General features: G+C 65.7%; 103 protein-coding genes, 1 tRNA gene and 16 pseudogenes (2 of these 120 cut by a window edge). 66 read left to right on the top strand and 54 right to left on the bottom strand.

Annotated elements, in window-relative coordinates:
* The 6 genes in view from hisH to K9U37_RS14345 are tightly spaced (at most 5 nt apart) and all read left to right on the top strand, a layout consistent with a single transcriptional unit that may run on beyond the window.
* A protein-coding gene (gene hisH, locus K9U37_RS14370; RefSeq protein ID WP_243072251.1) for an imidazole glycerol phosphate synthase subunit HisH crosses the window boundary here: on the top strand, positions 1–541 show its 3' portion. The gene continues 80 nt to the left of window position 1, outside the view; the window shows 541 of its 621 coding nt (coding positions 81–621); the start codon falls outside the window, past its left edge; the stop codon is at positions 539–541.
* Positions 542–543: 2 nt separating this feature from the next.
* Positions 544–1,278 (top strand): bifunctional 1-(5-phosphoribosyl)-5-((5-phosphoribosylamino)methylideneamino)imidazole-4-carboxamide isomerase/phosphoribosylanthranilate isomerase PriA, encoded by a 735-nt coding sequence (gene priA / locus K9U37_RS14365; protein ID WP_243072250.1) that lies wholly within the window; start codon positions 544–546, stop codon positions 1,276–1,278.
* Positions 1,279–1,283: 5 nt separating this feature from the next.
* Positions 1,284–2,102, top strand: coding sequence for an inositol monophosphatase family protein (locus K9U37_RS14360; RefSeq protein ID WP_243072249.1), 819 nt, complete (start codon positions 1,284–1,286; stop codon positions 2,100–2,102).
* Entirely contained in the window at positions 2,102–2,875 is a 774-nt protein-coding gene (gene hisF / locus K9U37_RS14355) for an imidazole glycerol phosphate synthase subunit HisF (RefSeq protein ID WP_243072248.1), read from the top strand. Before K9U37_RS14360 ends, hisF begins: the two co-directional genes overlap by 1 nt.
* The gene (gene hisI, locus K9U37_RS14350) at positions 2,872–3,216 is read left to right on the top strand and encodes a phosphoribosyl-AMP cyclohydrolase (RefSeq protein ID WP_243072247.1); all 345 of its coding nucleotides are present in this window, start codon (positions 2,872–2,874) and stop codon (positions 3,214–3,216) included. The genes hisF and hisI overlap by 4 nt, the downstream gene beginning before the upstream one ends.
* A gap of 4 nt (positions 3,217–3,220) precedes the next feature.
* Complete coding sequence (locus K9U37_RS14345; protein WP_243073381.1) at positions 3,221–3,922, top strand: LysR family substrate-binding domain-containing protein; 702 nt, start codon at positions 3,221–3,223, stop codon at positions 3,920–3,922.
* 1 nt (position 3,923) lies between these two features.
* On the opposite strand, the gene K9U37_RS14340 is transcribed toward K9U37_RS14345, so the two are convergent.
* A complete protein-coding gene (locus K9U37_RS14340; protein ID WP_243072246.1) occupies positions 3,924–4,388 on the bottom strand; it encodes a peroxiredoxin in 465 nt (154 codons plus the stop codon).
* On the opposite strand from K9U37_RS14340, the gene K9U37_RS14335 reads away from it, so the two are divergent.
* From K9U37_RS14335 to K9U37_RS14265, 15 genes are all read left to right on the top strand, one after another.
* Positions 4,387–6,000: an anthranilate synthase component I gene (locus tag K9U37_RS14335; RefSeq protein WP_252394003.1), complete on the top strand. Its 1,614-nt coding sequence runs from the start codon at positions 4,387–4,389 to the stop codon at positions 5,998–6,000. The two genes, K9U37_RS14340 and K9U37_RS14335, sit on opposite strands and share 2 nt — an antisense overlap.
* Entirely contained in the window at positions 5,997–6,581 is a 585-nt protein-coding gene (locus K9U37_RS14330; protein WP_243072244.1) for a TIGR02234 family membrane protein, read from the top strand. Before K9U37_RS14335 ends, K9U37_RS14330 begins: the two co-directional genes overlap by 4 nt.
* Positions 6,582–6,659: 78 nt before the next feature.
* Positions 6,660–7,478: an indole-3-glycerol phosphate synthase TrpC gene (gene trpC, locus K9U37_RS14325; protein ID WP_243072243.1), complete on the top strand. Its 819-nt coding sequence runs from the start codon at positions 6,660–6,662 to the stop codon at positions 7,476–7,478.
* A 3-nt stretch (positions 7,479–7,481) separates the two neighbouring features.
* A complete protein-coding gene (trpB, locus tag K9U37_RS14320) occupies positions 7,482–8,753 on the top strand; it encodes a tryptophan synthase subunit beta (RefSeq protein ID WP_243072242.1) in 1,272 nt (423 codons plus the stop codon).
* Entirely contained in the window at positions 8,750–9,562 is an 813-nt protein-coding gene (gene trpA / locus K9U37_RS14315; protein WP_243072241.1) for a tryptophan synthase subunit alpha, read from the top strand. The genes trpB and trpA overlap by 4 nt, the downstream gene beginning before the upstream one ends.
* On the top strand, positions 9,559–10,716 hold the full coding sequence (gene lgt / locus K9U37_RS14310; RefSeq protein WP_243072240.1) for a prolipoprotein diacylglyceryl transferase: 1,158 nt from the start codon (positions 9,559–9,561) through the stop codon (positions 10,714–10,716). Before trpA ends, lgt begins: the two co-directional genes overlap by 4 nt.
* Positions 10,717–10,790: 74 nt before the next feature.
* The gene (locus K9U37_RS14305) at positions 10,791–11,009 is read left to right on the top strand and encodes a three-helix bundle dimerization domain-containing protein (RefSeq protein ID WP_243072239.1); all 219 of its coding nucleotides are present in this window, start codon (positions 10,791–10,793) and stop codon (positions 11,007–11,009) included.
* A gap of 164 nt (positions 11,010–11,173) precedes the next feature.
* Positions 11,174–11,362: a hypothetical protein gene (locus K9U37_RS14300; protein WP_243072238.1), complete on the top strand. Its 189-nt coding sequence runs from the start codon at positions 11,174–11,176 to the stop codon at positions 11,360–11,362.
* A gap of 137 nt (positions 11,363–11,499) precedes the next feature.
* Complete coding sequence (locus K9U37_RS14295; RefSeq protein ID WP_243072237.1) at positions 11,500–11,925, top strand: TM2 domain-containing protein; 426 nt, start codon at positions 11,500–11,502, stop codon at positions 11,923–11,925.
* Entirely contained in the window at positions 11,912–12,328 is a 417-nt protein-coding gene (locus tag K9U37_RS14290) for a DUF2752 domain-containing protein (RefSeq protein ID WP_243072236.1), read from the top strand. The genes K9U37_RS14295 and K9U37_RS14290 overlap by 14 nt, the downstream gene beginning before the upstream one ends.
* A gap of 173 nt (positions 12,329–12,501) precedes the next feature.
* Positions 12,502–17,058, top strand: a complete 4,557-nt coding sequence (gltB, locus tag K9U37_RS14285; RefSeq protein ID WP_243072235.1) for a glutamate synthase large subunit — start codon at positions 12,502–12,504, stop codon at positions 17,056–17,058.
* Positions 17,051–18,550 (top strand): glutamate synthase subunit beta, encoded by a 1,500-nt coding sequence (locus tag K9U37_RS14280; protein WP_243072234.1) that lies wholly within the window; start codon positions 17,051–17,053, stop codon positions 18,548–18,550. Before gltB ends, K9U37_RS14280 begins: the two co-directional genes overlap by 8 nt.
* A 68-nt stretch (positions 18,551–18,618) precedes the next feature.
* Positions 18,619–20,037: a pyruvate kinase gene (gene pyk / locus K9U37_RS14275; protein WP_243072233.1), complete on the top strand. Its 1,419-nt coding sequence runs from the start codon at positions 18,619–18,621 to the stop codon at positions 20,035–20,037.
* Between the two features lie 19 nt (positions 20,038–20,056).
* Positions 20,057–20,938, top strand: a complete 882-nt coding sequence (locus K9U37_RS14270; protein WP_243072232.1) for an acyl-CoA thioesterase II — start codon at positions 20,057–20,059, stop codon at positions 20,936–20,938.
* Between the two features lie 91 nt (positions 20,939–21,029).
* A complete protein-coding gene (locus K9U37_RS14265) occupies positions 21,030–22,448 on the top strand; it encodes an MprF family protein (RefSeq protein WP_243072231.1) in 1,419 nt (472 codons plus the stop codon).
* Here the strand turns inward: K9U37_RS14265 and K9U37_RS14260 are convergent.
* From K9U37_RS14260 to K9U37_RS14235, 6 genes are all read right to left on the bottom strand, one after another.
* Positions 22,432–22,983 (bottom strand): DUF4190 domain-containing protein, encoded by a 552-nt coding sequence (locus K9U37_RS14260; RefSeq protein WP_243072230.1) that lies wholly within the window; start codon positions 22,981–22,983, stop codon positions 22,432–22,434. The genes K9U37_RS14265 and K9U37_RS14260 overlap by 17 nt on opposite strands.
* 10 nt (positions 22,984–22,993) lie before the next feature.
* Positions 22,994–24,649, bottom strand: a complete 1,656-nt coding sequence (cydC, locus tag K9U37_RS14255; RefSeq protein ID WP_243072229.1) for a thiol reductant ABC exporter subunit CydC — start codon at positions 24,647–24,649, stop codon at positions 22,994–22,996.
* Positions 24,636–26,240, bottom strand: a complete 1,605-nt coding sequence (gene cydD, locus K9U37_RS14250) for a thiol reductant ABC exporter subunit CydD (protein WP_308197383.1) — start codon at positions 26,238–26,240, stop codon at positions 24,636–24,638. Before cydD ends, cydC begins: the two co-directional genes overlap by 14 nt.
* A 62-nt stretch (positions 26,241–26,302) precedes the next feature.
* Entirely contained in the window at positions 26,303–27,346 is a 1,044-nt protein-coding gene (gene cydB / locus K9U37_RS14245; RefSeq protein WP_243072228.1) for a cytochrome d ubiquinol oxidase subunit II, read from the bottom strand.
* Positions 27,347–27,359: 13 nt separating this feature from the next.
* Positions 27,360–28,808, bottom strand: coding sequence for a cytochrome ubiquinol oxidase subunit I (locus K9U37_RS14240; protein WP_243072227.1), 1,449 nt, complete (start codon positions 28,806–28,808; stop codon positions 27,360–27,362).
* Between the two features lie 121 nt (positions 28,809–28,929).
* Entirely contained in the window at positions 28,930–29,511 is a 582-nt protein-coding gene (locus tag K9U37_RS14235; protein WP_243072226.1) for an HdeD family acid-resistance protein, read from the bottom strand.
* A gap of 194 nt (positions 29,512–29,705) precedes the next feature.
* Here K9U37_RS14235 and K9U37_RS14230 point away from each other — a divergent pair, with 194 nt between their 5' ends.
* From K9U37_RS14230 to K9U37_RS14220, 3 genes are read left to right on the top strand one after another with little or no spacing between them, the layout of a single operon-like run.
* Positions 29,706–30,653, top strand: coding sequence for an ABC transporter substrate-binding protein (locus tag K9U37_RS14230; protein ID WP_243072225.1), 948 nt, complete (start codon positions 29,706–29,708; stop codon positions 30,651–30,653).
* 5 nt (positions 30,654–30,658) lie between these two features.
* Positions 30,659–31,582 (top strand): amino acid ABC transporter permease, encoded by a 924-nt coding sequence (locus tag K9U37_RS14225; protein ID WP_243072224.1) that lies wholly within the window; start codon positions 30,659–30,661, stop codon positions 31,580–31,582.
* A gap of 11 nt (positions 31,583–31,593) precedes the next feature.
* Positions 31,594–32,346 (top strand): amino acid ABC transporter ATP-binding protein, encoded by a 753-nt coding sequence (locus tag K9U37_RS14220; RefSeq protein WP_243073379.1) that lies wholly within the window; start codon positions 31,594–31,596, stop codon positions 32,344–32,346.
* 133 nt (positions 32,347–32,479) lie between these two features.
* On the opposite strand, the gene K9U37_RS14215 is transcribed toward K9U37_RS14220, so the two are convergent.
* Positions 32,480–32,553 (bottom strand) — tRNA-Leu (locus tag K9U37_RS14215).
* 114 nt (positions 32,554–32,667) lie between these two features.
* Between K9U37_RS14215 and K9U37_RS14210 the strand changes: the two genes are divergently transcribed.
* From K9U37_RS14210 to K9U37_RS14185, 6 genes are all read left to right on the top strand, one after another.
* Positions 32,668–33,282, top strand: a complete 615-nt coding sequence (locus tag K9U37_RS14210; RefSeq protein WP_243072223.1) for a two-component system response regulator PdtaR — start codon at positions 32,668–32,670, stop codon at positions 33,280–33,282.
* A gap of 211 nt (positions 33,283–33,493) precedes the next feature.
* Positions 33,494–34,708: a branched-chain amino acid ABC transporter substrate-binding protein gene (locus K9U37_RS14205; RefSeq protein ID WP_243072222.1), complete on the top strand. Its 1,215-nt coding sequence runs from the start codon at positions 33,494–33,496 to the stop codon at positions 34,706–34,708.
* 80 nt (positions 34,709–34,788) lie between these two features.
* Positions 34,789–35,826 (top strand): branched-chain amino acid ABC transporter permease, encoded by a 1,038-nt coding sequence (locus K9U37_RS14200; protein WP_243072221.1) that lies wholly within the window; start codon positions 34,789–34,791, stop codon positions 35,824–35,826.
* A gap of 31 nt (positions 35,827–35,857) precedes the next feature.
* Entirely contained in the window at positions 35,858–37,063 is a 1,206-nt protein-coding gene (locus K9U37_RS14195) for a branched-chain amino acid ABC transporter permease (RefSeq protein WP_243072220.1), read from the top strand.
* Positions 37,060–37,896 (top strand): ABC transporter ATP-binding protein, encoded by an 837-nt coding sequence (locus tag K9U37_RS14190; RefSeq protein WP_243072219.1) that lies wholly within the window; start codon positions 37,060–37,062, stop codon positions 37,894–37,896. The genes K9U37_RS14195 and K9U37_RS14190 overlap by 4 nt, the downstream gene beginning before the upstream one ends.
* Positions 37,883–38,623: an ABC transporter ATP-binding protein gene (locus K9U37_RS14185; protein ID WP_243072218.1), complete on the top strand. Its 741-nt coding sequence runs from the start codon at positions 37,883–37,885 to the stop codon at positions 38,621–38,623. The genes K9U37_RS14190 and K9U37_RS14185 overlap by 14 nt, the downstream gene beginning before the upstream one ends.
* Here K9U37_RS14185 and K9U37_RS14180 read toward each other — a convergent pair.
* Positions 38,605–40,086 carry an MFS transporter gene (locus K9U37_RS14180; protein ID WP_243072217.1) on the bottom strand — a complete coding sequence of 494 codons (1,482 nt, stop codon included), beginning with the start codon at positions 40,084–40,086 and terminating at the stop codon, positions 38,605–38,607. The two genes, K9U37_RS14185 and K9U37_RS14180, sit on opposite strands and share 19 nt — an antisense overlap.
* A 191-nt stretch (positions 40,087–40,277) precedes the next feature.
* A pseudogene (locus K9U37_RS14175) lies at positions 40,278–40,481 on the bottom strand (lipid-transfer protein); the annotation flags it as partial.
* On the opposite strand from K9U37_RS14175, the pseudogene K9U37_RS14170 reads away from it, so the two are divergent.
* A pseudogene (locus K9U37_RS14170) lies at positions 40,480–40,608 on the top strand (ABC transporter ATP-binding protein); the annotation flags it as partial. The pseudogenes K9U37_RS14175 and K9U37_RS14170 overlap by 2 nt on opposite strands.
* Here the strand turns inward: K9U37_RS14170 and K9U37_RS14165 are convergent.
* The gene (locus K9U37_RS14165) at positions 40,605–40,832 is read right to left on the bottom strand and encodes a DUF167 domain-containing protein (protein WP_243072216.1); all 228 of its coding nucleotides are present in this window, start codon (positions 40,830–40,832) and stop codon (positions 40,605–40,607) included. The pseudogene K9U37_RS14170 and the gene K9U37_RS14165 sit on opposite strands and share 4 nt — an antisense overlap.
* Positions 40,833–41,054: a hypothetical protein gene (locus K9U37_RS14160; protein ID WP_243072215.1), complete on the bottom strand. Its 222-nt coding sequence runs from the start codon at positions 41,052–41,054 to the stop codon at positions 40,833–40,835. It lies immediately after the preceding gene.
* Between the two features lie 56 nt (positions 41,055–41,110).
* Here K9U37_RS14160 and K9U37_RS14155 point away from each other — a divergent pair.
* From K9U37_RS14155 to K9U37_RS14135, 5 genes and pseudogenes are all read left to right on the top strand, one after another.
* Positions 41,111–41,314 (top strand): annotated as a pseudogene (locus tag K9U37_RS14155) (3-ketosteroid-9-alpha-hydroxylase); the annotation flags it as partial.
* Between the two features lie 310 nt (positions 41,315–41,624).
* Positions 41,625–42,824: an L-2-hydroxyglutarate dehydrogenase gene (lhgD, locus tag K9U37_RS14150; protein ID WP_243072214.1), complete on the top strand. Its 1,200-nt coding sequence runs from the start codon at positions 41,625–41,627 to the stop codon at positions 42,822–42,824.
* A gap of 25 nt (positions 42,825–42,849) precedes the next feature.
* Positions 42,850–42,977, top strand: a pseudogene (locus K9U37_RS14145) (EamA family transporter); the annotation flags it as partial.
* A gap of 383 nt (positions 42,978–43,360) precedes the next feature.
* Positions 43,361–44,023, top strand: a pseudogene (locus K9U37_RS14140) (dienelactone hydrolase family protein); the annotation flags it as partial.
* 90 nt (positions 44,024–44,113) lie between these two features.
* Complete coding sequence (locus tag K9U37_RS14135) at positions 44,114–44,959, top strand: sulfurtransferase (protein WP_308197382.1); 846 nt, start codon at positions 44,114–44,116, stop codon at positions 44,957–44,959.
* Positions 44,960–44,999: 40 nt separating this feature from the next.
* Here K9U37_RS14135 and K9U37_RS14130 read toward each other — a convergent pair whose 3' ends face one another.
* The 3 genes from K9U37_RS14130 to K9U37_RS14120 form a co-directional block, all read right to left on the bottom strand.
* A complete protein-coding gene (locus K9U37_RS14130) occupies positions 45,000–45,263 on the bottom strand; it encodes a long chain fatty acid-CoA synthetase Faa4p (protein ID WP_243072213.1) in 264 nt (87 codons plus the stop codon).
* A gap of 120 nt (positions 45,264–45,383) precedes the next feature.
* The gene (locus K9U37_RS14125) at positions 45,384–46,238 is read right to left on the bottom strand and encodes a CPBP family intramembrane glutamic endopeptidase (RefSeq protein ID WP_243072212.1); all 855 of its coding nucleotides are present in this window, start codon (positions 46,236–46,238) and stop codon (positions 45,384–45,386) included.
* Positions 46,238–46,807 (bottom strand): TetR/AcrR family transcriptional regulator, encoded by a 570-nt coding sequence (locus K9U37_RS14120; protein ID WP_243071553.1) that lies wholly within the window; start codon positions 46,805–46,807, stop codon positions 46,238–46,240. The genes K9U37_RS14125 and K9U37_RS14120 overlap by 1 nt, the downstream gene beginning before the upstream one ends.
* A 231-nt stretch (positions 46,808–47,038) precedes the next feature.
* On the opposite strand from K9U37_RS14120, the gene K9U37_RS20075 reads away from it, so the two are divergent.
* The 4 genes from K9U37_RS20075 to K9U37_RS14105 are packed head-to-tail and all read left to right on the top strand — an operon-like array spanning position 47,039 to position 48,256.
* Positions 47,039–47,170, top strand: coding sequence for a hypothetical protein (locus K9U37_RS20075; RefSeq protein ID WP_272888043.1), 132 nt, complete (start codon positions 47,039–47,041; stop codon positions 47,168–47,170).
* Between the two features lie 2 nt (positions 47,171–47,172).
* Complete coding sequence (locus K9U37_RS14115; protein ID WP_243072211.1) at positions 47,173–47,580, top strand: alpha/beta hydrolase family protein; 408 nt, start codon at positions 47,173–47,175, stop codon at positions 47,578–47,580.
* Positions 47,581–47,597: 17 nt separating this feature from the next.
* A complete protein-coding gene (locus K9U37_RS14110) occupies positions 47,598–47,861 on the top strand; it encodes a type II toxin-antitoxin system VapB family antitoxin (RefSeq protein ID WP_243072210.1) in 264 nt (87 codons plus the stop codon).
* Positions 47,858–48,256, top strand: coding sequence for a type II toxin-antitoxin system VapC family toxin (locus K9U37_RS14105; protein ID WP_243072209.1), 399 nt, complete (start codon positions 47,858–47,860; stop codon positions 48,254–48,256). The genes K9U37_RS14110 and K9U37_RS14105 overlap by 4 nt, the downstream gene beginning before the upstream one ends.
* Before the next feature lie 151 nt (positions 48,257–48,407).
* On the opposite strand, the gene K9U37_RS14100 is transcribed toward K9U37_RS14105, so the two are convergent.
* The 4 genes and pseudogenes from K9U37_RS14100 to K9U37_RS14085 form a co-directional block, all read right to left on the bottom strand.
* Positions 48,408–50,966 carry an SEC-C domain-containing protein gene (locus K9U37_RS14100; protein ID WP_243071555.1) on the bottom strand — a complete coding sequence of 853 codons (2,559 nt, stop codon included), beginning with the start codon at positions 50,964–50,966 and terminating at the stop codon, positions 48,408–48,410.
* 10 nt (positions 50,967–50,976) lie between these two features.
* A complete protein-coding gene (locus tag K9U37_RS14095) occupies positions 50,977–51,447 on the bottom strand; it encodes a Uma2 family endonuclease (RefSeq protein ID WP_243072208.1) in 471 nt (156 codons plus the stop codon).
* Between the two features lie 57 nt (positions 51,448–51,504).
* The gene (locus K9U37_RS14090; protein ID WP_243072207.1) at positions 51,505–51,816 is read right to left on the bottom strand and encodes a hypothetical protein; all 312 of its coding nucleotides are present in this window, start codon (positions 51,814–51,816) and stop codon (positions 51,505–51,507) included.
* Positions 51,817–52,437: 621 nt separating this feature from the next.
* Positions 52,438–53,654: pseudogene (locus K9U37_RS14085) on the bottom strand (ISAs1 family transposase).
* Positions 53,655–53,798: 144 nt separating this feature from the next.
* Here K9U37_RS14085 and K9U37_RS14075 point away from each other — a divergent pair.
* The 4 genes from K9U37_RS14075 to K9U37_RS14060 all read left to right on the top strand — a co-directional run bounded on the left by K9U37_RS14075 (position 53,799) and on the right by K9U37_RS14060 (position 56,383).
* A complete protein-coding gene (locus K9U37_RS14075; protein WP_243072206.1) occupies positions 53,799–54,071 on the top strand; it encodes a hypothetical protein in 273 nt (90 codons plus the stop codon).
* Positions 54,072–54,349: 278 nt separating this feature from the next.
* Complete coding sequence (locus tag K9U37_RS14070; RefSeq protein WP_243072205.1) at positions 54,350–55,336, top strand: hypothetical protein; 987 nt, start codon at positions 54,350–54,352, stop codon at positions 55,334–55,336.
* Between the two features lie 127 nt (positions 55,337–55,463).
* Complete coding sequence (locus K9U37_RS14065; protein ID WP_243072204.1) at positions 55,464–55,619, top strand: hypothetical protein; 156 nt, start codon at positions 55,464–55,466, stop codon at positions 55,617–55,619.
* A 197-nt stretch (positions 55,620–55,816) separates the two neighbouring features.
* A complete protein-coding gene (locus K9U37_RS14060) occupies positions 55,817–56,383 on the top strand; it encodes a hypothetical protein (protein WP_243072203.1) in 567 nt (188 codons plus the stop codon).
* 440 nt (positions 56,384–56,823) lie between these two features.
* On the opposite strand, the gene K9U37_RS14055 is transcribed toward K9U37_RS14060, so the two are convergent.
* A complete protein-coding gene (locus tag K9U37_RS14055) occupies positions 56,824–57,480 on the bottom strand; it encodes an ABC transporter substrate-binding protein (RefSeq protein ID WP_243072202.1) in 657 nt (218 codons plus the stop codon).
* 196 nt (positions 57,481–57,676) lie between these two features.
* Positions 57,677–58,477: an alpha/beta fold hydrolase gene (locus tag K9U37_RS14050; protein ID WP_243072201.1), complete on the bottom strand. Its 801-nt coding sequence runs from the start codon at positions 58,475–58,477 to the stop codon at positions 57,677–57,679.
* 68 nt (positions 58,478–58,545) lie between these two features.
* Here K9U37_RS14050 and K9U37_RS14045 point away from each other — a divergent pair, with 68 nt between their 5' ends.
* Complete coding sequence (locus K9U37_RS14045) at positions 58,546–59,136, top strand: TetR/AcrR family transcriptional regulator (protein ID WP_243072200.1); 591 nt, start codon at positions 58,546–58,548, stop codon at positions 59,134–59,136.
* Between the two features lie 30 nt (positions 59,137–59,166).
* Here K9U37_RS14045 and K9U37_RS14040 read toward each other — a convergent pair whose 3' ends face one another.
* The 10 genes and pseudogenes from K9U37_RS14040 to K9U37_RS13990 form a co-directional block, all read right to left on the bottom strand.
* Positions 59,167–59,844: a Fic family protein gene (locus tag K9U37_RS14040; RefSeq protein WP_243072199.1), complete on the bottom strand. Its 678-nt coding sequence runs from the start codon at positions 59,842–59,844 to the stop codon at positions 59,167–59,169.
* A gap of 31 nt (positions 59,845–59,875) precedes the next feature.
* On the bottom strand, positions 59,876–61,099 hold the full coding sequence (locus K9U37_RS14035; RefSeq protein ID WP_243072198.1) for a coiled-coil domain-containing protein: 1,224 nt from the start codon (positions 61,097–61,099) through the stop codon (positions 59,876–59,878).
* Between the two features lie 616 nt (positions 61,100–61,715).
* Positions 61,716–62,932: pseudogene (locus tag K9U37_RS14030) on the bottom strand (ISAs1 family transposase).
* A 171-nt stretch (positions 62,933–63,103) separates the two neighbouring features.
* Entirely contained in the window at positions 63,104–64,300 is a 1,197-nt protein-coding gene (locus K9U37_RS14020; protein ID WP_243072196.1) for an acyl-CoA dehydrogenase family protein, read from the bottom strand.
* A complete protein-coding gene (locus tag K9U37_RS14015) occupies positions 64,297–65,634 on the bottom strand; it encodes an NtaA/DmoA family FMN-dependent monooxygenase (RefSeq protein ID WP_243073377.1) in 1,338 nt (445 codons plus the stop codon). Before K9U37_RS14015 ends, K9U37_RS14020 begins: the two co-directional genes overlap by 4 nt.
* A gap of 389 nt (positions 65,635–66,023) precedes the next feature.
* Positions 66,024–67,355 (bottom strand): LLM class flavin-dependent oxidoreductase, encoded by a 1,332-nt coding sequence (locus tag K9U37_RS14010; RefSeq protein WP_243072195.1) that lies wholly within the window; start codon positions 67,353–67,355, stop codon positions 66,024–66,026.
* Positions 67,356–67,390: 35 nt separating this feature from the next.
* Complete coding sequence (locus K9U37_RS14005) at positions 67,391–68,272, bottom strand: ABC transporter permease (protein WP_243072194.1); 882 nt, start codon at positions 68,270–68,272, stop codon at positions 67,391–67,393.
* A complete protein-coding gene (locus K9U37_RS14000; protein WP_243072193.1) occupies positions 68,265–69,068 on the bottom strand; it encodes an ABC transporter ATP-binding protein in 804 nt (267 codons plus the stop codon). Before K9U37_RS14000 ends, K9U37_RS14005 begins: the two co-directional genes overlap by 8 nt.
* Positions 69,065–70,147, bottom strand: coding sequence for an ABC transporter substrate-binding protein (locus K9U37_RS13995; protein ID WP_372489521.1), 1,083 nt, complete (start codon positions 70,145–70,147; stop codon positions 69,065–69,067). The genes K9U37_RS14000 and K9U37_RS13995 overlap by 4 nt, the downstream gene beginning before the upstream one ends.
* 167 nt (positions 70,148–70,314) lie before the next feature.
* Positions 70,315–71,076, bottom strand: a complete 762-nt coding sequence (locus K9U37_RS13990; protein WP_243072192.1) for an IclR family transcriptional regulator — start codon at positions 71,074–71,076, stop codon at positions 70,315–70,317.
* 199 nt (positions 71,077–71,275) lie between these two features.
* Between K9U37_RS13990 and K9U37_RS13985 the strand changes: the two genes are divergently transcribed.
* From K9U37_RS13985 to K9U37_RS13975, 3 genes are all read left to right on the top strand, one after another.
* The gene (locus tag K9U37_RS13985; protein ID WP_372489573.1) at positions 71,276–72,235 is read left to right on the top strand and encodes a TauD/TfdA dioxygenase family protein; all 960 of its coding nucleotides are present in this window, start codon (positions 71,276–71,278) and stop codon (positions 72,233–72,235) included.
* A gap of 42 nt (positions 72,236–72,277) precedes the next feature.
* Complete coding sequence (locus K9U37_RS13980; protein ID WP_243072191.1) at positions 72,278–73,210, top strand: TauD/TfdA dioxygenase family protein; 933 nt, start codon at positions 72,278–72,280, stop codon at positions 73,208–73,210.
* 450 nt (positions 73,211–73,660) lie between these two features.
* Complete coding sequence (locus K9U37_RS13975) at positions 73,661–73,867, top strand: hypothetical protein (protein WP_243072190.1); 207 nt, start codon at positions 73,661–73,663, stop codon at positions 73,865–73,867.
* 514 nt (positions 73,868–74,381) lie between these two features.
* On the opposite strand, the pseudogene K9U37_RS20220 reads toward K9U37_RS13975, so the two are convergent.
* The 3 genes and pseudogenes from K9U37_RS20220 to K9U37_RS13960 form a co-directional block, all read right to left on the bottom strand.
* Positions 74,382–74,486 (bottom strand): annotated as a pseudogene (locus tag K9U37_RS20220) (IS3 family transposase); the annotation flags it as partial.
* Positions 74,487–74,583: 97 nt separating this feature from the next.
* On the bottom strand, positions 74,584–75,915 hold the full coding sequence (locus tag K9U37_RS13965) for a lipase family protein (RefSeq protein ID WP_372489572.1): 1,332 nt from the start codon (positions 75,913–75,915) through the stop codon (positions 74,584–74,586).
* 240 nt (positions 75,916–76,155) lie between these two features.
* A pseudogene (locus tag K9U37_RS13960) lies at positions 76,156–76,242 on the bottom strand (2,3-dihydroxy-2,3-dihydro-p-cumate dehydrogenase); the annotation flags it as partial.
* A 435-nt stretch (positions 76,243–76,677) separates the two neighbouring features.
* On the opposite strand from K9U37_RS13960, the gene K9U37_RS13955 reads away from it, so the two are divergent.
* From K9U37_RS13955 to K9U37_RS13945, 3 genes are read left to right on the top strand one after another with little or no spacing between them, the layout of a single operon-like run.
* Complete coding sequence (locus tag K9U37_RS13955) at positions 76,678–78,021, top strand: LLM class flavin-dependent oxidoreductase (RefSeq protein ID WP_243072187.1); 1,344 nt, start codon at positions 76,678–76,680, stop codon at positions 78,019–78,021.
* Positions 78,022–78,059: 38 nt separating this feature from the next.
* Positions 78,060–79,145: an ABC transporter substrate-binding protein gene (locus tag K9U37_RS13950; protein WP_243072186.1), complete on the top strand. Its 1,086-nt coding sequence runs from the start codon at positions 78,060–78,062 to the stop codon at positions 79,143–79,145.
* Between the two features lie 38 nt (positions 79,146–79,183).
* On the top strand, positions 79,184–80,383 hold the full coding sequence (locus K9U37_RS13945) for an acyl-CoA dehydrogenase family protein (protein ID WP_243072185.1): 1,200 nt from the start codon (positions 79,184–79,186) through the stop codon (positions 80,381–80,383).
* Between the two features lie 370 nt (positions 80,384–80,753).
* Here the strand turns inward: K9U37_RS13945 and K9U37_RS13940 are convergent, their stop codons facing one another.
* Entirely contained in the window at positions 80,754–80,900 is a 147-nt protein-coding gene (locus K9U37_RS13940) for a hypothetical protein (protein ID WP_243072184.1), read from the bottom strand.
* A gap of 112 nt (positions 80,901–81,012) precedes the next feature.
* Positions 81,013–81,267, bottom strand: a pseudogene (locus K9U37_RS13935) (cobaltochelatase subunit CobN); the annotation flags it as partial.
* 104 nt (positions 81,268–81,371) lie between these two features.
* Between K9U37_RS13935 and K9U37_RS13930 the strand changes: the two are divergent.
* Complete coding sequence (locus K9U37_RS13930; protein ID WP_243072183.1) at positions 81,372–82,304, top strand: TauD/TfdA dioxygenase family protein; 933 nt, start codon at positions 81,372–81,374, stop codon at positions 82,302–82,304.
* On the opposite strand, the pseudogene K9U37_RS20565 reads toward K9U37_RS13930, so the two are convergent.
* The 7 genes and pseudogenes from K9U37_RS20565 to K9U37_RS13905 form a co-directional block, all read right to left on the bottom strand.
* Positions 82,301–82,849 (bottom strand): annotated as a pseudogene (locus tag K9U37_RS20565) (transposase); the annotation flags it as partial. The gene K9U37_RS13930 and the pseudogene K9U37_RS20565 overlap by 4 nt on opposite strands.
* Positions 82,850–83,871: 1,022 nt before the next feature.
* Positions 83,872–84,034, bottom strand: a pseudogene (locus tag K9U37_RS13925) (IS256 family transposase); the annotation flags it as partial.
* Between the two features lie 82 nt (positions 84,035–84,116).
* On the bottom strand, positions 84,117–84,599 hold the full coding sequence (locus K9U37_RS13920) for a GbsR/MarR family transcriptional regulator (RefSeq protein ID WP_243072182.1): 483 nt from the start codon (positions 84,597–84,599) through the stop codon (positions 84,117–84,119).
* 14 nt (positions 84,600–84,613) lie between these two features.
* Positions 84,614–85,783, bottom strand: a complete 1,170-nt coding sequence (locus K9U37_RS13915; protein WP_243072181.1) for an amidohydrolase family protein — start codon at positions 85,781–85,783, stop codon at positions 84,614–84,616.
* On the bottom strand, positions 85,780–86,193 hold the full coding sequence (locus K9U37_RS20560; RefSeq protein WP_372489520.1) for a tyrosine-type recombinase/integrase: 414 nt from the start codon (positions 86,191–86,193) through the stop codon (positions 85,780–85,782). The genes K9U37_RS13915 and K9U37_RS20560 overlap by 4 nt, the downstream gene beginning before the upstream one ends.
* Before the next feature lie 9 nt (positions 86,194–86,202).
* Positions 86,203–86,505, bottom strand: coding sequence for a type II toxin-antitoxin system PemK/MazF family toxin (locus tag K9U37_RS13910; protein WP_252394000.1), 303 nt, complete (start codon positions 86,503–86,505; stop codon positions 86,203–86,205).
* Entirely contained in the window at positions 86,502–86,732 is a 231-nt protein-coding gene (locus K9U37_RS13905; RefSeq protein ID WP_243072179.1) for a hypothetical protein, read from the bottom strand. The genes K9U37_RS13910 and K9U37_RS13905 overlap by 4 nt, the downstream gene beginning before the upstream one ends.
* Positions 86,733–86,913: 181 nt before the next feature.
* Between K9U37_RS13905 and K9U37_RS13900 the strand changes: the two genes are divergently transcribed.
* On the top strand, positions 86,914–89,301 hold the full coding sequence (locus tag K9U37_RS13900; protein ID WP_243072178.1) for a heavy metal translocating P-type ATPase: 2,388 nt from the start codon (positions 86,914–86,916) through the stop codon (positions 89,299–89,301).
* Here K9U37_RS13900 and K9U37_RS13895 read toward each other — a convergent pair.
* On the bottom strand, positions 89,298–89,702 hold the full coding sequence (locus K9U37_RS13895; protein ID WP_243072177.1) for a DUF302 domain-containing protein: 405 nt from the start codon (positions 89,700–89,702) through the stop codon (positions 89,298–89,300). The two genes, K9U37_RS13900 and K9U37_RS13895, sit on opposite strands and share 4 nt — an antisense overlap.
* Positions 89,703–89,860: 158 nt before the next feature.
* On the opposite strand from K9U37_RS13895, the gene K9U37_RS13890 reads away from it, so the two are divergent.
* Both K9U37_RS13890 and K9U37_RS13885 read left to right on the top strand, forming a co-directional pair.
* Complete coding sequence (locus K9U37_RS13890; protein ID WP_243072176.1) at positions 89,861–90,568, top strand: DUF305 domain-containing protein; 708 nt, start codon at positions 89,861–89,863, stop codon at positions 90,566–90,568.
* Positions 90,569–90,739: a copper chaperone gene (locus K9U37_RS13885; RefSeq protein ID WP_243072175.1), complete on the top strand. Its 171-nt coding sequence runs from the start codon at positions 90,569–90,571 to the stop codon at positions 90,737–90,739.
* Here K9U37_RS13885 and K9U37_RS13880 read toward each other — a convergent pair.
* A complete protein-coding gene (locus K9U37_RS13880; RefSeq protein WP_252394594.1) occupies positions 90,709–91,839 on the bottom strand; it encodes a sensor histidine kinase in 1,131 nt (376 codons plus the stop codon). The genes K9U37_RS13885 and K9U37_RS13880 overlap by 31 nt on opposite strands.
* A 20-nt stretch (positions 91,840–91,859) precedes the next feature.
* Positions 91,860–92,618, bottom strand: coding sequence for a response regulator (locus K9U37_RS13875; RefSeq protein WP_243072173.1), 759 nt, complete (start codon positions 92,616–92,618; stop codon positions 91,860–91,862).
* 127 nt (positions 92,619–92,745) lie between these two features.
* On the opposite strand from K9U37_RS13875, the gene K9U37_RS13870 reads away from it, so the two are divergent.
* Positions 92,746–94,302, top strand: a complete 1,557-nt coding sequence (locus tag K9U37_RS13870; protein ID WP_243072172.1) for a multicopper oxidase family protein — start codon at positions 92,746–92,748, stop codon at positions 94,300–94,302.
* Positions 94,303–94,352: 50 nt separating this feature from the next.
* Entirely contained in the window at positions 94,353–94,622 is a 270-nt protein-coding gene (locus K9U37_RS13865; RefSeq protein ID WP_243072171.1) for an SHOCT domain-containing protein, read from the top strand.
* Positions 94,623–95,187: 565 nt separating this feature from the next.
* On the opposite strand, the pseudogene K9U37_RS13860 reads toward K9U37_RS13865, so the two are convergent.
* From K9U37_RS13860 to rfbA, 4 genes and pseudogenes are all read right to left on the bottom strand, one after another.
* Positions 95,188–96,415 (bottom strand): annotated as a pseudogene (locus tag K9U37_RS13860) (IS256 family transposase).
* Positions 96,416–96,560: 145 nt separating this feature from the next.
* Positions 96,561–97,316, bottom strand: a complete 756-nt coding sequence (locus K9U37_RS13855) for a transposase family protein (protein ID WP_243072170.1) — start codon at positions 97,314–97,316, stop codon at positions 96,561–96,563.
* 167 nt (positions 97,317–97,483) lie between these two features.
* Positions 97,484–98,574: pseudogene (locus K9U37_RS13850) on the bottom strand (IS630 family transposase).
* A gap of 93 nt (positions 98,575–98,667) precedes the next feature.
* Positions 98,668–99,546: a glucose-1-phosphate thymidylyltransferase RfbA gene (rfbA, locus tag K9U37_RS13845; protein ID WP_243073374.1), complete on the bottom strand. Its 879-nt coding sequence runs from the start codon at positions 99,544–99,546 to the stop codon at positions 98,668–98,670.
* Positions 99,547–100,273: 727 nt separating this feature from the next.
* Here rfbA and K9U37_RS13840 point away from each other — a divergent pair.
* The 6 genes from K9U37_RS13840 to K9U37_RS13815 are packed head-to-tail and all read left to right on the top strand — an operon-like array spanning position 100,274 to position 107,442.
* The gene (locus tag K9U37_RS13840) at positions 100,274–101,812 is read left to right on the top strand and encodes an MATE family efflux transporter (RefSeq protein WP_243072169.1); all 1,539 of its coding nucleotides are present in this window, start codon (positions 100,274–100,276) and stop codon (positions 101,810–101,812) included.
* 5 nt (positions 101,813–101,817) lie between these two features.
* The gene (locus K9U37_RS13835; protein ID WP_243072168.1) at positions 101,818–103,080 is read left to right on the top strand and encodes a glycosyltransferase family 4 protein; all 1,263 of its coding nucleotides are present in this window, start codon (positions 101,818–101,820) and stop codon (positions 103,078–103,080) included.
* Between the two features lie 8 nt (positions 103,081–103,088).
* Positions 103,089–104,012, top strand: a complete 924-nt coding sequence (locus tag K9U37_RS13830; protein ID WP_243072167.1) for an SDR family oxidoreductase — start codon at positions 103,089–103,091, stop codon at positions 104,010–104,012.
* A complete protein-coding gene (locus K9U37_RS13825; protein ID WP_243072166.1) occupies positions 104,012–105,124 on the top strand; it encodes a glycosyltransferase family 4 protein in 1,113 nt (370 codons plus the stop codon). The genes K9U37_RS13830 and K9U37_RS13825 overlap by 1 nt, the downstream gene beginning before the upstream one ends.
* 6 nt (positions 105,125–105,130) lie before the next feature.
* Positions 105,131–106,393 (top strand): glycosyltransferase, encoded by a 1,263-nt coding sequence (locus K9U37_RS13820; protein ID WP_243072165.1) that lies wholly within the window; start codon positions 105,131–105,133, stop codon positions 106,391–106,393.
* A 5-nt stretch (positions 106,394–106,398) separates the two neighbouring features.
* Complete coding sequence (locus tag K9U37_RS13815; RefSeq protein WP_372489571.1) at positions 106,399–107,442, top strand: glycosyltransferase family 4 protein; 1,044 nt, start codon at positions 106,399–106,401, stop codon at positions 107,440–107,442.
* 14 nt (positions 107,443–107,456) lie between these two features.
* On the opposite strand, the pseudogene K9U37_RS20555 reads toward K9U37_RS13815, so the two are convergent.
* Positions 107,457–107,771: pseudogene (locus K9U37_RS20555) on the bottom strand (ISAzo13-like element transposase-related protein); the annotation flags it as partial.
* Positions 107,772–108,309: 538 nt separating this feature from the next.
* On the opposite strand from K9U37_RS20555, the gene K9U37_RS13805 reads away from it, so the two are divergent.
* From K9U37_RS13805 to K9U37_RS13795, 3 genes are all read left to right on the top strand, one after another.
* Positions 108,310–109,728: a right-handed parallel beta-helix repeat-containing protein gene (locus tag K9U37_RS13805; RefSeq protein WP_243072163.1), complete on the top strand. Its 1,419-nt coding sequence runs from the start codon at positions 108,310–108,312 to the stop codon at positions 109,726–109,728.
* Between the two features lie 288 nt (positions 109,729–110,016).
* Positions 110,017–110,763, top strand: coding sequence for a hypothetical protein (locus tag K9U37_RS13800; RefSeq protein ID WP_243072162.1), 747 nt, complete (start codon positions 110,017–110,019; stop codon positions 110,761–110,763).
* A gap of 264 nt (positions 110,764–111,027) precedes the next feature.
* Positions 111,028–112,317: an O-antigen ligase family protein gene (locus K9U37_RS13795; RefSeq protein WP_243072161.1), complete on the top strand. Its 1,290-nt coding sequence runs from the start codon at positions 111,028–111,030 to the stop codon at positions 112,315–112,317.
* A 194-nt stretch (positions 112,318–112,511) separates the two neighbouring features.
* Here K9U37_RS13795 and K9U37_RS13790 read toward each other — a convergent pair whose 3' ends face one another.
* From K9U37_RS13790 to K9U37_RS20215, 3 genes and pseudogenes are all read right to left on the bottom strand, one after another.
* Positions 112,512–114,608: a glycosyltransferase gene (locus K9U37_RS13790; protein ID WP_252393999.1), complete on the bottom strand. Its 2,097-nt coding sequence runs from the start codon at positions 114,606–114,608 to the stop codon at positions 112,512–112,514.
* 214 nt (positions 114,609–114,822) lie between these two features.
* Positions 114,823–115,245, bottom strand: a complete 423-nt coding sequence (locus K9U37_RS13785) for an acyltransferase (RefSeq protein ID WP_243073373.1) — start codon at positions 115,243–115,245, stop codon at positions 114,823–114,825.
* A gap of 18 nt (positions 115,246–115,263) precedes the next feature.
* Positions 115,264–115,343 (bottom strand): annotated as a pseudogene (locus K9U37_RS20215) (N-acetyltransferase); its annotated part runs 67 nt beyond the window's last position; the annotation flags it as partial.

Below are 115,343 nucleotides of genomic sequence, written 5' to 3'. Positions count from 1 at the left end.
CGCCGAGGTCGAGGTCACCGCGGACCCGCAGCGTGCGGCGAACGCCGACGGACTCGTGGTACCCGGCGTCGGGGCGTTCGAGGCGTGTATGACGGGCTTGCGGGGGATCGGCGGCGACCGCATCATCGCCGACCGGGTCGCCACCGGACGGCCGGTGCTCGGCGTGTGCGTGGGCATGCAGATCCTGTTCGCCCGTGGCGTGGAGTTCGGGGTGGAGTCGGTGGGCTGCGGGCAGTGGCCCGGGTCCGTCACACGACTCGACGCACCAGTCATCCCGCACATGGGCTGGAACGTCGTCGAGGCCGCGCCGGGAAGCCTGCTGTTCAAGGGTCTCGATGCCGGCACCCGGTTCTATTTCGTGCACTCCTACGCGGCACTGAAGTGGGAGGGCGCACCCGATGCGCTGCTGACCTGGGCCACCCATCACGTGCGGTTCCTGGCCGCCGTCGAGGACGGTCCGCTGTCGGCGACACAATTTCATCCGGAGAAGAGTGGCGACGCCGGGGCGGCGCTGCTCGCGAATTGGGTTGAGGGGCTGTAAGAGTGGCGCTGATTCTTCTTCCCGCCGTCGACGTGGTCGAGGGCCGGGCGGTGCGTCTGGTCCAGGGCAAGGCCGGCAGCGAGACCGAATACGGCTCGGCGCTGGACGCCGCCATGACCTGGCAGCGTGACGGTGCCGAGTGGATCCACCTGGTCGATCTGGATGCCGCGTTCGGCCGCGGTTCCAACCGCGAGCTGCTGGCCGAGGTCGTCGGCGCGCTGGATGTCAAAGTCGAACTGTCCGGCGGGATCCGCGACGACGACTCGCTCAAGGCTGCCCTGGCCACCGGCTGCGCCCGGGTCAACATCGGCACGGCCGCGCTGGAGAATCCGCAGTGGTGCGCGGCGGCGATCGCCGAATACGGCGACAAGGTTGCCGTCGGCCTCGACGTGCAGATCCTCGACGGCGAGCACCGGCTGCGCGGCCGCGGCTGGGAAACCGACGGCGGTGACCTCTGGCAGGTGCTCGAACGCCTCGACAGCGAGGGCTGTTCGCGATTCGTCGTCACCGACGTCACCAAGGACGGCACCCTGACCGGGCCCAATCTGGATCTGCTCGAGGGTGTCGCCGAATGCACGGACGCACCCGTCATCGCTTCCGGCGGGGTGTCCAGCCTGGAGGACCTGCGCGCCATCGCGACGCTCTCCGATTGCGGTGTGGAGGGCGCGATCGTCGGGAAGGCCCTCTACGCGGGCCGATTCACGCTGCCGGAGGCTTTGGCAGCGGTGAGCCGGTAACCGAGATGGCATTGCAGTCGGCGGACCTGGAGGCCCTAGTGGCCGAGGCTGCGGTGATACTCGACGAGGCGGCCGGACCCTTCATCGCCGGGCACCGTGCTGACTCGGCCGTGCAGAAGAAGGGCAACGACTTCGCCACCGAGGTGGACCTGGCCATCGAACGTCAGGTGGTCGTGGCGCTGGAGTCGGCCACCGGCATTGGCGTGCACGGCGAGGAGTTCGGCGGCGCTGACCTCGATTCGCCGCTGGTCTGGGTGCTCGACCCGATCGACGGCACGTTCAACTACGCGGCCGGCTCACCGATGGCGGCCATCCTGCTGGGCCTGCTGCGCGACGGCGAACCGGTGGCAGGGCTGACGTGGCTGCCGTTCACCGATCAGCGGTACAGCGCGGTCCTGGGTGGGCCGCTGTACTTCAACGGGGTGGCGCAGCCGCGGATCGGTCGCGGTGACATCGCGCAGTGCGTCATCGGCGTCGGCACCTTCAACGTCGACTGGCGCGGCCGGTTCCCGGGCCGCTACCGGCTGGCGGTCTTGGAGAACCTCAGCCGGGTCTGCTCGAAACTTCGGATGCACGGGGCCACGGGCATCGACATGGCCTATGTCGGCGCTGGAATCCTCGGCGGGGCAATCAGTTTCGGCGACCACATCTGGGACCATGCGGCCGGGGTGGCGCTGGTCCGGGCGGCCGGTGGCGTCGTCACCGATCTGTCCGGTGCGCAGTGGACGGCGACGTCGCGCTCGGCTCTGGCCGCGGCCCCGGGTGTGCACGAGCACATCATGGAGATCCTGGATCGAGTCGGCTCCCCGGAGGACTACCGGTAATGGACGTCGCGGTGCGCGTGATTCCCTGCCTCGACGTCGACGCCGGCCGGGTGGTCAAGGGAGTGAACTTCGAAAACCTGCGCGACGCGGGCGACCCCGTCGAACTCGCCGCGGCCTACGACTCCGAGGGCGCCGACGAGCTGTGCTTCCTGGACGTCACGGCGTCCTCGTCGGGCCGCGCCACCATGCTCGACGTCGTGCGCCGCACCGCCGAGCAGGTCTTCATCCCGCTGACGGTCGGCGGCGGCGTGCGCTCGGTCGCCGACGTCGATTCACTGTTGCGCGCCGGCGCGGACAAGGTGTCGGTGAACACCGCTGCCGTCGCCCGTCCCGAGCTGCTCGCCGAGCTGTCCCGCCAGTTCGGATCGCAGTGCATCGTGTTGTCGGTCGACGCGCGCACGGTGCCCGCCGACGGCACCCCGACGCCGTCGGGCTGGGAGGTCACCACGCATGGCGGCCGGCAGGGGACCGGGATCGACGCGGTCGAATGGGCAACGCGCGGAGCCGAACTGGGGGTGGGGGAGATCCTGCTCAACTCCATGGACGCCGACGGGACCAAGGCGGGTTTCGACCTCACGATGCTGCGGGCGGTGCGCAAGGCGGTGACGGTACCGGTGATCGCCAGCGGCGGTGCCGGGGCGGTCGGCGATTTCGCGCCCGCCGTGGCGGCCGGAGCCGATGCAGTCTTGGCGGCCAGCGTCTTTCACTTCCGCGAGCTGACGATCGGTGAGGTGAAGGCGGCGATGGCGGCCGAGGGGATAGTGGTGAGATGACTCTCGATCCGGAGATCGCCACGCGGCTCAAGCGCGACGTCAACGGCTTGTTCGCGGCCATCGCCCAGGAGCGCGGCACCGGCACCGTGCTGATGGTCGCCTGGATGGACGACGAGGCACTGGCCCGCACGCTGGCCACCCGGGAAGCCACCTACTACTCCCGCTCCCGCGGCGAGTACTGGGTCAAAGGCGCGACGTCGGGCCACGCCCAGCACGTGCACAGCGTGCGGCTGGACTGCGACGGCGACGCAGTACTGCTCGAAGTCGACCAGGTCGGCGGGGCCTGCCACACCGGTGACCACAGCTGCTTCGACGCCGACCAGCTTCTCGGCGCGGAGTGACTAGATTTTCGTAGACCTCTCCGCCCGCAGAGCCTTGAGTCGTCGTTCCTCGCGGAACTGGGCGCAGCGCCATCACGAGGTGCCGCTGAGATTGAATGCCGTCGCCGCGGCGGATGCGGCCGACGCGGTGCGGGCCGGTGCCGTCGACGTGGCGCTGCTACGGCTACCGGCGGACACGTCCGGGCTGGCGGTCATCCCGCTCTACGAGGAGGCAACGGTGGTCGTGGTGCCGGCCGACCACCTTCTCAGCGCGGCCGATGAGGTCACCGCAGCCGACCTCGACGGCGAGCCGATGCTGGTCCCGCTCGACCATGTCGTCGACTGGGCAGACGCCCCCGGCTGCCGCGTCGATCACCGGCCCGAGACCACCGAAGCCGCAATGGAACTCGTCGCGGCGGGGCTGGGCGCGCTCGTCGTTCCGCAGTCACTGGCGCGCCTTCACCACCGCAAGGACCTCACGTACCGCCCGATCACCGACGCGCCCAACTGCGCGGTGGCCCTCGCTGTCCCGGATGGGCCGCAGCATGAGCTCGTCGAGGAGTTCATCGGGATCGTGCGGGGTCGCAAGCCCGGTTCGTCGCGGGGGCAGGTCCAGCAGGCACCCAAACTCAGCGCCCGGGAGAAGACCCTCGCCAGGCAAGCCGCCCGCGCCGCCGCAGGGAAGGTCGCCCGCAAGCCGGGTCCGGCCAAGCGGGGCCGACGCTGACTCAGGCCTTCTTCCGCGCCCGCAGCACCTCCAGCGCCTTGTCGGCGTGGGTGTCCATATTGACCTCGCTGGAGATCACCTCGAGCACGGTGCGGTCGGTGTCGATGACGAACGTGGTGCGCTTGACGGGCAGGAACTTGCCCAGCAGTCCGCGCTTGACTCCGAATGCGGTGGCGACCGCGCCGTCGGCGTCCGAGAGCAGCGGGTAGTCGAAGCGCTGCGAGTCGGCGAACGTGGCCTGCTTGTCCACGGCGTCGGTGCTGATTCCCACCGGAGAGGCGCCCACCGCGTCGAACTCGCCGGCCAGGTCGCGGAAGTGGCAGGCCTCCTTGGTGCATCCCGGGGTCATGGCGGCGGGATAGAAGAACAGCACGATCGGCCCGTCGGCGAGCAGGCTCGTCAGTGAGCGTGCGGTGCCGGTCTGGTCGGGCAGTTCGAAGTCGGCTACGCGGTCACCACGTTTCATGCGTGACCAGGCTACGCCGGTCAAAGCACGCGAGCGGGTCTGGGATGATGTAGCCGTGCACTCCACGCTCGCCGTCACCACCACGCGCGACGAGTTCCGGGCGCTGGCCGCCGAACACCGCGTGGTACCGGTGACCCGCAAGGTGCTTGCCGACAGCGAGACGCCGCTGTCGGCGTACCGCAAGCTGGCCGACAACCGGCCCGGGACATTCCTGCTCGAGTCCGCCGAGAACGGGCGCTCGTGGTCGCGCTGGTCGTTCATCGGGGCCGGGGCGCCGTCGGCGTTGACGGTGCGCGACGGCCAGGCGGTCTGGCTGGGCAACACACCCAGGGACGCACCGACGGGCGGCGATCCGCTGCAGGCGCTGCACCGGACCATCGAGCTGCTCTCCACCGCTCTCCCGGCGGGCAGGAGCGAAGCGACTCGGGGATCAACGCTGGCGGGTGTGCCGCCGCTGTCCGGCGGTCTGGTGGGGTTCTTCGCCTACGACTTCGTCCGCCGGCTCGAGCGCCTGCCCGAACTTGCCGTCGACGATCTCGGTCTGCCCGAGATGCTGCTCCTGCTGGCCACCGATCTGGCCGCCGTCGACCACCACGAGGGCACGATCACGTTGATCGCCAACGCGGTGAACTGGAACGGCACCGACGAGCGGGTCGACTGGGCCTACGACGACGCCGTCGCACGACTGGACGTGATGACCGAGGCGCTGGGGCAGCCGCTGCCCTCGACCGTGGCGACGTTCTCCCGGCCCCAGCCCGAGCACCGCTCCCAGCGCACGCTCGAGGAGTACAGCGCGGTGGTGGAGCGGCTGGTCAAGGAGATCGAGGCCGGCGAGGCTTTCCAGGTGGTGCCCTCGCAACGATTCGAGATGACGACCCGAGCTGATCCCATTGATGTCTACCGGATGCTTCGGGTGTCCAATCCGAGTCCGTACATGTATCTGCTGAACATCCCCGATGAGGCTGGGGGAACGGCTTTTTCGATTGTCGGGTCCAGTCCCGAGGCGTTGGTGACCGTCCAGGGTGGTTGGGCCACAACGCATCCGATCGCCGGGACGCGCTGGCGCGGTCAGACCGAGGAGGAAGACCAGCTGCTGGAGAAGGAGCTGCTCTCCGACGAGAAGGAGCGCGCCGAGCATCTGATGCTGGTCGATCTCGGCCGCAACGATCTGGGCCGGGTGTGTGTACCGGGCACGGTGCGCGTCGAGGACTACAGCCACATCGAGCGCTACAGCCACGTCATGCATCTCGTCTCCACCGTCACCGGGCTGCTGGCCGAGCACCGCACCGCGCTGGATGCCGTCACGGCCTGCTTCCCGGCGGGCACGCTGTCGGGGGCGCCGAAGGTGCGGGCGATGGAACTCATCGAGGAGGTCGAGAAGACCCGGCGCGGGCTCTACGGCGGCGTGGTCGGCTATCTGGACTTCGCCGGCAACGCCGACTTCGCCATCGCCATCCGCACCGCGCTCATGCGTGATGGCACCGCCTACGTGCAGGCCGGTGGCGGGGTGGTCGCCGACTCCAACGGCCCCTACGAGTACAACGAGGCCGCCAATAAGGCCAAAGCCGTTCTCACCGCCATCGCTGCCGCCGAGACGCTGAGCGCGCCGTGATCCGCGTCGGGCAGCTGTTGTTGGTCGTCGCGGCGATCGGGCTGTGGGTGGCTTCGCGACTGCCGTGGGTGGCGGTCACCTCGTCGGACGGCCTTGGCCAGCCGAAGACGTCGACGCTGACCGGCGGGACGTGGTCCAACGCCCTGATCCCGATGGCGGTGCTGCTGCTGGCGGCGGCGATCGCCGGTCTGGCGGTGCACGGGTGGGGGCTGCGGGTGGTCGCGGTGCTGGTGGCTCTGGTGAGCCTCGTGCTTGGTTATCTCGGGGTCAGCCTGTTCGTCATGCCCGACATCGCGCCGCGTGCGGCCGAACTGGCCCAGGTCCCGGTCATGTCACTCGTCGCGAGTCAGCGTCATCACCTGGGTGCCGGCCTGACGCTGGCCGCTGCGGTCGTCGCGCTGTTGGCGGCGGTGCTGCTGATGCGTTCGGCTGGGTCGGCACGGCACACTGCGGCCAGATACGCCGCTCCGGCCGCGCGGCGCACCGCCGCCGGAAGTGGGGACGCGGGGTCCGAGCGGGGCATGTGGGATGCCATCGACGAGGGCCATGACCCGACCGAGCACGACACCGAGGGTCGGTGACGGATGCTGTGCGCGCTGCGGCTACCCTTCCAAGGACATGAACGTGATTGCCAGACGGCAAGAAGGGACCCGGTTGGCATGAGTTCGGCAACCGTGCTCGACTCCATCATCGAAGGAGTCCGCGCTGACGTTGCCGCACGCGAGGCAATCGTGAGCCTGTCCGAGGTCAAAGCCGCCGCGGAGGCCGCTCCGCCACCGCTGGATGCGTTGGCCGCGCTGCGGGCACCTGACATCGCGGTGGTCGCCGAAGTCAAGCGCGCCAGCCCATCACGCGGACAGCTCGCCAACATCGCCGACCCGGCAGAGCTGGCCCGCGCCTATCAGAGCGGTGGGGCGCGGGTGATCAGCGTGCTGACCGAGCAGCGTCGCTTCCACGGCTCGCTGGCCGACCTCGATGCGGTGCGGGCGGCCGTCAAGATTCCCTTGCTCCGCAAAGACTTCGTCGTCTGCCCGTACCAGATTCATGAGGCCCGAGCCCACGGCGCCGACATGCTGCTGCTGATCGTCGCGGCGCTCGAGCAGCCGGCGCTGGAGTCGATGTTCGAGCGCACCGAGTCGCTGGGGATGACCGCTCTGGTCGAGGTTCACACCGAGGAGGAGGCCGACCGCGCGCTGCTGGCCGGGGCCAAGGTCATCGGCGTGAACGCGCGTGACCTCAAGACCCTCGAAGTCGACCGGGACTGCTTCGCGCGGATCGCTCCCGGTCTGCCGTCGAACGTCATCCGGGTCGCCGAGTCGGGTGTGCGCGGCCGGGCCGACCTGCTGGCCTACGCCGGTGCGGGAGCGGACGCGGTGCTGGTCGGTGAGGGCCTGGTCACCAGCGGTGATCCCCGCGCCGCGGTGGCAGACCTGGTGACTGCGGGAGCCCATCCGTCCTGCCCGAAACCCTCCCGCTGAGTCGTGGCTGACACGTCGACGCCGAACGTGCCGCGCACCAGTGCGGCCGTTGCCGAGCCCACCGAACACGACCCCGACGCGCGGGGCCACTTCGGTGTTTTCGGTGGCCGCTACGTGGCCGAGGCGCTGATGGCGGTCATCGAGGAGGTGACGGCCGCCTACGAGAAGGCCCGCGCCGACCAGGAGTTCCTGGACCGTCTCGACAACCTGCAGACCCACTACGCCGGCCGGCCGTCTCCGCTGTACGAGGCCACCAGGCTGAGCGAGCATGCGGGCGGCGCGCGGATCTTCCTCAAGCGCGAGGACCTCAACCACACTGGTTCGCACAAGATCAACAACGTCCTCGGCCAGGCCCTGCTGGCCAAGCAGATGGGCAAGACCCGGGTGATCGCCGAAACCGGTGCGGGCCAGCACGGCGTGGCCACCGCCACCGCGTGCGCACTGCTCGGTCTGGAGTGCGTGATCTACATGGGTGCCGTCGACACCGCACGCCAGGCGCTCAACGTGGCACGGATGCGACTGCTCGGCGCCGAGGTGGTGTCGGTGAAGTCCGGTTCCAAGACGCTCAAGGACGCGATCAACGACGCGTTCCGCGACTGGGTCACCAATGCGGACAACACCTACTACTGCTTCGGTACCGCGGCGGGGCCGCATCCCTTCCCGGTGATGGTTCGCGACTTCCAGCGCGTCATCGGGATGGAGGCGCGGACCCAGATCCTGGCGCAGGCCGGCCGATTGCCGGATGCCGTGACCGCCTGTGTCGGTGGCGGTTCCAATGCCATCGGCATCTTCCACGCCTTCATCGACGACCCCGCCGTTCGCCTGATCGGCTACGAGGCTGCCGGCGAGGGCGTCGAAACCGGCAGGCACGCAGCAACTTTCACCGGAGGTTCGCCGGGCGCCTTCCAAGGCTCGTACTCCTACCTGCTGCAGAACGAAGACGGCCAAACCATCGAGTCGCATTCGATCTCGGCCGGCCTGGACTATCCCGGCGTCGGCCCGGAACATGCCTTCCTCAAGGACATCGGTCGCACCGAATACCAGCCGATCACCGACGTCGAAGCAATGGACGCTTTCCGTCTGCTGTGCCGATTGGAGGGCATCATTCCGGCCATCGAGTCGGCGCACGCGGTGGCCGGTGCGGTCAAGCTGGCGGCCGAGTTGGGCCCCGGTTCGATCATCATGATCAATCTCTCCGGCCGCGGCGACAAGGATGTGGAGACGGCCGCGAAGTGGTTCGGGTTGCTCGACAGCCCGGCCAAGGGGGACCAGTGACGGTCCAGCACAGCCGGCCCGGCCGGCTGGGTCCCATCTTCGCGTCGTGCCACGCCGAAGGGCGGGCTGCCCTCATCGGCTACCTGCCCACCGGCTATCCCGACGTTGCGACGTCGATCGACGCCATGGTGACGATGGCCCAATCCGGTTGCGACATAATCGAAGTCGGCGTGCCATACTCGGATCCGGGAATGGACGGACCGGTGATCGCGATGGCAACCGAAACGGCTTTGCAGGGTGGCGTCCGGATCAGTGACACCCTACGCGCAGTGGAGGCCATCAGCGGCGCGGGCGGCAGTGCTGTTGTGATGACCTACTGGAACCCGGTGCTGCACTACGGCGTTGACGCATGGGCGCGTGACCTCGCGGCGGCCGGCGGACTGGGCATGATCACCCCCGACCTGATTCCCGACGAGGCCGACCAGTGGTTCGCCGCCTCCGACGCCCACGGTCTGGACCGGATCTTCCTGGTGGCCCCGTCCTCGACGCCGGAGCGGTTGGCCAAGACTGTGGAGGCCTCACGCGGCTTCGTCTACGCCGCCTCGATCATGGGAGTCACCGGCGCACGCGACGTGGTGTCGAATGCGGCGCCGGAGCTCGTGCGCCGGGTCAGGGAGGTCTCCGACATCCCGGTCGGTGTGGGCCTCGGGGTTCGCTCGCGTGAGCAGGCGGCCGAGATTGCGGGTTACGCCGACGGTGTCATCGTCGGATCTGCGCTCGTGTCGGCACTCGCCGACGGGCTGAGTGCGGTGCGCGCGCTGACCGAAGAACTGGCTGTGGGTGTGCGACATAAGGTAGCTGCCTCGTGACGACAACTGTCCTGGCCTATTTCCCGAGCCCGCCGCAGGGTGTCTGGCACCTGGGTCCCGTACCCATTCGGGCTTATGCGCTGTGCATCATCGCCGGGATCATCGCCGCGCTGGTGATCGGTGATCGCCGTTGGGAGGCTCGTGGTGGCGAACGGGGTGTCATCTACGACGTCGCGCTGTGGGCGGTTCCGTTCGGGTTGGTCGGTGGCCGGCTCTATCACCTGATGACCGACTGGCGAACCTATTTCGGCGAGGGTGGTGCCGGGATCGGCGCCGCCCTGCGCATCTGGGACGGTGGCCTCGGTATCTGGGGCGCGGTGGCGCTGGGTGGCGTTGGCGCATGGATTGCCTGTCGGCGCAGGGGGATACCGCTGCCCGCCTTCGGCGACGCGATCGCGCCCGGCATTGTTCTCGCGCAGGCCATCGGGCGGCTCGGAAACTACTTCAACCAGGAGCTCTACGGCCGCGAGACGACGTTGCCGTGGGGGATGGAGATCTTCTACCGGCGCGATGCGTCGGGCATGATCGACGTTCACTCGCTCGACGGTGTGTCCACCGGCCAGGTTGCCGCCGTGGTGCAGCCGACGTTCCTCTACGAGTTGCTCTGGAACGTCCTGGTTTTCGTCTTCCTGCTCTGGGTGGACCGGCGCTTCAAGATCGGCCACGGCCGGTTGTTCGCGCTGTATGTCGCGGCGTATTGCATCGGCCGGTTCTGGGTCGAGTTGCTTCGCGACGACACCGCGACCCATATCGCGGGGATCCGGATCAACTCGTTCACGTCGACGTTCGTGTTCATCGGTGCGGTGGTGTACATCATGCTGGCGCCGAAGGGTCGCGAAGATCCGAAGACGTTGGGCGGCAAGCCTGCCGGTACCGGGCCCGAGGAAGAGTCACCGGTCGAAGAGCTTGCTGAGGAACTGGTCGCGGCCGCAAAAGGCAGCGGCATCGTCGCCGCCGCGATGGTGGCCGGCTCGCATGAGAGTGAGGACGCCGCGGCCGTCGGTGACGTCGAACCGGGAGAAAAGCCGGCCGAGTCGGAAGCTGAGCCCGAGCCCGCAGTGGCATCGCGACCGCAACCGCAACCGGTGCAGCGCCGCGGATTTTCAGCCACCGTTCGTCGGGTGCTCTGGGGTGTCGAGATCCGACGGGACTAAGCCGGCATTGTGGGTGCTGGAATTGTGACGGACGTCAGATTGACGGAAGTGTCAGCGCGGGGGACGCTTAGTTTGTGGCCCAGATCAGCGAAGCGATGATGATCGATCAGGTGCTAGAGCGGCTGTCGTCGACGTTTTCCGACATTCCTCCCCAGGATGTGACTGAGGTCGTGCGCACTGCCCACGCGCGGTTCGACAGCAGCACGGTGCGTGAATTCGTCCCTCTTCTGGTGGAGCGCAGGGCACGCGCGGAGTTGTCCGCCAAGTCTTCCCTGCTTACCTGGTCGTCGTAATCCCTCGGACAGCGTGGCCCAGTGTCGTCCACGCCGACGCACCACCCGTTTGATGCGCGCGATGAGCGTCCCCTAGCCGAAGCTCTGCTTGTCCTTGGTCTGGACGCGTCCCGAGGTGAAGCCCGAACCCGACTTGCGGGCGACCTGCGGGCTTGGACGGCCAGATGGCCCTGCCCGTCAAGCACGGCGTTGTCCGTGGCGTAGTTCTCGACACCGGGGTCCCAGCCAGTGCCTCGATGACGGTCCACTTTCGCCGGATCGGGCGACGCGCCGGGCGGGCCGTCGAAGTCGTCGAACACCGTCGCGGCATGGGCCGGAGAAGCCGTGGGCAGCGTCATCGCCGCGACGAGTAGACCGGCCGCAACCAGGCCTAATCTAGACGCGCCACCGTGCTCCTCCTGAATCTTCGGCGTCGCCTCAGCGATAGTAATCACCCGACGGGGACAGCGAGAATAACCAGGAACGGTCCGACCTCTGGCATGCTGATCGCATGACCGAGCCGCAGTTCGGAGGCACCGAAGGCAGCACGCCCCCGCCCAACTACCCGCCCCCGCCCAACTACCCGCCGCCGCCCGACTACCCGCCGCCCGGCCAGTACCCGCCGCCGACGCAATACCCCGCTCCGGGTGCCTACCTGGATCCGGGAGCGCCCTACGGCCGCCACCCGCTGACCGGCGAGCCGCTGTCCGAGAAGTCCAAGGTCGTCGGCGGCCTGTTGCAGCTGCTCGGCCTGGTCGGCATTGTCGGAATCGGCCGGATCTACCTCGGCTACACCGGGCTGGGCGTTGCGCAGCTGGTCGTCGGGCTCCTCACCTGCGGCATCGGCGCGGTCATCTGGGGCATCGTCGACGCGGTGCTGATCCTCACCGACAAGGTGCGTGACCCCGAAGGTCGACCGCTGCGTGACGGCACCTAGCGCACCCCACCGTCACGGCACCCGGCGCCACACCGCCCTCGGCACGGGTGCGCTGGCCGTCAGCGCCCTGGCCTACGTGGGCCTGGCCGACCCGCACAACCCGGGCTCGCTCTTCCCGCCCTGCCCGTTCAAGCTGCTTACCGGCTGGAACTGCCCGGCCTGCGGCGGCCTGCGCATGACTCACGACCTGCTGCACGGCAACCTATCCGGAGCCGTCGTCGACAACATCTTCCTGCTGATCGGCCTGCCCGCCACGGCGTTGTGGGTGCTCTGGCGCATCAAGCAGGACCAGCGGGCCTTCACGCTGCCTGCGATAGTCCTCATCGCCGTCGTGGCAGTCACCTGGACGGTTGTCCGCAACCTGCCCGGCTTCCCGCTGGTGCCCACGCTTATCGGGCGGTAACCACCGCCTCGCGCTGATACACTGGGCAGTCGGTCCGGCCTTTGCCGCGCCGAATCATCGGGCCGGCGCAGTCCCGGACGTCACACGTCAGACTGCGGCAAGGCCGAGAATTCGAAAACCTCTCGCGTTCAACACCTTTCGCGCCGCAAGATCGATCGCGGAGGAGCGTGAAGATGCTGTTCTCGGCACTTCCCCAAGCGCAGGGTCTCTATGACCCGCAGCACGAGTCCGACTCGTGTGGCGTCGCGATGGTGGCCGACATCCAAGGACGGCGGTCACACCAGATCGTCGCCGACGGCCTGATGGCACTCGAGCACCTCGAGCATCGCGGCGCGGCCGGGGCCGAACCCAACAGCGGCGACGGCGCAGGCATCCTGCTGCAGTTGCCCGTCGAACTGCTGCAAGACGTCGTCGACTTCGCGCTTCCCGCGCCGACCCCGGCCGGGGACAACACCTACGCCGCCGGTATTTGCTTTCTGCCGCAGAATCCCGTCACCCGGCTGGCCGCCACCGACCGGGTCGAGGAGATCGCCCGCGAGGAGGGCCTCGAAGTCCTCGGCTGGCGCCCGGTGCCGGTCGATCCCGACGGCGCCGACGTCGGCGCGACCGCGCTGAGTTGCATGCCCTACATGTCGATGCTGTTCGTCGCCGCCCCCGAGCGCAACGGCGCGCGCCCCGGCGGCATCGACCTGGACCGACTGGTCTATCCGGCGCGCAAGCGGGCCGAGCAACGCGACGTCTACTTCCCGTCGCTGTCGAGCCGCACCATGGCCTACAAGGGCATGCTCACCACGATGCAGCTGCCGAGGTTTTTCGCCGACCTGAGGGACGAGCGCTGCCGAAGCGCCATCGTGATCGTGCACAGTCGCTTCTCCACCAACACCTTTCCGTCCTGGCCGCTGGCCCACCCGTTCCGGTTCGTGGCTCACAACGGTGAGATCAACACTGTGCGCGGCAACCGCAACCGCATGCATGCCCGCGAGGCCGTGCTCGCAAGCGACACCATCCCCGGGGATCTGACCCGGCTCTCACCGATCTGCACGGCCGAGGCCTCCGACTCGGCGTCCTTCGACCAGGTGCTCGAACTGCTCCACCTCGGTGGCCGCAGCCTTCCGCACGCGGTGATGATGATGATCCCGGAGGCCTGGGAGAACAACACCACCTTGGACCCGGCCCGCCGGGCGTTCTGCCAGTACCACGCCTCGCTCATGGAACCCTGGGACGGCCCAGCCTGCGTCACCTTCACCGACGGCACCGTGGTGGGAGCGGTGTTGGACCGCAACGGATTACGGCCAGGACGATGGTGGCGCACCATCGACGACCGGGTGATCCTGGCCAGCGAGAGCGGCGTGCTCGACATCCCGTCCGGCGAGGTTGTCGCCAAGGGCCGCCTGGAGCCCGGCAAGATGTTTCTCATCGACACCGCAGCCGGGCGCATCATCTCCGACGACGAGATCAAGAGCCACTTGGCGGCCGAGAAGCCGTACGCCGAATGGCTCCACGCAGGCCTGCTGGACCTCAAGACGCTGCCGGCCCGCGGCCGCGTCCAGCCCAACCACGAGTCGGTGGTCCGCCGCCAGATCGCGTTCGGCTACACCGAGGAAGATCTGCGGATCCTGCTCACCCCGATGGCGGCCTCCGGACAGGAGCCGCTCGGATCGATGGGAACCGACACCCCCGTCGCGGTTCTCTCGCAACGCTCCAAGCTGCTCTACGACTACTTCGTGGAGTTGTTCGCCCAGGTGACGAACCCACCGCTGGACGCCATCCGCGAGGAGATCGTCACGTCCATGGCCCGCGTGATGGGTCCCGAGCAGAACCTGCTGGAGCCCACCGCCGCCTCCTGCCGCCAGATCCTGCTGCACTGGCCGGTTCTGGACAACGACGAGCTGAACAAGATCGTCCACATCAACGCCGACGGCGAGCAGCCCGGGCTGAAAACCGCTGTCCTGCGCGCCGTCTACGACGTCGAGCGCGGCGGTGAGGGACTGGCCGAGGCGATCGATGACCTTCGCTGGCGTGCCTGCGAGGCGATCGCCAAAGGTGCTCGCACACTGGTGATCTCCGACCGCGACTCCGATCACACCCGGGCGCCGATCCCGTCGCTGCTGGCCGTCGCCGCGGTGCACCACCACCTGGTGCGCACCAAGAAGCGCACCACTGTGGCGCTGGTGGCGGAAAGCGGCGACGCCCGCGAGGTTCACCACATCGCGTTGCTCATCGGCTACGGCGCCGCAGCGGTCAACCCGTACCTGGCGTTCGAGTCGATCGAGGACCTCATCCGCGAGGGTGAGCTCACCGGGATCGACGCCGGCACAGCGGTCCGCAACTACCTCAAGGCGCTCGGCAAGGGCGTCATGAAGGTGATGAGCAAGATGGGCATCTCGACAGTCGGGTCCTACACGGGTGCACAGGCTTTCGAGGCGATCGGTCTGAGCAAGGAGGTCGTCGACGAGTACCTGACCGGCACGGCCAGCAAGCTCGGCGGCGTGGGTCTAGACGTGCTGGCCGACGAGGTCAAGCAGCGCCACCGGCGGGCCTATCCGGAGAACCCCACCGAGCGGGTCCACCGCCGCCTCGAGATCGGCGGCGAATACCAGTTCCGCCGCGAGGGTGAGCTGCACCTGTTCACGCCGGAAACGGTCTTCCTGCTTCAACATTCGACCCGAACCGGCCGCCACGAGGTGTTTGCCAAGTACTCCGAGGAGGTCAACCGGCTGTCCCGCGAGGGCGGGACGCTGCGCGGCCTGTTCGCGTTCAAACAGGGTCTGCGTCCACCGGTTCCCCTGCACGAGGTGGAGTCCGTCGACTCCATCTGCGCGCGATTCAACACCGGGGCGATGAGCTACGGCTCGATCTCCAAAGAGGCCCACGAAACCATGGCGATCGCCATGAACAACATCGGCGGACGTTCCAACAGCGGGGAGGGCGGCGAGGACTCCGACCGGCTGTCCGATCCGCGGCGGCGCAGTGCGGTCAAGCAGGTCGCCTCCGGCCGTTTCGGGGTCACCAGCGAGTACCTGGTGAACGCCACCGACATCCAGATCAAGATGGCCCAGGGCGCCAAGCCGGGGGAAGGCGGGCAGCTGCCCGGGTTCAAGGTCTATCCCAGCATCGCCAAGACCCGGCACTCCACTCCGGGTGTGGGCCTGATCTCGCCGCCGCCGCACCACGACATCTACTCCATCGAGGACCTTGCGCAACTGATCCACGATCTCAAGAACGCCAACTCCCAGGCCCGTATCCACGTCAAGCTGGTGAGTTCGGTCGGAGTCGGCACGGTGGCCGCCGGGGTGTCGAAGGCGCACGCCGACGTCGTCCTGATCTCCGGCTACGACGGCGGCACCGGTGCGGCTCCGCTGACCAGCCTCAAACACGCCGGTGCGCCGTGGGAAGTGGGTCTGGCCGACACCCAGCAGACGCTGGTGCTCAACGGACTTCGCGATCGCATCACCGTGCAGTGCGACGGCGGCCTGCGCACCGCCCGCGACGTGGTGATCGCCGCGCTGCTCGGCGCCGAGGAGTTCGGCTTCTCCACCGCGCCGCTGGTGGTGGCCGGCTGCATCATGATGCGGGTCTGCCACCTCGACACCTGCCCGGTGGGTGTGGCCACCCAGAACCCCGAACTGCGCGAGCGGTTCAACGGCAAGCCGGAGTTCGTCGAGAACTTCTTCCACTTCATCGCCGAGGATGTCCGAAAGATGCTCGCCGAACTCGGTTTCCGCAGCATCGACGAGGCCGTCGGCCACGCCGAGATACTCGATACCGACGCCGGGCTGGCGCACTGGAAGAGCAAGGGCCTGGATCTCAGCCCGATCTTCGCGGTGCCCACCGATGCCCACGGTGGTGCGCTCACCCAGCGTCGCCGTCTTCGCGACCAGGACCACGGACTCGATCAGGCCCTGGACCGCACGCTCATCGCGCTGGCCGAGGGTGCCCTCGAGGATGCCCACCCGGTCCGGCTGGAGCTGCCCGTGCGCAACGTCAACCGCACCGTGGGCACGCTGCTGGGCGCGGAGGTGACCCGCCGCTACGGTGCACGGGGACTGCCGGACGGCACCGTCCACGTCACACTGACCGGATCGGCGGGCCAGTCGCTGGGCGCGTTCCTGCCGCCCGGTATCACCCTCGAGCTCATCGGAGACGCCAACGACTATGTGGGCAAAGGTCTTTCGGGCGGCCGGGTGATCGTGCGCCCGCCCGACGACGTGCTGTTCCTGCCCGAGGACAACGTCGTCGCCGGCAACACCCTGCTCTACGGAGCGACATCCGGCGAGGTGTACCTGCGCGGCCGGGTGGGCGAACGATTCTGCGCCCGAAACTCCGGCGCCCTGGCGGTCACCGAGGGTGTGGGCGACCACGGCTGCGAGTACATGACCGGCGGCCGGGTTGTGGTGCTGGGCCGCACCGGACGCAACTTCGCGGCGGGCATGTCCGGCGGCATCGCCTACGTGCTCGGTCTCGATGCGGCCAAGGTCAACGCCGCGATGGTCGAGTTGCAACGCCCCGAGCCCGATGACCTGACCTGGCTGCACGACGCCGTGTCCCGCCACGCCCGCTACACCGGCAGCACGCTGGCCCGCTCGGTGCTCTCCGACTGGCCAAGGCGCAGTGCGCAATTCACCAAGATCATGCCCACCGACTACCAGAGGGTGCTCGAGGCCACCCGGATGGCCAAGGCCGAGGGGCGTGACGTGGACACCGCGATCATGGAGGCGACCCGTGGCTGATCCGACCGGCTTCCTGAAGGTTCCCAAGATCGAGGCCGCTAAGCGTCCTGTCGACGAACGCGTCGGTGACTGGGCTGAGGTCTACGAACGTCAGGATCCCCGACAACGCGCAGACGAGGTGGCCCAGCAAGCCCGGCGCTGCATGGACTGCGGAATCCCGTTCTGCCACTCCGGGACTGCTGGCTGCCCGCTGGGCAACCTGATCCCGGAGTGGAACGACCTCGTGCGCCGCGGCCGGTGGCAAGCCGCCAGTGAGAGGCTGCACGCCACCAACAACTTCCCGGAGTTCACCGGCCGGCTGTGCCCCGCACCGTGTGAGGCGGCGTGCGTGCTGTCCATCGCCGAGGACGAGACCGGCGGCAGCGTGACGATCAAACGCATCGAGAACACCATCGCCGACGAGTCCTGGCGGCTGGGCATCGTCGAAGCCCAGCCCGCGGCCATCGGCACCGGCAAGAATGTCGCGATCGTCGGCTCCGGTCCGGCCGGCCTGGCCGCCGCCCAGCAGCTGACCCGCGCCGGGCACCACGTCACCGTCTACGAGCGTGACAACCGGCTCGGCGGCCTGCTGCGCTACGGCATCCCGGAGTACAAGCTGGAGAAGTCCTCACTCAACCAGCGACTGGCCCAGATGCGTGCGGAGGGAACGCGTTTCGTCACCGACTGCGAGGTCGGGGTGGACGTGTCCGTCGAGGAGTTGCGGCACCGGTTCGATGCCGTCGTGCTGGCGGTCGGGGCACTGCGCGGCCGCGACACCGACGTTGACGGCCGCCACCTGCAGGGTGTTCACCTGGCGATGGAACACCTGGTGCCCGCCAACCGTGAATGCGAAGGCGACGGTCCGTCGCACCTCTCGGCCAAGGACAAGCACGTGGTGATCATCGGTGGTGGTGACACCGGTGCGGACTGCCTGGGCACCGCGCACCGTCAGGGTGCGGCGTCGGTGACACAGCTGGACTACAACCCGCAGCCGCCCGACGCGCGCGACGACTCGTTGTCACCGTGGCCGACGTGGCCGCTGGTCCTGCGCACCTCGCCCGCGCACGCCGAGGGCGGCACCGTGCACTACCAGGTTGCGGTGCAGCGTTTCGTCGGCGACGACGACGGCCACCTGCGCGCCATGGAGATCGCCGAGGTGAAAGTCGAACGGGTCGACGGACGCCGGATCATCTCCCCGGTGGGAGAGCCTTTCGAGATCCCGTGCGACCTGGCACTGCTGGCGATCGGGTTCGAAGGCGTCGAGCACATGCCGTTGCTCGGCGACCTCGGCATCACGCTGAGCCGGCGCGGGACCATCAGTTGCGGATCGGACTGGCAGACCGAGGCGCCCGGTATCTTCGTCTGCGGTGACGCCCACCGCGGCGCCAGCCTGGTGGTGTGGGCGATCGCCGAAGGCCGCGCCGCCGCGCATGCCGTCGACGCCCACCTGATGGGTGAGTCCGACCTCCCGGTGCCGGTCCGGCCCAATCAGTTGCCATTGGCGGTCGTCTGAGTGAACAGCCGCGCACCGCATTCTGTATCGGTCGAGATGCCCGTGAAGCGCGACTATGCTGGGGCGTCGTGACTAGACGCGGCAAGATCGTCTGTACCCTCGGCCCGGCCATCGGCACAGACGAGGCGGTCAGGGCCCTCGTCGAGGTCGGCATGGACGTGGCCCGCTTGAATTTCAGCCACGGCGACTACGCCGACCACGAGGCCGCCTACAAGCGAGTCCGGCAGGCGTCCGACGCCACCGGCCGAGCCGTCGGCATCCTCGCCGACCTGCAGGGCCCCAAGATCCGCCTCGGGCGCTTCGCCGACGGTCCGACCTACTGGGCCAACGGCGAGACCGTGCGGATCACCGTCGAGGAGTGCGCGGGCAACCACGACCGGGTGTCGACCACCTACAAGAACCTGTCCAAGGACGCCAAGCCCGGTGACCGGCTGCTGGTCGACGACGGCAAGGTGGCCCTGGTCGTCGAGCACATCGACGGCGAGGACGTGGTGTGCACTGTCACCGAAGGCGGCCCGGTCAGCAACAACAAAGGCGTGTCGCTGCCGGGCATGAACGTCTCGGTACCGGCCCTGTCCGAGAAGGACATCGAGGACCTCGAGTTCGCGCTGCGCCTCGGTGTGGACCTGGTGGCCCTGTCGTTCGTCCGCTCGCCGGCCGACGTCGAACTGGTCCACGAGGTGATGGACCGCGTGGGCCGTCGCGTTCCGGTGATCGCGAAGCTGGAGAAGCCCGAGGCGATCGACAACCTCGAGGCCATCGTGCTCGCCTTCGACGCCGTGATGGTGGCCCGTGGTGACCTCGGCGTGGAGCTCCCGCTCGAGGAGGTTCCGCTCGTCCAGAAGCGGGCCATCCAGGTGGCCCGCGAGAACGCCAAGCCGGTGATCGTGGCCACCCAGATGCTCGAGTCCATGATCGAGAACTCCCGGCCCACCCGGGCCGAGGCGTCCGACGTCGCCAACGCCGTCCTGGACGGCGCCGACGCAGTGATGCTGTCGGGGGAGACCTCGGTGGGCAAGTACCCGCTGGAGGCGGTGCGAACGATGGCGCGCATCATCACTGCGGTCGAAGAGAACTCGACGGCCGCGCCCCCGCTGACGCACGTCCCGCGCACCAAGCGGGGCGTGATCTCCTATGCCGCCCGCGACATCGGCGAGCGGCTGGACGCCAAGGCGTTGGTCGCGTTCACGTCCTCGGGTGACACAGTGCGCCGGCTGGCCCGGCTGCACACCCCGCTTCCGCTGCTGGCCTTCACGGCCCTCCCGGAGATTCGCAGCCAGCTCGCCCTGACCTGGGGCACCGAGACGTTCATCACCGAGCACATGCGCAGCACCGACGAGATGATCCGGACGGTCGACCACAACCTGCTCGAGCTCGGTCGCTACAAGCGCGGTGATCTGGTGGTCATCGTCGCGGGTGCTCCGCCGGGCACAGTAGGCTCGACGAACCTGATTCATGTTCACCGCATCGGTGAGGACGACCACTAACCCAAGGGAGAAGCCACGCGTGCCGGCGGCAGAGAGCACGTCCGATCTCGACGAACTGCTGGCCATTCTGGAGCTGTCCCCGATCGGCGACGACGTGTTCGCCGGCGCCCACCCGCACAAGAACCCGGTGCGAACCTTCGGCGGCCAGATGATGGCGCAGGGCTTCGTCGCCGCGACCCGCACCCTGGTCCACGACCTGCCGCCCAGCGCGCTGTCGGTGCACTTCGTCGCTGGCGGTGATCCGTCCGCCGACATCGAGTTCCATGTGGTGCGACTGCGCGACGAGCGGCGGTTCGCCAACCGGCGCGTCGATGCGATGCAGAACGGCAAACTGCTGGCCACGGCTCTGGTGTCCTACCTGTCCGGTGGTCACGGGCTCGAACACAACGTCGAGATGCCCGAGCTGCCCGATCCGGACACGCTACCGACGATTGACGATCTTCTGGTCGGGTACGAGGAGGTTGTGCCCGGCTTCGTCAACGCTCTGCGGCCCATCGAGTGGCGCTACACCAACGACCCCGCGTGGGTGATGCGCGACAAGGGCGGCCGTCAGGAGCGCAACCGGGTGTGGCTGAAGGCGGCCGGCGATATGCCCGACGACCCGACGTTGCATACGGCCGCGATGGTGTACGCCTCGGACACCACCGTGCTCGACTCGATCATCACCACCCACGGCCTGTCGTGGGGGTGGGACCGGATCTTCGCGGTCACCATCAACCATTCGGTGTGGTTTCACCGGCAGGTCGACTTCGCCGACTGGGTGCTCTACTCGACCCGTTCACCAGTGGCGGCCGAGTCCAGGGGGCTGGGGACGGGTCACTTCTTCAACCGCGCTGGGCAGGTGGTGGCCACCGTGGTCCAGGAGGGCATCGTGAAGCACTTTCCGGGAGCCAAGGCCTGAATCTGACGTTCGGGCAATGCCCCGTAGCGCAGCCGGTCAGGCGTACTGTTTACCTCGTCTAAAGACGTTTGTGCGCCTCGGGGGAGGTGGGATGACCGAGCCGCCAGTGCAGGTCGCGCCCCGGCTGCGGGCACGCGAGCGGGTGGTCGCGCACGTCGACTCCCCGGCGGCGCGCTGGATGGGCGCGCTTGCGCTGCTGATCGCCGCCAGCTGGCTCGTCACCCTGCTGGCCCGCTCGCACCATCACGCGAACTGGCACGCCGACGGCCGGCTGGCCTGGTCACTGACCATCCTGGCCGCCGTGGCGCTGATCGCGCGGGGCATCTTCCTGGGCCGCCCGGTGACCGCCGCCCATGCGGGCGTGGCCGCGCTCGCGGTGTTGGCCGGGTTCGGCGCCCACATCCTGGCCTTCGGCGTCCTGGGCAACTTCCTGATCGCGTCGTCCGGACTGGCGCTGATGTGGCCGACCACGATGCGTCCCCAGCCGGCCGAGCTGCCCAAGATCTGGGCGCTGGTCAACGGGACCAGCCGTGACCCGCTGGCACCGTTCGCCATGCTGGACCGCAAGAGCTACCACTTCACCGCCGACGGCTCGGCGGCCATCGCCTACCGCACCCGGATCGGCTACGCGGTGGTCAGCGGTGACCCGATCGGTGACGAGACCCGGTTCGAGGAACTGGTCTGCGAGTTCGTCGCGATGTGCCACGGCCACGGCTGGCGAGTCGTCGTCCTGGGTTGCAGTGAACGGCGCCTCGGGCTGTGGAGCGGCCCGGAGATCATCGGACAGGCCTTGCGCCCGGTTCCGATCGGACGCGACGTGGTGATCGACGTGCCGACGTTCGCCATGGTGGGACGGCGGTTCCGCAACCTGCGCCAGGCGGTGCAGCGCACCCACAACTTCGGCATCACCACCGAGATCGTGGCCGAACAGGAACTCGACGACCAACAGCTCGCCGAGCTGACCGACGTTCTGCTGGCATCGCCGAAGGGCTCGCGCACCGAGCGCGGTTTCTCGATGAGCCTCGACGGTGCGCTCACGGGCCGCTATCCGGGAATCCTGCTCATCATCGCCCGCGACAGGGACGGCCGCGTAGCGGGCTTCCACCGCTACGCCCTGGCCGGCGGCGGCAGCGACGTCACCCTCGACGTCCCGTGGCGCCGCCGCGGCGCGCCGAACGGCATCGACGAACGGCTGTCGGTCGACATGATCACCGCGATGAGACAATCCGGTGCGCAACGGCTTTCACTTGCCTTCGCGGCCTTTCCGGAGATCTTCGACGACAAGGAACGCGGCCCGCTGAGCAGCTTCTTCTACACCGCGATCCACCTCGGCGACTCGCTGATCGCGCTGGAGGCGCTGTACCGCTATCTGCGCAAGTTCCACGCCCTCGGCGACCGCCGTTACGTACTGCTGTCATTCGGGCAGGTGCTGCCGGTGCTGGTGGTGCTGCTCTTGCTGGAGTTCCTGCCGCGCAGGCGGCAACTGCCCGGCGTTACGGCGTCGGAGTAAGCGTGACGCTGAACCGGTTCTCCACCGACTGCCGGAACTGGTCGGCGCACTTCTGGACCTGGTTCTGATCCTGGCCCGCCTTCTGCAGGCAGTCGATATAGTCGCCGCCGCCGACTTGATTGAAAGCGAAGACGTACACGGCGATGAAGGCCAGGCCCACGATGATGGCCACGAATCCGAGGATGATGCCGGCCAGGGCGACCCCGCCGTTGTCGGCTTCGCCGCGCTTGACGCGGCCACGCGCCGCGAAGCCGATCACGACGGCGACGATGCCCAGGATGATGCCGCCGGCCACCGAGAATGACGAAACCAGCGCGACGATGGCGATCACCAGGGCCGCCACACCCAGGCCGTTGCGGGGTCCGGTCGGCGGCGGTGCGTAGCCGGCATAGGGCTGCGGCGGCGGTGGCGGGTACCCGCCGGGATAGGGACCCGCCTGATACGGGTTCGGATAAGGGTATGGATAGGGCGGAGCTGTCGGCGGCTGAGGCGTGGCCTGAGGGCCCTGGGGCGATGTCTCCGAAGGCTCGGTCATGGACTGCACGTTACCTGTCGTCGGCGACCGACAGGCGTGGACAGGCGATGTCAGCGCCGAGCTGGTGGGTGGCCACGACGACGGTGCGGGCCGGGGACAGCAAACCGTGGGTGCCGTCCAGCAGCGCGGCCAGAAGCCGATGGGAGTCGGCCGCGTCGAGATGCTCGGTCGGCTCGTCGAGTAACACGATGGGCGCCGGGCACACCAGGACCCGCGCCAGCAGCAGTCGCCGCCGTTGCCCGGCGGACACCGCGGCGGCCCCACCGGTCAGCACGGTGCTCAGCCCGTCGGGAAGGCTGCTCAGCCACGCACCGAGACCGACGACTCCGAGTGTGTGGACCAGTTCGTCGTCGGTGCAGTCGCCGCGGGCCACCAGCAGGTTGTCCCGGACGGTGGTGCTGAACAGATGCGCGTCCTCAGCGAAATAGCATGCAGCACTGCGTAGTTCAGACTCGCTGAGCTCGTCGCAGTCGATGCCGTCGAAGCTGACCGTACCGGCGGCGGCAGGCAGCAGTCCGGCCAGGGTCATCAGCAGTGCGGTCTTGCCCGCGCCGCTCTTCCCGGTCACGGCTAGCCGGGATCCGGGTGCCAGGTCAACGCTGACGGTCGGGCCGGCTGGCCCACCCGGGTAACCGGCGGAGACCCGCGTCGCGCGCAGCCGCGGGGTGGTAGCCGGTGATGCGATGACCGTGGCGGTGTGCGCGGGGGCGTTCTCCGCGGAGACCAATTCGAGCAGACGCCCGGCCGCGATCCGCGCCCGGGTCAGCGCGACCGCCGCACCGGGCAGCGCACCGGTGGCCTCGAAGGCCGACAGGGGAAGCAGCATCAGCACCGCCAACGTGGTGGGCGCGGTGCTCGACGCGATGCCGATGGCGACCACGACGGCCCCGATGACGCTGGCGCCGACTGCCGCGGTGGGGACGGCGGCGCCAGCCGCGGCGGGGGCGGCCGCACGATCGACGGCCGCTGCCCAGGTGCGTTGGCGCCGCTCGGCGTCCGCGATCAACTCCGGCAGTCGGCCCGCCACCCTCAGCTCGGCCGCGTGGTCGAGAGCGGTGAGCGCCGCGACGTCGCGATCGGAACGGTGCTGGCGGGCTACAGCTTCCTGTGCTCGGGCGGCACGGGCCGACAACCAGGGCGCCAGTACGCCGGCGACAATCAGGCACACCGCGAGCACGACCGAGGCGACGGGGGAGATCAGGGCGATGACCGTGGTCGCAGCGACTCCGAGCACCGCGGCGACGCCGAACGGGACCACGGCGCGGACCAGGACGTCGGCTAGGTCGTCGACGTCGGTCCCGACCCGGGCGAGCAGGTCGCCGCTGTGCAGTCGGGCGGTGACCTCGACGGGTCCGTCGGCCAGTCGCCGGTAGATCTCAGTGCGCGCGTTTCCTGCCGACCGCAGTGCCGTGTCGTGCGACACCAGGCGTTCGCAGTAGCCGAGCACACCGCGCGAGATGCCGAAGGTTCGAACGGCCACCACCGCCACCGACAGGTCGAGCACGGGCGGCATCTGCCAGGCGCGGGTAATCAGCCAGGCCGAGACCCCGGCCAACGCCAGGGCACTGCCGAGTGACAGTGCGCCGAGGGTGATCGCCAGCAGCGCTCGCGGCAGTCTCGGTCGCAACAGTGGCAGCGCCGCCCTCAACGGATCAGACGCCGGCATGACGATCCGCCTGAACCGGGATGACGTGATCGGCAACGGCAATCGCACTGTCGCGGTGTGCCACCATCACCACGGTGGCCCCTGCGGCGGCGCGGTCGGCGATGGCCTGCAGCACGGTCGCTTCGGTGCCGGCGTCCAGGTGCGAGGTCGGCTCGTCAAGAAGCAGCACCGGCGCCCGCGAGCCAAGCGCGCGCGCCAGGCCCAGTCGTTGTCGTTGTCCCAGCGACAGGCCCGTTCCGCCGCGGCCCAGCACAGTGTCCACACCGTGCGGCAAGTCCGCGACAACAGAGTCGAAACCGGCTGCAGCACAGGCTGTGTCGACATCTACCAGCGATCCGAACAGGGCCAGGTTCTCCGCGACGGTGCCGGGAACGATGACGGGCCGTTGCGCCAGCCAGGACAGCTGGCCCCACCATCGAGCCTTGTCCAGGTCCTCGACGTCGACACCGTCGACCGTAACCCGCCCGCTGGTGGCAACCACCAGCCCGGCGATGACCTGCAGCACCGTGCTCTTGCCCGCACCGTTCGGGCCGGCCAACACAGTCACCTCGCCGGGCCGAAGGTCGCCGGACAGTCGCGCGGGCGCCCACCCGTCACGCCCGGTCACCGACACCGAGTCCAGCCGGATGACCGCGCCCCTGGCATCGACGGCTCGCGAGCCTGCGGTCGGCACCGGGTGCTGGTCGATCAGTTCGAAAGCTTTGTCCGAGGCCGCCTTCCCGTCCTGCGCGGCGTGGAACTCGACGCCGACCCGGCGCAGGGGCCAGAACACGTCGGGCGCCAGCAGCAGGACCGTCAACCCGGCGGCCAGCGTCATCTCGCCGAACACCAGCCGAAGCCCGATGCTCACCGCCACCAGGGCCACGCCTAGAGTGGCGATCAGCTCGAGCACCAGCGCGGAGAGGAACGCGATCCGCAATGTCGCCACAGCCGAACGGCGATGCGCCGCACTGAGTGCGGCGATCCGGTCGGCCGGTCCGCCGGCCCGGCCCAGCGCCCGCAGCGTGGGGATGCCAGCGATGAGATCTGTCAGCCGGGCCTGCAGGGTGGTCATGGCCGCCAGCGCTGCGCTGGAGCGCTCGGCGGTCGCCAAGCCGATGAGCACCATGAAGATCGGGATGAGCGGCAGCGCGATCAGGACGATCACCGCCGACTGCAGATCGTTGATCGCGATGACCACCACGGTGGCGGGGGTGAGGATCGCACCGAGGAACAGCGCCGGCAGGTACGCGGTGAAGTACGGTCGCAGACCGTCCAGCCCGCTGGTCACCACGGTGGCCGCATCGTCCCGCAGGCCTGCGCTCACAGTGGGCGCCAGGGCGGTGACAGTACCGAGGACCTGCCCACTCAGGTCGGCGACCACCGCGCTGGCGCCACGCTGGCCGAGCCGGCCCTGCACCCACTGGGTGAGCGTGCGAATCACCCACAGCGCGAGCAGGACTCCCAGCTCGACGTGCCAGTGGCCGAGGGATCGCGCGGCGGGATCGGTGATGACGCCGGCCGCCAGGTGGCCCAGCACCACGGCCGCTCCGATCGCGCACCCGGCGATCATGACGCCGCACGCGACGGTGGCGACCAGATGGCGGCGCACCGAAGCGGAGGCTCGCAACAGCCGCGGGTCCAGCGGACCCGTCCGGCGTGTGCGCCGGTCGCTCAGGACGCCCGCCTCAGCGGCAGGCCGACCGACGGGGGAATGGACTCGGCGAAGATGCGCCTACGGAACACCCAGTAGGTCCAGCCTTGGTAGACCAGGACGAATGGCGTGAAAATCGCAGCGGCCCAGGTCATCACCTTGAGCGTATAGGGGCTCGACGATCCGTTGTAGATCGTCACGCTGTACGTCGGATTGATGGTGGAGGGCACCAGGTTGGGGAACAGCGCGGCGAACAGCAGCACCACCACAGCGGCGATGACCACCGTGGTGGCCAGAAACGCCCAGCCTTCGCGGGCGCTGGCGGCGGCGGCCACGGCCGCCAGCTGGGCCGCCACGGCGACACCGAGCAGGGCCCAGGCCCACGGCTCGCCGTAGGCCAGCTGTGTCCAGAGTCCGAAGCCGGCAACGAGAATGGTGGCCGGTGCGCTGAGCACCCGGGCCGCCCTGACCGCGTCGGTGCGTACCTCGCCACCGCTCTTGAGCGCCAGGAAGACCGCGCCGTGGAACAGGAACAGCGCGCATGTCGCTAGTCCACCCGACAGCGTGTAGGGGTTGACGACGTCGATGACCGAGAGGTCCACGACGTTCTTGTCCGCACCGATCGGCAAGCCGGTCACCAGGACGGCGAAGGTCACACCCCACAGAATGGCGGGCAGCCACGACCCGGCCGCGATCGCGATATCACACCACGACCGCCACTTCGGATCGTCGATCTTGCCCCGCCACTCGATTGCCACGACGCGCGCGATCATCGCGAGCAGGATCACGAGCATCGGCAGGTACAGGCTGGAGAACACGGTCGCATACCAGTGCGGGAACGCGGCGAACATCGCCGCGCCGGCGGTGATCAGCCACACCTCGTTGCCGTCCCACACCGGGCCGATGGTGTTGAGCACGGCCCGGCGACGAGACTCGCTGTCGCCCTTGCCTGTTCGGCCGAACCATGCCATCAGCATGCCGACTCCGAAGTCGAAGCCCTCCAGGACGAAGAAGCCGAGGAACAGCACTGCTACGAGAATGAACCAGAATTGTTGAAGTCCCATGGCGGTCAGCTCCTCAGTAGGCGAAGGACAGCGGCGCGACCTCGTCCTCGTGAAGTGGGGCCGGCGGCGCGGGCTCGGAATCGTGCTCTAGCGGGCCTGCCACCACGTAGCGGCGGATCAGGTAGAACCAGATCACCGCGAGCACCGCGTAGATCAGGGTGAACGAGATGAGCGACACCCAGACCAGGCCCGGCCCGTGCAGTGAGACACCCTGACGCACGGTGAGGCGCACGAGTTGGTCCCCGTCGGGATTCGGTGCGACGACCCATGGCTGACGGCCCATCTCGGTGAACACCCATCCGGAGATCGACGCCAGGAAGGGTGTCGGAATCGTCCACAGGGCGAAGCGGGAGAACCACCGCTTGTCAGGTACCCGGCCCCGCCGGGTGAGCCACAAGACGCTCAATGCGAACAGGAACGGAATGGCCATCAGCCCGATCATGGCGCGGAAGGACCAGTAGGTGACGAACAGGTTGGGTACGTACCACTCGGGTCCGAACGTCTGCTGGTATTGCTGCTGAAGGTCTTTCGCGCCCTGCAGCGTCACCCCACTGAACTTGCCCTCGGCCAGGAACGGCAGCACGTAGGGCACCTCGACGACGCGGGTGATGCTGTCACAGTTGTTGTGCGTTCCCACCGTCAGCACGGAGAACCTCGGATCCAGTTCGGTGTGGCACAGCGATTCGGCGGCGGCCATCTTCATCGGTTGCTGGTGGAACATCAGCTTGCCCTGTACATCACCGGTGAAGAACAGCCCGAAACTGGCGACGATGGCCACCCATGCTCCCAGGATCGCCCCGGGCCGATACAGCGCGGCGGCATCGGGAGAGCCCTTGGCCCGCACCATCCACCAGGCGCACACCGCAGCGACGAACGTTGCCGCGGTGAGGAACGAGGCGGCGACGGCGTGCCAGAAGGCGGCAACAGCGGTGTTGTTGGTGAACAGCTCGGTGATGCTCTCCAACTCGGCGCGCCGGGTGAGCGGGTTGTACCTCGCGCCGACCGGGTGCTGCATGAAGGAGTTGGCGCTGATGATGAAGAACGCCGAGAGGTTGACGGCGAAGGCGACCAGCCAGATCGAGGTCAGGTGCAGCCACCTGGGGAGCCGGTTCCACCCGAAGATCCACAATCCGATGAACGTGGATTCGAGGAAGAAGGCGACCAGGGCCTCCAGCGCGAGCGGCGCGCCGAAGATGTCGCCGACGAAGCGGGAATACTCGCTCCAGTTCATCCCGAACTGGAACTCCTGCACGATGCCGGTTGCCACGCCGATGGCGAAGTTGATCAGGAAGACCTTCCCGAAGAACTTCGTCATCCGGTACCAGGCAGTGTTGTCGGTGACCACCCACACGGTTTGCATCGCCGCGATCAGGGGAGCCAGCCCGATCGTCAGCGGGACGAAGATGAAGTGGTAGACGGTCGTGATGCCGAACTGCCACCGTGAAACGTCAAGAGCACCCATGGTCGAAGTCTCCACAAACGACACGCAGAAGGCGCGGATCGCCTATCTACGACACACTGTAGTAGCGATCCGCGCTTCGCGACTGTGGGCTTAGTCCCAGCTGAGGTGCGTCACAGCGGCGTCAGGACGTGGCAGCGGCGACCGTCTCTCGGATGTTTTTGGAGGCCTTGCGGATTCCGAAGGAAGCCACGATCTCGAAGACGCCGATGACCACCAGCCAGATGCCGACGACGAGAGTCAGGGTGGCCAGCGACGGGAACGGCGACGCGAGCACGACGATGCCCGCCACCAGGCTGATGATGCCGACGAAGATCTCCCAGCCGCGTCCCGGGGTGTCGGGGTCGCTGATCGCCGAGGCGGCCGTGGCGACACCGCGGAAGATGAAGCCGACACCGATCCAGATGGCCAGCAACAGGATCGAGTTCTGGATGCTGCGGAAGCACAGCACCGCCAGTATCAGGGCGGCCGCGCCGCTGATGAACAGCAGCGCCCGGCTGCCGGCCGACACATGCAGCGTGAACGCGTGGAACACCTGGCTGATGCCGCTGACCAGCAGGAAGGCGCCAAAGAAGATCGCGGCGACCAGGATGGAGATGCCCGGCCAGACCAGTACCAGGATGCCCAGGACCAGCGACAGTATTCCGGACAGCAGGACCGACTTCCACAGGTGCGGAAGCAGGGGTGGGGCGGAGGTAGTTGTCATGGCCGAAGTGTGACATAACGAGGTAGCCGGTAGCGGTATTTTCGCACTTCAGGAAGTTAATGGGGTCTTAGGTCCCGACGAGGCGATTCGTTCTCCTGCCGCGGCGCTACGTCTCCACTACTGTTCCGTTACCGGCAGTGCGAGCTGGGTCCAAGGCCGTTTTCGTCCTCGGCGTGAGGGTGCCCTGCGGCCCGATGCAGAAAGTTGAGGCAACCGTGCTCAGTGGATGTCAAGACCGTCGGGGGATCGGCCGCTGGTGGCGTGCCGCCGGGGTGATCGCCGTGGCGGGCTCCCTGCTGCTCTCGGGCTGCAGCAGCAAGTCCGAAAACAGCGCCGGCCCGTCCGAGTCCACCAGCGCGGTAAAGCCCGCCAAGGTCGACGAGATCGCCGCCAGCGTGCCCGATGACATCAAGAAGTCCGGCAAGCTCGTCGTCGGGGTGAACATTCCCTACGCCCCCAACGAGTTCAAGGATTCCAGCGGCAAGATCGTCGGCTTCGACGTCGACCTGATGAACGCCATAGCGGCCACCCTCGGCCTGACCGCCGACTATCGCGAGTCCGACTTCGCCAAGATCATCCCCGCGGTCCAGCAGGGCACCTACAACGTCGGCATGTCGTCGTTCACCGACACCAAGGAACGCCAGGCATCGGTTGACTTCGTCGATTACTTCAACGCGGGCATCCTGTGGGCGCAGCGTCCCGGTTCGCCCATCGATCCGAACAACGCGTGCGGCAAGAAGGTGGCCGTGCAGGCGACCACCACCGAGGAGACCGAAGAGCTGCCCAAGAAGAGCCAGGCGTGCACCGACGCCGGCAAGCCGCCGATCGAGATCCTGAAGTTCGACGGCCAGGACGCGGCCACCAACGCGGTGGTCCTGGGCCAGGCCGACGCCATGTCGGCGGACTCGCCGGTGACGGCCTACGCCATCAAGCAGAGCAAGGGCAAGCTCGAGGCCGCCGGCGAGATCTTCGAGGCCGCGCCCTACGGCTGGCCCGTCGCGAAGGGCTCGCCGCTGGCCCAGCCGTTGCAGAAAGCGCTGGAGCACCTGATCGAAACGGGTGACTACAAGACCATCGCCAGCAACTGGGGCGTCGAGCAGGGCATGATCACCAAGCCGGTGATCAACGGGGCGACCAGCTGACCGATATGGCACACGTCGACGTGTCGGCCCCATCCGCCATCAATGCGGTGCCACTGCGACACCCGTGGCGGTGGGTGGGGGCGACCGTCATCATCATTCTGGTCGGGTTGTTCATCTACGGCGCGGCCACCAACTCGGCATACGGCTGGTCGACCTATGCCGAGTACTTGTTCAACGAACGCATTCTGCTGGGTGTGTTCAACACGCTGCAGCTGACGGTCTACTCGATGGTGCTCGGCATCGTCCTCGGTGTCGTCATGTCGGTGATGCGACTGTCACCGAACCCGGTGTTCCGGACGGTGTCGTGGGTGTTCCTCTGGATCTTCCGCGGCACACCGGTGTACGTGCAGCTGGTGTTCTGGGGCCTGATCCCGACGATCTACCAGAACATCCAGTTGGGTGTGCCGTTCGGTCCGTCGTTGTTCCATCTCAATCTGCAGAGCCTGTCGATTCCCTTCGCGCTGGCGGTCATCGGCCTCGGTCTCAACGAGGCCGCCTACATGGCCGAGATCATCCGGGCCGGAATCACTTCCGTGCCCGAAGGGCAGACGGAGGCTTCCACCGCGCTGGGCATGTCGTGGGGAATGACGATGCGGCGCACCGTGCTTCCCCAGGCGATGCGGGTGATCATCCCGCCGACCGGCAACGAGGTCATCAGCATGCTGAAGACCACCTCGCTGGTGACCGCGGTGCCGTACTCGTATGACCTCTACAGCATCGCCTCGCGGGAGATCGCCGCCCGCATCTTCGAACCCGTCCCGCTGCTGTTGGTGGCCGCGACGTGGTACCTGCTCGTCACGAGCATCCTGATGGTCGGGCAGTACTACCTGGAGAAGTACTTCTCGCGTGGTATCTCCCGGCGCTTGACGTCGAAGCAGCTGGAGGCGCTGGCCAAGGCGCAGACCGGCACGGAGGCGGGACACGTATGAGCACCGAACCCATGGTGCGGGCCGAGACGGTCTGCAAGGACTTCGGGGCGCTGTCGGTCTTGAAGGGCGTGACCCTGACCGTGGACCGCGGCCAGGTACTGGTGCTCGTCGGGCCGTCGGGTTCCGGCAAGTCGACGTTCCTGCGGTGCATCAACCACCTGGAGACCGTCACCGCCGGCCGGCTCTACGTCGACGGCGAACTGGTGGGCTACCGGGAGGGCCAGGGCAAGCTCTACGAGATGTCACCCCGCGACGCGGCCAAACAACGCCGCGACATCGGCATGGTTTTTCAACACTTCAACCTGTTTCCCCATCGCACTGCGCTGGACAACATCGTCGAGGCGCCGATCCACGTCAAGAAGGTCAAGAAATCTGCGGCCATCGAGCGGGCTCGCGACCTGCTCAACCAGGTGGGATTGTCGGACAAGGCCGACGCCTACCCGGCTCAGCTGTCCGGCGGGCAGCAGCAGCGAGTCGCCATCGCCCGTGCACTGGCCATGGACCCCAAGCTCATGCTGTTCGACGAGCCCACTTCGGCCTTGGACCCCGAGCTGGTCGGCGAGGTCCTGGCCGTGATGAAAAAGCTTGCCAGCGAAGGCATGACGATGGTCGTCGTCACCCATGAGATGGGTTTCGCCCGTGAGGTCGCCGATCAGCTGGTGTTCATGGACGGCGGAGTGATCGTGGAGAGCGGAGCCCCGCGCGAAGTGCTGAGCAACCCGCAGCATAACCGCACCAAGGCATTCCTGTCGAAAGTCATGTAAAGGTCCATCCGATTGAAACGCTCTCGGGCACAACGGTTTTCGAAACTCTGTGACCGGCCCGCGCACCTCGGCGGTATCAGACGAAGCACATAGAAACCACCTGCTGGCCGCAACAACGTGTCTGTAGATCTCGTGCCCTCGGTGAGATTCGAACTCACACTGTACGGGTTTTGAATCCGTTTCCTCTGCCAGTTGGGATACGAGGGCAGGCCGCGTGGCGGCGGTTTTCCACCTTAGACGATGCGTGCGGTGAGCCCGTCGCGCGGTGCCGCCGAGTGCCCCGAGGTCGCTGTTTGGCGCCCGCCAAGCGACAATGGCCTCATGACCGGGTCTACCGACGCTGAAGGCCGCGCTTCCCACCGGGTTCTGATCGCCGAGGACGAAGCGCTGATCCGGCTAGACCTGGCCGAGATGCTGCGCGAAGAGGGCTACGACATCGTGGGCGAGGCCGGCGACGGGCAGGAAGCCGTCGAGCTGGCCGAGCAGCTGCGCCCAGATCTGGTGATCATGGACGTCAAGATGCCCCGGCGGGACGGTATCGACGCCGCCTCCGAGATCGCCGCGAAGCGCATCGCACCGATCGTGGTCCTCACCGCTTTCAGCCAGCGCGACCTCGTCGAGAAGGCGCGCGACGCCGGGGCGATGGCCTATCTGGTCAAGCCCTTCTCGATCAGCGACCTGATCCCGGCCATCGAGATCGCCGTCAGCCGTTTCGCCGAGGTGACCGAACTCGAGCGTGAGGTGGCCAACCTCTCCGACCGGCTGGAGACCCGCAAGCTCGTCGAGCGCGCCAAGGGGCTGCTGCAGACCAAGCAGGGGATGACCGAGCCCGAGGCCTTCAAGTGGATCCAGCGCGCGGCGATGGACCGGCGCACCACCATGAGGCGGGTCGCCGAGGTGGTCCTGGAAACGCTGGACGCCGACCCGCCGCGTTAACTCTGCGTTTCCGCTGCGACCTGCCGTCGGTCGCCCACCGTTCTGACCGTGCCGTTTGTCGCGTCGGCACCTACGCTCACGGCCGGGCGTCGTCCAAGATCACGCGCTGCGGCGCAGGGTTGGCTATGTTCTAGCGGAAGTGTCGACCCGTCGGGCCCGGGTGCGGTCTGCGATGTCGACGCCAGATGACCCACTGATCCGGAGGTGAAACGTGCGCGGTCGCGCGACGCGGAGTGCAATCGCCGCTAGTTCGGCGCTGTTGGCGGTGTTGGGCATTGCCGGCTGCAACCAGTCCCCACCGAGCGGGGAGAAGGCCCCGCAAAGTGACCTCAAGATCGTCGAGCAGGTCCAGATCGATCAGAACGGCGCCGAGGTGAAGCCCGAGGCCGGCGCCGTTGCGGCCGACCCTGCCGGCGACGGCAAGGCCAGCTGCCCGCCGGTGTCGATCGCCATGGCCGGCGCGCTCAACGGCCCCGACGCCGCCCTGGGCATCAACATCAAGAACGGCGTGCAGCTCGCCATCGACAAGCACAACGCCGCCAACCCCGGCTGCCAGGTCCAGCTCAAGCCGTTCGACACCGAAGGCGATCCGCAGAAGGCCACGGCCATCGCGCCGCAGATCGTCGACGACGCGTTCACCATCGGCCTCGTCGGCCCGGGGTTCTCCGGTGAGACCAAGGCCACCGGCTCGGTGTTCGACCAGGCCGGCCTGGTGTCGACCACCGCCTCGGCCACCAACGTCACGCTGTCCGAGCAGGGCTGGAAGACGTTCTTCCGCGGCCTGGCCAACGACGGGGTGCAGGGCCCCTCGGTCGCCAACTACCTGAAGAACACCCTCGGGCAGAACAAGGTGTGCGTCGTCGACGACAGCACCGACTACGGCACCGGCCTGGCGCAGGCTGTCCGTGCAACCCTGGGCCCGGTGGCCGACTCGGCCTGCGACATCTCGGTGAAGAAGGGCGACAAGGACTTCTCGGCCGCGGTGACCCAGGTCAAGGGCCGGTCGCCGGACTCGGTGTTCTACAGCGGCTACTACGCCGAGGCGGCACCGTTCGTGCAGCAGCTGCGCGACGGCGGCTTCACCGGCAAGTTCGTCAGCGCCGACGGCACCAAGGATCCGGAGTTCGTCAAGCAGGCCGGTGAGTCCTCCAAGGACGCCATCCTTTCCTGCCCGTGCGGCCCGGCCACCGGTGCCTTCGCCGACGAGTACACCAAGAAGTTCGGTCAGCCCCCCGGCACGTACAGCACCGAGGGATACGACCTGGGCACGGTGCTGCTCAAGGGCATCGACGCCGGCAAGATCACCCGTCCGGACCTGCTCGAGTGGGTCAAGAACTACGACGGACAAGGTGTGGCCCGTAAGTACCAGTGGACCGACAAGGGCGAACTGACCACGACCCTGATCTGGATCTACAAGGTTCAGTAGGCGATTCACGAGGCGCGTCCGAGACCCGAAGTCTCGGACGCGTTCTCGTTGACGACAGACCGCAAGGAGTCCGCCCCAGGATGATCCGTGAGTGCCTCGGTCAGTACGCCTGCCTCGCCGGTGACATCGGTTTCAACGTCGATAACCTGCGAGAAGGCTTCTGGCAGTTGACCATCGACGGGTTGTCCTGGGGTGCGATCTACGCCCTGGTGGCGGTCGGTTACACACTGGTGTTCGGTGTGCTGCGGCTGATCAACTTCGCGCACTCCGAGATCTTCATGCTCGGCATGTTCGGCGCGTATTTCTGCCTGGACATCATTCTGGGATTCACCCCCAGCGGCAACGCCTACAGCAAGGGCGTGCTGCTGACCATCTTGTACCTCGGCATCGCGATGTTGTTCGCGATGCTGGTATCCGGTTCGGCCGCAATAGGTTTGGAGGCGGTGGCCTACCGGCCACTGCGACGCCGCAACGCGCGTCCGCTGACGTTCCTCATCACGGCTATCGGCATGTCATTCGTCCTGCAGGAGTTCGTCCACTTCGTGCTGCCCAAGCTCCTCAAGGGTTACGGCGGCAGTAACGCCCAGCAGCCGATCACCCTGGTGCAGCCCAAGGCGCAGTTCCACGTCTTCGGTGCCTCGGTCACCAATGTCACGCTGGTGATCGTCGCCGCCGCACTGGTGCTGGCGATCCTGACCGACATCGCGATCAACCGGACGAAGTTCGGCCGCGGCATCCGCGCGGTCGCCCAGGATCCGACCACCGCCACGCTGATGGGCGTCTCGCGGGAACGCATCATCATGACCACGTTCCTCATCGGCGGCATGCTGGCCGGCGCCGCCGCGCTGCTCTACACCCTCAAGGTGCCGCAGGGCATCATCTACTCGGGCGGCTTCCTGCTGGGCATCAAGGCCTTCACGGCGGCGGTGCTCGGCGGCATCGGAAACTTGCGCGGCGCGCTGCTCGGCGGTCTGATCCTGGGCATCATGGAGAACTACGGTCAGGCCGTGTTCGGCACCCAGTGGCGCGACGTCGTCGCATTCATCCTGCTGGTTCTGGTGCTGATGATCCGGCCCACCGGCATACTCGGCGAAAGCCTCGGAAAGGCGAGGGCATGAGGCACCAGCGAGTAGCGCAGGCGGATCGCGAATGACGCACAGAGAAGCCGACGATCACACTCCGGGCCGCTGGAGCAGATGCCTGCTGGCCCCCGGTGACGGGTTGCGCGAGTGGTGGTCGGGTCTCAGCAGGGTGCAGAAGTGGGGCTTCGGTGTCATCGGGTTCGGACTACTGGCCCTCACCCCGCTGTTCCCGCCGCCGTACTTCAACACCACCGGCATCAGCTTCGGCGGCACGATGGCCCAGTTCGCGATGGTGGCGATCATCGCGATTGGCCTCAACGTCGTCGTCGGCCAGGCCGGGCTGCTCGACCTCGGATACGTCGGTTTCTACGCCGTGGGCGCCTACACCGTCGCCCTGCTCACCAGCCCGGACAGCCCGTGGAACAAGTCGAGTGCCACCGGCATGTTCAGCGAGAAGTGGGCCTGGCTGTCGTGTGTCCCGATCGCCATGGCGGCCACCGCACTGGCTGGGCTGATCCTGGGCATACCGACCCTGCGGCTGCGCGGTGACTACCTGGCGATCGTCACCCTCGGCTTCGGCGAGATAATCCGGCTGCTCGCCGACAACCTCTCTGATGTGACCAACGGTTCGCGCGGGCTCAACGAGGTGGCCTATCCGCGGATCGGCCAGAGCGACAAGCTGCCCGAAGGCGTGTTCTCCAGCGGCAATTCGTCCGGACACGCCAATTACGGCACCTGGTGGTTCTGGCTGGGCCTGATCCTGATGGTGGGCATCCTGCTGCTGGTCGGCAACCTCGAACGCAGTCGGGCCGGACGGGCCTGGGTGGCCATCCGCGAAGACGAGGACGCCGCGGAAGTCATGGGCGTCAATACCTTCCGGTTCAAACTGTGGGCTTTCGTGATCGGCGCGGCGATCGGCGGCCTGTCCGGCGCGCTGTACGCCGGGCAGGTGCAGTACGTGGCGCCGCCGACGTTCAACATCATCAACTCGATGCTGTTCCTGTGCGCGGTGGTGCTCGGCGGCCAGGGAAACAAGCTGGGCGTGCTCTTCGGAGCCTTCGTCATCGTCTACTTGCCCAACCGTCTGCTTGGCGTGCATTTCCTGGGCATCAACCTCGGCGACCTGAAGTACCTGTTCTTCGGGCTGGCGCTGGTGGTGTTGATGATCTTCCGACCGCAGGGCCTCTTCCCGGTGCGCCAGCAGCTGCTGGCTTACGGCAAGTCGGCGCGGAAACTGTTGGGGGCCGCCGACGATACCAAGGCGGCGGCATGACCGAACCCGTCGTCGACGAAACCCTGGCAGCCCAGCAACGGGAGGTGCATGCCGCCGAGGGCGAGACACTGCTCGAGACCAAGGATCTGACCGTGAAGTTCGGTGGTCTGACCGCGCTGGACTCGGTGAGCTTCTCGATCAAACGCGGTGAGATCCTCGGCCTGATCGGGCCCAACGGTGCCGGCAAGACCACCTGCTTCAACGCCATCACCGGTGTGTACCGGCCCAGTTCGGGCTCGGTCACGTTCGACGGCGCGCCGCTGGGCCGCATCAAGCGCCACCAGATCACCCGCCGCGGTATTGCCCGGACCTTCCAGAACATCCGGCTGTGGGGCGAGATGACCGCCCTGGAGAACGTCATCGTCGGCACCGACGCCCGCCACCACACCTCGGTACCGGGGGCCCTGATTCGCAGTCCGCGCCACCGTCGCGAGGAGCGTTCGGCGATCGAGAAGGCCGTCGCCCTGCTGCAGTTCGTCGGCATCGCCCACCGCGCCGAGGAGAAGGCCAAGAACCTGCCCTACGGCGACCAGCGTCGGCTGGAGATCGCCCGCGCGCTGGCCACCGAGCCGAAACTGCTGTGCCTCGACGAGCCGGCGGCGGGCTTCAACCCCAGTGAGAAAGCCGCCCTGATCGACCTGATCCGTGCCATCCGCGACGACGGCTACACCGTGTTGCTCATCGAGCACGACATGAGGTTGGTCATGGGCGTCACCGACCGCATCGTCGTGCTGGAGTTCGGCCGCAAGATCGCCGACGGCCTGCCCGCCGAGATCCGCGAGGACCCGGCGGTCATCGCGGCCTATCTGGGAGTGCCCGATGACCAGCTCTGAAGCCAGCACACCCCTGCTCGAAGTCCGCGACATCGTCGTGCATTACGGCAGAATCCAAGCGCTGCACGGGATTTCGCTCGAGGTACGGCAGGGCGAGCTCGTCACGCTGCTGGGTTCCAACGGCGCCGGCAAGACGACGATGATGCGGGCCATCTCGGGGCTGTGGCCGCTGTCGTCGGGTTCGGTGTGGTTCGACGGCCGCGACATCTCGAAGGTCAAAGCCCACCGGCGGGCCATCGACGGCCTGGTCCAGGCACCCGAGGGCCGGGGAGTGTTCCCCGGCATGTCGGTGCTGGAGAACCTCGAAATGGGTTGTTACGGGCGCACGTTCGACAGCAAGGCCGAACACCGCGAGCGGTTGGACTGGGTGCTGGAGACCTTCCCTCGGCTGGCCGAACGCCGCGCTCAGGTCGGCGGCACGCTGTCCGGCGGTGAGCAGCAGATGTTGGCTATCGGGCGCGCGTTGATGGCCCGTCCCCGTGTGCTGTTGCTCGACGAGCCGTCGATGGGCCTTGCGCCGATGGTGATCTCACAGATCTTCAAGATCATCTCCGAGATCAACGCCACCGGCACCACGGTGCTGCTGGTCGAGCAGAATGCCCAGCAGGCGCTGAGCCGCTCCGACCGCGCCTACATCCTGGAGACCGGGTCGGTGACCCGCACCGGCCCGGCCCGGGAGTTGTTGGCCGACGACAGTATTCGTGCTGCTTACCTGGGTGTGGCCTGAGGCTCAACATCGTTGTCGGGTGCGGCTCCGAGGTTCTCCAGACTTACCCTGGTTGTCTCGATGCGGAAGGTCACCGTCACGATGGCGCCCAGAATGAACGCCACAACCAATAGGTAAAGCAGGGTTGATGTCCCGATTTCCTTGAGCAGGATGGGAAACAGGAACGCGGTCATCACCGCTCCGACTTTGGCGAACGACGCGGCGAATCCGGCTCCCCGGCCGCGGACTTCGGTGGGGAAGACCTCGCCTGCGATGAGGTAGGTCATGGAGTTGGGGCCCAGGTTGGTCATGAAATAGAACAACATGAATCCGGCGAACAACAGAATCATCGTGTGCTGCCCGTCCGGCCTGATCGATAATGCCGCCAGAAGAAGGCCGACCGCGCAGCCGATGAACCCGATCGTCTGCAATTTGATGCGTCCGACCCGGTCCACCAGCACGATGGCGACCAGGATGCCGATCACGAAAAGTACGTCCATCAATGCCGAACCTTTGATGCCGAGCAAGTCGTTGTGAATCGTGGAAGCCAATGCGGTGCCGTCGGATTTCTTGCCGATGATCGCGGCCAGAATCGTCGGGGTGAAGATGCCGATTCCGTACGTTCCCAGATCTGAGAGAAACCAGGGCACCGATGCAAGAATGGTCGCCCTGCGGTTCTTCTTATTGAACAGTGCCGCATAACTGCTCGCAGAGGTAGTTGCCTCGTCGATCATGTGGCGAAGCGACACGTTCGTGGGATATGCCGGCGACCGTTTGAGTAGCCGGAGGGTGGCTTGTTCGGCCTCGTCCGTTCGGCCCTCGTGGAGTAGCCAGTGCGGACTCTCGGTGATGTATAGGCGCCCGATGGTGACGAGGATTGCCGGCACGATGGCCACGGCGTACATCCACCGCCACGCGGTGACATCGGGGCTCTCATAGAGGACGGCGAAGCCAATGACGGTTCCGGTCAACGCTCCGACGGCCTGGAAGGCGAAGGCGCTCACCACCAACCGTCCCCGCACCGAAGTGGGTATGCTTTCGGAAATCACCATGTGGGCCGTGGGATAGTCGCAACCCAACGCGACCCCGGCGCCAAAGAGGCAGATCACCAGGGTTGTGAAGTTCGGCGCGAGGGTCAGTGCGATCAGAAAGCACGTGAAGATGACCATCTCGGCAATGAACATCCGCTTGCGGCCGAAGTGGTCGGCCAACCCTCCGAGTGCGCTGGCTCCGACCAGGATGCCAGCCAGCGATGCGGCGGTCACCAAGCCCTTGTCGGCGGTTGCCAGCCCGAACTCGACCGAAATCAACGGCAGCGCAACACCGGTCATGAATACGACCATGCCCTCGAAGAGCTTGCCTGCGGAGGCAAGGCCGAAGATGCGCCATTGCATGCCGGTCATCGGCGTGGATGTGATGGCTGTGCCGTCCGACCAGGTGGGCCGTTCGTCGATGTAGCCCTGAACGGTCTTCGGCTCGGCCATGCGATCTTTGGCACTCAACGATGACATGTGTCCGACTTTTCCATTGTTCGACTAAGCGGGCCCGGCGCGAACACCCGAGTCAATCGACGACACCGCAAAAATTTGGTGGCGGTTCTTCTGCTGTGTGTCTGATCGACATATGGGCACTGCGAGGGACGCCGAGATGGCCGGCGAGCAGCCGGGGCCGCGGCTTCGGGGCCGATGGAGGCTTCGGCGTAGGCAGCGTCCAGGATCTGGTCCTTGAACACCCGCTCCGGGCCGGGCACCGCTGCGGTGGAATCCGTGGCGATATCCGGCAATTCGGGGAGATGCTGCGGGTGCCGCGGGTACTGCGGACTCTGCAGGCTCACCGCCCGCACTGACCGCACGCCCTCGACCGATCCGAGGTACTGCTCCCAGCGGGCGCTGAGCCGCTCCGACCGCGCCTACGTCCTGGAGACCGGGTCGGTGACCCCCACCGGCCCGGCCCGGGAGTTGTTGGCCGACGACAGTATTCGCGCGGCGTACCTGGGCGTGGCCTAACCGACGCGGAAGCGTTTGATCCGCGAGGTGGCCCCGGAGAGCAGTTCGACACGGTTGCGCGGTACCCCGAGATGCTCGGCGAGCAGCCGTGCCGCGGCCTCGGTGGCCTTTCCCTCAATGGCGCGCTCGCGCACGTAGATCGTCAGCCTGCCGTCGGCGCCGGTCTCCACCAGTGGGCCCTTGCGGCTGCCCGGCTTGACGGTGACAACGACGGTGTCGGACATCTAGCGGGCAAGCGTCGCATTGGGAAACCCGCTGAGGGCGGGGAGGAACCGGCCGATCAGCGTCCGGCCCCCGAACAGTTTGCCCGGCAGCGCGGGCACGCCGAGACGGTCGTGGTCAAGCGGTCCGCGGACCGTACCGGCATAGGGGCCGAGCTTCTCGTCGCGCACCGGGACGAGGGGGTCGACGGTTTCGTCGAAATCGGGTTCGTCGAAATCGGGCATGTCTTTCTCCAGGTTCGGACCAGTTGTCGCCGCTATGACTCTATTGATGTCTCGGTGTCGCCACCCAGTACACGAATGGCGTCAGCCGCGCCGACATCTCGCAACGAGCCGGGGCCACCGAGTTGCTCGGCAACACCTCGGTGGCCTCGTACTGGGGTCCGTCGTTCATGATCGACGATCTGACCTGCCACTATGAAGACGACGATCAGCACACCGTGCTGCTCGACTGCCACTACCCGGTCAACGCGAATTCCTTTGTGCAGGGGGCAGGGTGCCGATTCTGGACGAGGTGGACTTGGGCGACGACTGACGCCAGGCGACTACGACCCCGGTCAGTGGGCGGGCAACGTGGCCATCGGCTCGACGGTCACATCAGCCAGAGAGGTCGCATCCTGTGCGGTACCCTGCACGGTGACGCGTGCCTGTTCGGGCCGTGCCGGGCGAAAGGGTGCCTATGTCGCGAGTGTCTGACACAAGACGCTGCGGAGGCGGCCAGTGAGCCGGCCCGGGACGAGGGCAAGCGGCTCGGCAGGTTTGACCGCATCCGCCGTCGCCGACCTCGATTGAGCCATGGTTGCCTCCGGCTATGACCTCGTCGTGGTGGGTGCGGGCATCGTCGGTCTGGCGGTGGCCCGGGAGTGGCTGCTGCGCCGCCCGGAGGACTCCGTCGCGGTGCTGGAACGTGAGCCCGGACCCGCACAGCATCAGACCGGACACAACTCCGGGGTGATCCACGGCGGAATCTACTACCAGCCCGGATCCTTGAAGGCCCGGCTGTGTGTCGAGGGCGCGCGGTTGATGTATGAGTACTGCGAGCAGCACGCCATCCCGCACGAGCGCTGCGGCAAGCTGATCGTCGCGGTGTCGGCCGACGAATTGGGGCGCCTGGGCGACCTGGAGGCCCGCGGTCGGGCCAACGCCGTCCCCGGCCTGCGCCGGATACGATCCGACGAGATCGCCGCGATCGAGCCGAATGCCGTTGGGCTGCAGGCACTTCACGCACCCAGCACCGGGATCGTCGACTATGTCGCGGTGTCCCGGGCGCTGGTCGGTGAACTGACGACCTTGGGTGCGAGCGTCCGGTTCGGAACCGAGGTGACTGGTATCAAGGCCGGCGAGGACGCCGTCGTGCGCACCGCCGAGGGACCGGTGCGGGCGCGCCGGGTCATCACCTGCGCCGGTTTGTGGTCCGACCGGCTGGCCCGGCGGGCGGGCGCCCCGCGCGACCCGCAGATCGTGCCGTTCCGCGGCGCCTACCTCGGTCTCAAACCGACCGAACAACCACGGCTGAACGGAATGATCTATCCGGTACCCGACCCCGAACTGCCGTTCCTGGGCGTGCACATCACCAAGCACACCACCGGCCAGGAAACCCTCGGCCCGACAGCCATGATGGTGCCCGCCCGTGACGCCTACTCGCTGCGCCGGTGGATCTGGCGCGACTCCTGGGAGTCCATCACCTGGCCGGGAACCTGGCGGGTCGCGCGGAAGTACTGGCGAGTCGGCGTCGACGAGGTCCGGATGGCGGCCAGCCGCAGCGCGTTCGTCACCGCAGCCGCGCGCTACATGCCGGAGCTGACCCTCGACGACCTCGACGGCACCTCGCACGCGGGTGTGCGGGCGCAGGCGGTAGGCCGCGACGGAGCCCTGGTCGACGACTTCGTGATCTCACGCGACGGCCCCGTCTCGCACCTGCGCAACGCTCCCTCGCCGGCGGCCACGTCGGCATTCGCGTTGGCACGCGAGCTGGTCGACCGGGTCACCGCTTGACGAGGTCGCGAAATCCGTTCGCCCGACGGAGGAGATGATGGCGCTGCGGCGGCTGACCACCGCCGCATTCGGGACGCTGATGGCCTTGGAGCCCGCACTCGCGTTGCTGATCGGTTTTTTGTGCTCCACCAGGTTCCGCGGGTCCTGGCGATCGTGCGCCTGCTCGCCGAGAGCTGATCAGCTCGGTTCGCCGCTGTTGATGGTGACGGTCAGGCTGGTGATCGACGTGCTGTGTTCGGGTCGTTGTGGGTGTTTCCTGTTGTAGCGCGAGAGCAGTCGCCGCCCAACGGGTTGTCCACCCTCAGCTGCGGACCCACATGGCAGCCGGCGACGGTGAGCTAATTCGACAGCAGCATCACCGGGTGAGGCGATGCCCGGTGCCCGTACGCGGGGCCGCCCGTCGGGGGTGTAAGCCTGCGGGAGTTCACCCCGCAGACCCTACCGCCGACGGGACATGCTGGCTTTGCGCGGGATTCGGCTGCCCCGGGCGCGCCCGCGACGTACCGTCGAGGGGGAGGGGAGGTCGACACATGCACGCACAACAACCCTTACGCGACGAGGAGGTCCGCGTCCCGGTGGGCGAGGTCTTCGTCGCCGGGCATCTGACCGTTCCGCAGCAGCCGCGCGGGATCGTGGTGTTCGCCCACGGAAGTGGCAGCAGCAGGCACAGTCCCCGCAATCGTTACGTGGCCGATGTGCTGGTGTCGGCGGGACTGGCGACCCTGCTGTTCGACCTGCTGACGCTGGCCGAGGAGCAGGACCGGGCCAATGTATTCGACATCGAGCTGCTGGCCTCCCGGCTGATCGGGGTCACGGTGTGGCTGCGGTCCCAGGCCGACACCGCCGGACTCGACGTCTGTTACTTCGGGGCGAGCACCGGCGGCGGCGCAGCGCTACGGGCCGCCGCCGATCCCGCGGTGAGCATCGCCGCGGTGGTGTCCCGGGGTGGTCGGCCCGATCTGGCCGGCCGGTGGCTGGCCAAGGTGGACTCACCGACTCTTCTCATTGTCGGCGGCCGCGACGAGACAGTCCTCGAACTCAACCGGCAGGCCGGTGCGGCGATACCTGCCGAATGCCGGATCGCGGTCATCCCGGGTGCCACACACCTGTTCGAGGAACCCGGAGCGCTCGAGCAGGTGGCGGCGCTGGCACGGGACTGGTTCCTGGATCACCTGACGCCGATTCCCGTCGAATCCTGACACCACATCCCGCAGCCGGAGAGCCTGTGCCCGGCACCCCTGTGTAGAAACAGAACGTGGATTGGTCATGGGCGCAGGAATGGAGGTCCGGTGACGAACCGATCTGGCGTACTGATCACCGCCGACGAACTCATCCGCCGGATGGCCGACGGTGAGCCGGTGACAATCCTCGACGTGCGCTGGGAACTGGCGACGCCCGACGGTCGCGCCGCCTACCTGCACGAGCATCTGCCGGGAGCGGTGTACGTGTCGCTGGAGGACGAACTGAGCGACCACTCGGTCACCGGGCGTGGACGCCATCCGCTGCCCTCCGGGGCCGACCTGCAGGCCGCCGCGCGCCGCTGGGGCGTCCGGGACCGGCGCCCCGTGGTGGTCTACGACGACTGGAACCGGGCCGGTTCGGCGCGGGCCTGGTGGGTGCTGCGCGCCGCCGGGCTGCCCGACGTGCGCATCCTCGATGGCGGGCTGGCCGCCTGGACGGCGTCCGGCGGGCCCCTGGACAGCGGACCCGTCGATCCGCAGCCCGGAACCGTGACCGTGCCGTACGACGACCTCTACGCCGGGGCGATGTCCACGCTGACCGCCGATCAGGCGAACGACGGGCCATTAGTGGATGCCCGCGCGCCGGAACGCTTCCGCGGCGAGCTCGAGCCGGTCGACCCCGCCGCCGGCCACATTCCCGGCGCCCGCAACCTGCCCAGCACCTCGGTGCTCACCGGTGAGGGGAGGTTTCGGCCCGACGGCGAACTTGCCGACCTGCTGGCCGGCCGCGGCATCGGCGACGAGCCGGTCGGGGTGTACTGCGGCTCGGGGGTGACCGCGGCCGTCACCATCGCTGCTCTGACCGCTCTGGGCCGTGGCGCTGCGCTGTTTCCCGGTTCCTGGTCGCAGTGGAGTTCAGAACCCGGCCGGCCGGTGGCTCGCGGCGCGGAGTGAGCGTCGTGGTGTACCGGTCGGTGTGGCCGTCCTCACCGGCTCAGTCGCGAACCCACACGGAGATGTATCCGATGGGGATTCCGGTCTTGGCGGCGATACATTCTCGGGCAGCGAGCTCCACGGCGGCGCGGGTGTTCGCCTCGGTCGCCTCGTCGATCTCGGGGATGCCGACGACCCAGTGGTTGTTCTCCAGGCGGATGTCGATCTCGAAACACTGGCCGGCGACAGGGCGCAGTACCCGGTGGGAACGCAGGCCGCGCTGCGGACGTGTGGAGAAGCCGCGTGTTCGGTAATGAGTGCGCATCTTCTCGCCTTCCGAAACGATTGGGCCGCCGGAAAAGATACAACCCAGCGGGCCGAAACAGCAAATCGCAGGTGACGGTAGGCGTGCCGGCCTGATCCGCGGTCGCCCGGCCCGGCCGCGTCATGCTGAGCTGGCCTCGGCGCCCCACGGCGCCACCGCAAGAAGACCGAGCCTCTGGCTTACCCAATGGATCACGATGAGGCCCAACAGCATCACGACCGTGAAGGTGATCATCCGGGTGGCCAGCCCGCCGTCCACGTCGTCGCCTGTCTGGACGTGCAGGAAGTTGAGCACCGAATTCGTCAGGGTGTGGGCCACCCAGGACCCCCACAGATTGCCCGTGCACAGGTAGAGATAGCCCCAGACGATGCCCAGCAGGGCCTGCGGCAGGAAGTTGGCCAGCAACAGCGGCACCGGATCTCCGCTCTTGTCGAGCATGCCCTTCACCGCCCAGGGAAGATGCCACAGCCCGAAAAGGAGCGCGGAGCCGAGCACCGCCGGCCACGGGCCGACCTCCCGCAGGAACAGCGGTATCAGAAGCCCGCGAAACAGCCCCTCTTCGGCGAAGGAGTTCACGACGTTGCCGATCAGCAGGAAGACGGCGAACGCGGCGGCCCCGGCCAGACTCGTCTTGGGATCGATCGCGCGCACCAGGAGTTCGGGCCGCTGCCCGGCGTGTGCCGCCTGGACGAACTCCACCGCGTAGCCGGCGACTAAGGCGATGACCGTGAGGCCGGCGCCGAGCAGCACGCTCGGTCCGATCCCGCTGCCGCGAAACCCCGATGCGGCCAGTCCCGCGCCCGTCGCCCACAGGAAGCCGAGCACGATCAGGACACCGATCACCTTCGAAACGATGATCTCGCCCCATCTTTCGTCCAGGCGGAAGACGAAGATATCGAGCACCCGGAACGTGCCCGCCGCCAGCACGAGCGCCAGGCCGGTGGCGATGGGGTGCACCAGCGCGAACGTCCGCATTAGGCCGCCGCGCCGCGCAGCACAAGGTTGACGAGCGACTCGGCCAGCGCGTCGTCGACCGGTTCGCCGGTGAACAGCAGTCGACCGTGCACCGGCGCGACAAGAGTCTCGAGTAGCAGCCCCGGATCGGTGTCGGGGCGCAGATCGCCACGCGCGATGCCGCGCTCGACCACTCGGCGTAGCGCGTGCAGCCGGCCCGCCCAAAACGCCGCGCGGGCATCGGGATACGCGTCGTCCAACGGCACCGCGGCCGCGTGCAGCGCCGCACGCCCGGCAGGCGTCGACACATAGGCGGTCACTGCGCGCACGATCGCGATCAGATCACCCCGCGTCGATCCGGTGTCCGGCGCGGGTATCTCGTCGGCACTGCGGGCCAGCGTTGCGTTCACGAACAGGTTCTCGCGGGTCACCCACCGCCGGTAGATCGTCGTCTCGTGCACTCCGGAGCGGCGCGCCACCCCCGCGACAGTCGCTCGGGCCAGGCCGTTTTCGGTCAGTTCGTCGAAGGCCGCGGCCAGCACGGTGTGACGCACGTGCTCTCCGCGCCGGTGGGATGTCACTGCCGTCACGCCGCCACCATATCGCAAGTCAACTTGCGATAGCATTTCTGGCGTGGACACCTCGGCCCCCGCGTCGGCTATCGCCAGTTCCACTCCGATGTTGCCCTCAACTTCGAATGCAACCGCTGGGTCGAGTCGATCGGCCGGTCCGCCGTCGACGAGATCGCGGAGCTGGCGGCCCGGTCCAACACCTATTCGGAATGGGTCCTGCGGCCCGCCGACCAGACCGGCGCACCGATCGTGCTGTTCGGCGGGTTCGACAGCTACATCGAAGAGTTCCTGCCACTGGCCGCGGCGATGTGTGACGCCGGCCGGCGCGTCGTCATGTTCGACGGGCCAGGGCAGGGCGGCCCACTGGAGAGCAAGGTCTGACGATGATCCCCGAGTGGGAGCGCCCGATGGGCGCGGTGCTCGACCACTACGGCTTCGACGGTGTCACCGCCATCGGGATGTCGCTCGGTGGTGGCCTCGTCATCAGGGCGGCCGCGTTCGAATCACGGATCAGCCGGGTGATCGCGTTCGACATCCTCGACGACTTCTTCGAGGTCCTCGCCCGCCAGATCGGACCGGGGGTGGGCCCCGCGTTGCGTTCGCTGTTGACCCTGGGTCAATCGGTCACCGCGCTCGCTGGGCCACATTGCGGGGGAGCGGTCGGCCGTGCCGAACACCTGACGGCCGTCGCCGCACCAATCCCGTCGCACGATGGAGCCACGCCTCGTGGGCACCGGGGTGATGGAGGAGAACACCGGGACACGGGGACGCCCTGCAGAAATCTACCATGAGCAGGTAGACTTCTACTATGAGTCTGAACATCAAGAACGAGCAGACCGTGGCGCTGGTGCGGGAACTTGCGCGCCGCACGGGGCTCACTCAGACCAGTGCTGTCGAAGAAGCGGTGCGCGCCAGGCTCGCGGAACTTACTGGTGGTGAAAGCCGGGATAGTCGGCGCAGCAAGGTGAATGAATTGCTTTGCGAATTGGATCGGTCGATGACGGCGCGGCAGCGTCAACGGATCCGCGCAGAGGAAACGGAGTTGTACGACGAGAACGGGTTGCCTGCGTGATCGTCGACACTTCGGCGATCGTGGCGATAGCGCTCAACGAATCCGGTCGCGATCGATTGGTTGACGCACTGCTGGGCGCGCCCGCGCCAAAGATTTCCGCGGCCACACTGGTTGAGGTCGGGGCGGTCCTTACGAGACGACTGGCGCCCGAAGATCTGCGGCGGGTCGAGCGCCTAATCGGTCAACTGGGCATTGCGACGGTGTCTTTCGACGCCGAGCAGGCCGTGAGCGCCACGCGCGCCTACCGCGAGTTTGGACGTGGTAGCGGCCATCCTGCCGGCCTGAACCTCGGCGATTGCTTCTCCTACGCCCTTGCCGCGGTTACCGGTGAACCGTTGCTGTACGTCGGTGACGCCTTCACCCATACCGACATCACTTCTGCCGCACTCGATTGATCGGCGTCCAGTTCAGCGGCCAAAACTGCGTGCCGAATCGCGTCACCCTTGCCATCGGTGGTCACCGAACACGGCAGCGAAGGCTCCTCCTCGCGGGGGCGAAGCGCTGGGACGATGACGACGACGAGACGTCGCCGGATAGCCGACGGCGCTATTGCAGGCCCAGCGCGGCGCGCAGCCGGTCGGCGTCCATACCGGTGCTGCCGTCGGCCACGGGGAAGCTGTCCAGCAGCTTGATCAGGTCGGCCCGTCGGGTGGGGTCCTCGGCGGCCTGCCGCGGGGTGTGACCGTCGAGGGCGGGAATGGGTTCATCGAGCCACGCCGTCTCGTATTCGCGGATGAACCCGTCGAGCGTCTGGGCGATCTGCGGGTCGTCGGGATCGAACGCCCCCGCGCCAGGCGTGGGCATCTGCTGAGCCAGTCCGACGGCTTCGTGCACATCGCGGACGGGCTGGCGGACGTCGTCGAGCAGCGTCGCCGACGGGTCGAGGCGTGTCAGTACCGCCAGCACGCGGTCCATCCGTTGCTCGCTGTTGGTGTGCACCCTCAGCTGGTCGCCCTCGAGCGCCACGGTGGCGCTGATTCGCTGCATTCCGTCGGTGGTGACGTGTTCGATCCAGTGCGGCTCGTCGTCAGCCCGGTCGAACGCGTCGTCGAGCAAAGCCTCGATCCGCGCCGAGTCGCCGATCTTCACGGTCGCCTCGCACATCGTCAGGGCGTCGCCCTCGGTGTTGACCAGTGTCGGCGGTGCGAACCGGCGGCTCAGGAACTCCACCAGATCCACCGGGTCGGGCTCGGAGTCGAGCAGATCGATGAGCCGGTCGCGTTCGTGCAAGGCGACCGGCTCCGCCCCGCCGAGGAACTGGTGGGTCCGCCCGGCGGGCACCACGCGGGCGCAGATCAGCTGCCCCGGTCGGAGCTGGCCGCTGGCCGTCCGCTCGTGCACCTCAACGACGTCTCCTGTGCGTACATCGCGGACCTCGATGCCCTGTCCGCGGTGCACCTGCTCGACCTCGAACACGGAACGATCCACGAGCAGCCATTGGTCTGCCAAGAGCCGTTCGTCATCGGGTAGCAGTGACCCACGCTTGGCCAGGAAGTCCGCAAACGCACCGCCTTCGAAGAGCACAGTGTCGATCAGCAGCGGATCATCAACTCCCGCAGGGAGTTTCGCGTCGGCGGAGCCATGGGCAGCGCGCGCCTCGGCCGCCTCTTCCAGCAGCTCCCGCCAGTCGGTGAGAAACACATGGTGGCAGGCTTTGAGGTACAGCCAGCCGACGCGGTCGTCCAGGGGAAGCTGTTCGTGCCCCAGATGGCACTTCTTGTACTTGCGGCCCGAACCGCACCAGCACGCATCGTTGCGGCCGAGGTCGGTGTGTGGCGTAGCGCGGTGCTGCTCCAGTATCCGCGTCAGCGGATGACCGGGCCCTGCGCCGGCGCGGCGCAGCAGGGCCAACCCGCGTTCGGCATCGCCGCGGTCGGAGGCGAAGCGGGCCAGATCGAGCAGCGTCGGCGGCCAGTCGGTGTCCATCGACTCCGCGGCGAGGTACTCCCGCTCGGCCGACTCGACGTCGCCTATCTGCTCCAACGCCACCGCGCGCAGCCAGCGGTACGCCACCCGGGCGGTGCGCGCCACCTGCGGTTCGAGGGTCTCGGCGAAAAGGCCGAGCGCGGCGGGTGCACCCCCGCGGCCCACCGTCTCGTCCACCAGCAGCTGGGCCAGCAGCGGGTCGCTCAGTGCGGATCCGAACGCGGCCGCCAGTGCGCGGTACCCGGCGGGATCATCCGGCGGTGTCTCGTCGTCGCCGGCCGCGTCGGACGAATCGTCGGGCACCTCGTCCGCGCCGATCGCGGCTTCCAGGATCGCCGACATCTGGTCGTACACCGCCACCAGGGCCCTCAGTGTGAGCGCGTCATCGGGTTCGAGGCCGTACCGGCGGATCAGCCGCTCGCAGTCTCGCTCGAAGCGCCATCGCTCGAAATCGAACCCAGGCGGTGCCAACCAGTCGTCGTCGTGGACGAGGCCACAGTCCTCGATGATGTCGCGCAGCGGGGGCAACGGTTCGGTGAACACTGCGGGGTCGTCGACGCACACCGTCCACACTGCGGAGTCCAGGAACGTTGGCTTGTCGGCGTCGAGGGTGGCGGCCAGTCGTTCGCCCACGTCGGTCGGGGACTGGACCGCGGCGACGCGCTCGATGACCAAGCCGGAGACGGACAGTCGAACGCCGACCAAATCGCCGTCGGCCGCACCCAACCCGCTCAGCGTGCCCGGCGGCAACAGCAGCAGCGCCCCAAGCGGGTCGATCACCTCCGGCGGAATGCCCCGTTGTCGCAACAGTTGGTGATCGTATTCGGCCAATACGACGCTGACCGGTGAACCGTCGGCGAGTTGCTGGTAGCCCTCGTGCAGGCACAGCTCGGTGATCGGGTCCAGATCCGGGGTCACTGTCAGCAGGTCATAGGCCACCTCGTCTGCGCGAACGCGGTGCGTGAACACCCGCCCGAGCAGCACTTTCGGCAGCCATACCCACCGGTCGTCAGTCAATTGCCTTGCCGGACAGAGTATTTCGTTGATAACGGGACCCGGTCGCTTCTCCGGGTCGTCCCCTTCGGCCCGGATCCGGGCAATGACGTCATCCTCGTCCAGTGGGCCGTGTTCGGTCAGGATCCGCGAGACGGCCGCGACTGAATCGAACGCCTGAGCCACAGCGCACACCTTACGCCAGTCGATCTCGTGCCCACTCGTCGGACACCAGCCGTACGACTGCTGACTTCATGACGTGGCCTGTTCCACGCGAGCCCGGCGATACGATCTCGACGACGAGCACGACATCCGCTGCCGAGACCCGGGCAGGGCGGCCCTCGAAAACGCGATCTGGAATCACGACGATGTCGGGATCACGCACACTCGGTGGGAACGATGCTCTCGCTATCACCTCGATCTCGGGAACCGCCTCGAGTCCATCCGGCAGGTGATCGTCGAGCAGTCGGGTGAGCCTTTTGGAAAGGCGCTGATGCCACAGCTGCGGGCGCGGCGACATGATGAGGGTCCCCTCACTGAGTTCCCACCGTCGCGTCGGGTCGAGTTCAAGCGCATCCCACTGCTCAACGCGCAGCAGACCACGCGGCAAGTGTGCAAGGTCGGACACCGCCCGCCTCCTCTCGCCCTGGAACTCGAATACGCGCAACGGCGATCACGCCCCAGTCTGGTGGACTCCACCGACAACAACTGCGCGCGGCGCGGCCTACGGCGACTCGAAGACGTCGTGCTCTCCGACGCGCCGCCATCGACACCGCAATTCGCCGTTGACGGTGACGAATTCGAATGTGGCGCGGCCATCTGGACTGGAAAATGGCCACGTCATCTCCAGGACACCCGGCGCGCCCTGTACTGACTTGACGCGCAGTGATCGCGGACATGGGGTCGCCGGGTCGGCGGCGTAGGCGTCGCATGCCGGGACGAACTTCGGTTTGACCGCGTCCCGAAAGGCCGTCCGGTGTTCGGCGTTGAGCCTGCGATAGTCCGCATCGAACGCTGGAGTGGTCTCGAACTTCACGACTGAGTCTCGGGCTCGGCCGCCTGTTCGCCGGATTGTGGCTCGGCGTCGAGTTGATCGAGGTGACCAAGGAAGGCGTTACCGTCGTCGTGCACTGTCACCCGCCCAGCCGCCACGTGCTCGTCGACCTCCTTCTCGCGCTGCTGCCAGCGGTCCTGCTAGAACCAGCGTTGATCGGCGGGACCGGTAGGGCCGGCCGAAGCTCGAGAACGCAGTCCTCACGTTCAGTGATCTCGACCTGCGCACCCCGACTCGTCGAGATGCAGCCGGCGTCGCACGTCTGCGGGTAACGCCACGACGCCCCGACGCCGAGCCGTTCCGCGCGTGGGCCAACTTCGGGCCACTGTCGCTGGACGCCCAGCTCGACCTGATCGCCCGAGCGTCTGCTTGACGGCCTCCAGGCCCTGCTTCTCGTGAGCAAGCTGCGACTCGGCGATCGTGACCCAGCGGCCGTCCTTCACCGGTGAGTCACCCCCTTGTCGTGTGTTGATGAACAACTTACTTAGTTGTGCTTCGACGGTCGCAGATTGTCGCGCGTTCGCGGCGCGCCGGACCCGTGCACCAGGCAGCGTGGCACGGCGCTCCCGCGTCGGTGGTGTCGCAGGGCTCCGGCGTTGTTGATTAGCATGCCTGTGAGCTGGGGATATGTGGATTCGTGAAGAGTTGCAGGGCGTTGTTGCTGCTGAATGCCGTTGTGCGGCAGGCTTCGGCAATGTTGGTGGCTCCGGCGAGGCGGTGCAGATTCATGGCGGTGTTACGTAGAGCGGCCATGGTTTGGGGCGCGGTGCCGGTGCGCACGGTCGAGCGGTCCTCGTCGTAACTGACATCACGTACCCAGTGCACCGAATTCTCGATGCCCCAGTGCCGGCGCAGCCAGGAGGCGATCAGCTTGGGTGGGGCCTGTTCGAACGCAACACTGCAGATGGCATAGACAGTCTCGATCGAGCGAACACCGGTGGCAGTCACGACCCGTTCACGGGTGACCTCGGCGATCTGCTTGGCGTAGGGAAACCCGATTCCGCGGGATGCGGTCAGTGTCTTGAGTGTTCGTGTTTCAATGCGGCCGTGACCGCGTTCGGACGGCTCGGCGAAGGTAACTGGCACCTGCGCCCACGGCATGGCCTTGATGCGGGCCAGCAGGCTGGGCTGATTCGACTTCACCGTCATCAGGTAGTGGGATTTCAGGGTGCTGCAGATCAGCTTGGCGGTCTTGGTCTGGGTATGCATTGCGTCGATGGTCACCAGGAGCCGGACGTGCCCAAACAGTCTGAGTAGCGCACGGACGCAGGGTATTTCGTTGCTCTTGTCCGCGACGGCGAGCTGCCCGAGCACCAGCCGGGCGTGATGGGCGAACACCGACACCACATGGACCGCCGCCGCTCCGGCGCGGCGTGCTCCTCGCAACGTCTTGCCATCCAGCGCCACCACCAACAGCGCGTCGCCGGCGGCGGACTGCGCGACAGCCAGCGCGGTGAAGTATGCACCGAGGCGGCGGTCCAGGTCGGCGGCATCCAGACGCGACAGTACGGTCCGAAACGTCTTCTCGCTCGGGCGTCGATACCGAATACCCAACTGCGCGAGAACATCCTGCGGTGCACTCGCTGCCCACGTGGCGAACCCCGCGTAGGAGCGCATGCCGGCCGCCGTAGCCAGGATCGCCACCGCCAACAGCGCCATCAAATCAATGAGTACCTCACGCCACGTGCATCACGTGGATCAGGAACCTGCGCCAGCACGTCCAACAGCTCGGTGCGCAGCACACGGACGCGTTCGCCGGATTGCCAGCGAGCCAACGCCTCGGTGATCGAGTCCACGGGTGATACTGACAGGGCAGGCACGGGCAACTCCGAGTGATCGATGAGGTCTGAGCAACTCCATCGTCCTCGGACCGCCCGTGCCTGCTCACCAGCCTCGACGGCGTGTCACCGAATAACCATCAGCCCAGGTCACGGACCCGTAAATCAACAACGCCGGAGCCCTGGGTGGTGTCGGCGCTGCTGGAGCAGGGCGCCTTGCGCTCGCTGCGCGACGCAAAGGGCCGGACCCCGCAAGATGTCGCCGTCGAGCGGGGGCATGCCGACGCGTTGGGCCACATGCTGGCGCCACCGCCGTCCCCGCTTGATGATCGGCGGGTCGCGATTCTGGATCAGCGATTGGGCGATGTCATCGACGGTCGGATCCGCGAAGGGCAGCTGGACCGCGGGTACTCCGGCGGAGAGCTTCGTTCGGCATTGCGCTACCCCCCGTGGGGATGATGCATGAGGTCGCCGGGGCAGTCGGTGTGGTTCGCGGTGCCGGGGATGTACGGCGGCTTTCACATCACTTTGCGTCAGGGGTATCTGGAGTCGTCGAGCTGGTGCCGGGTTGCTGGCGGGTCAGGGCAGCTGCATGTGATCACCCACGAGGGCGTGGTATTGGTCGACGAAGGATTCGACTCTAAATCTGTGCGGACTCAGTAACCGGGACTCGCCAGCCGGACTGCCGCTGGCAGGGTCGACGATACTTGCCCTGGCTGTGGTTGAAGGGGTCGTTGATGGACGGGCAAATAGCCGAACAGCAAGTCCGAGATCTCACGCTGGACACCTACCGATACCTGCGTGGCGGCATGGTCGTGATGGTCGTAATGCTCGCGGCGGGCGTCATTGGCGCCGCGATCAGCTCTCACTGCTGGCAAGGGTCTATCAGCGCGTACTACTACACATCGGCGCACAGCGTCTTCATCGCTTCGCTCTGTGCGATCGGCGTCCAGATGATCGTGTACCGGGGCAGCAGTGACACCGAGGATGCTCTGCTGAATCTGGCTGGCATGTTGGCCTTCATCGTCGCGTTCGTGCCGACTGGCATGCCCGAGCGGTTATGTGGTGGGGCGGGGCCGTGGGCCAAGTGGGAAGCAGCGATCACCAACAATGTGTGGGCGATCATCATTGCTTTGGTGTTCGCGCGCCTGGCGTCGTGGCTGCTATACCGCAGTACCGACACCGGCAGGCGGCGAAGCCTGGGTGGAGACGCGGCCGTATGGACACTTCGCTTCGCAGTGGCCGTGGGGATAATCGGTTTCGTCTTCTTCCGCCACGTATTCGATGCGCAGGCCCACAACGCGGCGGCGATCATGATGTTCCTGGCGATTATTGCCACCGTATGCATCACGGCGTTCTTGGTGCACCAGCAACCGGCGACATCTCGCGCTCCGCATCCGAACCGCTATCTTCGCCTTTACCAGGTCATCGCGGGCCTGATGTTCATCACACTGGTACTCGTGATTGGCATGCGTCTTCTGGTCACGGGTTGGAGCGACTGGGTGCTCGTCCTCGAGGCGCTGTTGATCGCTGAATTCGCCGCCTACTGGATGCTGCAAACGATCGAGCTGTGGAAGACACCCAACCGTGTTGAGCTCATCCCTGAGAGGCTGCGGTCCCAGATGGCGCACAAACGTGAGTTGCCCGGGCCTGCTGGCCTGATGAGAGAAGTCCGGCAGCTACGCCAGCTTCCATCCGATGAGCGGCTCTGTCGTGCGCTATAGCGGCTGGACTCAAGACGCTCGCCGTCTTGGCCCCGATCTCCGGGAAACCTGCACTCACCTTCTTTTGTTCGGCCCAACGGAACTTGCGGATGGCCACAGTGCTGACGTGGGCCACAGAATGGCGGACGTGAGTGACGGGAGCTCCGACCATGAAGCGTTCGACCCGGCCGATCCGGATGCCGACCGCAAGCTCGTTCAAGAACTGCGACGAGCCGACGAGGACTACGCGGCCGGTAACACGGTAAGCGGCGAAGAGTTACGCAAACGCTTCGGGTTGTCGTGAATCGGAGTTAGCCCATCAGTCTGCCGTTTGACGCCAAAACCGAGGCGGGAGATCGCAACTCACCATCCCATAGGACGGGCGCCACACCCCAGCCATACGTCACCCGGCACCGCAGAGGCTCGTCGATCATCACCCCAAGATCGGGCGCGACCACGAAATCGGGCACTCTCAGGCAGTCCCAGACGACCGACCCGGGTTTGTCCGGCACAGGTACTCGCGGAATTGACCCGGGCATTGACGACTCAGTCGGCCATAGCGCCCTAGAGCGCGCCCACCAACAGTCCGTACGTAGCCGCGACTGGCAGGTACGCGTCCTCGAACGCGCAATCCCCGTCAAGCAGACCGACATCGAGCAGATCGCTCCGGCGGCCGCCGCCGCGGCCGACCGTGGCGACGGCCGCCACCGCATTGTCATCGGCACCGAGAGTTTCACCGACCGACCTGGGGCCGCAGCGGCGCTCGCTGGAGCCTGCCGGCGCGCCTACATGGCCAGCAAGGACCGTGGGGGCAGCCGCTACGAACCGATCGGCGCCTCCATCAACGGCGTCGAGGTCCTCGGCGCCCGCGACCTCACCCACGACATGTTGCTCCTGCGGCTCGCCGTGCCCTCGCGCACCACAGAGATCGAGGCGGCCGACCTGCTCGGCGCCGGATCAACACTGGGCAGTGACATGTCAGGCCCCAAGCAGCTCGGTCTGCTCCGACGTATCGAAAACCTCTACACCGGGCTGCCAGAACTCCACGCGCATCTGCAACGCGACTAGGACCGCCAGCGAGCCGAACTCGACGACCTGCTGTCCAACCCACCCGCGGCCCTTCGAGCAGCGCGACGAGCTCGACGCCAAACAAGCTGAGCTGTCCGCGCTCACCCTGGAGTTGCGGATGGCCGCCGAAAGTCCCGAAGCCAAAGCCCGTGCCGAAGCGGCCGCCCAACGGATGAAGGCCCGCGGCCGAGAGCCCGGGTGGAGCCTGCTCCTCAACCCCACGCCGTCGGTCGTCGAGGAACTCGGCTACCCCAACGCCGAAGCGCAACACCGCGCAGTGCGAATCCGCGAGCGCCTAACCCTGGAGAACCATCAGCGTGACCTCAACACCCCGGACCAGGACCGCACCCGCGACGACGACGGCCCCAACCTCCACTATTCGAGCCCATATCGGGAATATGGTCTCCTAATAGTGGATCTCTCGACCGACAACAGCGCCTCTAGGCTTCTTCGAACCGGTTGCCTACGGCCTGGAAGGTCATCGCCAGACGCGCCGACATGGCTTGAGCATTACTGGCGACCTGCTTGGCCTGCGACGCCTTGCGGTCGAGGAGCTCGGGGAGCTGCTCCTCGCCGAGCTCCCGTACCCAGGCCTGGCTGCATGGCCGCAACACCGGCCTGGATCTCCTGTTGGATCCGCTGAAGTTGCGTCTTGGACTGGCATCAGCGGTGTGCGCCTCGGTGATGGCTTGCGCCTGGGCCTGATCTGCTTGGTTTAGCGCCTCGCGTGTCCTGCGCAACGCGGCATCCGAGGCGTCGGCTTCCTCTGCTCCCTCACCCGACCGGCCAGCCGGCCTCCCCAATCCGGGCGGAGACTCGCTGTACTGCGGGCCCATCGGGTATGGCGGCGGCCCTAACTCGCCAGGCTTTTGAAGTATGACGCCGCCGTCATCGTGGATGCCGTCCAGCGTTGAGCTCGGCATCCCAGATGAGGTGTTCATGTCCTGCTCGGGAATGTAGGGCGGGTACTGCGGAACCTGCGAGGGAGAACCATTCCAGCTGAGCACCTGAGGGGCTGGGAACGGCGGCAGCGTCGGGCTCGGCGTCGGTGAGTCCAGCGGCACGTTGAGACCGCCTAAACCGCCGGTACCCGCCATGAGGTCGTTGACCTGCTGTTGCCAGAAACCCGCGCCAAGACGATAAGCGCATCTCCAACGAGGTGCTACCACCACGTGCCGAATCAGCTCGAGCCGGTTCCCCAGCTCAGCTCGACGTCAATCAGCGGAACAGATTCGCTGTGATCGTCCTTGTACCCCGGTACCCCGTACCGTCATGGCCGGTGCTCTAGGTGCGCTATGGCAGCGATTTCCAGAATTCGATGACGGTACTGGCGATTTGATCGACGTCGAGCAGCAGTGGGCCGAGGTGTCCGGCGCCGGTGACGGCCACTGCTCGCGCGTTGGGCATCGTTGCGGCGGCGACTTGGGCGTCGGCTGGTCGCCAGTGCTGGTCGCCAAGGTCGCCGGTGATCAGCAGGGTGGGAACGGTGACAGCGGGAAGTTTATCGGTGAGGGGGCGCCAGCTGTGCATGAATCGGATCGTGCGCCTTATTGATTCACGGTCGGCTGCCCTGAAGGCACGCATCATCTCCGCGGCCCGATCAGGGTGTGCCGCAATCGCTTCGGAACCGAGTAGCACATCGAACAGGATCTTGGTGAGCAAGCGGTTCGGGCCCAGCAGCCGGTACAGCAGCGCGAGTGGATACGTTTTCGTCCACCGTTGGCGGCGACTGACCGGAGTGACCGGTGCTGCGATGGTCACCAGGCTGCGCAATCGGTGCGGCTGGGCAACCGCCAGCGTGATGCCGACATGACCACCCCACGCATTGCCCACCCAATCCACCGGCTCGGTGATACCGAGGTGATCGAGCACCTCGCCGGCGGCTTGCGCGCATTCATCGAGTGTGAAGTCGCGGTGTATTGGACTGCTGCGGCCGTATCCGGGACCGTCGATTGTCACAACGTGCCGGTGCGCGGCGAACGCGTCGACCAGCGGACCCCAACTGCGCGAATCGACCCACAGGCTGTGCCACAACACCGTCGGCGGGCCCGAGCCAGCCCGCCCAACGTGCAGGCGGCCAAGGCGGGTGGACACCAGATCAGGTCGCGACCCAAGCATTTTGCATCTCCATACAGTTTGTACGGTGATACCATACAAACTGTATGGAGGTTGTCAAGGGGAAACAGGACTCACGCGAACGGCTCGTCGCGGTTGCAGCGGAGTTGTTCGGCGAGCGCGGGTATCACCAGACCGGTACCGAGGAGATCGTCCGTCGCAGCGGCGTGACCCGCGGCTCGCTATACCACCACTTCGAAGACAAAGCGGCGCTCTTTGAAGAGGTGTTCGACCGCGCCGACCAGAAGGTGAGCTCTCGGGTCCGTGCCGCGGCCAAGGCGGCCGTCGAGCGAGGCGAGGATCCGTGGTCGGTGTTTCTCGCCGGATGGGACGCGGTACTCGACTCCGCGATCGATGAGCCCCTTCAGCGCATCCGTGTTGTCGACGCCCCGGCCGTGCTCGGCTGGCAGAGATGGCAGGAACGCAATGCCCGATACACCATCGCCAACATCGAGGCTGGCCTAGTCCGCCTCCTCGAGCACGGCATGCTCGCCCCCCAGCCGGTGGCACCCCTTGCAGTGCTCCTCATGGGACTCAGCAATCAGGCAGTGGCGGCGATAGCCGGAGCAGAAAATCCGCTTCAAGCCCGCCATGACATTGGTGCAGCCGTGCGTCGCCTGGTCGAAGGACTCCGCTAAGCGGAGAGAATGCGGCGAAACATGCCGAGGCTAACGCCGATCGCTTCGGTTGTGCGGCTCGAAGGGCGTCAGGCCTCGACTGCGTAACAGTGCCTTCACGGCTTCGGTTTCACCGTAGAGGTAGGCCCGTGCCAGCAGGTCGTTGAAGGTTCGGGCGACGCTGGGATCATTGTCGTCGACAGGGATCGTCAGCAGCAGACCGGCACCGGAGCTGATGAGCAGACTGTTGGCCACGAACACCGCGGTGCGCTTGTTGCCGTCCTCGAAGGGCTGGGCCTTCGCCAGGTCTACGAACAGGTTGAGCGCGTTCTCCCCGACGTCACCGCCTCGGGCGGCTGTGTCGAGCAACGCCTGCAGCTCCTCTTCGGTGAGGGCATCGGGGGTGTGTCGCCCGTACGGTGTTGCCACACCGATCAATTGCTCTTGCGTCCGCAGCTGACCTGGATGCAAAGCTCCGCTTCGGGTCATCGAGGCATTGACAGCTCGGACGAAAGCGGCGTCGACCGTGTGGCCGGCATGGTCGATGACGAACTGCGCTGCATCGCGGAGATCCTGCAGGAGCGCAAGGTCGGCACGCGAGGCGACCCCATCGAGACTTCCTGAGCGCAGGAAGTTTTCGGTGTCGAGCCGAGCAGTGGATAGGCCGTCGAACACTTTGCCGCAGGAGTACACAACCGCGGCAAGGTCGGCGACGGTGAGCGTGGCCATGGCTTCCGATCCTGTCTGGATGGGGGTTGGGCTATCCGCTTTTGCGGGGGGCTGAGCGTTTCGTTGGTGGTTGTTTGGCCGGGGGGGCCTGGCCTGATGGCAGCTGGGTGCGGAATGCCTCGGCGGCAGCTTGCGCCACCGCGAGGGCTTCGGTCAGTGCGTGCACTCGATCGTCGGCGTTGCGCTGCGCTTGCGCGAGCTGCTCAGTGTGCGCTGCGCGCAATGCTTCTCGTTCCGCCCTGGTGTCCTCGCGGGTCCGCTCAAGGTCGCGGGTCGCGGCCGCCGCGATGCCCTGTTGATAGTCGGCGACCTGGTGTGCAGAGTCAGCCTCCGCGCGGGTGGTGGCTAGTTGTACCCGAAGCGCTGCGGTCTCGGCGATGGCCTGTTGAGTGGACTCACGGGCCGCGTCGAGTTCGCCTTGGAGTCGTTGACGGGTCTGGTCAGCCTCAACCCGGGCGGCGTCGAGTTCGCGGCGTAGTTGGACCGCGTTGTCGCGTTCGCGCGCAGCGGTGTCGTCGGCTGCCTGCTGTCCCGCGGCTGCGGAGGCGGCCTCGACGCGGGCTGCGGCGGCCTCCTGCTGTGCTTGCCGGAGCTCAGTGTCGCGGATCTTGAGCTGCTCGCGGTGTTCTGCAACCGCCTCGGCCAGCCGCTGCTCGGCTGCGGCCACCGCGGCGGCGGCTTGTGCTCGCATGGCGGCGAGCTCGTTCTGCGTTTCCTGACGGACCCGCGCAGCCTCGGTAGCCGCTTCATCGGCCAGAAGGTCAGCTTCTTCGCGGTCACGCTCGGCCTGCTGGGCGCGATCTTCGGCGAGCCGGGCTGCCCGTTCGGCAGTCGCGGCGCGGCCTTCGGCTTCGGTGATCTTGGAGAGCGCGTCGCGGTGCGCGTCCTCGACCTCCGCACCTGCCGCCTCGATATCTCCGGCAGCCCGCATGATCGCGACAACCTCATCGAGGTAGGAGCGAAGATCGGCGACCCTGTCGGGCAACTCAGCCAGCCGTTGATCAAGGGTCGCGCGGGCCATCGACACCGGCGCGGCGGCAGTTCCGGGATCGTCGTGCACCGCCCCTGCGCCCTGATGCGCCCGGCGCGCTTTCCAGGCAGATGCCCGATTGTGCACCGGCCCGCCGGTCGCGTCGGCGTGCTCGCAGTACCGCGACGGGCGACCGGTCGCCGGATCGGGCCGGCGAGGCCGCGTGCAGCCCGGGTAGCTGCACCGATCCCGAGTGGCGCCCGGCGCGTCGGGGAGATCGCTCATACCTGTCATCCTAGGCCGTTTCGTCCCCGAACCGGAAGATCGATACGTAACGAAACGAAAGCGACGTAACGAAACCGGGGGAGACCGGGGGAGAGGGCGTCTCATCCGATTTGGCGGAAGTGGGCGGAACCGCGACTCCATGTGTCGCCGCGCGCGCCTACGCGGCTGTCGTTTCCAGGAAACCGCCACATTGAGAGGGTTGCCCAACCACACCCCATTGCGCGGACATACCATCCGACTAGCGGCCACGGAGTCCAACCGCTCACGGAGACGAGCCGTTCCCGTGAGCGGCGTGGTGACTGCGCCTGCAAGCGGAAGGTCTGGCTCCGTAGTCGTCCCAGTTGTCGCCAATCACGAAGTCGGGTAGGTCGATGAATCGGAGCAGGTTGTAGTAGGCGTCGTGGGCCCACACCAGACGTTTCGAGATATCGAACGGTTTCTCGCCCGGACCTGACATGTTCACTGGTCTCCTCCCACCCCGACTTCCGGAGATCGTGGGCACACGAGTGCGCGGATTTGTGGTTTGACCTGGGTAAACGTGGAAGCGCCAGGTTGGGTCGTGTTACTACACGACCCGGTTCTCGTGGGTGTGGTTGCAGGGCTCCGGCGTTGTTGATTAGCATGCCTGTGAGCTGGGGATATGTGGATTCGTGAAGAGTTGCAGGGCGTTGTTGCTGCTGAATGCCGTTGTGCGGCAGGCTTCGGCAATGTTGGTGGCTCCGGCGAGGCGGTGCAGATTCATGGCGGTGTTACGTAGAGCGGCCATGGTTTGGGGCGCGGTGCCGGTGCGCACGGTCGAGCGGTCCTCGTCGTAACTGACATCACGTACCCAGTGCACCGAATTCTCGATGCCCCAGTGCCGGCGCAGCCAGGAGGCGATCAGCTTGGGTGGGGCCTGTTCGAACGCAACACTGCAGATGGCATAGACAGTCTCGATCGAGCGAACACCGGTGGCAGTCACGACCCGTTCACGGGTGACCTCGGCGATCTGCTTGGCGTAGGGAAACCCGATTCCGCGGGATGCGGTCAGTGTCTTGAGTGTTCGTGTTTCAATGCGGCCGTGACCGCGTTCGGACGGCTCGGCGAAGGTAACTGGCACCTGCGCCCACGGCATGGCCTTGATGCGGGCCAGCAGGCTGGGCTGATTCGACTTCACCGTCATCAGGTAGTGGGATTTCAGGGTGCTGCAGATCAGCTTGGCGGTCTTGGTCTGGGTATGCATTGCGTCGATGGTCACCAGGAGCCGGACGTGCCCAAACAGTCTGAGTAGCGCACGGACGCAGGGTATTTCGTTGCTCTTGTCCGCGACGGCGAGCTGCCCGAGCACCAGCCGGGCGTGATGGGCGAACACCGACACCACATGGACCGCCGCCGCTCCGGCGCGGCGTGCTCCTCGCAACGTCTTGCCATCCAGCGCCACCACCAACAGCGCGTCGCCGGCGGCGGACTGCGCGACAGCCAGCGCGGTGAAGTATGCACCGAGGCGGCGGTCCAGGTCGGCGGCATCCAGACGCGACAGTACGGTCCGAAACGTCTTCTCGCTCGGGCGTCGATACCGAATACCCAACTGCGCGAGAACATCCTGCGGTGCACTCGCTGCCCACGTGGCGAACCCCGCGTAGGAGCGCATGCCGGCCGCCGTAGCCAGGATCGCCACCGCCAACAGCGCCATCAAATCAATGAGTACCTCACGCCACGTGCATCACGTGGATCAGGAACCTGCGCCAGCACGTCCAACAGCTCGGTGCGCAGCACACGGACGCGTTCGCCGGATTGCCAGCGAGCCAACGCCTCGGTGATCGAGTCCACGGGTGATACTGACAGGGCAGGCACGGGCAACTCCGAGTGATCGATGAGGTCTGAGCAACTCCATCGTCCTCGGACCGCCCGTGCCTGCTCACCAGCCTCGACGGCGTGTCACCGAATAACCATCAGCCCAGGTCACGGACCCGTAAATCAACAACGCCGGAGCCCTGGGTGTGGTTGAGGTGTGGTTGTCTGTCGTCAGAAATATCCGTTGGCGGGCAACGGTTCTCCGTTGGCCTCCAGGTTCCCTATCGCCACCGCCTTGTAAGACGTCGGGTTGTGCAAGGTGAGCGTTCGGATGTTGCGCCAGTGTCGGTCGAGGTTCTTCGACCGACTGGCGGACGACGCGCCGCCCACCTCGAAGATCGACGCCGCGGCTGTGAGGGCGGTCTCGTCGACGTGCACCTTGACCCGGGCCGCGGACAGCGATGCCTGCGCGAACAGGCGGGCGTCGGGCGCTTGGTTGCGCACCGATTCGTACGCGCTATCGATGTCGTCGGCCGCTGTCAGGACCGCGGCCCGTGCGGTGTAAGCGGCCGCGGACAACCGGCCGATCGTCTGCAGCAGCACCGGGTCGTCGGACGGGCGGTCGGTGGGTGCGTGGTCGAAAGTCCTGGTGCGGCCGCGGATCAATTCGCCTGCGTCATCGACCACATCATGCAGGATCCCTGCCATGATCGCTTGCAGGTAGAGCTGCGCCAGCGGCAAGTCCGAGGCCACCGGGCGGTCATCGAGGTCGGACACCAGCAGGAAGTCACTCTCGGTCACCAGCACGTTGGTCAGAGTCGTCGACCCGGTACCGGTGCGGTGTTGCCCGATGCCGTCCCAGTCGTCGTCGATGCGCACGCCGTCGCGATCCACCGGGATGTTCACCCACGCGACGCGGCGCTCGTCGAGCCGCGCACCCACCGTCACCCAGTCCGCGAAAGCGGTGCCGGTGCTGTAGAACTTGGCACCGTTGAGCGACCAACCCCCGTTGACCGGACGAAGCGAGGTCTCGAACGACGTGGTGCCCGCCTTGCCGGTACGCTCGCTGTAGGCGTTACCGAAGATCTTGCCGGCCGCCACCTCCGCGGCCCATCGTCGCTGCACCGGGGCGTCGGGGATCCGTGCGATCTGCTGGATCTGCACGTAGTGCGCCCGCAGTATGTGCGCAACGATCGGGTCGGCGCGCGCGAGATCGATGATGACGCCCAGCAGGTCGCGGATCGAACCGCCCGGTCCACCGAGCCGGGGCGGCAACGTCAGTGCGGTCAGGCCGTGGTCGCGAACCCATTCCACCTGCTCGCGCGGGTCCGCGCCCCGCCGCTCCCGGCCGGCCGCATCGGCGGAGATTCGTTGCCACAGATCGGCATTCGATGCGGCGTCGAATGCGGTTGTCACATCGAGGGTCATGACGCGATCACAGGTGCGAAGGCGCCTCGGTATGCGGCTGCAGGATGGGTGTCGGGAAGTCGATCACGACCGGTGGCCTTGCGACGCGCTGTGCCCTCGGCGTAGTTACGCTTGGCCAACCCGCGGTCCCGCAGCACCGGCAGCACGTGATCGATGAACTCCTCGTAGCTGCCCGGGATCGTCGAGTTCACCACGTTGATCCCGCCGACGCCTGCCGCCTGCCACGTCGCAAGGGTGTCGGCGATGCTCTCGGGGGTGCCCACCACCCTGCCGTTCTTGCCCCACAGTGCGGCCAGGTCGCGAACGGTGGGTTCACGATCCGGTACGGCCTCGTGTAACCAGGCCAACACGCTCCGGAGGCCCTGAGTCTCGATCTCCCCGACCGGGGTGTCGAGGTCGTGGAACCCCAGGTCGTAGCCGAGGCTGCCGGCAATATGCGCGATGAACGACGACGGGTCGAGCACCTCGTCCAGCTCGGCCGCCTTACGCGCTGCCTCCTCTTCGGTGCTGCCGATGACGAACGACAGCCCCTGGAAGAACTGCAGGTCCTCGGGATGCCGCCCGGCCTCGGCCACCAGCCGACGGGTGTCGTCGATCAAGCCCTTCGCCGCCTGCGGTGTAGGCGACAGGATGAACTGGGCCTCGGCGTTTCGGGCGGCGAAGCGGCGACCCGCCGGCGAGGACCCGGCCTGGAACAGCACCGGCGTCCGCTGCGGGGACGGTGACACCAGGTGCGGTCCCTCGACGCGGTACCGCTTGCCGTCGTGGTTGATCTTGTGCACCTTGTCGAAGTCGCCGTGCAGACCGGAGACCTTGTCCTGGAGCAGCGCGTCGTCGTCCCACGACCCCTCCCACAGCTTGTAGGCCACGTCGACATACTCGTCGGCCCACAGGTAGCGGTCGTCGTGCGCGGTGATCTCGTCGTAGCCGAAGTTGCGCCACGCGTTGCGCATGGGGCTCGTGACGATGTTCCATGCGATGCGACCGTTCGAGGCATGGTCCAGGGTGGACATCTTGCGCGCGAAATCGAACGGGTGGGCCTGCAGCACAGAGCTGGTGATCGCGATGCCGAGATTCTCGGTCGCGTAGGCGATCGCCGATGCGATGACCGACGGGTCGTTGCTGGGGATCTGTAGCCCGGACTCGACGAATTTGCGCCACGATCCCTGGTAGTCAGGGTACAGACCGACCACATCGGCGAAGAAGATGAAGTCGAATTTTCCTGCTTCCAGGGTCTTCGCCAGCGACACCCAGTGGTCGAGTGAGTTGAAGTCGGTCTGTCGCGCTTCGGGGAGGCGCCACGCGCCGTGCTGGACGTGTGAGGTGGTGTTCATCACGAACGCGGAAAACTGTAGGGGCTTGCTCACATGAACTCCGATTCATCAAGAATGTCAATCCGTTACACGATCGTCTGACCGAACGGTACGGACGCCGCCCGCGATATGCATCCGATCGAATCCGCGTGAGTACAAGTTCGGACGAATCCGGACGATCGGTAATGGTTTGTGTCCCAGCGTGAATGGTGATTGTTCGGTAGCGGCGGGTGGTGGTGACGAATATGCGGACATCGAAATCGAGCTGCCCGCACGCGAGCGGGACAGCGAGGGGAAACTCTTCTGGCGTGCCAGTACCCGCGCGCTGCTATGGCCAGCCCGAGCAGGATTATCCGACTGCCACCGTGCCGTGAGCGACCGCAGTGCGTGTCGCGCGGCAGCGACCGCCGTCACGCCGAAGTCGTTGCCCGCGACTCCGATGCGGAGGGAACATCCAGACCGTAGTGACCGCGCAGGGTCTTCTCGGTGTATTCGGTACGAAAACGCCCGCGCGCCTGTAGGATCGGGACCACCTGGTCGACGAAGTCGTCCAATCCGCCGGGTAGGTAGGGCGGCATGATGTTGAAACCGTCGGCCGCACCGGCGTCGACCCAGGCGATGATGTCGTCGGCGATCTGTTCCGGGGTGCCGGCGATGCTGCGGTGCCCGCGGCCGCCGCCGAGTTGACCGATGAGCTCCCGAATCGTCAGGTCGCCCTTCGCGGCGAGCTGCCGGACCAGTGTCGAACGACTCTTGTTGCCCTCGATCTGCGACTCCGGCGGCAACTCGGGCAGCCGCGCGTCGAGGGGCAGACCGGTGAGGTCGACGTTGAAGAACGCCGAGAGCTGGCCCAGGGCGTAATCGGGGGAGATGAGGTCGGTGAACTCGCGTTCGAGGGCCTTGGCCTCCTGCTCGGAGCTCCCGATGAACGGCACCAGGCCGGGCAGGATCTGCAGTTCGTCGACATTCCGGCCGTATTTCGCCAACCGGCCCTTGAGGTCGCTGGAGAAACTCTGTCCCTCGGGAATGGTTCGCTGGGCGGTGAACACCACCTCGCCGTAGTGGGCGGCGAGCTCCTTGCCGTCCTCTGAGGATCCGGCCTGCACCAGCACCGGACGGCCCTGGGGCGACCGTGGTGAGTTCAGCGGGCCCTTGACCGAAAAATGCTCTCCCACATGATCGATGCTGCGTATGCGATCGGGATCGGCGAAGACGGCGGCGGCCACATCGAGCACCACCGCGTCGTCGTCCCAGCTGTCCCAGAGCTTGGTGACGACGTCGACGAACTCCTGGGCCCGGCGATAGCGGCCGGCGTGCTCGGGGATCGCGTCGAGACCGTAGTTCAGGGCCTCCTGGAGGTTGCCGGAGGTGACGATGTTCCACCCCGCCCGGCCGCCGCTGATGTGCTCGAGCGACGCGAAGGCCCGCGCCAGCGTGTAGGGGTGGTTGTAACCGGTTGACGCCGTGCCGATCAGGCCGATCCGGCTGGTCCCACCGGCGATGGCCGAGAGCAGCGTGATCGGTTCGAAGATGGCCAGCGTGTTGCGCCGGATGTTGGGTCCGATCGCCAGACCGTCGGCGAGGAAGATCGAATCAAGTTTGCCGCGCTCGGCGATCTGCCCGAGCCGGACGAAGTGCTGGGCGTCGAGAACACGATGTTCGGCGGTGCGTGGATGGCGCCAGGCGGCTTCGTGGTGACCGACTCCCATGACGAATGCGTTCATATGCAATGTGCGAGGCATGTTCTCTTCCTGAAACTGTAGTTGGCGAATGATTGTCACTGGCTGGACGGTGTGCGCCACCGGGAGAACCGGCGTTCGATCAGCACCAGCACGAAGTTGAAGATGAACCCTACGAGCGCGATGGTGAGGATGCCGGCGTACATCTGGGGGATCTGGAAGTTGAGCTGGCTCGCCATGATGAGATACCCCATCCCGGACTGGGCTCCGACCATCTCGGCTGCGACCAGAACCAGGATCGATGCGGCCGCGGAGAGGCGGATGCCGGTGAAGATCGTCGGGAGCGCGGCCGGAAGGATCACCTTCTGGAACAACCGGAACGACGAAAGACCCAGCGACCTTGCGGACTTGATCAGCAGCGGATCCACCGTGCGAACACCCGAGATCGTGTTCAGCAGGATCGGGAAGATGCAGGCGTAGATCACCAGCGCAACCTTGGACGTCTCGCCGATGCCGAGGATCAGGACGAACACGGGCAGTAGCGCGAGGGCCGCGGTGTTGCGGAACAACTCGAGGACCGGATTGAGCAGCTGTGCCACCGGCCGGTACCACCCGATGACGATGCCCAGCGGCACCGCTACCACGACTGCGACCACAAAGCCCTGCAGGGCGCGGCCGACGCTCGCCGAGATGTGTTCCGTCAGTTGACCGCTCTTGGCCAGGTCCACCAGCGCGTTGATCACGGCGGAAAACGGTGGCAGGAAGGTCTTGTCGACGATTCCGACCCGCGGCGCGATCTCCCAGAAGGCGATCAGTAGCGCCAGCACGATCGTCGCCCGCAGCACCGAGTTGACGGCGCCGACAATGGCCCGACCCACCTGCTTGCGCCGCTTGGCGGTCTCGGGTATCGGGATCGTCTGCGAATCGGGGCAGACCTCTGATATCGACTGTGAAAGCGTCTCCAGGGTGACATTAGACATGGGCCGCGACTCCATTCCGGTTCGTGCTTTCCACTTCCGGCCGCAACGACAACCAGATCCGGTGCCGGCAGTCGCGGAACTGTTCCGACGAGCGGAGGTCGTCGACGGACTCCCGGTCGATGTCGATCGGCAGGATCTCTTTGATGCGGCCCGGGCGTTCGGTGAGAACGGCCACCCGCTGACCGAGGTAGATGGCCTCGTCGATGCCGTGGGTGATGAACAGGATGGTCTTGCCCGTCGCCTTCCAGATCCGGAGCAGCTCGTCTTGGAGTGACTCGCGGGTCTGGGCGTCGAGCGCCGCGAACGGCTCGTCCATCAGCAGGACCTCGGGGTCGTAGGCGAGGCTCCTCGCGATGGCGACCCGCTGCTTCATACCGCCCGACAGTTCGTGTGGCAGATGGTCGCCGAAGCCGTCGAGCCCGACCAGATGCAGGTACTCGTCGGCGATGGTCTTGCGGCGTCGGCGCGCGATTCCCTCGGCTTCCAGGCCGAACTCCACGTTGGCCCGCGCCGAGCGCCATGGGAGCAACGCGTACTGCTGAAAGACGACACCGCGATCGAGTCCAGGGCCGGTGATGGGGCGCCCGTCGAGGAGGATCTCGCCGGAGGTCGGTGTCGTCAGGCCGCCGATGAGGTCGAGCAGCGTGGACTTGCCGCTGCCGCTGGGGCCGACGAGGACCAGGAACTCGCCCGCGGCGGCGGCGATGGTGATGTCGTCGACCGCGACGAAGTCGGGTTTGCCTGCTGCCGGATACGATTTTCGGACCGAACGTAGTTCGAGCTTGGAGGTTGTCATGGTGCCCCCTCCACAGGTGTGCCCTCGGGGCCTGATTCGGGTGGGTAGGTGCCGTTGGCGTACGGGTTGTCATCATTGGTGAACAGGTCGGTCGCGGTATTCTGGCCTTCCTTGAGCTCGCCGTTGCGGACCAGCCAGTCAATCCAGAGCTGGATCTCCTCCTCCTTGATGACGCCACCGGGCGTGGGGATCGACGAGCTCTTCCAGTAGTCGGCGAGCGCCGGGTCTTCGCCGCGACCGCGTTTAGCGATGATGGCCTTGAACTTCGCGACCACATCGGCGCGCGGGGTGACCTGGGTCCAGCGGATCGCGCGGGCGGTGCCCTGCACGAAGTCCTTGACGGCCCCGGGGTTCTTCTTGATGAAGTTGTTGCGAAGGACGTAGCTGCCGTAGCTGAAGTCACCGAAGACCTTGTCGGTGAACAGGACCCGCACACCACCCTTCTGCAGGGCGCGTTCCTGGAAGATACCGCTGAAGTTGCCGGCATCGATCTGTCCTTCGCGGAGAGCTGTTTCGGTGTTGATCGGCGGGACCACCAGCAGCTGCACTGAAGCGATCTCGTCTTTCGAAAGACCTTCACGTGCCAGCCATTCGCGGATCACGAACTCGGAGTGCGCGCCCAGGGTGTTGACGCCGACCTTCTTGCCGATGAGGTCGCGGGCATCGCGGATCGGCCCGCTGTCGAGGACGTAGAAGCCGTTGAACGTCTGAGCGTCGGCGCCGTAGGAGTCGACGACGGCGGTGATCGGGGATCCCGCCGAGGCGAGTTTGACGATCGCGCCGTTGAACGCCGACCCGAAGTCGGAGTCGTTTGTGGCGGTGGCCTGGATCGACTGCGGTCCGCTGGTCGTCTCACCCACGGACTTGAGGGTGACCTTGCTGAAGTAGCCGAGATCGGCAGCCAGTTCCGGGAATTGGACCGACGCGGGCGACCTCAGATACCGCAGTTCGGTCTTGCCGTCGGAGGTGATGGTCGCCTCATCGGACGACGACCCGCACGCGGTGGCCGGCAATCCCAACGACAGCGCCAGGGTCAGTGCGGCGACGACTCGTGTTCGTCGCGATGGTGGGTGGTTCACGAGGGTCCGTTCGACTCGCCGCGGAGATCGGTTGCGGCGCGGAATTTGACCGGCCTGAGGTGCATTGTCGACCGGTTGATGGTGACATTGTGCTTGGTGCTGAAATCGTGAATACGCCGGTCGCTTGCGGCAGCACGCTATTTCACGACGTGGAATATGCGAACCAATTAAATCGTACTGCATAAAAGCGCCGCCGAGTCCATCCGTTGCGAGGCTTCGGTGACCGAGTCGGACAGCATCGCCGCGGTGCTACGCATCACCGGATAAATCTGAGAGATCAGCGATGGATTGAGGCGAACACTGAGGGCCTGCACGCTCACCGAGGCCCGGACGCGGCCGCCGGCGTCGAACACCGGAACCGCGATCGCGGTGACGTCGGCAGGGTCGGAGAGGGCGTATCCGCGGCGCCGAGCCGTGTCGATGGCGGGTGCGTGGCCGTCGCGGCGAGCACGCCGGCCGGCGAAGGCGACGATCGCGCGGCCCATCGCCGTGGTGTCGAGCGGGGCACGCGGCTGAGGGATCTGGTGGCGGCAGAACGCGACGGGCGGGCGCGCGGAGTAGACCGTCACAGCCTGATCATCCTCGGCGATGCCGAGACTCGCGGTGATCCTGATCTGTGACGACAGTGCGTGCAGGTGGGGGGCCGCGGCCTCGACATCGATCCGCCGGTTGGTCGAGGTGGCCAGCGTCAGCAGTCCGTCGCCGATCCCATAGCAGTCGGTCTGCGGGTCTTGGGTCAGCAGACGTCCCCGGACGAGTGCCTGGGCGATCCGGTGGGTGGTGCTCACCGGGAGCCCGACGCGGAAGGCCAGTTCGCTGATCGGGACGAAATGGTCGGCGCTCTCGAGTGCGTAGAGCACGGAGATCGCTCGCTCGATCGCCTGCGACCCCGTCCGCGGTCGCAGCGACGTCGTGTCACCAGTGTCCATAGTCCCCGAGCCTGTTCGCTCCCGCCGGCTTACTGAAGGATTGTGCGCGCCGTGATCTGTTCACCGGGGTTTCTGGTGAATACCGGCTGTGATTCCACGATGTGGAAGTGGGTCTGGATTTTTGATTACCGCACCCTTGATTGTTCACCTCAGGCCGCTGTTGGCGGTGAAACATTTAATCTCTGAAAGGAGCACGACCGTGACGATTACAGAAACCTCAGCGCGGATCGCGACGCCACAACAGTCGATTGATGTCGCTCCCATCGCGGGACACATTGGTGCCGAAGTATCCGGCATCGACCTCACCCAGAAGCAAGGGTCGCCGACCCAGCGAGCCCTCGCCGAGGCGCTCTACGAATACAAGGTGCTGTTCTTCCGTGACCAGGCCATCGATCACGCGCAGCAGGTCCAGTTCACCGAGTACTTCGGTCGGGTGACCGATGCCCATCCGCTCGGCTATACGGACAAGTCGCCTGCCGGATATCCGCAAGTGCTGACAGTGGATTCACGCACCTACGCTAGTCGGGCCGGATCGCGCCAGTACAGTTACGCGAGCTTCTGGCACCAGGACGTGACCGCGTTGATCAACCCGCCTGCGATCACCGTGCTGCGCGCGGAGCTCGTCCCCGATGTCGGAGGCGACACCACGTGGGCAGATCTGGGCGCGGCCTACGACAATCTCCCGACCTCACTCCAACGCTTTCTCGAAGGACTGTATGCCGAGAACCGGTTCGGTGGACGCGAAAAGCGTTGGGAGAAGCAGTCCGAGGCCGCCGCACTCACCGAGCAGACCCCGATCATCAGCGAGCACCCGGTGGTACGCGTTCACCCGGTCACGGGCCAGAGGCTGATCTATGTCAATCCCGGCTTCACCAGCCGGATCATCGGCCTCAGTGCCTCGCAGAGCGATCGTCTGCTCGACCTGCTGTTCGCCGAGATCACCAACCCGGCCTATACCGTCCGTGTCCGGTGGACCCCGAACAGCGTCGGCATCTGGGACAACCGCGCCACGATCCATCAGGCGCCAACCGATCTCGGTCATCTCGACGTCGTCCGGGTGCTGCACCGCACGACCGTCGAGGGTGACATCCCGCTCGGTGTCGGGGGTGTTCAGTCCCGTTCGATCTCCGGTGGACCCTTCTACGCCGGTACCGCCTGACAGCACCGAGAACACCAGCCCACAGAAACGAGGGAAGCAATCATGACCATCACCGACAACATCACCGCCACCACACTCGACTTCGCATCCGTCGCCGGTCATATCGGGGCCGGAGTCTCCGGCATCGATTTGACCGCGCCGCTGGACGTCGAGCTGGCCGAGGCCGTGGTAGAAGGCCTTCATCGGTACAAGGTGTTGTTCTTCCGCGACCAACACGTCGATCACGCGCAGCAGATCGCTTTCGCGCGGACCTTCGGCCCGGTGACCGCCTCGCATCCCTATGACGACGATGCGCCCGCCGACTTCCCCGAGATCCTGAAGATCGACAACCGCGACTACGAGCGGAAGTTCGGGGTCAAGGCGGCGAGTTACACCAACGAATGGCACACCGACGTTACCGCTCTGGTCAATCCGCCCGCGGTCTCGATCCTGCGCGCCGGCAACACACCGGTCCGCGGCGGCGACACCAGCTGGACCAACCTGGTGGCGGCCTATGCGGGACTGCCCGATTCGATCAAGGATCTGGTCGACGGATTGCGCGCGGAACACCGTTTCGGTGGTCGACACCCGGTGTTCGAGGAGGGCAGCATATACGGCGAGAAGGTTGCCAAGACCCCGCTCGTCTCCGAACATCCGGTGGTGCGGGTGCATCCGGCGACCGGTGAGAAAATCCTCTTCGTCCAGCCCGGGTTCACCAGCCGGATTGTCGGTTACAGCCGACGGCAGAGCGACGCCCTGCTCGATCTGCTCTTCGACGAGGTGACCAACTCGGCCTACACGGTGCGATTTCGGTGGCGCGAGGGCAGCATCGCGGTCTGGGACAACCGTGCGACCGCCCATCTGGCGCCCGGCGATGTCAATCATCTCGACGTTGCGCGGGTGCTCTACCGGACCACCATCGAGGGCGACATCCCGGTCGGCGTCGACGGGGCGCCGTCGGTCGCGATCTCCGGCGCCCAATTCACGGGCTCCTGATGACACGGCGGTGGACGATCCCCGATACTTTTGTTCGCCCAGACCGCGGTGATCGCGTCGGCCCGTTCGTCGACGGGCGAAGCCAAGGTCGGCGAAGACGGCAAAGTGGTGCTGCGATAACGGGGTTCACCCTCGCAGGTGTTGTGGCCCGAGCGGGTCCGACGAGGAGGCGTACCAGGGGTACTACTCGCTCGAAGGCAGTGGGATCCTGAGGCCAGGGCATCAAAGACTGGTTGCACCGCAAGGGCTTGAGCGATCATGACGTGAACGCCGTTGCACTGACCGTGGTTCCGCCCATCAACACCGATCAGGCGTGCGCAACAACGCGGTCGCCGATCTCACGCAGGGCACCGCGCGGGCGATCCGGTGGGCGCAGCTGCATCCGCGAGATGAGGTGATCGCCAAGCTCGAGGAGATCATCAACGGTCGGGGGCGCAACGAGAACACCGAGTGCGTCCAATACTGGAAGAGTGCAGACGCCTCGACCCCCGGCGGGGTGATCAGTCCCGAGAGTTCACGTTGTGGGTGCGCGAGGCCGTTCAGTTGGGGCAGCTCAAACCCGGGCTCGACGTGAACACCCTGTTCACCAACGAATACAACCCGTACGCCAACGGGACGTACCCGCCCGGCGCCGACGAAGGCGGAAAGAACACGTAGTCCGAGCCAGAGGAGAATACTGTCGGCAGGGATGACTTCGCCGAGCACAGCACCAGGCGTATCCGCGCGATCATGCACATCGACCTGGATCAGTTTCCAGGTCTCGGTGGTGCGCCGCCGGAACCCGGATCTGATCGGAGCCCTGGAAGGTCGTTACCTGCACGTCGTATTTGGCCCGTGATCGCGGTGTTCGAGCGGGGATTGTCATCGGCGGTCGGCGTCCGCGACAACGTGCAGCGAGTGAAGATGGCGATCGGCTTCGCCAATCACGAACCCGACCAAGTCTTTTCGCTTGTCAACCAGAACTGGATATCGATCATGGGGGAGCGCGGCGTCGGCGACCTCGGGAGCGTCGAGCCCAATACCACCGCGAAACTGGACAAGCTGGGGATCACGACGGTGGCCCAGCTCGCAGGTGAGGACAGGGGTCGGCCGATCGGCGAATTCGTTCCTTACCTGGGCAATTGGTTCAATCTGCCCTCCCGTGGCGGTGGCGACATCAACATCAGCAACAATTGCCGGACAGCACTTCCCATTCCAACGAGGAGAAAACCGCCTCTGCGGCAGCATTGTCGAAACACGATCCGACCCGGCCCATCGACCGCCGAATCCCCAACTTCTCTACATCCAATCATGTTGCATGACACCACTATTCGTAGGGCAACCGTGCCGTAGTCGCAAGAGACGATTGGATAAAGAACTTCCGGCGGGCGACACTAGTCGGATGGTATGTCCGCGCAATGGGGTGTGGTGGGCAACCCGTTGAAACGGTCGGTGATCCAGCCCATTGCGCGTTCGCCATCGACGAAGTAGGGCAGCAGGTGGTTGATCGCGAGTTTGTTCAGGAACGGCGGTTTGCGGTTGGTCCATAACTCGACGTCGGCGCCCTGGGCGCACCAGTCCAGTGCGAGTTGACGCGACCCTCCCCACGAGATGAACGGGTCGAATCGGTTGGTGCTGATGAACACCGGTATGGCGGGCTTCGTTGTCCCGAGGCGCTGAGCGTTCAGAACGGTTCTGACGGCCTCTGAGCTGAACACCTCGGCGGGATCGACGTTGAAGTATTCGTTGAGGTGATGGAAGCTAAACGTCAGAACCCCTTCGACCACGCACATGGTCGATGAGCGGGTCAGCAGATCCTTGCCCTGATCGGAGAGGGCGGGCAGGAGCAGCGGAGCGGCCTGCGGGTATGCGGCTGCGATCCCGTTGAGCGCGTACCCGAGCGCGACGAAGAAGAGGCTGCCGTCGAGGAACGGCGGCAGCAGGGTCAGATCGGCCGGTGGCGCCCCGACCCAGGCGCCGACCAGGTGCAGGTCCGGCGCGTAGCTGGGCGCCAGTTCGGCCGCCGAACCGGAGGCCTGTCCGCCCGAGGACCATCCCCACAGTGCGACCGGCCCATGCGGCTCCAGCGACGTGCCGGGTAGTTTCATCGCCGCGCGCGCGGCGTCGAGAAGGGCTGTGCCGGCGGCTTGTCGCATCATGATCGGGACCGGGCCGGGGGTGCCCAGTCCGACGCCGTCGGTGACCACGACGGCGAATCCACGTGCCACCATGGTGGCGATGAAGGTTTCCTCGTAACCGAAATGCAGGTCCAGGCCCGAGGAGAAGTGGATGCCCTGGTTGAACATCCGCGACGGGGCGCATTGATCACCCAGCCCGTACGGGCCGGTCGCGTAGGCGATCAGTGGCCGCGGTCCTTGGCCGGGCCAGGGGTTGTGCGGTTCGAAGTAGGTGCCCGTGACCGCGACCGGGTTGCCGCTGTTGTCGGTGCTGCGGTACATGATCCGGGTGCCGTCGGCCACGTAGGCACCCAACTGGCCCGACGGTTCCAACACCAGTGGCGAAGCCTCGAATCGGATCAGGTCGCCGGGCTTTCCGGTGGGCAGCGGGTCCGGCGGGGTGTAGAACGCCGCATACCGGGACTCGTCGGATCCCCAGCAGTTGGGGTCGGGCTGGGGGCACTGCTGCTCGAACTGCGCCGGATCGGCGGTCGCCCGCGGCGCGAGGTTCATCGAGGCAACCATCACCAGCATCGCCGCCAGCGCCATCGCGACACGGCGCAGCCAACCCCGCCGGTCAGCCGCGACATGTGACCGCAATCCGGGATTGGATTCGCCGGCCGTTGCCGCCGGGTGATCTGCAGGATCGCGGCGAGCCTTGGTCATGGACATTGTCCGGTGATCCCCTTCGTGAGCTGCGTCAATCCGCGCGACTTGGCGGCATTTGGGTTACTTGGCACCCGGGGCCGTCGCGTCATCCTGGACCTGGGCGCAGGTGGGTGGGCGCGGTCAGCCCATGCTGCTTCCGCCGTTGACGCTGAGCACTTGTCCGGTGATGAAGCCGGCCTCCTCAGAGGCCAGGAACAGCACCGTGGCCGTGCCGAAACCGCAGTGGAGCCCGCCGATTCTGTCAGTGCCATCGCATAAAATCACAACCGTTAGCGAGCGGAATCTATGTCCGAGCTTTACACCGCTCCTGGGACGCCCCCATGGCGGCGATTACGCTGGTCTGGGCGCGATTTCGGAAAGCAGTTTTCATCGCCTTCTTGAAATCAGATTGAGTTTAAGCAACGCCCGCAACTCAGCCATTTCGCGAATGCAGAAAGACATTGTCAAGACCTGTGGTCTGACTGCGAACTCCGTTGTGGCTTAGGGAAGCTCGGGTCGCCTTCCTTCCTGTAAAACCGAGAATCACGACGATCAGAACTCTTTTCCCGATAGCCGGCTACCGCATAACTTCGAGCGCAATATCCGTTCCGCCAGACAATTAGGTTGTGATCCGATTTGAGTAGGTCTGACCGCCGACTGCTTTTGACCGCGTTCTTCGCAGCCAGCCACAATGTGACGCACTACCACGGTGGCTGGCGTCATCCAGAGGCCCGCCACAACTTTTTGAGCGCGGAGTTCTACCTTGATGTTGCACGCACCTTGGAACGGGGGCTGTTCGACCTCGTTTTTCTTCCTGACTGCCAAGCCGTGGAAGACCGCTACGGCGATAGTTTGGAGGCTGGTGTTGGCCTAGGGGCCCAAGGCGCGGTATTCCTGGACCCGATCACGGTATTGCCGCTGCTTGCTGCCGAGACAACGAAGATCGGTCTGGGCGCGACGATTTCGACCACCTACTGCCATCCATTCGCGGTAGCACGCACGCTGGCCAGTCTCGACCACCTTTCCGGCGGTCGGGCAGCGTGGAACATTGTCACCTCACTGAATGCGTCGGAAGCCCGCAACTACGGGTTGACGTCACATCTTGAGCACGACGCTCGCTATGCCCGCGCCGACGAATTCGTAACGGTGACTGAAGGTCTTTGGCGCAGCTGGGATCCCGATGCTTTGGTGTTGGACCGGGCAGCCGGTGTGTTCGCCGACCCTACCAAAGTCGCTTATCTCAACCACCAGGGCGAGTGGTTCAGCGTGCGCGGGCCTTTGCCGCTGCCGCACTCCCCGCAGGGCCGACCGGTGATCATCCAGGCCGGAACCTCTCCGCAGGGCCGGCGGTTTGCTGCTCGTTGGGCCGATCTGGTGTTCGTCATCGCGCCGAACCGGTCAGCGCTCAAAGCGATCTACGACGACATCAAGACCAAAGCGGCGGAGGCCGGCCGGGATCCGGACGCGCTGCGGGTGATCGAGGCAATCATCCCGATCGTTGGGAAAACCGAGGCTGAAGCCCGGGAGAAAGAACAGTTCTTGACATCGCTGGTCGACCCGCGGGCCGGGTTGTCGTCGCTGTCGTCGCACACCGACGTCGACTTCTCCCGGTTCAACTTGGATGATCCGATGGAAACGGTGTTGTCGCACATCGATTCTATTGGCGGATCGCGGGGACAGTTCCAGCTGGTGCTCGACGCCACCCGCACTTCTGGGGGCACGCTGGCCGATCTGGGCCGCCAGTACGGCTGGGTGATGGTCGAGCGGTTCGCCGGAACCGCGGACCAGATCGCGTCGAGGATCGCCGAGTACTTTACCGAGCCGATCGTCGATGGATTCGCCATCTCTCCGGTCGCGCTGCCAGCGACATACCGGGAGTTCGTGGATCACGTGGTGCCGGCCCTGCAGGAAATCGGCGTGTTTCACCGTGGCTACGAGGACGGCGCGACGCTCCGTGAACGGCTCGCGCTGCCCTATGTTCCGGTGGCCGCGCAGGCACCAGTGTGACAGCCCGCAACACCTTGCCGCCCCTCGAGGAGATCGTCATGCCAGCAACCCAGCTGCACACCCATTCGAGCACCCTCACCTTCAGCAACTGCCCGCTGCCCAACGCCCTGATCGTGGCGCAGCAGTACGGCTTCCTCGCTGATGTTGGCCTCGAACTGCGGGTGCTCACTGGGCGCCAGGGCACCACCCACTTCACCTACGACCGACCCAACTACACCCGGTTCGGTGGCGAAATCCCCCCGCTGGTCAGCGAAGGGCTCCGTGCCCGGGGCCGAACCCGGCTGCTGGGTGTCACGCCGTTCATCGGCAGGCAGGGTTTTTATGTGGCCGCCGACAGCCCGATCATCGGGCCAGCGGAGCTGACGGGCCGCCGGATCGGATTATCAGCGGCGGCGATTCGCGTGGTGCGCCGCGAGCTCGCAGACTACCGGCAGCTCGATCCGTGGGCGCAGACTCTGGTGGCGCTAGGCACCTGGGAGGCGCGCGCGTTGCTGCACACACTCGATGTCGGTCAGGTGGCACTCGATGAGGTCGAATTGGTGCGCGTGGACAATCCGTTTGTCGATGTGCCCCAGCGTCGGCTCGCCGGGATAGCAAGCCTGACCGGCGCGGATCTTTTTCCCGGTGCCACGGACCAGCAAGCCTCTCTTCTCGATCACGGCACAGTCGATGCGCTGTTCGGGTGGCTGCCATGGGCTGCACAACTGGAGACAAGATGCGGGGCCCGGCTGCTAACAGACTTGAGCAGCGACCCTCGCAACCATTACGCAACCGTATGGACGGTGTCACAGGAGCTGGTCACCGATCATCCCCATGTAGTGCAGCAGCTGGTAAATGCCGTTGTCGCGGCCGGATTGTGGGCGGCGACTCACCCCGAGCAGGTCATCGAAACGCACGCCGACAACCTGGGTGTGCCGGCGGCGGCTGTAACAGCAGCATTCGGTGTCGGTTTCCACCACGCACTGGTGCCCAGCTTGGACGCTGATTCATTGCGGCTTGTTGAGCGGACCCAACGGTTCTTGCTGGCCCACCAACTCATCGATGACCCGGTGCCGCTGGACCGTTGGGCGGCACCACAATTCCTGCAAAATACCTACTACAACCGAGGAGCTATCACGTCATGACCGCAATCGAAGAGCTCACCACCCACGACCCTTTGGCGGTGGCGCGCGAGCTGAGCAGAAAGTGGGAGCCGTTCGTCGTGGAACGCGATCACGCCGGCGGTTCAGCCGCAGCCGAAAAGGAAGATATCCGCGCGAGCGGACTGTTGGGGCTTACGGTGCCAACCCGCTTCGGGGGCTTGGGTGCGGACTGGCCCACCGCTTTGGAGGTCGTGCGTGAGTTCGCCAGGGCGGACGGCTCGTTGGGACATCTATTCGGCTACCACATCTCCCTCCTGCCTTTCATCGAGTTGGTGGGGTCACCGCGGCAACAAGAGCGGCTACTGGGTGCCATCGCGAAACAGCGCTGGTGGGTCGGCAACGCCTCCAGCGAGAACAACAGTAACGTGCTGGACTGGAAGGTCAGCGCGACCGCGACGCCGGACGGCGGCTACCTGCTCAATGGCACAAAGCATTTCTCCAGCGGCGCCAAAGGGTCGGACCTGCTGCTGGTATTCGCGGTGACCAAAGACGACAGCTCATCGCATGATGAGGCGATCGTCACCGCCGCGATCCCCACCCAGCGCGACGGCGTGGTTGTAAACGACGATTGGCAAGCGATCGGTCAGCGCCGCACCGACAGCGGCACCACCGAATTTCATGACGCGAAAATCGAGCCGGAAGAGGTGCTGGGCAAACCCAACGCGGTCATAGAGGCGTTTGCAGCGGCCAGCCGTCCCAGCATCTGGACGCCACTGATCCAACTGGTGTTCGCCAACGTCTATCTGGGGATCGCGCACGGCGCTCTCGACGCGGCGCGGCACTACACCACAACAGCGGCCCGGCCATGGCCGACCGCATTGGCTGCCGGCGTCACCCGGGCGGCCGACGATCCATATGTCATCCGCACCTACGGCGAGTTCGGCATTCAACTGCAAGCTGCCGACGCAGCGGCCCGAGAGACCGCACGGCTGCTGCAGCAGATCTGGGATAAGGACGACGCGGTGACCCCCGAGGATCGTGGCGAGCTGATGGTGCGGGTTTCCGGTGTCAAAGCTTTGGCCACCAAGGCCGGCCTCGATGTCGCCAGCGGCATCTTCGAAGTCATCGGGGCACGCGGCACCCACCCCAACTACGGTTTCGATCGGTTCTGGCGCAACGTCCGCACCCACACTCTCCACGATCCGGTCGCCTACAAGATCGCCGACGTCGGCAACTATGTGCTCAACGGCCGCTATCCAGTCCCGACCCTGTACTCCTGACAATGGTCCTTCCTGAGGGCGGCAAAACTTTCCAAACAGCCGCCAATGGCGACAACCCTCTGCTGCGCCAGGTGCCATCCGCACATACGCGAAATGGGTCGTGCGAAACCGAATTGCCTGCAGCAGAACGCCGCTCAACACGGACAATGAGGCGGTGACGTGGTCGGCACAGTCGACGGTCGCGTCCGAAAGTTGGTGTAAGAGCACCGGCCGGTTCGCGACTTGGTCGTCAGCATGCGGGCTGAGGAACTCCAGCCGGCAGGCCCGCCCGCAGCGGCCGCTGATGATGTCGGGGATAACGTTTCGGTTCACCTCGCTCCGGATGCTTTGGCAGCCCTCCGGCGCCGCCACTGCAGTGGCCGAGAGATGTTCAGTTGTAGAGGGTTTGGGCGTCTTGGGTCAGTGCGTTGAACGCGGCGTCGAGGCAGTGCTGGCGGCGCCGGTTGGGTTCGTGGTTGGCTTCGGCGGCCACGACCGCGATCAGCTCCTCGAGGTCGTCGTCTGCACCGGTCAGCAAGGCGGCGCCGTCGGGGTGTACTTGACGGCCGGGCCGGCCACCCGGGCGCACCGCTCGGGGTCGGGCACATAGGAGATCGGGCCGTCGTCGTTGTCCGACCAGGTTGCCAGCGAGCTGGTCGGCACAATCCCTGCAGGATCGGGATATCAAGGGCGGCACGGTGTTTGACGTTCCAGCTGTCGTCGTCGTGACCGGCGCTCGCGGTCCCAGGCCGGGCCCCGCCCGCGGCCAGCACGGTAACGACCATGGCGTCGGCGGTGTCGAGCATTTCCAGCAGCTCGGGTTCGGGGGTGCGCAACGAGGTGCAGTACACCGAAAGCGCCCGTCCGCCGGCCTGTTCGATCGCCGCGGACAACGCCTCGACGTAGACACAACCCACCATTCGTACCGTAGGGCTTCCGTCGCGCCTTATTCGGATCATGGCTAGTCGAAGGGTGTACGGGGCCGCGGTGCGTCGAGACCATCGAGGGTATGTCCATCTCCCTCGACGTTTCCAAGTTCGGCGCCAACATCGGCGCGGTGGTCTCCGGCGTGCGCCTGGGTGGCGACCTGCACGCCGCCACCGTCGACGCGATCCGCGCGGCGCTGCTGGAACACAAGGTCATCTTCTTCCGCAACCAGCATCACCTCGACGACGACGGCCAGGTGGCATTCGCCGGCCTGCTCGGGGTGCCGACCATCGCCCACCCCACCGTCACATCACGCGGCGACACCGTGCTGCCCATCGACTCGCGTTATCTCAAGGCCAACTCCTGGCACTCCGACGTCACCTTCGTCGACCGGCTGCCCAAGGCGTCGCTGTTGCGGGCGGTGACCCTGCCTGCGTATGGCGGCAGCACGGTGTGGGCATCCACCGAGGCCGCCTACGACCAGCTGCCACCGGCGCTGCGGGCCCTCGCCCAGAACCTGTGGGCCACCCACACCAACCTAAACGACTATGTGGACGGTCACGACGACACGGTTTCCGACGAAACCAGGGAATACCGCGCTGAATTCGAGTCGGCGTACTACGAGACCGAACATCCGGTGGTGCGTGTCCACCCGGAGACGGGCCGGCGGGTGCTGGTGCTGGGCCATTTCGTCAAACGGTTCGTCGGCCTGGGCAGCAGCGAGTCGGCCAGCCTGTTCGCGCTGCTGCAGAATCGAATCACCCGGCTGGAGAACACGGTCCGGTGGAGTTGGCGCGACGGCGATCTCGCGGTGTGGGACAACCGCGCCACCCAGCACTACGGTGTGGCCGACTACGACGACCAGCCGCGGTTTTTGCGGCGGGTGACGCTGGCCGGCGACCTCCCGGTTGACGTTCACGGCCGGCCCAGTCGGGTCATCGCCGGGGATGCGTCGCACTACTCCGACATCGTGGCTCCCGATGCGGTTGTCGGACAGCCGGTTCCGATCGGCTAGTCCGCCAGGTGGCCCCAAGGGATCGCAGCCGTCGCTACCGTGTTCCGTGAACAGCCCAGCGCATCAGATCGATTCGCAGCTGCGGGAACGCCGCGGCTGTAACCAGCGGAGTGGGAGAGCGGGTCGGTTCGGCTGGTTTGGAAACCGGCTGCTTGAGGTTCGCAGTTCCGGGAACTGTCGTCGCGCATCCGGTTACGATGAGGGTGGCGGAGCGCAGAACGTCCGCGGCTGCGGGGGCGAGGGGACGCCGAAAAGGCGGGGACCATCAATCCGATCGTCGCCCGTTTGATCATGGCCTCACTGGTCTCCGGGAGTCGCTCGTAGTCACGGTCGAGGCGGCGGCATTTCACGATCCAGGCGAACGTGCGCTCGACCACCCATCGCCGTGGAAGTACGTGGAATGTCGTGATTCCCAAGGGCTTTCGCACGATCTCGACGGTAATGTGGGCGACCCGCTCGACCAACGCGCCGGCGTGGCCGCCGTCGGCCCACACCAGCGACAACGACGGCGTCGCCAGCTTCGCCCGTGCGAGCAGCGTGCGCGCCTCGTCGCGGTCCCGCCAGCGCCAAGCCTGGCTGGATAGTCACCGGCGTCACCATAGCGATCGTGGTGCTCGGCGCAGGCGCGGCCTGCATCGCGGACGCGAAGAACGTGACCGAGCATCAGGGCGGAGCCACCTATCCAAGCGATTGGAGATCCATCGACCCCACCCCGAAGAAGGATGGGGGCCTGTCTAGTCAGTGGCGGCGGATTCCTGGATACAGGTCTGTCTCCCGGGTGGATTCGTACTTCGGGTCCACGCGCCGGTCAGGATACGTGTGAATGGCGGCGCCTGGATGGGCCATCGACGGATCACATCATCGACCTGGGTGTGAGCGGTCACGTAATTCCCCAGGTTTGAGGGGTTCTTGAGTTTCGCAGTTTGACGCCTGTGACACCTGTGATTTCTGGGGATGTTGTGGCGTTGTCCGGCGTGTCGCCGGGATCCGGTGGCAAGCATGACGAAGCATCGGCGGTTTGCATGACGGCCTGGCGCTCATGGTCCATAATGCTCAACGATCCGGGTCTGCAACCGCCGGGCCCTACTCGGACTCGGGGATGGCGGCGCTCCGTTGTCACCACCCGACATCGCGGCGTGGTACCCCAACGCGGTCAAGCTGATCCATCTGATCCTCCATCAGCGCCGTGACGTCGCCGCGGCAGGCCGTATGACGCGTGAGATCGCCCAACGTGGACAAGATTGGCTCGCCACCCACGTCATCGCCGGATTGCGCCCATCGGGCGCCTGGGATGTGTACCGACGGACCATCAGGACCCAGCCCCTCTACAGCGACAGCGAAGTCGAGCAGCCTCACGAGCTCATCGAGGATTCGCACCGCCTCAATTTCTCCCTGACCCGAAAACCGCGACGGCGACCTGCCCTACTGCCGGCCGAAGGGCAGCCATGTGTCGAGCCAGCACCGCACGATCTGGATCTGCCTCATCCCTGAAAATGCTCACAACTGAGCCCAGCGTGCGGCCCGGGCTGTCAGATTAACGGTGGATCCGACCTTGGCATCTGTTAGTTTAGTTGCCGGTCGGGGTGATCCGGCCTTCGAAGGTGATCGCGAACGCATTGAGCGCTGGCTTCCACCTCCATTGCTCATCGTGCCTTACCGCGGCCGGTGGGGTCTAGGGTGCGGGTCACGAGGTAGAGGCACTTCATCGCGGCCTGCTCGGTTGTTCTGTGGAATCAGATTTGTCAAGTTCGTGGCGACATTTGAGATCGTGCCTCCGACCCACGCGCCTGATCAATTAGACGCGACGCGGGTCTATCTCGGCTGCTGTCGTTGCTTGATGTGCTGGTCGAGCTGGTCTTCGAACCAGGCGAAGGCGTCGCGCACCTCGATGAGTCGGTAGTCCGCGCGGTTGCCGGCCACCGCGATGCCTTTGTCGGCGACCTGGCGCAGCCGGCCAAGCGCGCGAAGCTTTGCCTCCAGCGGTGCGTCCCAGCTGCCGGACGCCAACCGGTAGTAGATCTGGCGATCGCCGGATCGTGAGATGCGTTCGAGCATCCCGGCGGTGATGAGTTGGCGGGTGGCTATGCTCACTGCGGCCGCCGAGAGGTGCAGCCCATCGCGAATGTGTCGCGATGGGCTGCACCTCTCGGGCGGATCGCAGACCATCATCCAGGCCGTGATCCGCATCATGGCCCGGGGCAGACCGATCTCCGGACCGAGCGCACCGAGCTCTTCGACGAACGCGTCCTGCCAACCGGCGGCTCGTTTGCGCCGTTCGGACCGGGGGCGGGTCATTGCCGAATCAGCAACTACCGCAAGGCGGGAAACAGCGTGAGCGCCGTTTCACGTTCGATCGCACGAACACTGTCAGGGGTGAATCTGTCGTTGTTGCGTAGGCCGTTGATCGTCGCCGGCACCGCGGCCTCGGTGGCGAAGATGTAGTCGGTGCCGAACACGATATGCGAGCAGTCGGTAACGGTGAGCAGGGATGAGAAGCAGTGCGGCGATGCCGAGAGCGCGGTGTCGTAATAGAAGCGGCGGAGGAAGTAATCGGGTCCTTCGGGCAGGACGTTGTTCTTGAACCGCAGGTAGTAACTGAGTTGGTCGGGCATCTTCTCCTCGAGCTTGTCCGATAGGGAGAAGAGCTTGCCGATGCCGTCGGCCACGACCGGTACCGCGCCCTTCAGATCGGCCAGCATCGAGGCGGTGATGCTGACCCGTCCGGCCAGGTAGGGCACGGCACCTCCGGCGTGGGCGAGGATGAACCGTATGTCGGGGTAGTTCTTCGTCACGCCGTTGACGATCAGCGAGAACGCGGTCCGCGTGGTGTCGAAACACACGTCGAGCATCGCCTCGGGCAGCCCTAGATGGGACTGCTCTTGCCCGGGTGGAGATTGAGGATGAATGAACACCACCGTCTTTCGCCGATTCAGCTCGGCGAACAGCTCATCGAATCTGGGATCCCCCAGGTAGTACCCGTCATAGTTGGTCAATAGGATGACCCCGTTGAGCTTGAGCTCGTCGAGGCTATAGGCGAGTTCGTCCAAGGCGGCGTCGACGTCGGGCACGGGTAAGGTCGCGAAGGCACCGAATCGTCCCGGGTGATCTGCGATGAGTCCCGCACAGATCTCGTTCGTCTGGCGGGACAGGTCTTTGGCGATCGCCGACCTGCGGTCGTTGTCTTTGAAGTACACGCCTGGCGCAGAGATCGACAGGATGGCGGTCGAGATCCCATGGTGCGCCATGACATCGAGCGCCTTGTTGACATCCCACTTGGGTAACTGAACGCCGAGCCCTTTCGTGACACCAAGTTTGGAAAGCGCCTTCACGTACTCCTTGGGCACGATGTGGTGGTGCACGTCGATAAGCCCAGATGTGTTCTGCATGGCCAGCCTCACAGCGCTGAAAGTGCCTTCACTAAATTCAGAAACTACTGAATACACTGGATCGATGCAGCGCGCCACGTGTGATTCGTTCACCATCTCGACCGACGAATAGCGGTGCGGAGGCTGGCCATCCCGAACAAGTGGGTGCTTTTCGATGTAGCTGAGCGTTTCTTGCTCTGGGGGAACCGAGCGGCACGACTCGCCATGTACGTACCGATCACTGCCAGCAGTGCTGCCTCGATGGGGACGTTGCGTTCCTTGCCGCCTTTGCCTTTCACTTTGACCACGGCGGAACCGTCGTCGAGCGTCCTCACGTCCCCGACATCGACCAGTCGGAGTTCTTCTGCCCGTAGTCCCGCTAGCAGCGCAGTAAGAATAAGAGCGAGATCCCTTTCGTTCCAGTCTGTTCGGCGAGGATCTTGGTCTTGCGCGACAGCGGTTGATGTAGCCGTCGGAGCCGGACGAATAGCGTCATCCGTTGAGATGGGACGCCCGGTCTTCACTGGCCGCCGCTATCTGTCCGGTGTGGCCAGGATCCTCAAGAGCATGTTGTTCACATCAGTTAAGGCCTGGATGTCAACGCGGCGAAAGAATTCATCCAGAGCTGACTTGCGCAGGCTGGTGACCAGGCCGGGAGCTGCCCACGCGTTGTCTCCCAACGGCACGCCGAATCCCGTATCTGGATTGTGGTCGAACACCGGGACGACGACTACGGTCGGCTCACTGGGGATCTCGTTGTAGACCGTGGAGGAGATGACGAGCACGTTGATTCCGGTGTCCGTGGCCCAAATCTCGCCTCGGCGTGGCGATCTCAACGATTTGTCAACTCGTCAAGGTTTCGGTCGGCCCACGCCTCGCTGAAAGCGACGGACTCGGGGTGTTCTCGCATCCACTGATCGTGGGATTCGCATCGCCGACGCATGTCCTCAACATCGAGCACGCTCTCGATCCAGGAATTCATCGACGTATGGTCGGCCTCTGCGTAGCGCTTCACCGCCTCGTAGGCACTGTCGGACAAGCGCAACGTAACAGTCTTCGCCATCACTCGATGATAGCAGATATTGATAGTATACAGTGGCGGTGGGCCCGCAAGGACACAATCTCCGCTAGGGCCGATTCGTCACGGTGACGTTTTCGGCGGTCGCGCCCGCGGTCTAAATCGGCGCCCCGAATGATCAGATCAGGCCATTCCATCGGCGCGGCGCGGCAGCGGGAGGGATTCCATGAACACCGCCACGGTCGTGCTTGACGTACACGGGCTGCATTGGGCCTCCTCGGCATCTGTGGTGGAGTCCACGCTGCTGCGACGGCCGGGGGTGAGCTCGGTGCAGGCCAACGCGGTCAATCAGACCGCCACCGTGGTCTTCGATCCGGCCGCTACGTCGGTTGCCGAATTATCAAAGTGGATTCGGGACTGCGGTTTCCACTGTGCAGGCCGCTCGGTGCCCGATCACATCTGCGATCCGATGTCGGAACCCCGGCTTGGGCCCGCGGAGTCCATATCCGCCGGCGAACACCACGACCATCCCGCAGCGATGCAGCGCTCTCCGCACGAGATGATGGGCCACGGTGGGCACGCCGGCATGTCGATGGACGACATGGTCCGCGACATGCGCAACAGATTCCTAGTCGCGTTGGTGCTGTCGATCCCGATCATGTTGTGGTCGCCGATGGGCCGCGACATGCTTGGCTTCACCGTGCCCGCGCCGTTCGGACTGCGCGACGACGTGTTCACCTTCCTGCTGAGCCTGCCGGTGGTCTTCTACTCGGCGTGGATCTTCTTCGACGGCGCGTGGCGGGCGCTGCGGGCCCGCACCTTGGACATGATGGTCCTGGTCGCCGTCGCCGTCTGCGCGGGCTGGCTCTACAGCGTGGGGGTGACCCTCACCGGCGGCGGAGAGGTTTTCTACGAAGCGGCCGCGGTACTGACAACCTTTGTGCTGCTGGGACATTGGTTGGAGATGCGGGCCCGCGGCGGGGCCAACGAGGCGATCCGCACCCTGTTGGAGTTGGCCCCACCGATGGCGGTGGTAATCCGCGATGGACAGCAAGTGGAGATTCCCACCGCCGAGGTGGTCGCCGGGGACCTGCTGTTGATCCGGCCGGGGGCCAAAGTCCCGGTGGACGGAACGGTCGAGGAGGGCAACTCTGAAGTCGACGAGTCGATGGTGACCGGGGAGAGCCTGCCGGTGTCCAAGGCACCGGGTGACAGTGTGATCGGAGCGTCGATCAACACCACCGGAACATTGCGGGTGCGGGCGACCAGGGTGGGCTCGGACACCGTGCTGGCCCAGATCGTTTCGATGGTGCAGGAGGCCCAGAACTCCAAGGCCCCCGGCCAGCGGCTGGCCGACCGGGCCGCGTTCTGGCTCGTGCTGGTGGCGTTGGTCGGCGGCACCGTCACCTTCCTGGTGTGGTGGGCACTCGGCGCCGGTGTGCAGTCGGCGTTGCTGTTCGCGATCACGGTCGTGGTGATCACCTGCCCAGACGCCCTGGGCCTGGCGACTCCGACGGCAATCATGGTGGGCACGGGATTGGGCGCAAAACGCGGGGTGCTGTTCAAAAACGCCACCGCCCTGGAGACCTCAGCGCGCATCGACACCGTCGTGATGGACAAGACTGGCACGTTGACCAAAGGTGAGCCTGAAGTGACTGATTTCGTCGCCGCCGGGATCAGCGAGGAGGAACTGCTGGCCCTGATCGCCGCGGTGGAGACAGAGTCGGAGCACCCGTTGGCCGCGGCGATCGTGCGCTATGCCGGCGACCGGGGCGTCACCGCGGCCCCGCTGAGCGAGTTCCGCAACGTGCCGGGGCACGGAGCGACCGCGACGGTGAGCGGCCGGCGGGTGGCTGTCGGCAACCGCAAGCTGATGGTCGAGCAAGAACTGGACGTCCCGGCCGCGTTGCTGGCGCAGCGCGACCAGCTGGCCTCCACCGGGCGCACCGCGGTCCTGATCGCCGTGGACGGGCGCGGTGTCGGAGTGATCGCCCTGGCCGACGCCGCACGCGAAACCTCCGCCGAGGCGGTTCGCGCACTGCACGACTTGGCGGTGCAGGTCGTCATGCTCAGCGGCGACAACCAGGCCACCGCGCAGCGCATCGCCGGCCAACTCGGCATCGACACTGTCATCGCCGAAGTACTGCCCGGCGACAAGGCCGCCAAGATCGCCGACCTGCAGACCCAGGGTCGCAAAGCCGCCATGGTCGGCGACGGGGTCAACGACGCTCCCGCACTGGCCCAAGCCGACCTCGGGGTGGCCATCGGGGCCGGTACCGACGTCGCGATCGAGACCGCCGACCTTGTCCTGATGCGCTCCGACCCCCTCGATGTTCCTATCGCGTTGCGCATCGGCCGGGGAACCTTGCGCAAGATGCGTCAGAACCTGGGGTGGGCCGTGGGCTACAACGTGATCGCACTCCCGATCGCCGCTGGCGTCTTCCAGCCCGCCTTCGGACTGGTGCTGCGCCCGGAGATCGCCGCACTGTCAATGTCAGGCTCAAGCCTGATCGTCGCGGTCAACGCCCTGATGCTCAAGCGGCTCAAGCTGCCCTCGCCACCGGCTGCCTCGCCGCCGGCTGCAACAACAGTGAAGGCGTCGCCAGGCGTCTAGGAAGGGGCGCCTACCGCGTCGATCGCCGCACGCAGCTTGCCCGCGACCTCGTCGGCCACCTCCTGCAGCCCCGCTTCGCCGGTCACCTGCACCAGCAGCTGCGGATCCATCGCCTCGACCAGCACCCTGGTGGCGTCGGCAGGATCGGCACGCACGACAACGTTGCAGGGCAACAGCAGCCCGATCTGGCGGTCGATGCCCACTGCCCGGTAGGCCAGTGGAGGGTTGCAGGCCCCAAGGATCAGGTAATCCTCCATGTCGGTGTCGAGCTTCTTCTTCAGGGTGGCCTTCATGTCGATCTCGGTGAGAACCCCGAAACCCTGATCGGCCAGGGCTTGGCGGGTACGGGCCACGGCGTCGACGAAGGGGGTTTGCAGTGAGGTCGAGATAGCAATGGACATGAGAGCAAGCTTCCCCGAAGCTCGCGCCGACCTCTTGGACTATGGGCTGGAAGGACCGTTCTTTATCGAATCTTCACAGAACGACTAGGACAGCCCTACCCAACGCCGCAAGGCTGGCAGGTGAAGATCGACAGGGCTGATCCGCGAAAGGAACTGTTGTGAACAAGACAAGGACTGTGGTGACCGGGGTGGCTGCGCTGGCCGCGGTGGCCGCCCTCGGGGCGTGTAGCAACTCGGCGACCAAAGAGGCGACGTCGGCTTCGTCGCCGGCCCAGACGTCGTCGACGGCGCCGGCGGTCGCGCATAACCAGGCCGACATGCAGTTCGCGCGCATGATGATCCCGCATCATCAGCAGGCGGTTCAGATGAGCGACATGATTCTGGCCAAGCAGGGCATCGACCCGCGGGTGGTGGACTTGGCCAAGCAAATCAAGGCCGCCCAAGGCCCGGAGATCGAGCAGATGCAAGGCTGGCTGAATCAGTGGGGCATGGCCGGCATGCCGGGAATGAACGGGATGCCCGGGATGGGCGAGACGCCGGGGAACGCGCCGTCGGATCACGGTGGCATGCGCGGCTCCGACACCGCTACCGCATCACCCACGACCATGCCGAGCGGCTCGATGATGCCCGGTATGGAGGGGATGATGTCGCAGGCCGATATGGATGCGCTGCAGAACGCCCGGGGGGTCGAGGCCAGCAAGTTGTTCTTGACCCAGATGATCAAGCACCACCAGGGCGCAATCACTATGGCGCAGAACGAGATCAAGAACGGCCAGTTCCCTGACGCTGTCGCGCTGGCCAAGTCGATCGCCAGCAGCCAGCAGAAGGAGATCGACACCATGAACCAGATCCTCAGCTCACTGTAGGTGACTGCCGAACTCCAGACGCTGGACACTGTCACCAGCGTGACAGTCGACGTTGTCCCGCAGGGCGATTCAGCGGTCACCGTGACCAGCTTCGCTGACCTGCCGCAGAACTCGGCGCGCGACGCGGTCGAGCGCGCCGGTTACCAATTAGTCGGGGCGCCGACGCGCTGACCGTAATCGCGCGCCGCTGCCGGCCCAAGGATCGGCACCGCGACGATGAACGTGGTTCCCTGACCCGGCCCGCGGCTGGCCACACTGATGTGGCCGCCGTGGGCCTCGGTGAGCGCCTTGACGATGGCCAGACCGATGCCGGAGCCTCCCCGCCCACGGTCGCGGGCGGAGTCGGCGCGATAGAAGCGCTCGAAGATGTGGGGGAGATGCCCAGCCGCGATGCCATCACCGTCGTCGGCGACGGTGAACACAACCTCGCCGGCGACCTGGGTGACCGCCAGGGTGACCTGACCGCCGGCCGCGGTATGGCGCAGCGCGTTATCGAGTAGGTTTCCCAACACCTGCGCCAGCCGTTGCCGATCTGCCCACAGGCGGACCGCGCCGCCGATGCGGGTGCTGAGGGTGACGTTCTTGGCGGCATAGCGATCGGCTATCGCGGCGCTGGCTGTTCTCGCGACCTCTCCCGCGTCCACCCACCCCGGGGTGATGGCGGCCTGGGCCTCTTCGGCCTGGGCGAGAGCGGCGGCGTCGGCGGAGAAGCGCACCAATCGACCGGCCTGCTCGCGCAGCATCACGATGGTCGGCTGGTCGAGGGGCTTCACGCCGTCTTCCACGGCTTCCAAATAGGCTCCCAACACCGCCACGGGCGTGCGGATCTCGTGGGCAAGGTCACCGAACAACTGGCGGCGGGTCGATTCCACGGCTTGGAGCCGTTCAGCCATTCGGTTGAACGCCGTCGCCAGCTCATCGACCTCGTCGCCGAGCCGGGGCGAGGCAACGCGGATGTCGTAATGTCCCTCGGCCACGGCCGACGCGGCCGCAGCGACTTCGGTGATCGAGTGCTGCAGGCGCCGGCTCAAGATAGCGGTGACGATGAACGCCGTCAGGGCGGCCACCGTGATCGCGACCGCAATGGACAGCGCGGTGGCATGCTGGTACGCCTGCTCGGCGTGGAACTGGTCGTTGGAGTCGTGGGCGACGCCAGCTCTGTGCAGGTGTTCCCGGAACAACGGCGGTCCGACCACCGACGCCACCACCCAGGTGGTGACCCCACCCGCGAGAAGCACCAGTGTCTGGGCGAGCAAAAGCCGGCGGCGCATCCCGAAGCCGCTCGATGCACTCACTGTCCAGTCCCCATCCGGTAGCCGACACCGCGGACGGTGTAGATGAACCTTGGGTTGGCTGGGTCGTCGCCCAGTTTGCGCCGAACGTGGCCGACGTGGACGTCGACGAGGTGGTCGTTGCCCACCCACGGTTCGCCCCACACCGTGTCAATGAGCTGAGTGCGGCTCCACACCACGCCCGGCCGCGACGACAGGGCGGCCAGGATGTCGAATTCTGTGCGTGTCAAGGGAATTGGCTCCTCGTCGACAAACACCTGCCGACTCGCGACGTCGACGGACAGCGGGCCGAATACCCGTGGTGGCAGGACGTCGGTGGCCACCCCGCTGGCAGGAGACGTCGGCGCGCCGACGGCCCGCGGCCGGCGCAGCATGGCACGGATCCGCGCGACCAGCTCCCGTGGACTGAACGGTTTGGTGATGTAGTCGTCTGCGCCGACCGACAAGCCGACGATCGTGTCCACCTCGGTATCGCGGGCGGTCAGCATCACCACGTACGCGTCGGAGAACGTCCGCAGTTGGCGGCACACCTCCACGCCGTCCAGCCCCGGTAGGCCCAGATCGAGCACAACGACATCCGGGTCTACCTGTCGCGCCAGGGTCACCGCGTCGGTTCCGCTGTGACACTGCGTCACCTCGAAGTGCTCCCGCTTCAAGTAGCTGGCGACGACCTCTGCCAGCGGTGCCTCGTCATCGACCACCAGGGCGCGGTATTTGGGATTGGCGCTGTCTGCTGATGCCTTCGAGTCGGCGTCCATAACTTTCATCGTGCCGTCCCACGGCACTCGTCCGCGCGCTTGAGCGAATCTTCACAAAACCAACACCAAACCCCCGGAGGGTGCAGCGCATTGTGGAAGAGCAATCTCTGAGACGACGGGATCGGTGATGAGTCGACAAACCCTTGCAGCGGCAGCGATGACGCGGCGCGGATTTCTGGCCGCGAGCATTCTCGGCGGAGCGGCGCTTGTAGCGTGCGGGCGTTCTGTCACCAGTACCGCCCCGACGGTCGCCAACCAAGCCGGTGCCATCGCCGCCGCGGAGGCCGCCCGCCCGCATACCGGGAAGACGGTCACCGCCCGGCTGGCACCCGGGGCGGCCGACCTCGACCTCGGCGGGACCAAAGCGCGCACCCTGGCCTACAACGATCAGCTTCCCGGTCCGCTGATCCGGGCCGATGTGGGTGACGAGATCGCGGTGACCGTCGACAACGGACTGGATCACGCATCGTCGGTGCACTGGCATGGCATCGCCGTGCGCAACGATATGGACGGTGCGTCACCGGCGACCCCCAACATCGAATCGGGTTCGAGTTTTACGTATCGGTTCAGCTCGCCGTATCCGGGAACCTACTGGGCCCATCCGCACACCGGGCTGGACACCGATTACGGCCTCTACGTGCCGGTCATCATCGACGACCCGGCCGAGGCGGGCCGCTACGACGCCGAGTGGATCGTGATGCTCGACGATTGGACTTCCGGAGTCGGAACCAGTCCTGAGGAGATCGTCAAGGGATTGCGGTCGATGGGCATGGGCGGCGGCTCCATGCCCGGGATGCCCGGCATGGGAGGCATGGGGCAGATGCCCGGCAGGGGCGGGATGGGGTCGATGCCGGGTGTCGGTGGTGCCGGCGCCAGTGATCTGCTCGGGGGAGACGGCGGCGACGTCAGCTACCCGTACTACCTCATCAACGGCCGGATCCCCGCCGCGGCGACGACGTTCACCGCGAAACCCGGGCAGCGCATCCGGATTCGCATCATCAACGCCGCCGCCGACACCGCCTTCCGGGTCGCACTGGCCGGGCACCGCATGACGGTCACCCACACCGATGGCTTCCCGGTCGTGCCCACCGACGTCGATGCCGTGCTGCTGGGCATGGGGGAGCGCTACGACGTGATGGTGACCGCCGGCGACGGGGTGTTCGCGTTGGTTGCCTCGGCCGAGGGCAAGAATGCCGTCGCCCGCGCGCTGCTGTCGACTGGTGCCGGTAGCGCACCCGACGCCGCCTTCCGGCCCCCGCAACTGACCGGCCGGGTCGGCACCGTCGACACCTTCACTGCCACAACGGAAGTCCAGTTACCCACCAACAGCGACATCGCGCTGCAGGCGCACCTGTCGGGCACGATGATGCACTACGACTGGATGATCAACGGCCGGCCCTATGATCGGACCGTCCCGTTGACCGTCCATCAGGGCCAGCACGCCACCCTGACCTTCACCAACCAGACCATGATGTGGCACCCGATGCATCTGCACGGCCACACCTACCAGGTCATCAAACCCGACGGCAGCGCCGGGCCGCGCAAGGACACCGTCATCGTCAAACCCATGCAGACCGTGACCGTCAGGCTCGTCGCCGACAATCCCGGTATCTGGATGCTGCACTGCCACAACGGCTATCACATGGATGCCGGAATGATGACCACCCTGAACTACACCGGCTGACACCAGCTCAGCCGCAGTTCAGTGAACCGGTTAAGGAAGGAGAAGTTCCCATGATGTTCTGGTCCGACCACGACATGAGCGGATGGGGATACGCAGGCATGGTCATTGGAATGGTCTTGTTCTGGGCCCTCATCATCGTCGCGATCGTCGCCCTGATCCGGTCCAGCACCGGTAGCGCTCAGACTCGATCGATTCCGCAGCTCCCGCCGTACACCGAATCACCGGAGCAAGTGCTGGCCGCGCGATTCGCCCGCGGGGAGATCGACGAAGCCGAATACCAACATCGGCTGGCCGTCCTCCGCGGCGCCACGCCCCGTTAACCCCTGAGGGAACAGGGGAGGTTCTGCGACCCATGACGACGCTGACCTGCGCGAAGGTTCTGCGGGACCTACGCCGACCACACTTCGCGGTACTCTCCACCAGCGACACAGCCGGCACTCCCGCGTCGGCAGGAGTGACATACGACCTCGCTCGGTCTGGCGCCACGATCTCTGGGGACCTCGCAGTGTCAATACGTCATATTGGCGAAAATGGGCGCGCGCTATGTGGCGTGGGGCTGCACTTGCGCAACAAGCTACGAAGCATCGCAGGCCGCGCAGCCTGGTGGGCCGGATGACTGGAAAATCAACTGCGCGGGTCCGGCGACCTAGTGAAAAGTCGGAGATCAACTGCAAAACGACAGCGCTCGGGTAGCTCCCGGGGTGCGAGCACCGTTTATCTGATGCAACTCGCACCAGTTATTGAGGTTTTCTCAGTAGTTTCCCCTCTGGAGAGTTGGTAGGACGATTGCGGCAGGAACGATCTGTCCGAGATAGCGTCCCATGGTTTGGTGGACTTCGGATCTGGCGTGGTTCACGCGTTGTGATCAACGAGTCATGTTGAACGCTATGCGATTTGGTGTTGTTTGGCAAGTGCCGCGGCGGCGTGTTTCATGGCGATGACGGCGCGCAGTTCGTCCATGGAAACATCGGAGAGGTAGCGGCGGGTGACCTGCCATTCGTCATGGGCTTCGATGACCACCGCGGTGGCCAGGCGCAGGAACGCCGCGGGGTTGGGGAAGATCTCCACGACGTCGGCCCGACGCTTGATTTCCTTGTTCAAGCGTTCGATGGGATTGTTCGACCAGATCTGCCAATGCGCCGTCGGGAACGCCGTGAAGGCCAGCACGTCGGCCTTGGCCTGGGCCATCATGTCGGCCACTTTCGGGAAGCTGCCCGCCAGGGTGTCAGCGACGCGGTCCCATTGGGCGGCGACCTCTTCGGGGTCGGTGTGAGCGAAGATCGTCTTGACCGCCGCCGTCACCGCCGGGGCATGCTTCGCGGACACTGCGGTGTGCAGGTTACGCATGAAATGCACCCGGCACCGCTGCCACGACGATCCGGTGAACTGTTGTGCCACAGCAGCTTTCAATCCGGCGTGGGCATCAGAAATGACCAGATGCACCCCGAGAGGCCACGCGCTTTCAGCGACGCCAGAAACTCACGCCAGAACTCATAGGACTCGCTGTCACCGACCGCGGTGCCCAGCACCTACGGGTACCGTCGATCGACACCCCGGTAGCCACCACCAGCGCCTAAGACACCACATGCGCACCCACCCGCACCTTGCAAAAGGTCGCGTCGCAGAACACCTACGGAAACTGCGTGTGAGCCAAGCTACGGGTGCGAAACGCCTCGATCTCGGCGTCCAGGCCCGCGCAGATCCGCGAGACCTCCGACTTGGAGATCCCGGACTCCACCCCCATCGCGACCAGGTCATCGACACTGCGGGTCGACACCCCGTGCACGTAGGCCTCCATGATCACTGCATGCAACGCGCGGTCGATGCGGCGGCGCCGCTCCAGCAGCGACGGGAAGAACGACCCCGCGCGCAGCTTGGGGATCTGCACCTCGATATCGCCGGCGGTGGTCGACACCGTCTTGGGTCGGTGCCCGTTGCGGTGCGTGCCGCGCCCGCCGGTGCGTTGATACCGGCCGGCGCCGATCGCCTCGGTGGCCTCGGCCTCGATCAACGCCTGCAGCCCGGCCCGGATCAGCTCGGCGAACACCGCGCCGGCATCAGCGGACTTCAGCGCGTCGAGCTGGGCGAGCAAGGCAGAATGGTCCTGGGTCATCGCGTAGATGGTCCTTTCATGAGTCACTTTCATCGGTAACTCACTGACCACTACACGATGGCCCACCCCAACACCGGCAACGACACGCCCGGGCACACACCCCGGCCGTCCGCCTCAGTCCCGAAACCCCACCACCTCAGGGGACTTACCCCTGTCCGATTCTGGTTGGGCACAGTCTGATTCGCCGAAGACACCGCCAGCGTTGCTTGAGTTCGGCATTGGCGCGTTCCCCGATTGCCCGAATCGCGGTGAGCAGCGTGTTGTAGCTGCGATTGGCGACATCGAGGTGACGGCCTTTGATCGGGCTGTGCACCCCGATCCCGGCCCTTCGGTAGCCCTTGTCGGTCAGGGTCGGCAGACCGTCGGCGGCGGCCTTGTACAGCGCGCCCAGACAGTGGGCGCGGGCAGCGGTGATGTCGTGCATGCTGCCTGGTTCGACCTCGCTCGACCACACCGGGAACCCGCCCGGGTCGGCGAGGATCTGCACGTTGCCGCCCTGGGTCTTGTGCTTGCCCGAGTACCACAGGTGATGGCCCTCGTCGGTGCGCTCGTTGACCCGGTCGATCTCGATCAGCGTCCCGTCCAGCGTCAGATGCGACCAGCCCTGCCCCTTTGCCCGGTCGAGCACGTCGTGCAGGTCGGGTGCCTGTTCGGCGATCACGTCGATCGCCTCGTGCAGGTACCGGTAGCAGGTGGAGATCGCCAGCGCGGGCTCGAAGGCCAGCAGCCGGATCGGGGCGTCGTCGCGGAACCAGCGCAGCACCAGTTTGGCCTGCGTGCGCACCGTGCCCGCGCGTCGCCCGGCGCGGGTGCCGATCTCGCGCCGGTGCGCGTGCAGCAGCGCGGTCACCTGAAGCAGGGTTTCCTCGGGGACGTCGCAACTGGCAGGGTAGGTGAACACGTGGGGTCCTCTTGCAGCGGAACGGCTTTCTTGGTCGAAACCGATCCTTGAGCAGGGACCCCACGTCTTGCTCTCACGACACGCCGGAAACTCCAGTCACACCAACCTCACACGCCCCAAGTGAGAAAACCTCACTGACGCCTTTGCGGCAGAGACAACCCGGAAGACTAGTGTCCCGCGCCAGTAATTCGTTTCATTAATAGTCCGAGTGATTTGAGGATCTGCTCGGCGGTCTTGGTCCAGATGAATGGTTTCGGGTTCTCGTTCCAGGCGGCGACCCAGGTGCGGATGTCGCGTTCGAGGGCCTGCACGCTGTGGTGGTCGCCGCGTTCGAGGAGTTGTCGGGTGAGTTCGGCGAACCACCGTTCCACCGGTTGATCCAGCTGGAATAGGTGGGCGTGAAGTGCATGTGGAAGCGGGGGTGGCGGTCGAGCCAGGTGTGCACGGTGGGCGCCTTGTGCGTGCCGTAGTTGTCGCAGACCAGGTGGATGTCGAGATGGTCGGGGACCTCGGTGTCGATCTTGGCGAGGAACCTGCGGAATTCGATCGCGCGGTGGCGGCGGTGCAGCGAAGAGATCACGGTGCCCTCGCCGATGTCGAAGGCGGCGAACAGGCTGGTGGTGCCGTGCCGGACGTAGTCGTGGGTGCGTTTCTCGGGCATGCCCGGCATCATCGGGAACGCCGGTTGGCTGCGGGCCAGGGCCTGGATCTGGGACTTCTCGTCCACCGACAACACCACCGCGGCCTCGGGCGGGTCGAGGTAGAGCCCGACAATGTCATAGACCTTCTCCACGAACAGCGGGTCGTTGGACAGCTTGAAGTGCTCGCTGCGATGGGGCTGCAGCTCGAAGGCCTTCCAGATCCGCCCAATGGTGGACTTCGACAGCCCGGCGCGTTCGGCCATCGATGTGCGCGACCAGTGCGTGGCGTGGGCGGGGACCGATTCCAAGGTGGCCACCACCACGTCCTCGACCTGCTCAGCGGTCACCGACGCCGGCCGGCCCGGCCGCGGGTCATCGACCAGCCCGTCCAACCGCGCCTCGACGAACCGGCGCCGCCACTTCCCGACTGTCGGCTGCGATACCCGCTCCCGGGCCGCGACCTCCTTGTTCGACAGCCCATCCGCGCAGCCCAGCACGATCCGCGACCGCAACGCCAGCGCCTGCGAGGACTTGCGCCGCCGCGCCCACCGCGTCAGCGTCTGGCGCTCCTCGTCGCTCAACACCAGCTCCGCCATTGGTCTCCCGCGTGCCGCCATAAGCGAATCATCGCACAGCACAACCTGATTCACCGCGGAACCCCTCCGGTCCATATCCATTACAATTATGTAACGAACTTCAGGCGCAGGACACTAGCTGGGCTCCGGGATCTCGTCGAGAAGCGCGAGAAAATAAGCCCCATACCCCGACTTGAAGAGTAGTTCGCCGCGCTCTCGCAGCTCGTCGTCAGTGATGAAGCCGCGCCGCCACGCCGACTCTTCCGGCACGCCGACCTTCAAGCCCTGCCGTTGTTCGATGGTCCGGACATAGGCGCCGGCATCGAGCAGTGAATCGAACGTCCCCGTGTCGAGCCACGCAGTGCCGCGCGGCAACACCTCGACCGACAACAATCCGTCGTCCAGGTATGCCCGGTTCACGTCGGTGATCTCATACTCGCCGCGATCGGACGGTTTGATGGAGGCGGCAATGTCGACCACATTGTTGTCGTAGAAGTACAGACCAGGAACCGCAAATTGGGACTTGGGCCGCTTGGGCTTTTCTTCGAGGGACACGGCACGGCCTTGCTCATCGAACTCGACGACGCCGTATGCCGTGGGATCTGCCACCCGGTAGGCGAAGATCGTTCCGCCGCTGAAGTGGCTGAATCGGTCGAGCTGTGTTCCCAAGCCCGCGCCGTGGAAGATGTTGTCGCCCAGCGCCAGTGCTACGTTCTCAGTCCCAATGTGGTCTCGACCGATGGTGAAGGCCCGCGCTAATCCGTCGGGTACCGACTGCACGGCGTACGTGATCGAGATGCCGAACTGGGAGCCGTCCCCCAACAGTCGGCGGAAGGCCGTCGCATCACCCGGAGTGGTGATGACGAGGATGTCGCGAATGCCGGCGAGGATCAGCGTCGACAGCGGGTAGTAGATCATCGGCTTGTCGTAGACCGGCAACAGCTGTTTGCTCGTTCCGACGGTGATCGGGTGCAGTCGTGAGCCGGTCCCCCCGGCCAGAATGATTCCGCGCATGGGGGCAAGTGTGACTTGTATGAGCGGCGAATGCCAGCAGAAGCCCAAAATATCGTTTGCCGATGTATGGCAAGGCTATTTTCCGGCGTCTTAAGAACACACCTCGGGCGAGAAGCAGGGACTCCTCCTAGGCTGCCGCGCCTGGAGGACGGCCCGGGAATCGCCGGTTGCCGTCGAGCCCAGTTGGGCAGTGATCACCGCGAGCGCTTGGAGAGTTGCCTGACTCGATCATGTCATCTCGAACAAATACGTCCATGCGTGGTGTTAGTACACAATCATGAAGGTTGCTAAAACCGCTAGAATTTGCATATGAGCAGTACAACACCATGGCTGGTGTGCTTGAGATGCCAGCACTTGCTGATATGGGCAAACTCCCGCATACTATGCGGACAGTGGACACGCGCAGGCGGAATCCCCTTCGCGCAGAGTCGAAAGTCGGGGGAGGTGCCGGGGGTATGAGATCACTCACAGAACGGCACGTGCGCCAGCAGATCTGCGTGGGAGGCGTGTCGGCGGCCTACGAAGCGGCCAAGCAATCGAGCAAGGTGACAGAGAATTTGGTGAATCATCGCGCGATAGCTAGGCAGGGCTCCATCGATGGCGGGACGGGACGTCAATGATCAGGGATTCGACAGACTCCTCGGCCCCGACGAGTTCGGACAGCCAGCGCGAACCCGGAAAGATTCAATCCCTCCGAGTCGGTGCGACGTCGCAGATCTTGCCTCTGTTGGCCAGCTACGGCCTGAATCTGCTTGCGACGCCCTACGTCGTCAGCCAGCTCGGGCTACAAGCCTTCGGTATCTGGGCGATGACGGGTGCGATGGCGCAGTATGCAGCCCTGCTGGACATGGGGGCGGCTCGAGCGGCGCTGCGTTTCGTGGCCCTGTTTCACGCCCGCGGAGAGACCGAGAAGGATCGTGCGGCCGTCGGCATCTGCGTCACGCTCGCACTGGGGCTCGGCACGGTGCTGGGTCTCATCGCCTTCTTCGGCGCGGATCTCGCCCAAACCGTCTTGCACACCGGTGATTCGGCATTGACCCGCTTCCTCCTGCTGTGCTCGGTGTGCATCCTCACGTGCGGTCTGGTGGCGCGAGTACTGGCTGCCGCGTCGTTCGGACGAGGTCGGCAGCTTCCGCCGAACGTCGGACTGGCCCTACTGGGGGCCTCGCAGCTGGTGGGTGGCGTCATCGCGCTCGCCGTCGAGGGCACGCTGCGTAGTTTTGCGGTCGGAACCGCTTCTGGAGCAGTCGTTGGACTGTGCGTGGTCGCCATCGTGATCTACCGCGATGAAGGTCGAATCACCATCGGCCGACCGAGGATTGACCTCGCCAAGGAGATCGTGGTCTTTGGTGTGCACAGCCAGGTGGCCGGTGCCGCGGACGTCGTGCTGTACCAATCCGGCAAGCTGATCGCCGGCATCGTGATCGGGCCTGCGGCCGCCGGTGCCTACGAACTCGGAATCCGTCTGATACAGGGTGTTCAGGCCTTTGGCGGCGCCGTCTCCGTCGCCATCAACACGCATCTCACCAGAGCGTACGCAACGGCGGGGATGGACGGCATCCGCGAACAGTTCTCGCGGCTCACTCGTCGAAACGCGGCAGTCGCGATATTCCTGCCCTTCCTTCTCGGTGCGACGGCCGTATCTGCCGTGCCGTTGTGGCTCGGCGGAGGCCACACGTCGGCGGTAATCGTCGCCAGCGCTCTCGCGTTCGGCATCTCGGTGAACGTGGCCGCCGGTGTCTGTGCCGCCACCTTGTATGCCATCGGACGACCCGACCTCGCGGGGTTGGAGGGTGTGGTCTATGCCGTCGTCTCCGTCGTCCTAGCCGTTCCGTGCGCCATCTTCTTCGGGTTCAACGGCCTCGTCGCCGCCTACGCCTGCTGGATCCCCCTCGGCAACCTGTTCGGAGTGTGGTTCCTGCAATCGCGGGTCGGTATCTCGCTGAAGACCTTCGCCCGCGCCGTTGCTGGACCATTCGGGCTAGCGCTCCTCGCCACTGCGGTGGCGTTACCGATCAACCTGGTGGCGGCACCCGACTCGCGTGCTGACGCAATCGCGCCGTTCCTGGCCTCCAGCGTGGTCTTCTGCGTCGTCTACATCGCCCTCGGGACGAAGCTCGACTATCTGCCGCGCCTCCCCGTCCAAGCGTTCGTGATGCGAATCCGGGGCAACGCGCCGAGCGCCGAAATCTCAATGCCCGCCAGCGAGATCGGGCTGGCATCGAACCTGGTCGCCGACGCCCCGCGCCATGAAGCCGGTCGGTGACACGCATGCCTTCATTGCTCAGCATCAACAACTACCACTATCGCCGGGGCGGCTCTGACGGGGTCTATCTGGACCACGCCGCGCTCATGGAGGGCCTGGGCTGGCGAAATGGCTTCTTCTCGATGCACCACCCCGAGAATCTTCCGACCCCGTGGAGTCGCTACTTCATCGATGAGCTGGAGTTCGGCCAGGCCTACTCGTTGACTCAAAAGCTCTCGATGGCCACGAAGTCGGTGTATTCCTTCGAGGCGCAACGAAAGCTGCGCAGTCTGCTGCGCGACTTCGAACCTGACGTCGCGCACTTGCACGGCATCTACCACCACCATTCACCGTCGATCCTGCCGGTGCTGACCGGGGCAGGCATACCGGTCGTGATGACCGCGCACGACCTCAAGATCGCTTGCCCCAATTACAAGATGTTCAACCGCACCGGGGTGTGCGAGCGCTGCCGGGATGGCTCGGTGCTGAACGTGATTCGCAATCGCTGCGTCCGAGATTCGCTGACGGCCAGCGTGATCGTGGCGGCGGAGAGCGGCTTGCAACGCTCGATGCAGACCTACCGCAAGCATGTGACCAAGGTCGTGGTGCCGAGCCGGTTCTACCTCGAGATGTTCGTCGAATGGGGCTGGCCGCGCGAGCAGTTCACCTACGTCCCGAATTACGTTGACGCGTCTCGCTTCACGCCGAGTTTCGAGCCGGGGGACTATTTCCTCTACTTCGGTCGACTCGCGCCGGAGAAGGGCATCGCAACCTTGATGCGGGCAGCCAGGCTGGCCGGCGTGAAGCTGAAGATCGCCGGCTCCGGACCGATGGAAGCCGAGTTGCAGGCTCTCCAGGGCGAATTACACGGCGACACCCAGTTTCTCGGGTTCCAAACCGGCGAGGCTCTGCATGCTCTGGTCCGTGGGGCGCGCGCAGTCGTGTTGCCGTCGGAATGGTATGAGAACGCGCCGTTGAGTGCGCTCGAGAGTTTTGCGCTCGGAAAGCCGTTGATCGGTGCCCGTATCGGAGGCATCGCGGAAACCATCGACGAGTCGGAAAACGGCTGGACCTTCGCCAGCAAGGACATTGCGGGCCTAACGCAGTTGCTCAGCATGGTTCAGACGATGCCGGACTCCCGAGTCGCGCAGGCGGGGCGGGCGGCGCGCGCGCTCGTCGAACAGCGTTTCAACCCAGAGGGCTATGCGAACGCGATGCTCGCCCTGTATTCGAGCCTTGGTGTCAAGACGTCATCAACGGGATTGGCCAGTCAAGAGAGGGACAAATGAGAATCTATGTGGCCGGCAGCGGCGGAATGCTTGGAGAAGCGATGCATCGCGTTCTCTCGGAGCGCCACGAGCTCAAGTGCACGGACATCGATCTGAATGTGCCGTGGCTCGATCCGTGTGACTTCCGGGACTTCGAGGCATACAAGACTTCCGTGGAGGAGTTCAGGCCGGACATGCTGTTGCACTTGGGCGCCAACACCAATCTCGAATATTGCGAACAGAATCCAGACGACGCCTATCGGACCAACACGCTGTCGGTAGAGCATGCGGCGACGTTGGCCAACGCTCACGGCATCCCGCTGGTGTACATCTCGACGGCGGGCATCTTCGACGGCGAGAAGCAGTTGTACGATGATTGGGATGCGCCGGCACCGCTCGGGGTCTACGCCCGCAGCAAGCATCTTGGCGAGATCCTGGTCCAACGGCGGGTGGACAAACACTTCATCTGCCGCGCCGGTTGGATGATGGGTGGCGGGCCCGGTAAGGACAAGAAGTTCATCTCGAAGCTGATGAACCAGCTCGCGGCCGGTGCCACGGTCCTCAACGTGGTCGATGACAAGCTCGGGACACCCACCTACACAGTGGATTTCGCTCGCAATCTCGAGACCTTGGTCGGCACGGAGTTCTACGGCTTGTACAACATGGTGTGCGGTGGTGAGACGGGACGCTTCGAGGTCGCGCAAGAACTCGTCGACATTCTTGGCCTCGAAGACCAAGTCGAGGTCAGGGCCGTGGGTTCGGACTTCTTCGCCAAGGATTACTTCGCGCCGCGGCCGCCGTGTGAACGACTGGTCAACAACAAGCTCAACCTGCGCGGTCTCAACCAGATGCGCGATTGGCGAATCGCGCTGCGCGACTACATCACCGATTACTACGCCGAATTCGCGGAAGACTTCGCACCGGCATTCCAGCTGCGGCTCAAGGTGAGTTGATGCATCCGCTGCGCATCGCTGCGTTCGGCTTCCGCAGCTATCCGCCCAGCGCGGGTAGCGCGGGCGCCGACAAGTTCGCGATGGAGTTACTGCCTCGCCTGGCCGCTCGTGGGCACAAGGTGACCGCCTATAGCCGTCGCTATCCCGGCGTGGAGGTCGCTGACCCCCATTACACCCAGGGCGTCGACGTGATCACCTTCCGCACGACGAGTCGCAGTGGCTTCGACACCATCCTGCACTCGGCGAAGGTCACCTGGGACATCATCAGGCACAACCGGGCCGACGTGGTGCACATTCAGAACGGTGGCAACAGCATCTTCGGGGCGGTGTTGCGACTCTTCGGGAAGAAGACGTTCGTGAGCCAGGACGGTCTCGACTGGCAGCGAGACAAGTGGTCTTGGTACGCGAAGGTCTTCCTGTGGTTGTCCTCGCTGCTGACCGCCCATGTCCACAATGCGGTGATCTTCGACAACATCTACGCGCGTGAGGCTTTCGAGACACGGTTCAAGAAGAAGTACGACTTCATCCCTTTTGGCGCCGACGTCAAGTACGACGAAGACGCCGAGAGGGTGCTCCAACGGCTAGGTCTCGAACGAGGAGATTACTTCCTCTTCGTGGGGCGTTTCATTCCCGACAAGGGCCTGCACTGGCTCCTGCCTGCGTTCGAAGCACTCGACACCGACAAGAAGCTGGTGCTCGTCGGTGGATCGCCGAACGGGTCGGCCTACGAGGAGCAGCTCAGGGAGACCGAAGATCCGCGAGTCGTCTTCGCCGGATTCCTCTACGGCTCAGAGGTGCATGCCCTGATGCGCAACTCGTATGCCTACGTGCAGCCATCTGCCATCGAAGGGCTCTCCCCGGTGATTCTAGAGGCCGCTTACGTCGGTGCGCCCATCGTGTGCAGTGACATTCCCCAAAATCACTATGGAATCGCCGGATGCGGAACCTATTTCGGCATGGGTGACGTCGTCGACCTGACGGCGAAGTTGAAGTGGACCTTGGATGCTCCCGCAGATCTGGCGCAACGTGCCGCCGATGGTTCGCGCCACGTGGCCAAGAACTTCAGCTGGGACACCGTGGTCGACAAGCACGTTGAAGTCTTTGGTCGGTGACGGGTAGTGGCTGACTCGCGTCCTCACCCCCTGGCGGTCCTCATCGTAGCGTACCGCTCGGCCGACAAGCTGGAACGCTGCATCGAGTCGGTGGAACGGTACTTGCCGGAACTCGAGGTTCACGTATGGGACAACTCGGGACCGGAAAGTTCCGACGTCCGCCGTCTCGCATCCCGGATGACGAACGCGCACTGGTATCTAAACGGTGAGAACATCGGGTTCGCGGCCGCGGTCAACAACCTCGCGGCAGTGGTCTCGGGCCGAGACTTCCTGCTGTTGAACCCGGATGCCGAGCTCGTCGGACCGCTGTCGCTGACACGCGCCGCGATCGGCGAACGGGGCACGGCTGCCGCGGCGCCGATGATCTGGGCTGACGAGGGCGGCCGCGGGCCATCGAAGGTCCTGTCGCGCACGCACCAACCGTGGGACGTCGCGCACCGTCGCCGAACCGTTTTCAATGCCCTCGGCGAGATGGCCGTCGCCGCCGAGCGCCTGCGCGGCACGTGGCTGTCCAATCTCTATTGGTCGCAGCCAGGGGACGTAGAGGGATACCTGACGGGCGCATGTCTGGCGATCCGCCGGGAGGCGTGGGATTCGTTGGGCCCGTTCGACTGCGAGTTCTTTCTGTACGGCGAGGAGGCCGACTGGCAGACTCGCGCCATAGCTGCGGGTTGGCGGGTGCGCCTGGAGAACGAGAGCGGCGTTCGTCACTCTGCGCAGGGCACGGTCGCCGGTGACACGATGGCGTCGACACGCTCATCGGACCTCGTTCATGCCAGCATCGCGTTGCAGATCGAATACCGCTACGGAGTGCGGACGGCAGAACTCTACATCGCGGGCATCTACGGAATCGACGGCGCGAAACGCGCCCTTCGGCGAGGTGATCTGAACCGATCGCCGTCCGACGTGGTGATCATCGTCGACGGTCCGAAGTCGTTGTCAGCCTCCCAACTCGTCTCCCGCGCTTCGGCGTTGGCGCGGGAAGGTCACGCCGTCACAGTCGTGTCGCTTCGGAGGCTTGGCGCGTTGCCGCGTGAATTGCCACCTACGATCCGCTTGCTGCGGAGGCCATGGTGGTGGCCGCGGACGTGGCCGGGCGACGGGTCGACGGCGCTCGTCACCGGAACGACGAAGAGGGAACGAGCGGCCGCCCGGTTGTTTCGGTTCCGTCGGCGCAACCTACGCATCGAATCCGTTGAGCCCGCGGGTCACCCGGATGGGCTCAACCCGGAAGTAACCGTCCCGAACCTTGACCTGGAAAGTATCTGATGCGGATCCTCCTGTTGGCTCCATGGCTGCGGCCCATAGCGCGGATACATGCCGAGAACCTTCAGTCGCTCGGCGCCGAAGTCATGCTGGTGACCTCGAACCTTCACTTCGAGTCCGATGAGGCTCGCTCGTATGAGACCGTGCTTCTCGGTCGCCCGATTCCCTGGTCCGGCTGGCTGCCCTTCATCGAGGCATACCGTGCCGCACAGCGCTTTCAACCAGACGTCGTGGTGACCGAGATGTTCCGCGACCCCAGATGGCGTTTGCTCGCGGGACTCGCTCCGCGTATTCGGATGGTGCATGACGACAAGCCGCACGACGCCACTCACGTCGCCCCGTGGTGGAACCGGATGTTCTTCGATCGCTGGGATGAAAAAGCCGACGCAACCATAGTTTTTAGTAATTACGTCGCCGAAAGCCTACGCGCGCAGGAACGGGCACAAAAACCCCTCTACGTCGCGCCCCTCATCAGTGATCTTGCCCCGGCGATGATGCCGGCCTTCGTCCCCGCCGAGGACCGGAAGAACTTTCTCCTGATCGGTAGGCAGCAGCCCTACAAGAATCACGACGTGGTGTTCGCCGCCTGGGACGCCCACACCCGCGGCCCCGCCTGGCAGGGCGACGAGTTGGTGTTGCTTGGAAGCGGGGACCTCACCGGTCCGCTACCGAAGCACGTGCGGTGGCAGCAGTCGGAGTTCCAATACCGAGAAGTCCTCCAGCAGCTTGCGCGGGCGAAGGGGTCGATCGCGCACTATCGCAGTGCGTCGCAGAGTGGAGTTCAGGTGTTGGCGATGCAATTGGGCGTTCCGACGCTGGCATCCAACGCTGGAGCGCTGCCTGAATATCAGCCGCACGGGGCAAGTGTCACCGGAATAGACGACGTCGAGGAGCTTTCCCGCGCGATGGACACCCTCGCCGATCCCGAGGAAGCGGTTCTCCAGGGCAAGGTGGCGCAAGAGCACTACCGGAACCACTACGACTCGCCCGTCGCCGCCAGGCGGCTTCTCGAGATCTTCGAGGACGTCACCGCTCACGCCCCCGTGGCTTAGGGGGCGCGCAGTAATTAGGTGGGTTCTGTTGGGCGTGTCGCAATGTGGTCGGCTGTGAGCGTGTAGTTCCAGTCGCCGTGGAACTCGTGACGGTGCAGTTGGGTGGCTTCGAGGGCCGCGATCTGCTTGTCGGTGATCTTGATTCCACGGGCGTAGGTGCCGGCGTCGAGCACCGCGTTCACGGTCAGTCCGGTGGATGTGGTTGTCGCCCTGAGAGTTTCGATGACTACCTCGTGGGATTCCAGGGGTCGTCCGCGCCAGTTGCGGCTGATCGCGGAGAACAGCCGGTGTTCGATCCGATTCCATTTGGAGGTGCCCGGCGGCAGGTGGCGGCGACTCCGGATCGCCCCGCGAGACCGGATCCACCAGCGCCTCCAGCGCGGCAACCAGATCGGGGTCGGTCACCGCCATCGGCGGGCGCCCCGCACCCGGCCGGCGCACCCGCCCCGGAATCGGCTCGCCGGACTCCAGCTCACGCACACCGGCCGCCACGGTATCCGGATGCACCGCAGCGGCCGCAGCGACCACCTTGATCCCGCCCCGACCCCGCACCTTGGCCTCCGCGCCGAGCAACAACCGCCACGCCCGCCCATCCAGATGCGGGCGGATCAACAACAAACGGGCGGCGACCGGATCGGAGTCCACATCAGGCAGCGTCCTACCACAAGTGTGGACGAACCCAACACAAAAACCTAATCAATTACTGCGCGAGCCCGTAGTTAGCGGTTTCTGTCAGGTGATCCCAGGCGTCCGCATCCCGACGGATTCTGCGCCATGATGTAGGTGACTGCGTGAATACGTGGGTGCGTTGGCTTTACGTCATGCAGCCTCCTGACAGCACCACCAACCGGAGCTCGATCGAATTCCATGCCCGAGCACTTACGGCCGCCGCGACGCCGCCTGCGTAGCCTCCGTTTCGGTTTCGGTGTCGTCATCGTCGTCGTCCTCTTCGCAGGACTCGCGATCTTCGGAGCCCACACCACGCAGCACGGCACCCAACCCACCCGCAACGCCGCCCCGGCTCCGTTGCCGCCACCGGTCCCACCTCCCGGCCACACGGCGTTCCACATCTCACCCCATGGCGACGACAGCAATCCCGGCACTCTCGACAAGCCGTGGCGCACAATCGCCAGGGCGATGGCTCAGACGTACGTAGCCGGTGACCAGCTGCTGTTCCAGCGCGGTGGGGAGTACTTCGGGATCATCGATCGGGTCCCCACGCCGGAGGGTTCTCGGCGGTGGGTGATCGGCGCGTACGGCGAAGGCGCGATGCCCGTCATCACCAGCGCGAAAATCCTGAACAACTCTGCCGCGTGGACGATGACGGCACCGAACGTCTGGCGGATCAACCTCAACGATCCAACGGCGCACGGTGGGTGGGCCGAAGTAGGGACGAACGTCGGCTTCCTGGCTACCGGAACCACCATCCACGCGGCGAAGAAGAAGGCACTTGCCGACCTTCGGGCGCCGTGGGATTTCTACGACGACGACGACACCTATCTGTACGTGCAGTCGACAGGCAACCCCTCTGCGTTGGCACCCGATCTACGGGCCGCTCCCGACTCCGTCCTGATTCGACTGCACTCCAACACCGAGATCGACGGGATCGAGATGAGAGACTGCGGTGGCCATGCCATCCGTGGCGAAGACGACCCGATCGTGAACGTGCGCGTGCTCGACAACTACATCCATCACATCGGCGGCTCGTACCTGATCGGCTACGCCGACGACAAAGTCCGGTATGGCAATGGCATTGAATGCCTCGACTCCTGCGCGGATTGGCTGGTGCAGGGAAACGAGGTTCACGACGTCTACGACTCGGCCTTCACGTGTCAAGGATCCGGCACGACCACCAACGTTCGAGTGACTCGGAACTACTTTCACGACAACTCGCACAACATCGAATTCTGGACCGAAGAGCCCGGCGGCGGCCTGCACCAGATCCTGATCGATGACAACGACTTCGTGGAGGGCGGAGGCGGATGGGGCGGCCCTGCCCGGCCGGACCAGGAGAACCGAGCGCAGTTCATCTCCTATGGCTGGGACCTTCCGGCGGACATCGTGCTGACGAAGAATCGCGTGCGCGGTGCACAGGGTTCTTACGTCTATCACGCCCCTGCGGCGCCACATCCTGCCGGATGGGTGTTCTCCGACAATGACGTCCAGCTCGCGGCGGGCACGTTGATGCAGAACGGGCAGCCTTACACGATCGACGACGCTGCCGCTTGGGCGGTGGCGAACAAGACGGAAACAGGATCGACGTTCGAGGTCTCGAGCCGGCCCTGACCTTCCCGCGGGGGAGTGAACACCATCTTTCCGGTGCGCCGGCAATCCGTGTGAGCGGCGTCCTGGCGCTGTCACGAACCTATTGGGCATCCCATGGCCCGCGAACCGGCCCGCGTTCGGCTCAAATCACCACTGTGTCGTTGCTCATGCGATTCCAGCAAACTAGCTGTCGGCAGCACGACGTGTTATCGTCTGTCATGAAACACGTCATTTCGGCCCAAAACGCACAGGAGAGCCATGAGTCTCAATACGTTGTGGCGACGACTGATACGGCGACCGATCGTATTGGTGATCATCATCGCCTTCGCTGCCGTTGCAGGATATGCGGGATTTCAGAGCACTAACGGCGAGGCCCAGAGCCAGATGTCCGTCTTGGTGGTTCCGCCCTGGTACCTCGAAGACGCATCCGTGCCGAACCCGATGCTGAACCTCACCGACCGAACCACCCAGTTGGCAAGCACCTTGGTGGTTGCGCTCCAGTCCAGCGACGCCGCGGCCTTCGTCGAGGGCGCCGGCGCGACCGGTTACTCGGTGACCAACCTGCGGGACAATCTGCGGTTTCCCGAGCCCACCTCCGTGATTCAGTTCGACGTGACGGGTCCTGACGAGCAGAGCGCACATGCCGGGGCGCAGAGGTTGGCCATCAAGGCAGGCCAGATACTCAACCAGTTGCAGATCGACGCAACGGTCGGTGAACCGACGAACATGGCAAAGCTGCAGGAGATCGTGCCTCCGCAGGACACGTCGTCGGGCGTCGGCAAGCAGCAGGTACGTGCTTCAGCCAGCTTCGCTGCGGCCGCGCTGATCGCCGGTCTGCTCTTGTCGTGGGGTGTCGACGCCATCCTTGATCGTCGACGTCGTTCCAGGACAGGCGATCTCGATGACAAGGGTGCTGCGCAAGAGCGCCAGGACGAGCCCCAGGAAAAAATCGCTCACCCGCTTGCAGAAGACGCCCACCCGCCGCTCGAAGAGAGCACTCGCCAGCTGGTGAGGAACGGACACTACGTCCAGGAGTCAGCTGGCTGGTCGGAGTGAGCGCACAGATGAAACCATGATCAGTTCATCGCATGGCGTGAATCCGTGGCATGTCGGGATGGCCGTGTTCTTCATCGTCGGCTTCCTGTCACCGTTGTGTTCGAAGTATGGCGCAGCACTCGTGGAGCGACGCCGCTCCATACGATTCGCGCTCGGCTGCAAGGGATTACCAAGATGACGACGGGACATGCGGGCGGTACGGTCGACGTGCTGCCGCCAGAGGTTCGCTCACCCCGAACCGAAGTAGGTTCGTGGATATTGACGGTGGCCGCATTCCTGCTGATCGCGTTGCGGCAGACGGACTTACTTCCGCTCGTTCCATTGGGTCTCAGCCCGGCGCGCTTCATTTTGATTGCAGGGGCGGGCTTGTGGGTGCTCACCCGTCTGATGGGGCAACGGTCCGGGTACCGGGTGGCAGCGCTAGGCCCGATTCTGACGATCTATGCACTGAGTGTGATCGTGGCCTATGGCGCCCAGATGACGCGTCCGGCGCAGGCACCCAACACCGATCCGATCTTCGTCGCTCAAGTTCTTCTCGTGTTGGTCGTCCCCTTCTTTCTGAGCATCATTCACGGATATGACGGGTTGCTGCGAGTCATCAGGGGATTGGTTGCCGGTGGCGTCGTGAGCGCGACGCTGGCGCTCCTGACGAGTCTCACCGGCAATGCGGACGGTGTCCAGCTGCGCATTCCTGGGCTCGTCGATGGGGCGGGCATCCCGTTCACGGTCGATGACGTATTTCGCGGGGGCATGATCCGGGCGCAGGGAAGTGCCTCTCACCCACTGGAACTCGCATGTGTGCTAACGGTGATCTTCCTCTTGGCGCTCGCCGTGACACTCAGCCTGCGGGCCGAAGGTAAGCGTTGGTGGCCCTGGGCCGTGGCTTCGGCCGTCATCGTGGCCGGCGTCGCCGTCACTCTCTCCCGTTCGGGTGCAGTCGGGTTGGTGATCGGACTCGCCGTCATGGCGTGTTACTGGCCGATTCGTCGAACGCTGGCCGTGTTCGCGGTAGGCGGTGGGCTCGTTACCGCCGCGGTCCTGTTGCAGGTGCCCTTCATCTCCAAGTACGTGACGATCTTCAGCGCCGACAGTTCGGTCGCGCAGCGGGCAGCCGTGACGAGCGCTCTGCCCTTCGACATCACGCCGTTCGGCATGTACGCACGCGCCGCCGGTGGAAGCTCTTCCGGCGCAGGAGTGCCGACGCTGGATGATCAATACCTCAAGGCGCTCTCCGAAACGGGTGTCTTCGGTTTACTCGCCTATCTGCTGCTGGTCGGCATGACGCTCGTCCTTGCGTTCCGAGCGTTCAGGAATGCGCGCGGGCCGCAAGGGGACGCACGACATGCCCAACTGTTCATCGGCATCGCCGCGGCGTTCTCCGCGTACACCGTGGTGAGTCTGTTTCTCGACATGGCCGGCTTCCTGCAGATCTGGACGTTGATGTGGGTGCTGATCGCGTTGTCGGCGGTGGCATACCGAATCTCACGCCCGACGGGCAGCGATGCCTCGAGCCTGGACAGGTCGCGATCCGAACCTGCTCGCCTCGGGCAGTAACCGACTGAAGCGTGTCCGATGGACACGCGTGAACCAGGTGGTGATGGCGCTCGAGGGCGACTGTCACCACGGTGCGGCGAGCACGAAGCTGCCTGCTGGCGTTCTCCGAAGCCACGGGCGTCAATCACTCGACCCGAGCCCAACCCTGACGTCCAGGTCGCGGAGGCCGCTGGAGCGGGCCGTGGGCGACCGGATCAACTGCCGCGGAGCATCTTTCGCAGACTCCTCCGGGCAGCGCCTAGCTTTGCCCGGCTGCGGTCCTTTGCGCGCTTCAACTGCACGCCGGCGGTATCGGCTGCCATTGCCAGCTTGAAGGTGGCGCGCGTCGGATCCACTGCGCGGTAGCAGCTGGTGATGCCAGCGAAAGTATGGGTGCGGACGAAGCCGGCGGCACGGAGGCGATGCTCGATGTCGTAGATGTCGTGGTACAGATGCCACTGCGAGCCATGGTCGCCGTCCCGGCGGATGTCGAAGTTCGCGAGCAAGTAGCCGCCGCGGCGAACGGCGCGATGCAGGTCACGGGCCGTCGCGTCGAAGTCGGTGACGTGTACCAACGTATCGAGCGCGGTGATGACGTCATAAGCATCCGTTGGCAGTTCCTCGGCCGTCAGATGAATCTGTGGCGCCAGTTCGCCGTGCCGTTCCATGCGCCACGCGGCGTACTTCAACAGCGGGTCGGAGATGTCGGCCAGCGTGGTGCGAAAACCGAGGCGCATGAACAGTTGAGCGGTCGTCCCCGTGCCGGAGCCGAAATCCAGGTGGTCGCGGCCCGTCCCCATGTTTCTCGCGAACCGCGCGGCTATCACGGAAGCTGGATAGCCGTCGCCCGTGGACTGCAGGTACGCGTACCACATGAGGTCGAATGCCCAGGATTGGACGGACTGATAGAACTCTTGGATCCCTTCGGGAGTGGAGCGATCAGCGGCGGCCCACTCCTCGACGCTCCAATCCTCCCAGTGCAGGCAGCGCTTCAAGCATTCGTCGGCGGAGTAACCGTGGTACTCCGATAGCTCCTGCAGTATCGAGGTACGCACATCCTGATCGCCCACTGTCAGCACGGACCGATAGGTGGCCATTTCGGGACTCTCGAGGGCCACCGCGATGTCCGGGTGCCAGGCCCGAGTGGGCAGCGGGTTGAGGGTCGGATCGACGTGAACGCCCTGCGACGGCCGCGTGTGGTTCTCGGGCAAGGCGGTTCTCCTAGAGGCGGCGGCACGCGTCGATGAACCTGACGTCAGGGTGAGTTCTTTGAGTCGAATACGGCGTCCCTTGCCGACGTATCGCAGATTGGCCTTAAAGCTTCCGAAACGCTTCGATCTCAGTTCGCGAGGTGTTTGAAGCATCATCTTGGGAAGTGCCGCAAGGGTTCTCAGCCAGATGGCGAAGGCCCACAGGCGTAGTGCCGAGCCCAGCGTGTCTGAGCGGATGAGGCTTGAGAGGACCCACAACTTGTCGAGCGTGGTCGTCCCGGCGAACTGGTCGGTCGCTGAACCCGCGTGGTGCCAACGCACCGAGAGTTCCTTCTCGACGAATGCCGCCTCGCTGCGACACAGGACCCGTAGCCAGGTGTCGATGTCGGACAACTGCGGCACTTCTGGGGGGAGGCCCCCGGCCGCGAAGAGGGTCTCTCGTCGCAACATCACCGTCGTCGGTTCGCCGATCGGGTTGCCGTTTCCGCCCGCGGTGAGATATTTCCGGACGAGATCTCGCCCCTGGTTGACCGGAGACAGTGGTTGAAGCGGACCATCGAGAATTCCGTAGTGCTCCTTCCACCAGGTGTTCGTCGTCTCGACGCGTCTCCGCGCGAAGGCCATTCCCACGTTCGGCGACTCAAAGGCCGGTACCAGCGACTCGAGGCATTGAGGGAGCAGCCAATCATCGCCGCCGACGAACTGAATGAGGTCTCCGCGAGCGATGCGCAGGCATTTGTTGTGGTTGCCGATCATGCCGAGGTTCGTGTCGTTGCGGACGAGTCGGACGCGCGGATCGGTGAACGCCGCGACTGCCTCTGCCGTCCCGTCGACTGAATGGTCGTCGATCACGAGGCATTCGAAATTCGGATAAGTCTGCGCGAGAACACTTTCGATGCATCGCTCGATCGTGTCCACGCTGTTGTACACGGGGATGCAGACGCTGACTTTCGGCGTGATAACTCCCTCGTCAAGCCCTTTGACCGACGGGCTGTCGACACACTCTTGGCGCGGGGTGCCCTCTACAGGACCCCGTGGCTGACTGGCTTCTGATGTAACTTCCACGGCGGTCGCCCTCCCCAATCTGGTGTCGGCCAGCATCCCCACCTTGGCGTAGGGAATATTAGGAGGATTGCCAAAAATGCGCAACCCGTCACGCAGCGAAGGTCGACCATCGATGAACTACCAGGTAGAAATAATAAATGAATACTAGCGCGAGCGTTAGTTAGTTAAGCGAGATGTCCTAGCAGAGGACAATCTAGCTAATTTTATGTCGAGTGTCCCACGCCGAGATCGGAGGCGGGCGCCTGCCGCCTCAGACGACGTGTTCCGTCCTCCTGGCCAACCCCATGTCCCCGAGGACGTAATCACGGCCGCAGGGGCATGCCAAGCTCTCGGGCAAGCGCAGACCGCATTCGCAGGCCCATCCGATGATCCGCCCCGGGTTGCCGACCACGAAGGCATACGGAGGGACGTCGCGGGTCAGGACCGAGCCGGCCCCGGCGAAGGCGTGTTCGCCGATCGATATCCCGCACACCACGACGACTCCAGCCCCCAGGGTCGCGCCACGTCGAACGAGCGTCGTGCTCAACTCGGCCCCGCTTCGCTTGATGGAGGCGCGAGGATGCAGGTCGTTCGTGAAGATCACGCCGGGACCGAGGAAGACGTCGTCCTCCACCGTGACGCCTTCGAAGAGCAGGACGCGGTTCTTGATCGTCACGCGGTCGCCGACGATCACACCGTTCTCGACGTAGGCGTGATTGCAAATGTTGCATTCATTGCCAACCTTTGCGCCATGGAGCACGTGAGCGAACGCCCAGATCCTGGTCCCGCGCC

This window comes from Candidatus Mycolicibacterium alkanivorans (genome assembly GCF_022760805.1).
GTDB classification, from domain to species: Bacteria; Actinomycetota; Actinomycetes; order Mycobacteriales; family Mycobacteriaceae; genus Mycobacterium; species Mycobacterium alkanivorans.
This window is presented reverse-complemented; position numbering and strand designations above follow the sequence as displayed.

Coding starts and splice junctions, on each gene's coding strand:
- K9U37_RS14360 (WP_243072249.1), top strand. CDS start 1,284: ATGGCATTGCAGTCGGCGGACCTGGAGGCCCTAGTGGCCGAGGCTGCG.
- hisF (WP_243072248.1), top strand. CDS start 2,102: ATGGACGTCGCGGTGCGCGTGATTCCCTGCCTCGACGTCGACGCCGGC.
- hisI (WP_243072247.1), top strand. CDS start 2,872: ATGACTCTCGATCCGGAGATCGCCACGCGGCTCAAGCGCGACGTCAAC.
- K9U37_RS14335 (WP_252394003.1), top strand. CDS start 4,387: ATGCGTGACCAGGCTACGCCGGTCAAAGCACGCGAGCGGGTCTGGGAT.
- K9U37_RS14340 (WP_243072246.1), bottom strand. CDS start 4,388: ATGAAACGTGGTGACCGCGTAGCCGACTTCGAACTGCCCGACCAGACC.
- trpC (WP_243072243.1), top strand. CDS start 6,660: ATGAGTTCGGCAACCGTGCTCGACTCCATCATCGAAGGAGTCCGCGCT.
- K9U37_RS14300 (WP_243072238.1), top strand. CDS start 11,174: ATGGCCCTGCCCGTCAAGCACGGCGTTGTCCGTGGCGTAGTTCTCGAC.
- K9U37_RS14295 (WP_243072237.1), top strand. CDS start 11,500: ATGACCGAGCCGCAGTTCGGAGGCACCGAAGGCAGCACGCCCCCGCCC.
- gltB (WP_243072235.1), top strand. CDS start 12,502: ATGCTGTTCTCGGCACTTCCCCAAGCGCAGGGTCTCTATGACCCGCAG.
- K9U37_RS14265 (WP_243072231.1), top strand. CDS start 21,030: ATGACCGAGCCGCCAGTGCAGGTCGCGCCCCGGCTGCGGGCACGCGAG.
- K9U37_RS14260 (WP_243072230.1), bottom strand. CDS start 22,983: ATGACCGAGCCTTCGGAGACATCGCCCCAGGGCCCTCAGGCCACGCCT.
- cydC (WP_243072229.1), bottom strand. CDS start 24,649: ATGCCGGCGTCTGATCCGTTGAGGGCGGCGCTGCCACTGTTGCGACCG.
- cydB (WP_243072228.1), bottom strand. CDS start 27,346: ATGGGACTTCAACAATTCTGGTTCATTCTCGTAGCAGTGCTGTTCCTC.
- K9U37_RS14240 (WP_243072227.1), bottom strand. CDS start 28,808: ATGGGTGCTCTTGACGTTTCACGGTGGCAGTTCGGCATCACGACCGTC.
- K9U37_RS14235 (WP_243072226.1), bottom strand. CDS start 29,511: ATGACAACTACCTCCGCCCCACCCCTGCTTCCGCACCTGTGGAAGTCG.
- K9U37_RS14230 (WP_243072225.1), top strand. CDS start 29,706: ATGCAGAAAGTTGAGGCAACCGTGCTCAGTGGATGTCAAGACCGTCGG.
- K9U37_RS14225 (WP_243072224.1), top strand. CDS start 30,659: ATGGCACACGTCGACGTGTCGGCCCCATCCGCCATCAATGCGGTGCCA.
- K9U37_RS14220 (WP_243073379.1), top strand. CDS start 31,594: ATGGTGCGGGCCGAGACGGTCTGCAAGGACTTCGGGGCGCTGTCGGTC.
- K9U37_RS14210 (WP_243072223.1), top strand. CDS start 32,668: ATGACCGGGTCTACCGACGCTGAAGGCCGCGCTTCCCACCGGGTTCTG.
- K9U37_RS14200 (WP_243072221.1), top strand. CDS start 34,789: ATGATCCGTGAGTGCCTCGGTCAGTACGCCTGCCTCGCCGGTGACATC.
- K9U37_RS14195 (WP_243072220.1), top strand. CDS start 35,858: ATGACGCACAGAGAAGCCGACGATCACACTCCGGGCCGCTGGAGCAGA.
- K9U37_RS14190 (WP_243072219.1), top strand. CDS start 37,060: ATGACCGAACCCGTCGTCGACGAAACCCTGGCAGCCCAGCAACGGGAG.
- K9U37_RS14185 (WP_243072218.1), top strand. CDS start 37,883: ATGACCAGCTCTGAAGCCAGCACACCCCTGCTCGAAGTCCGCGACATC.
- K9U37_RS14180 (WP_243072217.1), bottom strand. CDS start 40,086: ATGGCCGAGCCGAAGACCGTTCAGGGCTACATCGACGAACGGCCCACC.
- K9U37_RS14165 (WP_243072216.1), bottom strand. CDS start 40,832: ATGTCCGACACCGTCGTTGTCACCGTCAAGCCGGGCAGCCGCAAGGGC.
- K9U37_RS14160 (WP_243072215.1), bottom strand. CDS start 41,054: ATGCCCGATTTCGACGAACCCGATTTCGACGAAACCGTCGACCCCCTC.
- lhgD (WP_243072214.1), top strand. CDS start 41,625: ATGGTTGCCTCCGGCTATGACCTCGTCGTGGTGGGTGCGGGCATCGTC.
- K9U37_RS14130 (WP_243072213.1), bottom strand. CDS start 45,263: ATGCGCACTCATTACCGAACACGCGGCTTCTCCACACGTCCGCAGCGC.
- K9U37_RS14125 (WP_243072212.1), bottom strand. CDS start 46,238: ATGCGGACGTTCGCGCTGGTGCACCCCATCGCCACCGGCCTGGCGCTC.
- K9U37_RS14115 (WP_243072211.1), top strand. CDS start 47,173: ATGATCCCCGAGTGGGAGCGCCCGATGGGCGCGGTGCTCGACCACTAC.
- K9U37_RS14110 (WP_243072210.1), top strand. CDS start 47,598: ATGAGTCTGAACATCAAGAACGAGCAGACCGTGGCGCTGGTGCGGGAA.
- K9U37_RS14070 (WP_243072205.1), top strand. CDS start 54,350: ATGGACGGGCAAATAGCCGAACAGCAAGTCCGAGATCTCACGCTGGAC.
- K9U37_RS14055 (WP_243072202.1), bottom strand. CDS start 57,480: ATGGCGGGTACCGGCGGTTTAGGCGGTCTCAACGTGCCGCTGGACTCA.
- K9U37_RS14045 (WP_243072200.1), top strand. CDS start 58,546: ATGGAGGTTGTCAAGGGGAAACAGGACTCACGCGAACGGCTCGTCGCG.
- K9U37_RS14040 (WP_243072199.1), bottom strand. CDS start 59,844: ATGGCCACGCTCACCGTCGCCGACCTTGCCGCGGTTGTGTACTCCTGC.
- K9U37_RS14035 (WP_243072198.1), bottom strand. CDS start 61,099: ATGAGCGATCTCCCCGACGCGCCGGGCGCCACTCGGGATCGGTGCAGC.
- K9U37_RS14020 (WP_243072196.1), bottom strand. CDS start 64,300: ATGACCCTCGATGTGACAACCGCATTCGACGCCGCATCGAATGCCGAT.
- K9U37_RS14015 (WP_243073377.1), bottom strand. CDS start 65,634: ATGAACACCACCTCACACGTCCAGCACGGCGCGTGGCGCCTCCCCGAA.
- K9U37_RS14010 (WP_243072195.1), bottom strand. CDS start 67,355: ATGCCTCGCACATTGCATATGAACGCATTCGTCATGGGAGTCGGTCAC.
- K9U37_RS14005 (WP_243072194.1), bottom strand. CDS start 68,272: ATGTCTAATGTCACCCTGGAGACGCTTTCACAGTCGATATCAGAGGTC.
- K9U37_RS14000 (WP_243072193.1), bottom strand. CDS start 69,068: ATGACAACCTCCAAGCTCGAACTACGTTCGGTCCGAAAATCGTATCCG.
- K9U37_RS13990 (WP_243072192.1), bottom strand. CDS start 71,076: ATGGACACTGGTGACACGACGTCGCTGCGACCGCGGACGGGGTCGCAG.
- K9U37_RS13980 (WP_243072191.1), top strand. CDS start 72,278: ATGACCATCACCGACAACATCACCGCCACCACACTCGACTTCGCATCC.
- K9U37_RS13965 (WP_372489572.1), bottom strand. CDS start 75,915: ATGGCGCTGGCGGCGATGCTGGTGATGGTTGCCTCGATGAACCTCGCG.
- K9U37_RS13950 (WP_243072186.1), top strand. CDS start 78,060: ATGCCAGCAACCCAGCTGCACACCCATTCGAGCACCCTCACCTTCAGC.
- K9U37_RS13930 (WP_243072183.1), top strand. CDS start 81,372: ATGTCCATCTCCCTCGACGTTTCCAAGTTCGGCGCCAACATCGGCGCG.
- K9U37_RS13920 (WP_243072182.1), bottom strand. CDS start 84,599: ATGACCCGCCCCCGGTCCGAACGGCGCAAACGAGCCGCCGGTTGGCAG.
- K9U37_RS13905 (WP_243072179.1), bottom strand. CDS start 86,732: ATGGCGAAGACTGTTACGTTGCGCTTGTCCGACAGTGCCTACGAGGCG.
- K9U37_RS13900 (WP_243072178.1), top strand. CDS start 86,914: ATGAACACCGCCACGGTCGTGCTTGACGTACACGGGCTGCATTGGGCC.
- K9U37_RS13895 (WP_243072177.1), bottom strand. CDS start 89,702: ATGTCCATTGCTATCTCGACCTCACTGCAAACCCCCTTCGTCGACGCC.
- K9U37_RS13880 (WP_252394594.1), bottom strand. CDS start 91,839: ATGCGCCGCCGGCTTTTGCTCGCCCAGACACTGGTGCTTCTCGCGGGT.
- K9U37_RS13875 (WP_243072173.1), bottom strand. CDS start 92,618: ATGGACGCCGACTCGAAGGCATCAGCAGACAGCGCCAATCCCAAATAC.
- K9U37_RS13870 (WP_243072172.1), top strand. CDS start 92,746: ATGAGTCGACAAACCCTTGCAGCGGCAGCGATGACGCGGCGCGGATTT.
- K9U37_RS13865 (WP_243072171.1), top strand. CDS start 94,353: ATGATGTTCTGGTCCGACCACGACATGAGCGGATGGGGATACGCAGGC.
- rfbA (WP_243073374.1), bottom strand. CDS start 99,546: ATGCGCGGAATCATTCTGGCCGGGGGGACCGGCTCACGACTGCACCCG.
- K9U37_RS13835 (WP_243072168.1), top strand. CDS start 101,818: ATGCCTTCATTGCTCAGCATCAACAACTACCACTATCGCCGGGGCGGC.
- K9U37_RS13825 (WP_243072166.1), top strand. CDS start 104,012: ATGCATCCGCTGCGCATCGCTGCGTTCGGCTTCCGCAGCTATCCGCCC.
- K9U37_RS13805 (WP_243072163.1), top strand. CDS start 108,310: ATGCCCGAGCACTTACGGCCGCCGCGACGCCGCCTGCGTAGCCTCCGT.
- K9U37_RS13790 (WP_252393999.1), bottom strand. CDS start 114,608: ATGCTGGCCGACACCAGATTGGGGAGGGCGACCGCCGTGGAAGTTACA.